Source organism: Neobacillus drentensis, from assembly GCF_021560175.1.
Lineage (GTDB): Bacteria > Bacillota > Bacilli > Bacillales > Cytobacillaceae > Neobacillus > Neobacillus drentensis_A.
In genome coordinates, this window is record NZ_CP091110.1 from 4735965 (window position 1) to 4851307 (window position 115343).

The 115343-nt window shown below is 38.9% G+C and carries 111 protein-coding genes, 2 tRNA genes, 1 other RNA gene, 1 riboswitch and 3 other annotated features (1 of these 118 only partly in view); of the genes, 18 read left to right on the plus strand and 96 right to left on the minus strand.

Annotated elements, in window-relative coordinates; translation table 11 throughout:
* The 7 genes from lonB to L1999_RS22650 all read right to left on the minus strand — a co-directional run.
* A protein-coding gene (gene lonB, locus L1999_RS22620) for an ATP-dependent protease LonB (protein ID WP_235740614.1) crosses the window boundary here: on the minus strand, positions 1 to 355 show its beginning. Its footprint begins 1313 nt before the window's first position; the window shows 355 of its 1668 coding nt (coding positions 1-355); the start codon lies at positions 353 to 355; its stop codon lies beyond the left edge, outside the window.
* 292 nt (positions 356 to 647) lie between these two features.
* The gene (gene clpX / locus L1999_RS22625; RefSeq protein ID WP_235740615.1) at positions 648 to 1907 is read right to left on the minus strand and encodes an ATP-dependent protease ATP-binding subunit ClpX; all 1260 of its coding nucleotides are present in this window, start codon (positions 1905 to 1907) and stop codon (positions 648 to 650) included.
* 400 nt (positions 1908 to 2307) lie between these two features.
* Entirely contained in the window at positions 2308 to 3585 is a 1278-nt protein-coding gene (tig, locus tag L1999_RS22630; protein WP_235740616.1) for a trigger factor, read from the minus strand.
* A 170-nt stretch (positions 3586 to 3755) separates the two neighbouring features.
* Entirely contained in the window at positions 3756 to 4781 is a 1026-nt protein-coding gene (locus L1999_RS22635; protein WP_235740617.1) for a tetratricopeptide repeat protein, read from the minus strand.
* A 117-nt stretch (positions 4782 to 4898) separates the two neighbouring features.
* Positions 4899 to 4975: transfer RNA gene (locus tag L1999_RS22640), tRNA-Arg, on the minus strand.
* A gap of 252 nt (positions 4976 to 5227) precedes the next feature.
* A complete protein-coding gene (locus tag L1999_RS22645) occupies positions 5228 to 5434 on the minus strand; it encodes a hypothetical protein (RefSeq protein ID WP_235740618.1) in 207 nt (68 codons plus the stop codon).
* 125 nt (positions 5435 to 5559) lie between these two features.
* Positions 5560 to 6540 carry a hypothetical protein gene (locus L1999_RS22650; protein WP_235740619.1) on the minus strand — a complete coding sequence of 327 codons (981 nt, stop codon included), beginning with the start codon at positions 6538 to 6540 and terminating at the stop codon, positions 5560 to 5562.
* Between the two features lie 988 nt (positions 6541 to 7528).
* Here L1999_RS22650 and L1999_RS22655 point away from each other — a divergent pair.
* Positions 7529 to 8986 (plus strand): LAGLIDADG family homing endonuclease, encoded by a 1458-nt coding sequence (locus L1999_RS22655; protein ID WP_235740620.1) that lies wholly within the window; start codon positions 7529 to 7531, stop codon positions 8984 to 8986.
* An 845-nt stretch (positions 8987 to 9831) separates the two neighbouring features.
* Here the strand turns inward: L1999_RS22655 and L1999_RS22660 are convergent.
* From L1999_RS22660 to L1999_RS22755, 20 genes are all read right to left on the minus strand, one after another.
* Positions 9832 to 11889 (minus strand): sacsin N-terminal ATP-binding-like domain-containing protein, encoded by a 2058-nt coding sequence (locus tag L1999_RS22660; RefSeq protein ID WP_235740621.1) that lies wholly within the window; start codon positions 11887 to 11889, stop codon positions 9832 to 9834.
* Positions 11890 to 11957: 68 nt separating this feature from the next.
* The gene (locus L1999_RS22665) at positions 11958 to 12578 is read right to left on the minus strand and encodes a hypothetical protein (protein WP_235740622.1); all 621 of its coding nucleotides are present in this window, start codon (positions 12576 to 12578) and stop codon (positions 11958 to 11960) included.
* Between the two features lie 475 nt (positions 12579 to 13053).
* Positions 13054 to 13491 carry a hypothetical protein gene (locus tag L1999_RS22670; protein WP_235740623.1) on the minus strand — a complete coding sequence of 146 codons (438 nt, stop codon included), beginning with the start codon at positions 13489 to 13491 and terminating at the stop codon, positions 13054 to 13056.
* A 488-nt stretch (positions 13492 to 13979) separates the two neighbouring features.
* The gene (locus L1999_RS22675) at positions 13980 to 14831 is read right to left on the minus strand and encodes a hypothetical protein (protein ID WP_235740624.1); all 852 of its coding nucleotides are present in this window, start codon (positions 14829 to 14831) and stop codon (positions 13980 to 13982) included.
* Positions 14832 to 15104: 273 nt separating this feature from the next.
* Complete coding sequence (locus L1999_RS22680) at positions 15105 to 15719, minus strand: recombinase family protein (protein ID WP_235740625.1); 615 nt, start codon at positions 15717 to 15719, stop codon at positions 15105 to 15107.
* 200 nt (positions 15720 to 15919) lie between these two features.
* On the minus strand, positions 15920 to 16393 hold the full coding sequence (locus L1999_RS22685) for a hypothetical protein (protein WP_235740626.1): 474 nt from the start codon (positions 16391 to 16393) through the stop codon (positions 15920 to 15922).
* 80 nt (positions 16394 to 16473) lie between these two features.
* Positions 16474 to 17064 (minus strand): GIY-YIG nuclease family protein, encoded by a 591-nt coding sequence (locus L1999_RS22690; RefSeq protein WP_235740627.1) that lies wholly within the window; start codon positions 17062 to 17064, stop codon positions 16474 to 16476.
* 699 nt (positions 17065 to 17763) lie between these two features.
* On the minus strand, positions 17764 to 19542 hold the full coding sequence (locus L1999_RS22695) for a hypothetical protein (RefSeq protein ID WP_235740628.1): 1779 nt from the start codon (positions 19540 to 19542) through the stop codon (positions 17764 to 17766).
* Positions 19543 to 19844: 302 nt separating this feature from the next.
* Positions 19845 to 20642, minus strand: coding sequence for a hypothetical protein (locus L1999_RS22700; protein ID WP_235740629.1), 798 nt, complete (start codon positions 20640 to 20642; stop codon positions 19845 to 19847).
* Positions 20615 to 20992 carry a YolD-like family protein gene (locus L1999_RS22705; RefSeq protein WP_235740630.1) on the minus strand — a complete coding sequence of 126 codons (378 nt, stop codon included), beginning with the start codon at positions 20990 to 20992 and terminating at the stop codon, positions 20615 to 20617. The genes L1999_RS22700 and L1999_RS22705 overlap by 28 nt, the downstream gene beginning before the upstream one ends.
* Positions 20993 to 21137: 145 nt before the next feature.
* Positions 21138 to 22124, minus strand: a complete 987-nt coding sequence (locus L1999_RS22710; RefSeq protein ID WP_235740631.1) for an HNH endonuclease — start codon at positions 22122 to 22124, stop codon at positions 21138 to 21140.
* A gap of 56 nt (positions 22125 to 22180) precedes the next feature.
* Positions 22181 to 22930, minus strand: a complete 750-nt coding sequence (locus tag L1999_RS22715; RefSeq protein WP_235740632.1) for a hypothetical protein — start codon at positions 22928 to 22930, stop codon at positions 22181 to 22183.
* A 161-nt stretch (positions 22931 to 23091) separates the two neighbouring features.
* Positions 23092 to 24069, minus strand: a complete 978-nt coding sequence (locus tag L1999_RS22720; RefSeq protein ID WP_235740633.1) for a tyrosine-type recombinase/integrase — start codon at positions 24067 to 24069, stop codon at positions 23092 to 23094.
* A 122-nt stretch (positions 24070 to 24191) separates the two neighbouring features.
* Positions 24192 to 24268 (minus strand) — tRNA-Arg (locus L1999_RS22725).
* A gap of 105 nt (positions 24269 to 24373) precedes the next feature.
* On the minus strand, positions 24374 to 24886 hold the full coding sequence (locus tag L1999_RS22730; RefSeq protein ID WP_235740634.1) for a metallophosphoesterase: 513 nt from the start codon (positions 24884 to 24886) through the stop codon (positions 24374 to 24376).
* Positions 24883 to 25494 (minus strand): XTP/dITP diphosphatase, encoded by a 612-nt coding sequence (locus L1999_RS22735; RefSeq protein ID WP_235740635.1) that lies wholly within the window; start codon positions 25492 to 25494, stop codon positions 24883 to 24885. Before L1999_RS22735 ends, L1999_RS22730 begins: the two co-directional genes overlap by 4 nt.
* 230 nt (positions 25495 to 25724) lie before the next feature.
* On the minus strand, positions 25725 to 26480 hold the full coding sequence (rph, locus tag L1999_RS22740; protein WP_235740636.1) for a ribonuclease PH: 756 nt from the start codon (positions 26478 to 26480) through the stop codon (positions 25725 to 25727).
* A 105-nt stretch (positions 26481 to 26585) separates the two neighbouring features.
* Positions 26586 to 27641, minus strand: a complete 1056-nt coding sequence (locus tag L1999_RS22745; RefSeq protein WP_430539985.1) for a GerMN domain-containing protein — start codon at positions 27639 to 27641, stop codon at positions 26586 to 26588.
* 127 nt (positions 27642 to 27768) lie between these two features.
* The gene (gene racE, locus L1999_RS22750) at positions 27769 to 28563 is read right to left on the minus strand and encodes a glutamate racemase (protein WP_275677215.1); all 795 of its coding nucleotides are present in this window, start codon (positions 28561 to 28563) and stop codon (positions 27769 to 27771) included.
* Between the two features lie 15 nt (positions 28564 to 28578).
* Positions 28579 to 29028, minus strand: coding sequence for a MarR family winged helix-turn-helix transcriptional regulator (locus tag L1999_RS22755; RefSeq protein ID WP_235740637.1), 450 nt, complete (start codon positions 29026 to 29028; stop codon positions 28579 to 28581).
* 246 nt (positions 29029 to 29274) lie between these two features.
* Between L1999_RS22755 and L1999_RS22760 the strand changes: the two genes are divergently transcribed.
* Positions 29275 to 29580 (plus strand): HesB/YadR/YfhF family protein, encoded by a 306-nt coding sequence (locus L1999_RS22760; RefSeq protein WP_235740638.1) that lies wholly within the window; start codon positions 29275 to 29277, stop codon positions 29578 to 29580.
* A 53-nt stretch (positions 29581 to 29633) separates the two neighbouring features.
* Here the strand turns inward: L1999_RS22760 and L1999_RS22765 are convergent, their stop codons facing one another.
* The 6 genes from L1999_RS22765 to L1999_RS22790 form a co-directional block, all read right to left on the minus strand.
* Positions 29634 to 31469, minus strand: coding sequence for a PAS domain-containing sensor histidine kinase (locus tag L1999_RS22765; RefSeq protein WP_235740639.1), 1836 nt, complete (start codon positions 31467 to 31469; stop codon positions 29634 to 29636).
* Between the two features lie 257 nt (positions 31470 to 31726).
* Positions 31727 to 31951: a spore germination transcription factor GerE gene (gerE, locus tag L1999_RS22770; protein ID WP_007087335.1), complete on the minus strand. Its 225-nt coding sequence runs from the start codon at positions 31949 to 31951 to the stop codon at positions 31727 to 31729.
* 165 nt (positions 31952 to 32116) lie between these two features.
* Positions 32117 to 32701, minus strand: coding sequence for a class D sortase (locus L1999_RS22775; protein ID WP_235740640.1), 585 nt, complete (start codon positions 32699 to 32701; stop codon positions 32117 to 32119).
* Between the two features lie 142 nt (positions 32702 to 32843).
* Entirely contained in the window at positions 32844 to 33608 is a 765-nt protein-coding gene (sdhB, locus tag L1999_RS22780; RefSeq protein ID WP_144564368.1) for a succinate dehydrogenase iron-sulfur subunit, read from the minus strand.
* A gap of 21 nt (positions 33609 to 33629) precedes the next feature.
* Complete coding sequence (sdhA, locus tag L1999_RS22785) at positions 33630 to 35381, minus strand: succinate dehydrogenase flavoprotein subunit (protein WP_215043979.1); 1752 nt, start codon at positions 35379 to 35381, stop codon at positions 33630 to 33632.
* Positions 35382 to 35432: 51 nt separating this feature from the next.
* On the minus strand, positions 35433 to 36044 hold the full coding sequence (locus tag L1999_RS22790; RefSeq protein WP_235740641.1) for a succinate dehydrogenase cytochrome b558 subunit: 612 nt from the start codon (positions 36042 to 36044) through the stop codon (positions 35433 to 35435).
* Between the two features lie 432 nt (positions 36045 to 36476).
* On the opposite strand from L1999_RS22790, the gene L1999_RS22795 reads away from it, so the two are divergent.
* Positions 36477 to 36932 (plus strand): YslB family protein, encoded by a 456-nt coding sequence (locus L1999_RS22795; RefSeq protein ID WP_235740642.1) that lies wholly within the window; start codon positions 36477 to 36479, stop codon positions 36930 to 36932.
* Positions 36933 to 37023: 91 nt separating this feature from the next.
* Here the strand turns inward: L1999_RS22795 and L1999_RS22800 are convergent, their stop codons facing one another.
* From L1999_RS22800 to zapA, 13 genes are all read right to left on the minus strand, one after another.
* The gene (locus tag L1999_RS22800) at positions 37024 to 38244 is read right to left on the minus strand and encodes an aspartate kinase (RefSeq protein ID WP_235740643.1); all 1221 of its coding nucleotides are present in this window, start codon (positions 38242 to 38244) and stop codon (positions 37024 to 37026) included.
* Positions 38245 to 38359: 115 nt separating this feature from the next.
* Positions 38360 to 38537: riboswitch (Lysine riboswitch) on the minus strand.
* Between the two features lie 66 nt (positions 38538 to 38603).
* Positions 38604 to 40376, minus strand: coding sequence for an excinuclease ABC subunit UvrC (gene uvrC, locus L1999_RS22805; RefSeq protein WP_235740644.1), 1773 nt, complete (start codon positions 40374 to 40376; stop codon positions 38604 to 38606).
* 130 nt (positions 40377 to 40506) lie between these two features.
* On the minus strand, positions 40507 to 40821 hold the full coding sequence (trxA, locus tag L1999_RS22810) for a thioredoxin (protein ID WP_215043989.1): 315 nt from the start codon (positions 40819 to 40821) through the stop codon (positions 40507 to 40509).
* Positions 40822 to 41029: 208 nt separating this feature from the next.
* A complete protein-coding gene (locus L1999_RS22815; protein WP_235740645.1) occupies positions 41030 to 42007 on the minus strand; it encodes an electron transfer flavoprotein subunit alpha/FixB family protein in 978 nt (325 codons plus the stop codon).
* A 38-nt stretch (positions 42008 to 42045) separates the two neighbouring features.
* Positions 42046 to 42819: an electron transfer flavoprotein subunit beta/FixA family protein gene (locus tag L1999_RS22820; protein WP_235740646.1), complete on the minus strand. Its 774-nt coding sequence runs from the start codon at positions 42817 to 42819 to the stop codon at positions 42046 to 42048.
* A gap of 108 nt (positions 42820 to 42927) precedes the next feature.
* Entirely contained in the window at positions 42928 to 43701 is a 774-nt protein-coding gene (locus tag L1999_RS22825; RefSeq protein WP_235740647.1) for an enoyl-CoA hydratase, read from the minus strand.
* Positions 43702 to 43723: 22 nt separating this feature from the next.
* A complete protein-coding gene (locus L1999_RS22830) occupies positions 43724 to 44308 on the minus strand; it encodes a fatty acid metabolism transcriptional regulator FadR (RefSeq protein ID WP_235740648.1) in 585 nt (194 codons plus the stop codon).
* A gap of 190 nt (positions 44309 to 44498) precedes the next feature.
* A complete protein-coding gene (locus tag L1999_RS22835; protein WP_235740649.1) occupies positions 44499 to 46205 on the minus strand; it encodes an AMP-binding protein in 1707 nt (568 codons plus the stop codon).
* 278 nt (positions 46206 to 46483) lie between these two features.
* The gene (locus L1999_RS22840; protein WP_215044001.1) at positions 46484 to 46891 is read right to left on the minus strand and encodes a DUF350 domain-containing protein; all 408 of its coding nucleotides are present in this window, start codon (positions 46889 to 46891) and stop codon (positions 46484 to 46486) included.
* Positions 46892 to 46909: 18 nt separating this feature from the next.
* A complete protein-coding gene (locus tag L1999_RS22845) occupies positions 46910 to 49267 on the minus strand; it encodes an endonuclease MutS2 (RefSeq protein WP_235740650.1) in 2358 nt (785 codons plus the stop codon).
* An 18-nt stretch (positions 49268 to 49285) separates the two neighbouring features.
* Positions 49286 to 51001 (minus strand): DNA polymerase/3'-5' exonuclease PolX, encoded by a 1716-nt coding sequence (polX, locus tag L1999_RS22850; protein WP_235740651.1) that lies wholly within the window; start codon positions 50999 to 51001, stop codon positions 49286 to 49288.
* Between the two features lie 82 nt (positions 51002 to 51083).
* Positions 51084 to 51626, minus strand: coding sequence for a CvpA family protein (locus tag L1999_RS22855; protein WP_235740652.1), 543 nt, complete (start codon positions 51624 to 51626; stop codon positions 51084 to 51086).
* A gap of 6 nt (positions 51627 to 51632) precedes the next feature.
* Complete coding sequence (gene zapA, locus L1999_RS22860) at positions 51633 to 51893, minus strand: cell division protein ZapA (protein WP_235740653.1); 261 nt, start codon at positions 51891 to 51893, stop codon at positions 51633 to 51635.
* Between the two features lie 131 nt (positions 51894 to 52024).
* Here zapA and rnhC point away from each other — a divergent pair, with 131 nt between their 5' ends.
* Positions 52025 to 52978, plus strand: coding sequence for a ribonuclease HIII (gene rnhC, locus L1999_RS22865; RefSeq protein ID WP_235740654.1), 954 nt, complete (start codon positions 52025 to 52027; stop codon positions 52976 to 52978).
* A 47-nt stretch (positions 52979 to 53025) separates the two neighbouring features.
* A complete protein-coding gene (locus tag L1999_RS22870) occupies positions 53026 to 53328 on the plus strand; it encodes a 4a-hydroxytetrahydrobiopterin dehydratase (protein ID WP_235740655.1) in 303 nt (100 codons plus the stop codon).
* A 146-nt stretch (positions 53329 to 53474) separates the two neighbouring features.
* On the opposite strand, the gene L1999_RS22875 is transcribed toward L1999_RS22870, so the two are convergent.
* From L1999_RS22875 to L1999_RS22890, 4 genes are all read right to left on the minus strand, one after another.
* Positions 53475 to 54452, minus strand: coding sequence for a nuclease-related domain-containing protein (locus L1999_RS22875; protein WP_235740656.1), 978 nt, complete (start codon positions 54450 to 54452; stop codon positions 53475 to 53477).
* A 231-nt stretch (positions 54453 to 54683) separates the two neighbouring features.
* Positions 54684 to 57098, minus strand: coding sequence for a phenylalanine--tRNA ligase subunit beta (gene pheT / locus L1999_RS22880; RefSeq protein ID WP_235740657.1), 2415 nt, complete (start codon positions 57096 to 57098; stop codon positions 54684 to 54686).
* 48 nt (positions 57099 to 57146) lie between these two features.
* Complete coding sequence (gene pheS / locus L1999_RS22885; RefSeq protein ID WP_235740658.1) at positions 57147 to 58184, minus strand: phenylalanine--tRNA ligase subunit alpha; 1038 nt, start codon at positions 58182 to 58184, stop codon at positions 57147 to 57149.
* Between the two features lie 72 nt (positions 58185 to 58256).
* Positions 58257 to 58500 (minus strand) — a binding site (T-box leader).
* A gap of 60 nt (positions 58501 to 58560) precedes the next feature.
* Entirely contained in the window at positions 58561 to 59322 is a 762-nt protein-coding gene (locus L1999_RS22890) for a TrmH family RNA methyltransferase (RefSeq protein ID WP_235740659.1), read from the minus strand.
* Positions 59323 to 59442: 120 nt separating this feature from the next.
* Here L1999_RS22890 and sspI point away from each other — a divergent pair, with 120 nt between their 5' ends.
* A complete protein-coding gene (gene sspI, locus L1999_RS22895) occupies positions 59443 to 59649 on the plus strand; it encodes a small acid-soluble spore protein SspI (RefSeq protein ID WP_215044023.1) in 207 nt (68 codons plus the stop codon).
* A 219-nt stretch (positions 59650 to 59868) separates the two neighbouring features.
* Here the strand turns inward: sspI and L1999_RS22900 are convergent, their stop codons facing one another.
* The 3 genes from L1999_RS22900 to dut all read right to left on the minus strand — a co-directional run bounded on the left by L1999_RS22900 (position 59869) and on the right by dut (position 62229).
* Positions 59869 to 60954, minus strand: a complete 1086-nt coding sequence (locus L1999_RS22900; protein ID WP_215044025.1) for a M42 family metallopeptidase — start codon at positions 60952 to 60954, stop codon at positions 59869 to 59871.
* Between the two features lie 176 nt (positions 60955 to 61130).
* On the minus strand, positions 61131 to 61724 hold the full coding sequence (locus tag L1999_RS22905; protein ID WP_235740660.1) for a YdeI/OmpD-associated family protein: 594 nt from the start codon (positions 61722 to 61724) through the stop codon (positions 61131 to 61133).
* Positions 61725 to 61782: 58 nt separating this feature from the next.
* A complete protein-coding gene (gene dut / locus L1999_RS22910; protein WP_235740661.1) occupies positions 61783 to 62229 on the minus strand; it encodes a dUTP diphosphatase in 447 nt (148 codons plus the stop codon).
* A 136-nt stretch (positions 62230 to 62365) separates the two neighbouring features.
* On the opposite strand from dut, the gene L1999_RS22915 reads away from it, so the two are divergent.
* On the plus strand, positions 62366 to 62743 hold the full coding sequence (locus L1999_RS22915) for a sigma-w pathway protein ysdB (RefSeq protein ID WP_235740662.1): 378 nt from the start codon (positions 62366 to 62368) through the stop codon (positions 62741 to 62743).
* 18 nt (positions 62744 to 62761) lie between these two features.
* On the opposite strand, the gene L1999_RS22920 is transcribed toward L1999_RS22915, so the two are convergent.
* From L1999_RS22920 to L1999_RS22985, 14 genes are all read right to left on the minus strand, one after another.
* Positions 62762 to 63022, minus strand: a complete 261-nt coding sequence (locus tag L1999_RS22920; RefSeq protein ID WP_235740663.1) for a DUF1294 domain-containing protein — start codon at positions 63020 to 63022, stop codon at positions 62762 to 62764.
* A gap of 56 nt (positions 63023 to 63078) precedes the next feature.
* The gene (gene rplT, locus L1999_RS22925) at positions 63079 to 63438 is read right to left on the minus strand and encodes a 50S ribosomal protein L20 (protein WP_215044035.1); all 360 of its coding nucleotides are present in this window, start codon (positions 63436 to 63438) and stop codon (positions 63079 to 63081) included.
* A 32-nt stretch (positions 63439 to 63470) separates the two neighbouring features.
* A complete protein-coding gene (gene rpmI, locus L1999_RS22930) occupies positions 63471 to 63671 on the minus strand; it encodes a 50S ribosomal protein L35 (protein ID WP_215044037.1) in 201 nt (66 codons plus the stop codon).
* A 17-nt stretch (positions 63672 to 63688) separates the two neighbouring features.
* The gene (infC, locus tag L1999_RS22935) at positions 63689 to 64192 is read right to left on the minus strand and encodes a translation initiation factor IF-3 (protein WP_141561135.1); all 504 of its coding nucleotides are present in this window, start codon (positions 64190 to 64192) and stop codon (positions 63689 to 63691) included.
* A 141-nt stretch (positions 64193 to 64333) separates the two neighbouring features.
* Positions 64334 to 64466: a sequence feature (ribosomal protein L20 leader region), on the minus strand.
* 192 nt (positions 64467 to 64658) lie between these two features.
* Complete coding sequence (gene thrS, locus L1999_RS22940; protein WP_235740664.1) at positions 64659 to 66593, minus strand: threonine--tRNA ligase; 1935 nt, start codon at positions 66591 to 66593, stop codon at positions 64659 to 64661.
* 277 nt (positions 66594 to 66870) lie between these two features.
* Positions 66871 to 67118, minus strand: a binding site (T-box leader).
* 87 nt (positions 67119 to 67205) lie between these two features.
* On the minus strand, positions 67206 to 68087 hold the full coding sequence (gene ytxC / locus L1999_RS22945; RefSeq protein WP_235740665.1) for a putative sporulation protein YtxC: 882 nt from the start codon (positions 68085 to 68087) through the stop codon (positions 67206 to 67208).
* A gap of 143 nt (positions 68088 to 68230) precedes the next feature.
* On the minus strand, positions 68231 to 69157 hold the full coding sequence (gene dnaI / locus L1999_RS22950) for a primosomal protein DnaI (RefSeq protein WP_235740666.1): 927 nt from the start codon (positions 69155 to 69157) through the stop codon (positions 68231 to 68233).
* A gap of 10 nt (positions 69158 to 69167) precedes the next feature.
* Positions 69168 to 70565 carry a replication initiation and membrane attachment family protein gene (locus L1999_RS22955; protein ID WP_235740667.1) on the minus strand — a complete coding sequence of 466 codons (1398 nt, stop codon included), beginning with the start codon at positions 70563 to 70565 and terminating at the stop codon, positions 69168 to 69170.
* A 190-nt stretch (positions 70566 to 70755) separates the two neighbouring features.
* On the minus strand, positions 70756 to 71217 hold the full coding sequence (nrdR, locus tag L1999_RS22960) for a transcriptional regulator NrdR (protein ID WP_144564449.1): 462 nt from the start codon (positions 71215 to 71217) through the stop codon (positions 70756 to 70758).
* A 174-nt stretch (positions 71218 to 71391) separates the two neighbouring features.
* Entirely contained in the window at positions 71392 to 71790 is a 399-nt protein-coding gene (locus L1999_RS22965; protein ID WP_215044049.1) for a hypothetical protein, read from the minus strand.
* Positions 71791 to 71949: 159 nt separating this feature from the next.
* Entirely contained in the window at positions 71950 to 72981 is a 1032-nt protein-coding gene (locus L1999_RS22970) for a glyceraldehyde-3-phosphate dehydrogenase (protein WP_235740668.1), read from the minus strand.
* Positions 72982 to 73138: 157 nt separating this feature from the next.
* Positions 73139 to 73744, minus strand: coding sequence for a dephospho-CoA kinase (coaE, locus tag L1999_RS22975; RefSeq protein ID WP_235740669.1), 606 nt, complete (start codon positions 73742 to 73744; stop codon positions 73139 to 73141).
* Between the two features lie 19 nt (positions 73745 to 73763).
* Positions 73764 to 74399: a sporulation membrane protein YtaF gene (gene ytaF, locus L1999_RS22980; protein ID WP_235740670.1), complete on the minus strand. Its 636-nt coding sequence runs from the start codon at positions 74397 to 74399 to the stop codon at positions 73764 to 73766.
* A 138-nt stretch (positions 74400 to 74537) separates the two neighbouring features.
* A complete protein-coding gene (locus L1999_RS22985) occupies positions 74538 to 74903 on the minus strand; it encodes a winged helix-turn-helix transcriptional regulator (RefSeq protein ID WP_235740671.1) in 366 nt (121 codons plus the stop codon).
* A 215-nt stretch (positions 74904 to 75118) separates the two neighbouring features.
* On the opposite strand from L1999_RS22985, the gene hxlA reads away from it, so the two are divergent.
* The gene (gene hxlA / locus L1999_RS22990) at positions 75119 to 75766 is read left to right on the plus strand and encodes a 3-hexulose-6-phosphate synthase (RefSeq protein ID WP_235740672.1); all 648 of its coding nucleotides are present in this window, start codon (positions 75119 to 75121) and stop codon (positions 75764 to 75766) included.
* A gap of 2 nt (positions 75767 to 75768) precedes the next feature.
* On the plus strand, positions 75769 to 76326 hold the full coding sequence (gene hxlB, locus L1999_RS22995; protein WP_235740673.1) for a 6-phospho-3-hexuloisomerase: 558 nt from the start codon (positions 75769 to 75771) through the stop codon (positions 76324 to 76326).
* A 119-nt stretch (positions 76327 to 76445) separates the two neighbouring features.
* Here hxlB and mutM read toward each other — a convergent pair whose 3' ends face one another.
* Genes mutM through L1999_RS23015 form a run of 4 tightly spaced genes read right to left on the minus strand, consistent with a single transcriptional unit; the run spans position 76446 to position 82074 of the window.
* Positions 76446 to 77273, minus strand: coding sequence for a DNA-formamidopyrimidine glycosylase (gene mutM / locus L1999_RS23000; protein ID WP_235740674.1), 828 nt, complete (start codon positions 77271 to 77273; stop codon positions 76446 to 76448).
* 15 nt (positions 77274 to 77288) lie between these two features.
* Entirely contained in the window at positions 77289 to 79925 is a 2637-nt protein-coding gene (polA, locus tag L1999_RS23005; RefSeq protein ID WP_235740675.1) for a DNA polymerase I, read from the minus strand.
* Positions 79925 to 81361, minus strand: coding sequence for a two-component system histidine kinase PnpS (gene pnpS, locus L1999_RS23010; protein WP_235740676.1), 1437 nt, complete (start codon positions 81359 to 81361; stop codon positions 79925 to 79927). The genes polA and pnpS overlap by 1 nt, the downstream gene beginning before the upstream one ends.
* Entirely contained in the window at positions 81358 to 82074 is a 717-nt protein-coding gene (locus tag L1999_RS23015; protein WP_235740677.1) for a response regulator transcription factor, read from the minus strand. Before L1999_RS23015 ends, pnpS begins: the two co-directional genes overlap by 4 nt.
* A 196-nt stretch (positions 82075 to 82270) precedes the next feature.
* Between L1999_RS23015 and L1999_RS23020 the strand changes: the two genes are divergently transcribed.
* Positions 82271 to 83182 carry a nuclease-related domain-containing protein gene (locus tag L1999_RS23020; RefSeq protein ID WP_235740678.1) on the plus strand — a complete coding sequence of 304 codons (912 nt, stop codon included), beginning with the start codon at positions 82271 to 82273 and terminating at the stop codon, positions 83180 to 83182.
* A gap of 437 nt (positions 83183 to 83619) precedes the next feature.
* Here the strand turns inward: L1999_RS23020 and L1999_RS23025 are convergent, their stop codons facing one another.
* From L1999_RS23025 to L1999_RS23045, 5 genes are all read right to left on the minus strand, one after another.
* Positions 83620 to 84096 carry a MaoC/PaaZ C-terminal domain-containing protein gene (locus L1999_RS23025; protein WP_235740679.1) on the minus strand — a complete coding sequence of 159 codons (477 nt, stop codon included), beginning with the start codon at positions 84094 to 84096 and terminating at the stop codon, positions 83620 to 83622.
* Between the two features lie 83 nt (positions 84097 to 84179).
* The gene (gene mdh, locus L1999_RS23030) at positions 84180 to 85118 is read right to left on the minus strand and encodes a malate dehydrogenase (RefSeq protein WP_235740680.1); all 939 of its coding nucleotides are present in this window, start codon (positions 85116 to 85118) and stop codon (positions 84180 to 84182) included.
* 141 nt (positions 85119 to 85259) lie between these two features.
* On the minus strand, positions 85260 to 86528 hold the full coding sequence (gene icd / locus L1999_RS23035) for an NADP-dependent isocitrate dehydrogenase (protein WP_235740681.1): 1269 nt from the start codon (positions 86526 to 86528) through the stop codon (positions 85260 to 85262).
* A gap of 146 nt (positions 86529 to 86674) precedes the next feature.
* Entirely contained in the window at positions 86675 to 87793 is a 1119-nt protein-coding gene (gene citZ, locus L1999_RS23040; RefSeq protein ID WP_235740682.1) for a citrate synthase, read from the minus strand.
* Positions 87794 to 88238: 445 nt separating this feature from the next.
* Positions 88239 to 88700 carry a DUF441 domain-containing protein gene (locus L1999_RS23045; protein WP_215044080.1) on the minus strand — a complete coding sequence of 154 codons (462 nt, stop codon included), beginning with the start codon at positions 88698 to 88700 and terminating at the stop codon, positions 88239 to 88241.
* Between the two features lie 213 nt (positions 88701 to 88913).
* Between L1999_RS23045 and ytvI the strand changes: the two genes are divergently transcribed.
* Positions 88914 to 90029, plus strand: coding sequence for a sporulation integral membrane protein YtvI (ytvI, locus tag L1999_RS23050; protein ID WP_235740683.1), 1116 nt, complete (start codon positions 88914 to 88916; stop codon positions 90027 to 90029).
* A 97-nt stretch (positions 90030 to 90126) separates the two neighbouring features.
* Here the strand turns inward: ytvI and pyk are convergent, their stop codons facing one another.
* The 7 genes from pyk to dnaE form a co-directional block, all read right to left on the minus strand.
* Positions 90127 to 91890 (minus strand): pyruvate kinase, encoded by a 1764-nt coding sequence (pyk, locus tag L1999_RS23055; protein ID WP_235740684.1) that lies wholly within the window; start codon positions 91888 to 91890, stop codon positions 90127 to 90129.
* Between the two features lie 41 nt (positions 91891 to 91931).
* The gene (gene pfkA / locus L1999_RS23060; RefSeq protein ID WP_215044086.1) at positions 91932 to 92891 is read right to left on the minus strand and encodes a 6-phosphofructokinase; all 960 of its coding nucleotides are present in this window, start codon (positions 92889 to 92891) and stop codon (positions 91932 to 91934) included.
* 304 nt (positions 92892 to 93195) lie between these two features.
* Positions 93196 to 94173 (minus strand): acetyl-CoA carboxylase carboxyl transferase subunit alpha, encoded by a 978-nt coding sequence (accA, locus tag L1999_RS23065; RefSeq protein WP_235740685.1) that lies wholly within the window; start codon positions 94171 to 94173, stop codon positions 93196 to 93198.
* Positions 94167 to 95045 (minus strand): acetyl-CoA carboxylase, carboxyltransferase subunit beta, encoded by an 879-nt coding sequence (accD, locus tag L1999_RS23070; RefSeq protein WP_235740686.1) that lies wholly within the window; start codon positions 95043 to 95045, stop codon positions 94167 to 94169. Before accD ends, accA begins: the two co-directional genes overlap by 7 nt.
* A gap of 195 nt (positions 95046 to 95240) precedes the next feature.
* Complete coding sequence (locus L1999_RS23075) at positions 95241 to 95819, minus strand: FadR/GntR family transcriptional regulator (RefSeq protein WP_235744436.1); 579 nt, start codon at positions 95817 to 95819, stop codon at positions 95241 to 95243.
* A 55-nt stretch (positions 95820 to 95874) separates the two neighbouring features.
* The gene (locus tag L1999_RS23080) at positions 95875 to 97113 is read right to left on the minus strand and encodes an NADP-dependent malic enzyme (protein WP_215044092.1); all 1239 of its coding nucleotides are present in this window, start codon (positions 97111 to 97113) and stop codon (positions 95875 to 95877) included.
* 122 nt (positions 97114 to 97235) lie between these two features.
* On the minus strand, positions 97236 to 100598 hold the full coding sequence (gene dnaE, locus L1999_RS23085) for a DNA polymerase III subunit alpha (RefSeq protein WP_235740687.1): 3363 nt from the start codon (positions 100596 to 100598) through the stop codon (positions 97236 to 97238).
* Between the two features lie 189 nt (positions 100599 to 100787).
* Here dnaE and L1999_RS23090 point away from each other — a divergent pair, with 189 nt between their 5' ends.
* Positions 100788 to 101126, plus strand: coding sequence for a sporulation membrane protein YtrH (locus L1999_RS23090; protein ID WP_215044096.1), 339 nt, complete (start codon positions 100788 to 100790; stop codon positions 101124 to 101126).
* On the plus strand, positions 101123 to 101623 hold the full coding sequence (gene ytrI / locus L1999_RS23095; RefSeq protein ID WP_235740688.1) for a sporulation membrane protein YtrI: 501 nt from the start codon (positions 101123 to 101125) through the stop codon (positions 101621 to 101623). Before L1999_RS23090 ends, ytrI begins: the two co-directional genes overlap by 4 nt.
* A gap of 75 nt (positions 101624 to 101698) precedes the next feature.
* Here ytrI and L1999_RS23100 read toward each other — a convergent pair whose 3' ends face one another.
* Complete coding sequence (locus tag L1999_RS23100; RefSeq protein WP_235740689.1) at positions 101699 to 102643, minus strand: DHH family phosphoesterase; 945 nt, start codon at positions 102641 to 102643, stop codon at positions 101699 to 101701.
* 89 nt (positions 102644 to 102732) lie between these two features.
* Between L1999_RS23100 and L1999_RS23105 the strand changes: the two genes are divergently transcribed.
* The gene (locus L1999_RS23105) at positions 102733 to 103044 is read left to right on the plus strand and encodes a YtpI family protein (protein ID WP_235740690.1); all 312 of its coding nucleotides are present in this window, start codon (positions 102733 to 102735) and stop codon (positions 103042 to 103044) included.
* A 278-nt stretch (positions 103045 to 103322) separates the two neighbouring features.
* On the opposite strand, the gene L1999_RS23110 is transcribed toward L1999_RS23105, so the two are convergent.
* The 3 genes from L1999_RS23110 to L1999_RS23120 form a co-directional block, all read right to left on the minus strand.
* On the minus strand, positions 103323 to 104642 hold the full coding sequence (locus tag L1999_RS23110) for a CBS domain-containing protein (RefSeq protein ID WP_235740691.1): 1320 nt from the start codon (positions 104640 to 104642) through the stop codon (positions 103323 to 103325).
* 187 nt (positions 104643 to 104829) lie between these two features.
* Positions 104830 to 105066, minus strand: a complete 237-nt coding sequence (locus tag L1999_RS23115; RefSeq protein WP_235740692.1) for a hypothetical protein — start codon at positions 105064 to 105066, stop codon at positions 104830 to 104832.
* 82 nt (positions 105067 to 105148) lie between these two features.
* Positions 105149 to 105829, minus strand: a complete 681-nt coding sequence (locus L1999_RS23120; protein WP_235740693.1) for a metal-dependent hydrolase — start codon at positions 105827 to 105829, stop codon at positions 105149 to 105151.
* Between the two features lie 258 nt (positions 105830 to 106087).
* Here L1999_RS23120 and L1999_RS23125 point away from each other — a divergent pair, with 258 nt between their 5' ends.
* Together L1999_RS23125 and ssrS are read left to right on the plus strand one after the other, a co-directional pair.
* Positions 106088 to 107185 carry a M24 family metallopeptidase gene (locus tag L1999_RS23125; RefSeq protein ID WP_235740694.1) on the plus strand — a complete coding sequence of 366 codons (1098 nt, stop codon included), beginning with the start codon at positions 106088 to 106090 and terminating at the stop codon, positions 107183 to 107185.
* Positions 107186 to 107238: 53 nt separating this feature from the next.
* Positions 107239 to 107434, plus strand: a non-coding RNA gene (ssrS, locus tag L1999_RS23130) — 6S RNA.
* 83 nt (positions 107435 to 107517) lie between these two features.
* Here the strand turns inward: ssrS and L1999_RS23135 are convergent.
* Positions 107518 to 107859, minus strand: a complete 342-nt coding sequence (locus L1999_RS23135) for a hypothetical protein (RefSeq protein WP_235744437.1) — start codon at positions 107857 to 107859, stop codon at positions 107518 to 107520.
* Between the two features lie 195 nt (positions 107860 to 108054).
* Complete coding sequence (locus L1999_RS23140) at positions 108055 to 108213, minus strand: hypothetical protein (RefSeq protein ID WP_215044111.1); 159 nt, start codon at positions 108211 to 108213, stop codon at positions 108055 to 108057.
* Positions 108214 to 108318: 105 nt separating this feature from the next.
* Between L1999_RS23140 and L1999_RS23145 the strand changes: the two genes are divergently transcribed.
* Complete coding sequence (locus L1999_RS23145; protein WP_235740695.1) at positions 108319 to 108771, plus strand: universal stress protein; 453 nt, start codon at positions 108319 to 108321, stop codon at positions 108769 to 108771.
* A 167-nt stretch (positions 108772 to 108938) separates the two neighbouring features.
* Positions 108939 to 109253, plus strand: coding sequence for a hypothetical protein (locus tag L1999_RS23150; RefSeq protein WP_235740696.1), 315 nt, complete (start codon positions 108939 to 108941; stop codon positions 109251 to 109253).
* Positions 109254 to 109282: 29 nt separating this feature from the next.
* Here the strand turns inward: L1999_RS23150 and L1999_RS23155 are convergent, their stop codons facing one another.
* From L1999_RS23155 to L1999_RS23185, 7 genes are all read right to left on the minus strand, one after another.
* Positions 109283 to 109795, minus strand: coding sequence for a MogA/MoaB family molybdenum cofactor biosynthesis protein (locus tag L1999_RS23155; protein ID WP_235740697.1), 513 nt, complete (start codon positions 109793 to 109795; stop codon positions 109283 to 109285).
* A 2-nt stretch (positions 109796 to 109797) separates the two neighbouring features.
* Positions 109798 to 110634, minus strand: coding sequence for an EcsC family protein (locus tag L1999_RS23160; RefSeq protein WP_235740698.1), 837 nt, complete (start codon positions 110632 to 110634; stop codon positions 109798 to 109800).
* A gap of 125 nt (positions 110635 to 110759) precedes the next feature.
* Positions 110760 to 111947, minus strand: coding sequence for an acetate kinase (locus L1999_RS23165; RefSeq protein ID WP_235740699.1), 1188 nt, complete (start codon positions 111945 to 111947; stop codon positions 110760 to 110762).
* 241 nt (positions 111948 to 112188) lie between these two features.
* Positions 112189 to 113172, minus strand: coding sequence for a class I SAM-dependent methyltransferase (locus L1999_RS23170; RefSeq protein WP_235740700.1), 984 nt, complete (start codon positions 113170 to 113172; stop codon positions 112189 to 112191).
* Between the two features lie 249 nt (positions 113173 to 113421).
* A complete protein-coding gene (gene tpx, locus L1999_RS23175; protein WP_235740701.1) occupies positions 113422 to 113922 on the minus strand; it encodes a thiol peroxidase in 501 nt (166 codons plus the stop codon).
* 210 nt (positions 113923 to 114132) lie between these two features.
* Positions 114133 to 114597, minus strand: a complete 465-nt coding sequence (gene ytfJ / locus L1999_RS23180) for a GerW family sporulation protein (RefSeq protein WP_235740702.1) — start codon at positions 114595 to 114597, stop codon at positions 114133 to 114135.
* 14 nt (positions 114598 to 114611) lie between these two features.
* Positions 114612 to 115307 carry a DUF2953 domain-containing protein gene (locus L1999_RS23185; RefSeq protein ID WP_235740703.1) on the minus strand — a complete coding sequence of 232 codons (696 nt, stop codon included), beginning with the start codon at positions 115305 to 115307 and terminating at the stop codon, positions 114612 to 114614.
* Between the last annotated feature and the right edge of the window lie 36 nt (positions 115308 to 115343).

The window sequence follows — 115343 nt, forward strand, 5'->3', positions numbered from 1 at the left end:
TTGCATTCTTTTTGGCTTCCTCAAGGACGAGGCGGGCAGCAGCTGTTTTTCCAACTCCCGGAGGTCCATAAATAATTACATGCTGCGGGTTTGGACCACATAAAGCTGCTTTTAATGATTTTATACCATCTTCTTGGCCTACAATATCATTAAAACTTGTAGGACGAACTTTTTCAGATAACGGTTCTGTTAAGGAGATCGATCTCATTTTGCGCAGTTGTTCCATCTCTTTCCGGGATTCCCGGTCAATGGACACTTTTTGGGTCCGCTGGCTCCTCAATAAATTCCAAAAATACAGCCCGATGATAATACCAAAAAACAGCTGTATAAATAAAGCAATCCCCGTCCAACTCATATCTTTCCCTCCTACAACTAATACTCATCTATAGTAAGAAGTATTTCCTTTAGACTGGCGGAATAAACCAACAATGTAAAAACAAATCGTAGTTGGAAAAAGGGGGGTTATCTGTCTTTGGCTCATTTTTTTCGATTATTGGCTGATTTTCTAGGTTATTAGGCTGATTTCCCATGGGTATTGGCTGATAATTTATGAGTATTGGCTCATTTTTCGTTAAGATTGGCTATTTTAACAATTTATGGATAATACCAACAAAAAAGACCCAGCTTTGCAGCCAGGTCTCACTTCGTTATGCTGATTTTTCCTCAACAATAACAGTACCATCTTCAAGAACTAACTTCGGTACGCTATTTTCGGAAACTGTTTCTTTTGTAATAATACATTTCGTAATATCCTCACGTGAAGGAAGATCAAACATGACATCCAACATAATTCCTTCAATAATTGAACGTAAACCACGGGCACCCGTCTTGCGTTCGATTGCTTTTTTCGCAATTTCAGTGAGAGCACCTTCTTCAAATTCAAGCTCCACTTCATCGATTTCAAGCATCTTTTGGTACTGCTTAACAAGTGCATTCTTTGGTTTAGTTAATATTTCAATTAAGGCTGCCTCGTCTAATTGCTCAAGACTCGCAATAACTGGAAGACGTCCAATAAATTCTGGAATTAATCCAAAACGTAGTAAGTCTTCAGGCAATACCTTGGATAGAAGCTCTTTTTGGTCAATATCAACTTGCTTGACATCTGACCCGAAGCCAATTACTTTCTGGCCTAAACGGCGTTTGATAATGGGTTCAATCCCATCGAATGCACCACCGCAAATAAACAAGATATTCGTCGTGTCAATTTGGATAAATTCTTGATGCGGATGCTTTCTTCCACCTTGTGGCGGAACGCTTGCAACAGTACCCTCAAGAATTTTTAATAGTGCTTGTTGAACACCTTCACCGGAAACATCTCTTGTTATCGATGGATTCTCCGATTTACGGGCAATTTTATCGATTTCATCGATGTAAATGATTCCTTTTTCGGCCTTTTCGACATCGTAATCTGCTGCTTGAATTAATTTTAAAAGAATATTTTCTACGTCTTCCCCTACGTAACCTGCCTCCGTAAGTGAGGTTGCATCTGCAATCGCAAACGGTACATTTAAGATACGTGCCAAGGTTTGCGCTAATAACGTCTTACCTGATCCAGTAGGTCCAATCATACAGATGTTACTCTTTGAAAGTTCAACATCATCGATTTTACTATTAGAATTGATACGCTTATAGTGGTTATAAACCGCTACTGACAGCGATTTTTTCGCCTGATCCTGTCCAATAACGTACTCCTTCAAAATCTCACAGATTTCTTTTGGCTTTGGTACGTCTTTGAATTCTACTTCTTCTTCTGTTCCTAGTTCTTCTTCCACAATCTCTGTGCAAAGCTCGATGCATTCATCACATATATATACTCCCGGCCCGGCAACTAATTTACGAACTTGATCCTGTGTTTTGCCACAGAAGGAACACTTTAACTGTCCTTTTTCATCATTAAATTTAAACAATTCTTTCACCCCTTAACACGTGTTAAAACCCCATTGAAGCTCGTGAATTACACAAACAAAGTCCGAGTTTTTTCTCTACTTTTAATGGTATGTATTTTGCATTGTAACACATTTGACTATTGGACTGGAAATAAAACGCTTTATCGATTATGTTTTCTTTTTTCTCGTTTTTGTTTGTGGAATTCGAAAAAACATATGTACTCCATTAATCTTAACCATAATTTTAAAAAATAAATCTTAAAACGCTATGGAAATATTTATTCGCTATTGACTGCGCTTTTTCCTTCCAATAATTTGTGGAATCTTTAAAAAGGTTTCCCTGTCCTTATTATAATATGTAATGGAAGAAAAGTATAAAACAAGGCACGATAAAAATCGCGCCTTGTCCAAAAATTCACTATTATTTCTTATTTTCAACTAAGAAATTAACTGCTTTTTGAAGTTGAAGGTCAGCTTTAATGCCATCAACGCCGCCAAGAGCTTGTTTAATGGTATCAACCGGCATATTGTACATACCAGCCATTCTTTCAAGTTCAGCGTCCACATCTTCATCTGTTACTTCAAGATTTTCTGCTTTAGCAATTGCTTCAAGTGTTAAATTCATTTTTACACGTTTTCCAGCATCTTCTTTCATTTGTTCACGAAGAGCGTTCTCGTCTTGACCTGAGAACTGGAAGTAAAGTTCAAGGTTCATACCTTGCATTTGCAGGCGTTGTTCAAACTCTTGAAGCATGCGGTTTACTTCAGTCGTAACCAATACTTCTGGAATTTCAACTTCTGCATTTTCAGCAGCTTTTTCCACTACTGTATCACGTAGGTTGTGTTCTGCCTCATGCTTTTTGCTGTCTTCTAAACGAGTTTTGATTTTTTCTTTTAACGCCTCTAAAGTTTCAACTTCTTCGTCTACATCTTTAGCAAACTCGTCATCTAATTCAGGAAGTTCTTTTCCTTTGATTTCATGAACAGTTACTTTGAATACCGCTAGTTTACCAGCAAGCTCTGCCGCATGGTATTCTTCTGGGAAAGTAACTTCAACATCTTTAGATTCGCCAGCTTTTACCCCTACTAATTGCTCTTCGAAACCTGGGATGAAAGAACCTGAACCTAACTCTAATGAATGATTTTCAGCTTTTCCACCTTCGAATGCTTCGCCATCAACGAAACCTTCAAAGTCGATGACAACTGTATCACCATTTACAGCAGCGCTGTCTTCTTTAACAACAAGTTCAGCTTGACGTTCTTGCATTGTTTTTAATTCGTTTGCAACATCTTCATCTGTTACAGTGGTATCAATTTCTTCTACTTCTAAGCCTTTGTACTCGCCTAATTTAACTTCAGGCTTCACTTGTACAGTTGCTTTGAAAATAAGTTCTTTGCCTTTTTCCATTTGATCGATATCGATATCTGGACGGTCGATTGGTTCGATTCCTGTTTCGTCAATTGCATTTCCGTATGCTTCTGGAAGAAGGATATCTAATGCATCTTGGTAAAGAGCTTCTACACCGAAACGTTTTTCAAACATGCCACGCGGCATTTTTCCTTTACGGAAACCTGGAACGTTTACTTGCTTAACCACTTTTTGAAATGCCGCGTCTAGGCCTTTGTTTACCTCTTCAGCACTTACTTCAACAGTAAGGACACCGCGGTTGCCTTCTAATTTTTCCCATTTTGCTGTCATACCTATTTTCCCTCCAACAAATCTATTCTCATTTCATTCGATAACGAATTTGAGTCGAAAAATGTCTTGTCGAACAAGCAATTTTTCCATTTTTAAATGTAAAATATAGTTTTTTACACAATGCAACCCCTACATTATAACATAGGTTCGTCTTCTTTCAACAGCAAGACCTAAATATTAGGATAAGAAATTTTCTCAATAGTCTCTATTTGCTCTCTTGCTTTCTCGATTTCAGAGGGTTCAGCACCGTAATCTCCTGCAATTTCGCCAAATTCCGGGTCCATTCCCAAATATTCTTGTGCGAGCATGTCAAAAGCTGCAGCCCAAGCTTCTGAGGAATTTGGTTCAAGTTCAAACGGATAACAAATAAAAAATAGTCTATCAACCATATTAATCGCATTTTCATATAGACCTGGATTTTTACTTTCTACTTGTTTTGCAAGCAATGCCTTTACCTCTAGCATTTTAGGCTGTTCCCTTACGTCAGGGAGCTGTATAGGACTGAACTGTTTTACAAAAGCAAATTTTTCTACGATGATTTCTCGATCTATTTCTTGTTCCTTTAATAGATTTAAAATGATTGTTTTAATAAATGGATGACCCGCCTCGGACTTTAGGTAGTCTGCCATTTCATCAAGATAAGGACGGATATTTTTGTCCGCCAAATTGGCTATAAGGAGCATTTGCTCGTTAATACTATCGATCGAGAGGAGGTTTAGGGATGGAAGATCTAAGTCTTCTTCCTCCTGTTCTGCATCTTGCTGGTCATGTCCCTCTGCCATCCGCCGGCTAAATTGCAAAATCGTTAAAAAATGGTCATGCTTCTCAGGGGGGATTTCCCTTTCATCTAAGAGCGCTTCAATGGTTGTGACAATTTCCCGATATTCATGCAGCTGGATAAGGACAGTCAAATAAAGATCGACCATCTGAAAATAATCGCCTATGCCTTTTAATAGCATCTCATTTGCCAGTACTTTCGCTTTCTTAAAAGCACCTGCTTCAAAATAGGCCAGGACAAGCCCGATTAAAATGTTTTCATTATCAGGGTCAAGCTCCCGCGCTTCTTCTAATAGGGGGATCGCTTCATGAAATTTTTTCTTTTCAAGACTTTCCAGACCTTTGTCCGCTAATCGTTTGTCTAGTCCGGGGAAGAAGATAATATTATCTTTTCGTTTGACTTGTTCCCGTTTTTTCATAAAATCCGTCCTTCGGTATGTAGTAAAAAATAGTGTAGCATAATTTGGAAACAAAAAAAACTCACCACATTGGTGAGTTGAGCTTTTAGTATGTAGTTTGACTTTGGTACAAGAAAATGGCGTCCCAGGAGAGATTCGAACTCCCGACCGTACGCTTAGAAGGCGTATGCTCTATCCGGCTGAGCTACTGGGACAAACCGCTATATGAACGCATTTTGAAACGGGCACTGATACGGTCATTTGGCGAACTTTCGACCGTTTCATTATAACACGGTATATATAAGGAAGAAAAGTCGCTAAAATATGATATTAACGTAATAAAAAGGAGTGGACGTTAAATCCACTCAACAAAACTTGGAAGACGCAATAATCCTGCCTTTGTTAAATTACGATATTTGACACACACTTAACGGGTCCAATAAACGTAAAATCACTTTCTTCACGGATTATCGGCTTTCCATAAACGCTCCTTCATTAGCCACAGGAACACCAAGTTCCATTACGCCAGCATATCGTCCATCTTCGAATGTTAACAGCAATCCGAAATCCTTGGGCTGCTTACGGACGACATATACATCTGAATACTGATAGCTAATAACCTTTAGCCACGAATTTGAACGTTTGCCGACTTCATAAGGTGAGTCATTACGCATAAAGGGTAAAGCATATTATACATGGCTAATGCATTTATTCGATAATATCCGAGTTGTCACTAGTGACTTTAGCATCAAATTAGAATCTGTAATATACCCCTATTTTGCTAGATAATCATGGTAAACTATTGATTTTCTACTGGAAATAACACAGGATATATGCCAGCGTGTTTATTGAGTATTGCCTCAGTTCTTGTATCTTTTTCTTGCTTTGTATAGCTAAAAGACATTATTCTAGCAAGTAAGTTAAGACCACCAGCTGCCATACAGATTTCATTTATACTTTTTTCTCTATATTCAGGATGTTCTAATAAAAAAGCATTAATTTCCGGAGAATTACTGAAATTTTGTACGGTAATTTGGTTATCTAAGCAATAGTTTTTATGCATTTCAATAAAAGATTTATCATCATATTTAATGATGTAAATAGATTTTTCTAAATCATTATCCGGCTGTTGTGCAATGCAGCTATCATCCATTTGTGGCGACATTGAAAGACCAGTTGCTTTAAAACAAAAAACGGAGAAAACTTCTGAACCAGCCCGACTATCAAAGTCATGGTCACTCATGTATACACGTCCATTATCGATTCTTTCGTTTTTGTAATATAAATTCAATATGTACAGAGCCCCCATCGCATGAAGCAAGTTCTCAATATTTGCTTTTTTCAATGAATTCCTTCGGTCATGCTTAACTGCTTGATATGCTTGTTTCCACTTGCTCCCGCTTGTTCCACGCTTATTAGCTTTATGCAATGGAGTTAAAATCTTATTCGCTTCATTTGTAAAGTAAAAATTTGTAGCAGAAAGTACTATTTGTTTCTTACATAGTTTCCAATTCTGTTCTAACAGTTCAATGCAATCAGTATCAAAATATAAATCCCTCGGCTTTCCGTCTACATCAGCAGGAGATATATTACCACCAAGCTCACAATACAGATCTTTTGAAATAGCTTCTATTTCTACTGCACAGCGAACAATCAAATCAGCAATATGCATAGAATACACATTAAGTTGCTCGTCAGCAAAATGAATATAATCAGCCAATTTCAAAAATTCTTTCTCTAAGTTTTTGTATACCGGCCAAAACAAATTTAATTTATTCATAGCTTCACCCCCCCAATATTTTCTAGTTTATAGTAGTATTTTACCATACTAATTAAATAGATGATGAACTAGTTTACATAAAAAAAGATTGCCATAAGACGATCCCTATACATTTTTATTTAACATTTCTATTAAGCTACCATAACTTTTTCAACGTTCCTTTTACTAGTTTCCAAGTATAATCTTCCTTTTGAACATAATATACGTAATGGTTCTTGTGGTTCGTTTGTTCCCATCCCTCAGTTATTGCAATATCACCTTCTAACACGATACCGTTTGTGTAATTGGTAGCGTCAATTGAATCTATTGTATTTACATTGTGCATAGATAGACATTAATGTTCGTCAATTCCAAGACAACTGTCAAAAAAATATGTGAGTTTAGCTCTATCCTTTTCTTGGGCATAGAAGAGATTGATCATAAAAAAAACCGTCATAACGACGATCATGATTCTTTTATCTTCAATTCGGAAAAATGAACCAGTTTAATATTGTGATTGCGGTCCCCTTCTTTGACAATCTCACAGTAACCAGATGCGTATTGAATAAGTAAAATATAATCTTTTTCTTTGGTATCTAACAGGCATTTTCGTCATCTCGAAGATACACACATCTAATCATTTTTTCTTGATTGTAACTGTTTGTAATCACTATGTCTGTAGATGTTCTGTGTCATTATCACTTGTACTGTAGCACCCCCGAGTTTTCTAATCTGAAAAAAATTTTCAAAAAGGATTTGGCTGATTAGAACAACTGATTTCATAGAAACGGAGGGCGTTCTACTGTCGGCTCGTAAAGTTCCGAGATTTGACGTCCATATGTGCGTTACACCAGGCATACTCCAATATGGAATGCCCCCTTCGTTTGTGATACTGTGCCTCCTTGACCAAGAACTACAATACTCACTAGTTAATATTTTTGTAGATGTAAATTGAAGGGTCATTTATAATAATGTTCATAAAATCTGGTAATACGGGGTGGATAGGATAATGCCCGGAAAAAAAGGGTCGGTACACGCAAAGCTCACAACAATGTTATATAACGGAATCTTAGTTGATGCGAAAATGTGTAATCAATGTAGGATTGTAAAGCCACTGGATCATTTTTATAAAGCTCCGAAAGGAATTGGAAAGCGTAGACCTAAATGTATTGCATGTATGTCTCCATCCGGTAGAAAAAATACTAAATTAAATATAATTGAAGAAAACGGAGTTATACTTCAAGCTAAACAATGCAAGATATGTCAAGAAGTTTTACCTCTTAATCACTTTTATAAGGGAAAAGGTGCTGGGGGAAAAGTTCCTAACTGTAAAAAATGTATTAGTAAAAAAGAATCAGAAGAACGGAAATTAAGAGCAGTAGAGCGACAGAAAATACGGGATATTGATAATACAGAGATTTTCTTAAAGGATGAATATTCCGACTCATGGACGATGAGAGAAGGCTTTCCTCGAGCTTTACCTAATGAACAACATAAAGAAAATTGTGACTTATATAAGGTTACAACATTGGAGGGATTTGAAGTTCTAATACCTTCAACTATTCTGGTAAAAGTAATTACAAAACAAACACGAGATAAACAATACTCATGTTGGAAGCCAGTCATAAATTTAAAAATTGGGGAGAAAATCTCCCTAATTAATTTAAGAAACTTGCAACCTTGGAAAGGTAACGGGACTCTTGAGCAAGGTTGGCTCATTGGAGAAGTACTTGGTGATGGTGGATTATCAGGGGAAAGTAATTACGCTTATTTATCATTTTGGGGAGAAACCCAAAATGCCCTTCGTGAAATTTCAATTGAGCGAATAAAAAAACAATTAGGTGCCCGATCAGATTTAACTGGGATTTATATCGAATCACGTGATAAAACAACTATCCAATCTTCAAGATTAACTCAATTGGCTCAAGTATTTGGATTGGAAGAAACTAAAGAAATTACGCCACAAATGGAAATTGCATCTTATAAATTTTATTGTGGGATATTAAGAGGCCTTTTTGATAGTGATGGCTCTGTTCAAGGAACACAGGAAAAAGGAATAAGTGTACGTTTAAGCCAATCAAATTTTCCTTTTCTTCAAAAAGCACAAAGAATGCTACTTCGATTAGGAATTGTTTCTACTTTATATGCCAATCGGAGGGAAGCAGGTTACCGACCTTTGCCAGATGGAAAAGGAGGTAGTAAATTATATTTTTGTCAATCCCAACATGAATTAGTAATATCTAATGATAATATATTAAGGTTTAGGGATTTGGTTGGTTTTGAAGAACCAGAAAAAAGCCATGACTTAAACAACCTAATAGATAGTTTTAAAAGGATGCCCAATAGAGAACGATTTGTTACACGAGTAAAGGAGATAAAACTTGAAAAGCAGCAAGCTGTTACCTACCCAAACTACATATTCGAAGGCATATTCGATATAAATGGAATATTGGTACGAGACAAATAACTTTTACAGTCTCTTTCAAATTTTCCGTTCTCCCAAACTGTTTCACAACTTAAAAGTATTGGCACCAAAGTGCTGAATCGACTTTTTCAAGGTATAAGGGGATGTCATAACTTAGTTTCATAAGTGAAAGGGTTATCCGATGACATATGGCTAAACCGAGTTGATACTTGGAGCTAATAGTTGAACGTAGTTGCCTCGAGGAACATTGAGTTCATCAATCTAAAGTGATAATTCTTATTGACATGCTATGTAGCATTAAACGATGTAATAAACTTCGCTAACGCTCAGTTGAATCCTGCTTAGAACAGTCTTCACATAATATACAAGTTTATATTTATTTGATGTTACTGAAGCTGATAAGCTTTGGTTACATCACCGAGCCGTCAGGTGAAGGTTATTACATTATATACTTTCTCTTAAGACCTATACGCCTCGAACCCTTGAAACGACTGGTTTTCTCAACGACTTTAGCACGTTAAATTTGCTAGATTTATAATTAGAAGTAAAACTCGTCAAGGTTCCGGATTCCACGCCATAGACGTCCAACATCAGGCAGATGGGCATACAACACATCCCCCATCATTTGTGATACGGTCCCCCCATTAATCTATTGAACCATACTCATTCGTCTCTCTTCTGTTTACCAAACAGTTTGTCTACATTATCGAATGTTTTGGCTAAGGAACATAAAAGATGACCGCCATTTAGACGATCATCGTTTATTAAAGTAAAGCACCTTATAGTCTATAAGTTTAACTTAAGGGTACCGTAGATAATATCACGAAAAAATATCGTTTTTCTATAAATATTCCTTATACAAATACGTAATTTTCGTAATGTGATTGTTAATTTAAGTCTATCTCAAATTTATCACCGCTGTAATCGTCACATATCCATTCCCATTGTTTAACACGTTTTTCTAACTGTAACTGCTTTAATGGATTTTGAATATATTCTAATAATAATTGGTTGTCTTGTTGATAGATAATGCATAAATAATAGGCATCTCCATATTGATGTGCTGCCGTATATTCATTATTCGTCATCGAAATTTCTGCATTTCGATTCGAAATAGACTTTACTTCGATATAGCGAATCTCACCAGTTTTAGTTTGACTATGTACGTCATATCCTAGATTTTGCTTACTAACATCTTTAGCCTGATTTCCTTGTAATTGCTCAAATTCTATACATTGATATTCGGCTGCTCGCCATTTGGAGATGGTTTTCTTTTTTGATGAAAAAATAGAGGATAATGAACGTTCAAAAACATTGGAATCTGTTTTTTCTGATGAACCAAAACGGTCATTTCCAAGTGATTGTTCCTTTGTAAAGCCCGTTTTATAGGTATTATCAATCCATTTAATATCATTTGCTGTTAGTGAATTTAAGAACTCGGATAAGAAGGATTTTGAATAGACGATACCTTTTTTACTTCCCCAAATCATCAATTGATTTTGATCATCTTTTATGTAGCAATTGTCTAATGGAAATACCTCTTTATTAATCAACATTTTAGAACGAATTGACTTCAATAATTGACCATACAGTTTACCTAATAAGGTCTGGTCAGCTTTTTCCACAAACTCTTTTTCGGATAAAATGGTTATCCAGTCTGGGATTTCATATATTCCCGTCGCAAATGATTCTAAAAAGTTATCTAAGTAACCGTTTTGTTGTAGACTAGCAATTGGCATTAATTGCTTCATACTGGAATGCTCTCGAATCCATACAAATTCTGATGTTTCTAAAAAACGTGGTTTTCGCTTATGTTCTGTCGCATTAATCATGTCACCGTTATATAAAGGAATCCATTTTTCTTTCTTAATTAATTCAATTAACTTATCCGACAGATAATTTGAAAACTTCGAGAAAGATTGACGTTTTTCGAGTAATGAAAAGATTGGCAATAACGCTTCATGTCCCTCTTGCAAAGTCTCAGCCATAGTTTTAAAGATCTGTTCTGTTGCAATCTTCAACCCTGCTTCTGTTTTTTCATCCCAAGTTAAATGTTTTCGACTAGGATCTGTTGAAAAGTCACAATTGATTTTAAATGGATAACCAGTAGGTTCTAAGGTTGGTAAATAACAATGAAATACCGCTTCGTCCTTTTCACAAGCCATTATCTGACCTTGTACATCTAATTTTAATCCAAGCTGAACCGATTTGTTACGTTGATTTCCAACAATGTACCATTCTTTCTTTTCATGTCCTACTTCTTGAATGCAAACTCGTCGATGGTCTCGTAATACCTTAAACTTTCTACGAATCGTTGATATATTGATTTGGATCATTTGAATATGATTAAGAAATAAATAATAGCCATCATTAACAGCAGCCAATTCATCCTCTAACAAACCTGATCGAGCATTCTTAAAAATAAAAATAGTTTGATATCCTTCTTGATAGAGTTTTTGTATTTCTTCCTCTATTTCGGTTTCGATTTCATCCAAATATAAAGGGATACGAACAGTTGGCACTTTGTTTATATCTGAAATCTGTAATTTCTTCGCACACAATTCCTTCGAGAACGTAAATCCAACATCATTTGAGTGGATAATAATGGTGTTAGTTAGGTATGTGGTACTTTTAAATCCTACACCTCTATACCCAATGGAAACTCCTCGTTTTTTAGAACTTGCCCCTGAACGACTAATGCTTTCAATATCTTGTTGACTAAAAGGCTTTCCATCATTCGCAAAGAAAATATGACCATTTTTACTATAGATAGTAATTCGATTGGATTCTGCATCATCTGCATTTTGCAATAACTCAATAAAAATGCGTTCCCCGTAACTTTCCGCCATATATTTTTCCATAGCAGCCATATCCGCTAATAATTGTGGTGATGATTTAGCTTCCTCTAAAAAACGATGACTGATGTTTTCGATAACTTCTTTCATTGAAACTACCACCTCTCTAAAAAAAACCCTCAAAATTTAACATGAGGGTTATATTCAAGCTATGTTTATTAAACATAATCAATCAAAGTTACTGTAATACGAGCCTTTGCTTCTTTATCTCTTAAGTTGCCTACCCATTTTAATAATACATTTGCAACTTCATTTGCACGGTTTTCTTCTTCTTCATAAGAATCATCATCATCATCATCTACATCTTGAATATAATCAAATTCAGAAGCGAAAGAATCACAAATTTCCTCAATAAATTCAGTTAGCGAATTCTCTTTATATCGATTTTTCTTCACTAAAGTATACATTTTTTCTGCAAGTTCAATATAACCATACCTTAAAGCATCCCAAATATAGCTTGAGTAGATACTATCAGATTTACCGAATACATATTCTAGTATATCTTCATTTTCATTCAATATAATTATTAGTTCTTCCCCACCAATTTTTTGTTCTAAGCTATATAGCATACCACTAGTAAAGGAGTAACCATCTCTCTTTATAATAGCTTCACCATTTATAAGAACATATTTCCACATATCAATTGCTAATGTTATATTGCTTTTTGCTATTTTTGCAATAATCTCCCGTATTTTCCCACTATTATCTTCTAAATTATTTTTTAATATTTCGAAACTTTGAAGTAATAATTCTTCTTTGTTCTTGCTACTTTTAGCCAAATTAACCCCATCCTTTTTCGTATTTTTGTTTTATTATTTATTATATCTATTAAATTTACATAGAACAATTGTTCATATTTTGGAAATTAATACCTATTAGGAAGAAATGCCCTTAGCATTATTTGCCACGGAGAACCCGTACTACCCTCAATAAGTAAGGTTGTTTTAATACATTCTGCAGTAAAGACATATACTACCTACTCAACGAATCTACCTTATTAGTTTAACAGAACCCATGAGATTTCTTATTCCAAAAAAATTTTTTAAAGCATTTAGCTATTTGGGTTTTGTGGAAAATGGGTATCTTTCCTTGCCAGCTCGTTAGGGATTCAAGATTTGAACCTCATATGTACGTTACATCAGGCATAGTTCGTTATGGCATCAGGGCTATGTTCGTGATAGGGTGGCTCCCCCTTGTCCAATAAGAAAGACCGCTCTAAACACTAGAAACGGTCTAAAAGTGCTTATTTTAATGTTAGCTGTTGCTTTCATTATAGTCCTGTTTAAGTGGATGAAGATGATGATGATGGTGGTGCTCGTGATGAACGACTACGAAGTCTTCGTGTCGAAAGAACATAGTCGGTTCTGAGAAATCTAGTGAACTGCCATCCGACGAGAATCCGCCTGTGACGCTAACTTGAATTAGGTCCCCTGACTTTTCAATGTCTCCTGTTACGGTTACGATCAAAGCACGTGGATCGCCTGCTACAGTGGTAGTGGTGTCTGTGATTGGACTAGGAGTGAATACCGGTACAGCAATCCCCGCAGCTGTGTTCGATGACAGGGTAAATGTTTGTGGCGGAAGCAGCACTACTACAGGTTGAGGAGGGTACAACGGGCCAGGAGGCCAAATAACTTGGTCGATTCGTACCGTGGCAGTTAGCGTCCGATTTGTCTGGTTACTGAGCGTCACGATTACGATATTGCAGGGATTAGGAGGATGATGCGTAAAGATAGGAATGAGAAAAGGTCCCGTACGTAAAGTCGATATAAAAACCACATCCTTTCGAAATTTATAATTTTTCAATCAATATAGTAAATGCAAAAAGTAATCGATATGAAAGGTACAAGTTATGGAGGTAATAAACACAATATTCAATGTTTCTTTGCGTTTCTGGTCGTTCGAGATACAGTATTTTCGTCTCCATTTGTGCGTTACACCAGGCATCGTGCAATATGACATGGGGGTCGTTTTTGTGATAGGGTAGCCTAATTCTAATCTTTTTGGTGTCAAGGTGAAGTGTAATAGCTTAAACCAAAAATTAAGAAAAAAAAATCGTCATTTCGACGACGTTCATTTAAATGCAATTCTAATAATAGGCGAATTTAAAACCTTCAACTGGAAGCATTTTAGGGACTTTCACAATTTAGGTTAAAATACTTAATAATTTCAGTTACCATCTAACAACCTGGTACTTCTTTTAAATCAATATCTTCAAAACTATAAAATTCGAATTTTACATCTATTCCTTGTGCCATAAAGTCTCTTCCAGGCTCTAAACTTAAAACACTATCTTTAAACTTCTGATTAATTTTTCCAACAAATATAAAACGCAATTCTACATTTTTATTCAATTGTTTTGAAATTTCCTTAATGTCATTTACCTTATTCTGTATTGATTCAAGTATATATTTCATTGGGTAATATCCATGTCTACTGATCTTTATTTCAAGAACAACGGTCTCCCTATCAATGGGGATAATTCCATCAATTTCTACTGTCTTATTATTTCCACTTATCTTTACATATTTACTAATAAATTGTGAATATTTTTTCTCAAGAAATTTAAACGTTTGTTCTTCAGCAATATATACAAATTCCATTGGGTTTAAATTATAATTATCCAGTGTTTGGTTTATTTGCTCGTCTGACAGAGCTTCATTTTCTTGACTTTTGTCAGCTTTAATTGCTTCTTCATCGTTCTTATATTCATTATTAATATATGTTTGAACTTCCTCTTGGGATCTCGTTAAAAAGTTAAAATAAGCATCGCTATTTCTAATTATAGCAGCAATGTTTTGTAAGAAATTTAAATTTGTTACTAGTGTAGCCAAGACTAAAATAGCTAAAAAATAACTTGTTGCATCATTAGCAAATAAACTCAAACCTAAAACTATGAGTATACCAATTACCTTCAGTACATCCTTCCTTAGTAATTTAGTCCAAATAAAAATACAAATCAAAATTAATGCCAATGATATTGTCACTAATGCTATTGAATCCCTTGAATGTTCTAATAACTTTTCAATCATTTGATCCCCCTGCTTTATTCCGACTTTAATGCTAATTTTGATAACAAACTAAGTGAACATCTTAGGTTAATCATATTCATATTTATGGTTTTTCAGTACATTTTTCCTATAATCCCCATTTCCCTCTTCACAAATCTGTACTGCTTTCAAATCCCCAAAGTCCTATTTACTGTTCATCCATAAATAGGCACATATATCAATGCACTTATAGGGCGCATTTTATGATATTGTAGCCACTTACTTTAATCTATTAAAAACAAAAAAAGCGAACCACTATCGGCTCGCCAGGCATTCCTCGTATTCTTTTACCAGCTTATAGAACGATGTCCGCTTTAAATCTGCTCTTCGCATAGCTTCTGTTGCAGTAATGCGTTCACTTTTCCATTCCTTATATACCGCAATAAATGTGTCTGTTATTTCAGCTTTAGGTCTACCAAATTGAACGCCATCCTTTAGTGCAACATCAATTCCTTCTCGCTGACGCTTCTTGATCCGCACTCTTTCTTCTTCCGCTAACCACGACAGAATTTGTAATACCAAATCAGATATAAACGTTCCAAGGCTGTCCTGGTATTTCGTAGTATCCAGTAACGGCATATCGAGAACAACAATATCGGCTTTAATATTCTTGGTGATATCCTTCCATTCGTGTAAAATTTCTTCTTTATTCCGACCAAATCGATCGAGTGAGTGAATATACAAAACGTCTCCAGCCCGTAAATGATGCTTGAGCGATTGATACTGTTCCCGCTTGAAATCCTTTCCGCTTTGTTTATCGATAAATATGTCTCTTTCGCTAATGCTGACTTCTTTCATAGACTGCAGCTGACGTGCTTCGTTTTGATCTCGACTGCTAACACGAATGTATCCGAATTTACGATTATCCATACTTCCGTACTCCTCTCGATCACTCATATGTAATTGTTTCCAGTATATCGAAAGTGTTCGTAAATGTATATAGACAAAACGAATATCCGTAAATTACTTTAACCACTTTTACGAACAAACCTAAAAACGATAGAATGCGAGGTTGAAGGCTGTCCACGGAGTGTTCGTAAATGTATACTTTTTCGGACAAATAAATTAAATCAATTTAGGAAATTAACTATTTTATCGAATCTATCTTTGTAGTTAATAAGAGAACTTACAGCGATTTTATCGAAACCACTCTTTTTTTCACTCGCCCATTCATTCAAGGTCTCTCTTATTTTTTTTACTCTTTGTAATTCTTTATGCTGTTCGAATCTTACTTCTTTATGTTCCAGCACATAAAAATCCATTGTATCTTTCGATGGTGTATGAACCAAAACCCAAAAATCAGGATTAGAGTCTGTTCCATTATCGTAATATTTTTGAAAAAAATTCGTCTGTATTGTGAGTTCCTCAGTTGTTTTTACCTGTATTTTGGCAATCTTGCTCCCACTTCCTGTTGCTATTACATCAAATAATTCTTTATTTCCATACGTAGGAAAGGCTTCTAAACCATACCTAAAAAGGCGAGAAACCGTTCCAAATTCTCCAGATTTACCAATGGAACGCTTTAATTTAATATCTTTTGCCACATTTATTCCCCTTAATTATTTATACTTGCAGAAATCGACCACATATTATTATTAAAAACAATTTAATTTTGACCATAATATTAAATAAACTCTTCATCCTCAAGCCCTTTATCAGTTGTCGGATACCAATTACGAATTGCATCGTACATATATCCCTTTTCTTCATCGCTCCATTTTTCTCTCTTAGTATAACTTTCCATTTTTTGAATATATTCTTCTCCACTTATCATCCTTTGGGTATAAATGTTATGTGGTGGTTTAAATTTTAGAAACAAAAATTGTTCAAGAATAAAACGCAAGTCAGCATCATTAACATCAAGTTGATAAAACTCAACAGTATGGAAATATTGGTACAAACGAATTATTTTAACAACTTTCTTGTTATTAGTTACTTTTACAGATGTAGTATTGGTTTTCTTAGTAATCATATGTTGTGAAAAACGTTTCCAAAACGACTTAGTTTGACCTACATAAACAACCTTTCCGTATTTATCACGAAATACATAACAACCAGGGATATCAGAAAAATCCACTGTTTCATCAATTTGCCAAACAGGTATTTTTTCGGTTATATCCTTAATAAAAAATGATGACGTTAAAATTGATTCTCTATCTAAAGTCCTCGTTAAATCTTTTATTTCGAAAGTTAAACTAGCAATATCTTTGAACATATTGGCTTATCCCCTCAATTTAAAATATACATATTTAGATATAACAAATCACAAGTGAAATGCCAACAATTTCTTGTAAATACTTGTTTTTTTTGGTTTGTATTGTTAATTATTCTTTTTGAATAATGGTACTAACTTTTTTACGATAAATTGCTGTTTATGTCATATTACTTTATTACAGTAAAGCGTCCGTAGTCTTAAGTTACCTTGTGTTATCAATACTTTACTGCACTAAAGAGCGTTCTTATAGCCCCTGGAGTTTTCCAAAAAGCGACAGTTTCCGCCACATCATCAAGCGTTTTTAACTAAACTTGGTTTCCGTAGAACGTCCTCCTTTTTAAAGAAATTACATTTTCATACTAATTAACCGATAATAAACAAAAAACCCTCCAACGATTAGTCAGAGGGAACATGCTATATAATATAGTATGACCATAATCGATATTCTCGTAACCTTTGTTATCACAAAGATTCCGTGCTGTATGCTGTACATTCGTACAACATCAGCAACTTTAACGGCATGTTTTAGTAGTTTTTTAACAGTTAATTTCTAATCAATAACGCCCAGGCGCTTACAGCCCCAACGGTTCAAACAAAAGTCTTCATTTTACTCATATAAATATAATAGATATGACGACTACTCTTAACTGCGTTTCTCTCGATTAGAGAGGAACGCAAGATTGGTGTCGCTTTTGACACCTAGCTTGATAATACTCGCACACCCGTCCCACTCGTCTTTTTCATGATTTTACGAGTAGTAACTTCAATAATGCCTGCCGACTGTAGACGCTGAATTTTATCGTTCTTCAATATCCTAGCGAAATTACTTTTATCGATTCCAACCGCTTCTCGTACCAGCCCCTTATCGTATTCACCTTGTGGCAACGTTAGAATGTAATCAACTAGTTGATCCGCTTTATCCTTTTTCAGCGGATTTACATCGGTTTTATGATATTTGACATCCAGTTGTATTGGATCACCTAGACGAATGCCCTTCAGATGCTTTCGTAATTCGTTAAATACATCTGAATCGCCATGGACTACGAACACTTCAGCTTCCTTCGTATTATCACGATTAATCCGTTTAATCGCTTGATATAGTTCGCTAATAACGCAGCCAAAACGGATTGCTTCGAAATCTGCGTTTTTGAAAACGAATTTACCTTTCTTCCCTTTTTCAGCGATCATCTGAAGAGAATGATTTGTAATCTTTTGCTGTGTAGCTATCGACCATCTTAACGGATACACTTCCATAGGGATTAACGGGTTAGCAATGATCCACACTTGTGTATAATTTCTCCAGTAATTCTTTCCTACGATATCCCCGAAATGAGCGACATCAACATTCTGAATATCGTTCCCTTGTAAATGTGACAACAATTCCACCTCAGCTTTTAATTGCGTAACAATCAGCGTTTTGTCCGATTCGGATTTGTGTTCTTCGATCAGCTTACACATCTGAGGAAAGTAATCTTCTGTACGTCTAATATTGCTCATGGACGAATTAAACGGCACATGATGTAGAGTCCAGTTTTCATGCGTGATAATCTGTGTCTGCCGATCTATTACTATTCCTACATCATATAGGTACTGTTGATCGATCTCACCGTTAGCATCTAGTATAATGTTATTCCGTAGTCCCCAACGTCTAAGCTCACTGTTAAAGCTTGTAAGCCGTCCGTTATTATACAAGCATTTATTTGCATATATGGCATCTAACATATCACAGAACTTGCGTACCGTGTTAAATTGCTCTAGGTCATACGTTTGTGCCTCTATTTTTGATTTAAATTGGCTAATCGTATCAGGCTTTATTTTTGGCTCGCACTTCAGTAACAGATTTCCCGACTTCTGTTGTTCTAACCTGTTTAACTCTTTAAACAGCCCCTTACAAACAGCTAAAAGATCTCCATGCAGCGATATAGGTAAGATACTTTGCATTTTACGGTATTCAATTTCTGAAAAGGAGAACGTAGGAATGTGTAATGCTTCATCAATAATCAGCGTATGGCGACCTTCCATAAAGTACTCTCTAGTGAAGGCATCTTGTGCTAAACGAAGATAACGCTCATGGGTGATTATAATTACGGGATGGAACGCAAGAGATTCAAGATTATCTTTATATCGTCCCCAGTTTTCGCTAGTAATTCCGAGGGCAACATCCAAACCGGAACATTGATTGATCCGTTCTATACTGGCTTGCACGTCCTCTACGAATTGCTTTACGATTAGAAATCGTCTATAACCGCCTTGGCTCGTCCACAATTCTGATTCTTCCTGATTGTTTTGTGACAGATATCCCCCTATAATGCGATCTGTCTGAAGGCTCTTTCCAATTCCTGCTTCCATCGGCAAAACCATAAATAAATCCTCGCCTGTCTCGTTTTCTACGATTCTACTTTCTAGAAGCTTAATTTTGCTAACATATTCCTCTCCGTATACCTTAGCAAAGTGTTCATGTGTATTGTAATCGTTCACCCTGTCTCCCCACTTGCTGTGATTTATTTTTGGATTATTATATACGATTCGATTATACATTGCTTAAGAACAATTTGGCTCATAAAAAATATTCAAAATGCTCTAAATTCTATTTTTAGTACTTGTTAGCCTATATAAGAGTACGAACCATTCCTCTTATTAAATCCTACAAAATGATTTTTCACCCTAAAGATTTTCAAAAACTATATAAATGAAAGAAAACGCAACCTAAAAGGGCTGCGCAAAATTTTAAAATCAATTATCTCCAATTTTTTTATTAATACATTTCTTTAAGATTTAGCTTACTTTAACTTACTTCTTTTTCGTCTTATTTTGCCCCCACTAAGGTCTTGATATATCTTTCCTGCTCCTATCTTTTGTACAACGGATTGTGGTATCCCAACCATTTGGGCAATATCTTTTTGAAATAGATTTGTATTTTTTAGAAGATAAACGACCTTAAGTATTTTCTCTTTTGAGTACTTATCTACCTTTTCTATTTTCCCTCCTGTTTTGTTTGTCCAAGTAGTTCCTTGAGCTATTTTTTCAATTGCGCTTTTGCTAACATTGAATTGTTTAGCAATCTCTCGATATGGAACTCTTTTCTTTATAAGTTTAATTACATCATCTATTTCAGTTTGTAATATTAAAGAACTTCCATGTTTATTACTAATTTTTCCGCCAGTAACTTCTGTCCATGTTCTGCCACCACCTACTCCTTGAATTGCCGCTAAAGGGAGATTTAATAAAACAGAAATCTGTTTATATGTCATTTTAGGATTATCTTTTATTATCTGAGTAATTTTTTTAACCAACTCAGTATTAAGAACATAACTAGCATTATTTGTTTTAACTCTCCCTCCGGTTAAATGGAGCCAAGTATCCCCTCGCCCTATATGTTCGACAACCCATATTGTGGTTCCAACTGTTTCAGCCACCTCTCGATAACTTAGTCCTTCTTTTATAAGTTTGATTATTTGTTCTGCCTGTTTTCCTGTAATGGTACATGTAGGATTGCTTTCTCCGCTTTTATCGTATGCCCTTCCATCAATTGCCCCTTCTTCAAGAACTGTTAACCAGCGCTTTTTTTTACGTTCCATTCCAAAAGCATCATTTCTATTACAACCATTCCGACCACATCCTCAAATGCAACCCGGCGGAAATCTTCCGGATCCACTTCAATACGAAGCTGGTGCGTTATAGGATCCACGTAATGGACACGACCAGTAATATCCGAAGTAAAGCCATCGTCCCATATAGTCACTCTTACGGCTAAACCATATTCCATCGCATAGCCTATTCGCTGATCAAACTCCTCCTTTTCATACTCATCAATAATTGGCTTTACGATACGTTCAGTGTCACGCCATAAATCACGTTGAAACTTAATTAGCTCTGGCATTCCAAACGCAAACTGCCACTTCTTCTTCCCACGGTCACGAATCGCCATATTAATCACCTCAACCTTATTATATACGAACAAATGTTCCGTATGAATGCAAAATAAAAAAGGACCTTCTCAGGTCCGCTGCTGATTTTTTCTAATCTAAAGCCCCCACTAGTTAAAGATGGAACCTTAAATAACAATCGATGCACTATCTCTTCTTTCGTTCCAATCTTCTTTGTTTTCTATTTTTAGGGAATTCAATTGCCTCAATCATTTTTCTCCCCTCTGCAAGAAAATCTAACGAAATTCTCTTGGCGAATATTGCTCTAGCTTCCCAAAAATTCCTCCCCTGTATGGAAGCCTTTATCAGGTTTTCAGAAAACTCTAAGCCTTGTTCTCCACTAATTGCGCCGTATCCAGTTATACTGTTAAATGCTTCTGATACTCTTCGTATCTTATATGAATACTTTTCAGGAACTAATTTCTCAAAAGTAAAAAGTTTGTTCATTTTGTCTTCAAAAACAACTTTTTCCTCTTCATATCCATCCTTCCAGAGTACCAATAGAAAAACTGCACTTGCAAATCTAATAACATATATGCTTTCTATTAGTCCAGAACCTATAGTCACTTCTCTATTTTTTTCTTTGTTGTATACACTATAAGTTGCCCCTAGAGGCCAAAGTTTCGGATTTTTAATTATAGCTAACGGTCTTTTTCCATTAACCTCTTCTAATACTGGGAGCATATTGATGTGAAGGCCTGCAAACAGAGAATAATTCCCCTTAAAATTGTTTTCTCCCTCCATTATGTAATTGATGTTATCTTTAAACCATGCTGAATCCGATTTTTCCATTCGGTCATAGTTGTAAGCTATTTTAAGGAGCCATCTGGATAAAAGATGATAATTGAATTCAAACGGGAATTCCTTATTGTAATTATCAGCTATACCAAATGAACACATAAAATTATCGCTAATTAATTTATTTCCGTAACCGTCTAAATCACTTAATACTCCGTTATTGCATAAGTTACAGACATCACCTATAGTGAGACCGTTATTGTCTTTGAAGGATCTTTTCTCCATAAATGTTACATCGTCGTCGGGAAAAAGTTTGATTAAACCATTTGGAATAACATGCTCTTTTGTTCTAACTAACTTTCCTCCAATTTCATTGTTACAATATGCACATTTCATTATATCCTCTCCCAATTCTCAGTGCCTACTTCTCTTATTTATGAGTAGTATACTATTTATAGAATTACCTCGTTCCATTCACCTAACGAATCGAGCTTTTTCACTTGCTCTAATTTTAAACAAGCACTCAACTGCTTTAATTGGTCATTTGCCCACATTGGTAGAATTACCATTAAATCAAGTAGCTCCTTTGGATTAACGGTATAAGTGGTCGCAGTTGAACTAGAACGCCTCTCTCTAATTTTCCTTTTAAATTCTGAAACATTAAATCCCTCGATTAAATATTCCATATCTTTACTCCAGCCAAACCCGTTTATTGACGGAAGATCCACGTGCTTGTTTGAGTTCACAAAATCATCTAAGTAAATAAAATTTTGATCACTGATTATATTTTCTATAGATGCACAAAGACCCGTATCCGGTACTTGTTTCTTTATATTCTTAAAATCCACAATAAAAGGATCAATCGGATTAGCAAACAATTCACTATTGATAATTTGAGCAAAAACATCAAATTGAGTTCGGATTGCTTGCATCATAGCGACAAGTTCAGCATCAATTTTGGTTAAGTTATCAGAAACAACTTCGTGACTATCATTTGCATTCAAAGGATCCGTTAACATTTTTTTGGCATGCTGCTCAAATTTAGAATCAAAAAATACATCATTTAAATTTCTATTGTGATACATAATTCTACTTCTAACTCTAATTAACCCATCAATAAACTTGTAGTCATCCCTGTTTCCAATAGTCGTATAGAATAGACCAATATCGTCAAAGGTTTTAATCAGTGTCAAATAATTCATCTAGATTCCCCTCACTCTTTTTATGTACTTTTTTGTTATAACACAACTTAATACCTATTTCATTAATTTACTACTCTAAATAATAGGAAAATTTTAATGGATTAACCTACCCGAAATTTAATAAAAAAAACGCCACCCGTTAAGGTGACGTCGCATTGATACTATAGGTATTTCCGTAGGTTCTCCGCAACTTCTTCCTTTTCGAGGTGTAAGTATTGTGTCGTCACTGCAAGGTTACTATGACCTAACGCTTTGGATATTTCTGCAATATTCGCACCTTTATTCAGTAATGACTTTGCAAACCCACGTCTTAAAGCATGAGGATTAATATTACGTAATCCAAATTCTTTAGAATACTTATTCAATCGCTTCTGTATGTTGTTATGTGTAGGACTATTAGAAATGACCCCGCCTTGTTTCGTGATAAAAACATAATTATTCTGTACTCCGTATAATTGCCTTATCGCATCATTCTGGCGTACTAGCACGCTTAATAAACGGTGTAATGTATCATCAAATGGCAGAAGTAACTGGTCGTGGTTTTTCATGATAGAACCATCAAGTCTCAATAATTTATCAGAGAAGTCTATATGCTTATTCTCCAGGTGAACGATTGTATTAACACGTATACCCGTTTTAAACATCAATAAAACCGCTGTAGCGTCTCGTAATTGGACAAAGTCACCTAAGTCTAACAAAGATAATAACGTTCGAATTTCACGCTCTGTGGCGCCTTCCTTAACGTTACTATCCACTCGGATGGTGATCGCCTTCCAAAACTGCGTTTCAATCCATCCATTACTAAAACAACGGGACAAGAACGCCTTCAAACATTTTAAGCGTATTAACTTAGTTTGATTACTGACTTTCATACATGAAAGCCAATCGTAAATTGATTCCGCCTTTATGTCGTCTAAGAATGTTAGTTTCGTCTTCTCAGCGAAATGATTTACTTGAATCGAATAATCGCTAATTGTCCTAGGGCGATTACCACTGATCTGCATTTGGCGAGTAATCGTTGCAAGCGCCTTATTAATAGTCATTCGGTCTGATTTGACCGTTGTACGTGGAGTAGGTTCTTCCGAGAATAAACCACTCAAATCATCTGAAACCGATAGAATACTTTTCTTTTTTGTCATAACAAAAAGCCTCCTAAAACGCTAATGAATTATCGAGTGTAATTCGGCATTTGACCGATGCACTGACCGTTTCATTTGGCGTCCTAGAAGGCTTATATATAGCGGTTTTTAAGTATGTAGTATGGCGTCCCAGGAGAGATTCGAACTCCCGACCGTACGCTTAGAAGGCGTATGCTCTATCCGGCTGAGCTACTGGGACATATTAACTTTCAAAGACAAGATTTATTATATTATCCTAGCATCTAAAAGTCAACAGCATTTTTTACTTTTTTATAAATGAGGGGAGTAACTCCCCTCTCTCTAATTATAGAATGAATTCTTGTGCTAGTTGTGTTAGTTCACGACCAGAGAGCTCAAACACTGACAGCTTAATCTTATCAGTTTGTAAATCAAGCATCACATAGGTTTTTTCAAAGCGCTCACGCGGGAGACGGATGCTGCCTGGGTTGATAAACAGAATACCCCCGACAACTTCTGCCCCTAGGACATGGGAGTGTCCAAAGCAGACAATATCAGCATGGTATTCCTCCGCTTTGTATTTTAGAGTCATTAAAGTGGATTTTACCGAGTAGCGGTGGCCATGGGTGATAAAAAACTTTCTGCCTGCCACTTCACAAGTAGTCTCTAATGGGTATTCTGCCCCAAAATCGCAATTTCCCATAACTGTTAAGTAACCAGAGATCGCTTTATCGGTTGGCATCAATTCCGAATCACCACAGTGAATCATTACATCAACTTCGTGTAAGTGTCGTTCCCTGATGATGTTCAGTTCCTTCGTTAAACCGTGGCTGTCGCTGACAATTAATACCTTGCTCATGACCTTTCCGCTCTTTCTAAAATGGTATCTAACAAGACATCCAATTTTTTTAAAGCACTTGCCCGGTGGCTGAGTTGATTTTTTTCTTCTGAGGATAGTTCCGCCATGGAAAGGCCTTTTTCAGGTACATAAAATACCGGATCATAACCAAACCCATTTGTACCGCGGCGTTCCTCCAAAATACGTCCCTCACAGGTGCCTGACACCGTTTGAGTTTCTTGACCAGGAACTGCAATGGCCAGCGCACAATAAAATCTCGCCGTTCTCTTTTCCTCAGGAACGCCTTGCAGTTCTCCTAGCACTTTATCTGTGTTGTTCTGGTCGTTTTTCGGCTCTCCCGCATAGCGGGCGGAGAAAATCCCGGGTCTGCCGTCTAGGGCATCAACGATTAGCCCTGAATCATCGCCTATGACCATTTTATCGAGTGCTTTGGAGACTGCCTCTGCTTTAAGGATCGCGTTTTCTTCAAAAGTGGTTCCCGTTTCCTCCACCTCAGGTAGTTCAGGAAAGTCTAATAGAGTTCGAACGGTGATCCCCCTTGAAGAAAATATTTCTTCAAATTCTCTTGCCTTTCCCGGGTTTTTGGTTGCTATTATAACTTCTTTCATAATTATCGCCTCTTATTTTATAACAGTGTTTTTTTTAAATTTGACAGTAAAGTTAGCTTATCCGCCAGTGAATTCTGGTTATCCGCCAGATAACCCTTATATCGCCAGTTAACTCCGCTTATCCGCCAGTTGACCCTTGTTATCCGCCAGTAAACATCGCTTTACCGCCAGTTAACCCATCTTATCCGCCAGACAACTCCTCTATCCAAGCGAATCCACATTCTACCGACTTATTTCTTCCTTCTACTCTCAATCTTTTTAATAATTTCCTCACCCAGTGCTGCTTTCTGCTGTTCAAATAGCTCCATGAGCCCTTCTTGCGCGGCATGGAGCAGTCCTTGAAGTTGGTCGTAAGAGAAAGTTGATTCTTCCCCCGTCCCTTGCAACTCGACAAATTCTCCATTTCCTGTCATCACCACATTCATATCTACTTCAGCCTTGGAATCTTCAGCATAGTTTAAATCTAACACGACCTTGCCGCCCGATAAGACCCCGACACTCGTTGCAGCTAAATAATCGGTAATTGGAAATTTCGGAAAGTGTTTTTTCTCCGCGAATGAATTTAGGGCTAAGGTGAGCGCCACAAATGCCCCAGTAATCGAGGCTGTTCGCGTCCCTCCATCCGCCTGGATGACATCACAATCAATCCAAACCGTCCTCTCGCCAAGTGCATTCAGATCGACAATCGCACGAAGCGCACGGCCAATCAGACGCTGAATCTCCATTGTTCGGCCGGAGACCTTTCCTTTCGAGGATTCGCGAATGTTTCTTGTTTCTGTTGCCCTTGGAAGCATAGCGTACTCGGCCGTAATCCAGCCCTTCCCTTCCCCTCTCATAAAGTGAGGAACTCGATCTTCAATACTGGCGGTACAAATAACCTTTGTATTTCCGACCGAAATAAGGACAGAACCCTCTGGGTGCATTAAATAATTGGTTTCAATATGTATAGGCCTTAGCTGCAATGGCTCTCTTCCATCGACACGCACAACTTTTCCTCCTTATGAAATTCTCTTTTTTTCAAATAAAGAAGAGGCGGGCCTAAGAAGCCAACCTCTTTCATGGTCACTATATAGTATAACAAAAATGGTTTTTTAAAAACTACCTGTATTGACTTTTTCTGGACGTGTTACCGGTTCAGAGACTTTCTTTCCTTGATCATTCTTAATGTCTACCTTACCTTCAACCTCGACGGCAACCTTTTCGACACCTTTTTGTTCTGTTAGAGAAAGAACGAGCGTATCTAGTAACGATTGAGAGATTTCTTTGTCCTTAAAGCTGTCATAAATATTCTTGTTAAAGTTTAATGTTACCGTACCGTTTTCATATTTAGGGGCTTCAAGCAGCTTAACATCTGACATAAATTCAGATACAAGCGTTGATTTCTCACTCGGCCCTTGAATTAATTGTTTGATGACAGCGGCATAATTGTCTTTCTCCGTATTGCTAATCCGGCGTGTTACCGGCACATAGTAATAAGAGCCCTCTTCACCGCCAATATAATAGACCGTTACTGGTTTTGTATTGGTAATATCTGCGACATCTGTGGTATCAATATTAATCCCGGATGCTCTTGATAGATTTTCACTAATCGGTGTCCCGCCGACAGGCATTTCTGTTAAGTCATGGCCGTTCATTTGAAGCTTGACCGATTTGACATTACTAAATTGCGTCATTGTCCAGGTGACAGATTGAAGGATTTTTTGTTCATCCTGTGGCTGATAATTCTTGAATTCTTTTGAGAAGTTCACCGTTGCGACGCCATTATCTTTATTAATCTTGACCGAAATCTCTGTATCTTCAGGGAGCACGGCTCTAAACTTATTTGGAAGCAAGTCGGTTCCTTTACCATTTACCACAAGATACTCAAGGGCCTGTTTTGCTACGGAAGCGGTTTTTGGCAGGGCAAGTGTTTGAGGGACCACATAGCCATCCTTATCAATCAAATAGAGTTCCGTTTTAACTGTGTTCTGGGCTGCCTCTTTATCTTTCACCGTCGTCACCTTGCTTACCGTTTCATCTTTCACCGTAACCGTTTTTGGCGGATCAATTTTCTTTTGTACTTCTGTGTTAAACAGTCCGCAGCCAGAAAGTAGCATTGTCGAAGTCAACACCGTCATACCAATTATTTTTGCTTTATTTTTAGACACATTAATTCCCCCCTAAGACAGTTTGTACTATCATGTATACGAGCCTTACGAAAAAATAGACCGCCTTAAGAAAGAAAAATAGAATTAAATTTATACGCAAAAAGGAGCCCCATGGCAGGAGCTCCTTTTAAAGTTTTATTTTATTTACATTGTGGACAGGAGTTCCGAGCCACTGGGAGGCAATTTTTGAAAAAAGCCATTTAGAGCCTGTTGTGTAATATTCGTGCTCGGGTTCGTCCTCACAGGTGTCAAGCAAATCATTATACTGGAGAATAGCACTTACTTCTCGTGCTGTTTCATCCCCTGAACTAATCACTTTTACCTTCTCACCCATTACATTTTTAATAAGTGGTTCGAGCAATGGATAATGGGTACACCCCAATATTAAAGTATCTAAATTTTGATCCAACAGCGGCTTCAAAGATTCATCTACGATTCTCTCAGCAATGGCACCTGCATATTCTCCGCTCTCAACCAGAGGAACAAATTTCGGGCATGCCTGACTAGTGACAAACAGCCTGCTGTTAAGTGATTTTAGAGCTATTTCATAGGCTCCGCTTTTGACTGTTCCAATTGTGCCAATAATACCAACACGATAATTTTTCGTCCGCTTTATCGCAGCTCGTGCCCCAGGATTAATCACTCCAATAACTGGAATCGATAATGCTTTGCGGATTTCATCCAATGCTGCAGCGGTAGCGGTATTGCAGGCTATGACAAGCATCTTAATATTTTTTTCTAATAAAAAATGGGTCAATTCCCAAGTAAACTTCTTAACTTCCTGTCTTGATCTTGGGCCATACGGGCAGCGTGCTGTATCTCCCAAATAGATAATTTTCTCATTGGGAAGCTGCCTCATCATCTCTTTGGCAACGGTTAGTCCACCGACGCCGGAATCAATAACACCGATTGGTTGTTTCAAAAATCTCGCCTCTTTTTAACGCATTTCTTGATGCATCATGCTCAAGCTGGATTGAAGAAGTAAGATTTGATCCATTGTAAAGTTTTTTAATATTTCCTCTAGATACGCCTGGCGCTTCTTTATGACTTCATCAATGATTCTTTTTCCTTCTTCTAATAAGTGAATTCGCACGACACGGCGGTCACTAGGATCCTTTACTCGCTCAACAAGTAAATTTTTTTCCATCCGGTCGACTAAATCTGTAGTTGTACTGCAAGCCAAAAACATTTTATTCGATAGCTCTCCAATGGTCATGTCTCCCTCTTCAAAAAGCCATTGCAAGGCCACGAATTGTGGTGGAGTAATTTTATATTGACTTAACATTTCCCGGCCCTTTTGCTTAATGATACCAGAAATATAACGTAAGTCCTTTTCAATATTAGCGATAATATCCACTGTAACTTTTTGTGGGTTTTCGAGTTCCATATTTGTATACACTCCTATAATTTGCTTCTCCTCAAGACGACACTAGGTCCTAACCGGCTGAAAAAAGCTAAATGTCTTAAAGCTTGTACTTATTTTCTACTTTTTTTGCTAAAATTTCAAGCAGAAACTTGCTTTTCGCTACTCTTGAAAAGCCATTTACTAAATCAAATGCTATAATAAATTTATTCTAACAGATTCGTTCATAATATGTTTATGTTTGAATTCTAAAACAAAGGTGAGAAGAATATGAAAATAGATTTGAGTAACACAGCGATTCACTGGTTTAAGGAAGAAGTAGACTTAAAAAATGGGGATAAGGTTAGATTCTATGTGAAAATTTACGGAAGCAGCCCTGTTCAAGAAGGGTTTTCACTTGCTTTTACCGTGGATAATGAACCCATTGACATCGCGGTTAAGACAGAAAAAGAAGGGCTGACCTTCTTTATTGAGGGTGCTGATTTATGGTTCTTTAATGGTCATGATTTACATGTTGATTACAATAAAGAAATTGATGAATTAGAATTTAGTTATGTTCTACCAGGTGAAAAGTAATAAAAACAAACCGGCATCTTAAACGATGCCGGTTTTTATGACCCTAGGTATTCTTAATGAAGTCTTTTACTTGCAATGGGTAAGATCACTTCTATTAAAGTCCCCTGCTCATCGCTCCAAATATTAATGGTTCCACCATGGTTTTCAATGATTTGTTTTGAAATCATCACTCCAAGTCCAGTACCGTCTTCTTTGGTAGTGAAAAAAGGCTCCCCCACACGTTTTAATATTTCTTGTGACATACCCTTTCCCGTGTCTTGAAAGAAGACCTTTACCATATTAAGGCCGTACTGTTTCACCTCAATAGTGATAAGCCCGCCCTCTGGCATCGCCTCTATGGCATTTTTTAAAATGTTGATAAACACCTGCTTTAACTGATTCCGATCACAATTAATGGTAAAGTTATGATAATTGTAATGGGTCTCGATTTGAATTCCATTGATAATGGCCTGTGTATCAATCAACGTCTTAACATTTTCCAGCAGGGTGATGAGATCAACGGCTTCAAATTTTAATTCATGTGGTTTGGCCATGACCAGAAGCTCACTTAAAATCAATTCAATCCTGTCCATTTCAGACTGGATGATTTCAAAGTAAGGCCTATTTCGCTCCTCTTCTGACTCCATCAACTGTAGAAAACCTTTAATGGCGGTGAGGGGATTTCGTACCTCATGAGCAATTCCCGCAGCCAGTTGTCCTGCTACATTTAACTTCTCGGAATTAAGCAGGAGTTCATGGGTCTTTTTTCGTTCGGTAATATCCCGAATGATGATATGCCTCGCCCGGTTATTCTGATAAATGGTTGGAATTCCTTTCACTTCGGCTACAAATTGAGAGCCATCTAAGCGCAGGAGCTTATACTCGATAAAGTCTGTGACATTACCAGACGTCTCGATTTGCTGACGCTCCTTGGCTATCTCATGATAGTCCGAATGGATAAGATCAGCCATTGTCCGATTAAGAATATCCTTTTTATTTGATGCCCCGAATAATTTAGCACCTGTTTCATTGATAAAGAGAATCTCGGCATCTTTTGCAATAATAACGGCATCTGGTGAATACTCAACTAGATCTCGATACGTTTCTTCCCGTCTTTTTGCTTCTGTTATATCTCTTATTACACTGACAATCTCTAAAACATGCAGAGTATCATGGGCGATGATTGGTTTACAAAGCGATTCCACCCACATATATTCACCGCTATTTTTTCGGACACGGTAGCTGTCTCGTCCATGTTCTTGGCCGTCGAGGACCTTTCTTCGGTTTTGATAGGCGTGCTCAACATCCTCTGGATGGACAAACGACAAAATATTTTGGTTCAACACTTCATTTGGATCATAACCGAGAATATATTCACAGGAAGGAGAAACATAAACAATTTCTCCTTGCAAGTTTGTACTGACAATAACATCGAGGATATTATCAGTTAAAACACGCTGCATTTCTTCTACTTTTCTTATTTCTTCTTTTTTTCTTTTTAATTCCGTTATGTCTTTCCCGACTGCGCTAACCCCGACGATTTGGTCATCTTCACTAATCGGGATAAAAGTTATATTTAAATCAAGAATTTGTCCATTTTTTGTGATGATCTTGGTATCAAAGTTTGGAAAACGGCCTACTACCGCATTGCTAAAATGATGGAACACCTTATTTATGTGGTCGATGGGAAATAGAAATTGAAGTTTTAACTCGTCCGCTTCCACGAGTGAAAAACCAGTTAATTGTAGGAATGCCGGATTCGATTGAACAACACGACCTTCAATATCCAATACAAAAATGCTATCTTCGTTGCAGGAAAATAACGTTTCATATCTGCGGTGATTTTCTTTCAAATATTTTAATAAAAGCATTCTCTTTTCACTTTTAATCGCTTCAACAGGACTGTTCATCTCTCTCTTTCCGTTCCTTTCTCCCCTAATAATACCTAAATAATGATCACTCTAATTTTCATTTTAAGTTTTACTGATAAAACTTTCAATAGATTTCTACTATTTTCCATTAACTTATGTTATCTTCTAAACTAGCTAAAGAAAGAAGAATTTGCATGTTTCAGTTAGGGAAACTAGCGTAAGAAAGTCTGTTTTTATTTTTCTAAAAAAACATTTCCATAAAAATGAACGGCCCCCAAAATGGAAGCCGGTCATTATTAAAGTTCTAGCTCTCCCATACGAAGGAGCTCTACAACAGCTTGTGAACGCCCTTTGACACCAAGCTTTTGCATGGCATTTGAAATGTGATTCCTTACTGTTTTTTCGCTTATAAATAATTCACCAGCGATTTCTTTCGTTGTTTTGTCTTGTACTAATAGTTCGAATACTTCTCTTTCCCGTTTGGTGAGTAATGGCTTGTGATTATAATCATTCTCCTTCAAGTATTGTAACCCTCCTTGCCTTCGCCAGTAATGTATCGTGGGATGGGTGTATATTTAGTCACCATATCTTATGTAAACGATACAAATGGAGTGACTATAATTGACTGAAAGGAGTGGGTTTTTATTAAAAAATCACAAAATTATTCCAACTTTTTTATTCTTTGTTTAGGAGTTAATTATTTTTGCATAAATAATGTATCGTTTTGGCGCATTACCAACATAATGAAACGGATAACATGTGGTCAGGATTAATTCTTCCTGCTGTTTTTGTAACGTAATAATGCTTTTATCGTTTGCTTTAACAATTTTTGTACGGACGATCTCGTAGGTATAATTCCCATATGGCATCTGTATCTTTAACTGGTTACCTATTTTTAGCTCGCCTAATTTGCGAAAAACCGTATCCCGATGACCCGACAAGACGATTTGCCCCTTATCACCCGGAAAATAAGAGCCCTTATAATGGCCTACTCCCTTTTCAAGATCATCCGGGTCTGTTCCTTCGACGATGGCCAATTCTGCTTTAATGTTTGGAATCTTTAAAATGCCAACAGTATCTCCTATAGCGGGAGGTGTACTAGTATCTAGTTTCCTCTTATCTGCAGCAACCGGCTGTTTCTGGCTGATGATTTCCTTTGCCTGCTGAAGAGACGTAGTAGATTTTACTTTTGTATGGGCATATTGCCAAGCACCAACACCCAATAGAATAAGTCCAATTACAATAAGAAAAAAGGGGAATTTTCTTTTCACCTTGAATACCTGCCTTTAATGAGGTTCATTTGTTCAAGTATACCAAAAAGTGACACGATTGGACTATTGAAACTATTGCCTAAAAAAAGAAAAACCTTCTTTCCTAAACAGGAAAGAAGGTTTTATGAGGCCGATATAACGTTTAGTTACCACTATCGCTTCCAAAGAAGTTTCTAAATGCTTGCATCGTGGCAGCACGGTTAACCGCTGCAATCGACGTTGTAATAGGAATTCCTTTTGGACATGCCTGTACACAGTTTTGCGAATTCCCGCAGCCCTGCATACCGCCATCCTCCATAAAAGCATTTAAACGTTCTGCCGCGTTCATTTCACCTGTTGGATGTGCGTTGAATAAGCGAACTTGGTTAAATACTGCTGGTCCCATAAAGTTTGTTTTACTATTCACATTTGGACAAGCCTCTAGACAAACACCACAAGTCATACATTTAGAAAGCTCATATGCCCACTGACGTTTTCTTTCAGGCATCCGTGGTCCAGGTCCTAAATCATAGGTTCCATCAATCGGAATCCAGGCTTTTACCTTTTTCAAGGAATCAAACATTCTGCTCCGATCAACGGAAAGATCACGAACAACAGGGAATGTTTTCATTGGTGCCAGGCGAATCGGCTGTTCTAACTGATCAACCAAGGCCGAACAAGATTGACGAGGCTTCCCGTTAATCACCATTGAACAGGCACCGCAAACCTCTTCAAGACAGTTCATTTCCCAAGTGACTGGAGTAGTCGTTTTCCCTTGTGCATTTACTGGATTTTTACGTATTTCCATCAATGCCGAAATAACGTTCATATTCGGACGGTATGGAATTTCGAATGTCTCCTCATAAGGAGCAGCATCTGGACTATCTTGACGAGTAATGATAAAAGTTACCTTTTTATTTTCAGACATGTTTCCCTACTCCCCTTTCTATTAATGTTTTGTTGTGTAATCGCGCTTCCTTGGCTGAATTAATGAAACGTCGATCTCTTCGTAATGGAAAGCTGGAGCAGTTTTAGAATCAACGAATTTAGCCATCGTTGTTTTCATAAATTCCTCATCATTCCGTTCAGGGAAATCTGGTTTATAATGAGCACCACGGCTCTCGTTCCGGTTATACGCACCGATCGTAATAACACGGGCCAATTGCAGCATGTTCTGTAATTGTCTTGTGAAAGCTGCCCCTTGGTTGCTCCATTTGGAAGTATCATTGATATTGATGTGTTGATAACGCTCCAATAGTTCTTGAATCTTTTCATCTGTTTTTAACAGCTTGTCATTATAACGGACAACCGTTACGTTATCTGTCATCCATTCGCCAAGCTCTTTATGAAGAACATAGGCATTTTCGGTACCATCTAAAGTCATGATATTATTCCACTTTTCTTCCTGCTCTTTCACATGACGATCGAATACAGTAGAAGAAATAGCATCTGAACTCTTTTCAAGTCCTTCGATATATTTAACAACATTAGGACCTGCTACCATACCACCGTAAACAGCTGATAACAAGGAGTTTGCACCAAGACGGTTTGCACCGTGCTGTGAATAATCACACTCACCAGCAGCAAATAAACCTTTGATACTAGTCATTTGATCATAATCAACCCATAGTCCACCCATTGAGTAGTGAACCGCAGGGAAAATCTTCATTGGCACTTTACGAGGGTTATCACCCATGAATTTCTCATAAATCTCGATAATACCGCCAAGTTTTACATCAAGTTCATGCGGATCCTTGTGAGATAAATCAAGGAATACCATGTTTTCGCCATTAATACCAAGCTTTTGACGAACACATACATCAAAGATTTCACGAGTTGCAATATCACGTGGTACTAAGTTTCCATAAGCAGGATATTTTTCCTCAAGGAAGTACCATGGTTTTCCGTCTTTATAGGTCCAAATACGACCGCCTTCACCACGTGCAGATTCACTCATTAAACGAAGCTTATCATCACCAGGAATAGCAGTTGGATGGATTTGGATCATTTCACCGTTTGCATAGTAAGCGCCTTGCTGATACACGATTGATGCTGCAGATCCTGTGTTAATAACCGAGTTAGTTGACTTTCCGAAAATAATCCCAGGCCCGCCCGTTGCCATGATCACAGCATCTGCTGCAAAGGATTTAATTTCCATTGTTTTTAAGTTTTGGCAGACAACGCCGCGGCAAACTTGTTCATCATCTAAAACTGCACCAAGGAATTCCCAGCCTTCATATTTCGTTACTAATCCATCTACTTCATGGCGGCGAACCTGCTCATCAAGTGCATAGAGAAGCTGCTGTCCTGTAGTTGCTCCAGCAAACGCTGTCCGGTGATGCTGTGTCCCCCCAAAGCGACGGAAATCTAGTAAACCTTCAGGTGTACGGTTAAACATAACTCCCATACGGTCAAATAGATTAATAATACCAGGTGCTGCATCACACATCGCCTTAACTGGAGGCTGATTCGCTAAGAAATCCCCGCCATAAATGGTATCGTCAAAGTGAATCCACGGGGAATCCCCTTCCCCTTTTGTATTTACTGCTCCATTAATACCACCTTGGGCACAAACAGAGTGAGAACGTTTAACTGGTACCAGCGAAAAAAGCTCTACCGGTGTTCCTGATTCTGCCACTTTGATCGTAGCCATTAGGCCTGCAAGACCGCCGCCGACTACAATCACTTTTCCTTTACCCATTTGTGACTCACTCCTTCTAATCCAAATACAATTTTTTCCGACTACAATCTATTAAGAAATAAACGCTATTAAAGTTTGAATGCTTATTAATGAAAGAATAACGAACACACCAATCGTCACGTATGTAGTAATTTGTTGTGAACGTGGTGACACGGTAATTCCCCAGCTTACTAAAAATGACCATAAACCATTGGCAAAGTGGAAAATAGCTGAGAGAATCCCAATTAAATAGAATCCAAACATGAATGGTGATGATAGAATATCATGCATCATATCAAAGTTTACCTCAGTCCCAAATGCCGCCGCCACACGAGTTTGCCATACATGCCAAGCAATAAAGATTAAGGTTAAAACGCCTGTAATACGCTGCAGCATGTACATCCAGTTTCTAAAAGTGCCAAACCTATTAACATTGCTACTTCCGGTAAAGGCAATATAAAGTCCATAGATTGCATGATATAACAATGGTAAATAGATAAGAACTGTTTCCAGGATGATCTTGAAAGGAAGATTCCCCATGAAACCTGCTGCCTTATTAAAGGATTCAGGTCCCCCTGTAACAAAATGGTTGACGACAAGATGCTGCGTTACAAATAATCCAATCGGTATAACACCTAGCAATGAGTGCAATCTTCGATTTACAAACTCTCGATTACCCGCCATAATTTTACCCCCCTTTTAGTTTTAAAAAAATGTTGTTTTTCAGCTTTCTTTTTTATTACTTTACGATTTCATAATTGACACCACTTCCACTGTGACAATTATGTGACATGTTCATTTTACTCCTGTCATTTAAGAGCGTCAAGAAAACGGATACAGATTCTTTAGCAAAAACAGAAAATTTTTAAAATATATTGATATTATACTAAACATGCATCTTGTAAGGGTTTACAAGTTATGAATATATATAAATCCCAATCTTTTCAATCTATTTCCAACATCTAACTGGTAGAAATTTTCCACTAGTGGAAATAATAATTATGATGAGAAACAGGATTAAATATTGCACGATAATTAATTTAATCTTAATAAAACTGATAATGAAATCCGAGTTAAATTGTATATAATAGAATGATAGGAAAGAGGGGAAACATTGTGAAAGAAAGTACTGTCGTCGATGTAAGTTTGACCACTTCAGAACCGCGTACCATATCGATCTTCGGATATGAATTAATTAGGGAAATCCTTCTGCCTGAGATTCTTGGGAAGGATGCACCAGAAATATTATATTGGGCAGGTAAACGGCTGGCTCGGAAGTATCCATTAACTGATTTTGATCAGGTTATTGATTTTTTCAATCAAGCTTCATGGGGTCAATTGGAAATAAAAAAAGAAAACAAAAATGAACTTGAGATTGAACTGTTTAGCCCCTTGATTGTATCAAGGGTTAAATCAAAGGCTGAGCATTTCTTCCAGCTTGAAGCAGGCTTCCTCGCCCAGCAAATGGAACTTCAAAAAGGAGTTATCGCCGAAGCCTTCGAGCACCCCGTCAAAAAAGAAAACAAAGTGCAATTTACCGTCAAATGGGACATAAAAGACTCGTTCGAGTAATCCAGTCCCTCGAGTAAATACCATTGCACCGTTATCAATCGTGTCAGGTCCCCTTTCGGTGCCTGACACCATTTTTACTATTTTTTCTATCTTATTGTTGTTTGCCCAGTTCGAAGGCTGTGTGCAGGGCTTCGACTGCTTTTAACATATTTTTTTCTTCTACTACCGCTGAAACTTTAATTTCGGATGTGCTGACCATTTTGATTTGAATATCGTTTTCGGCAAGTACCTTAAACATTTTCGCTGCGACACCTGGATTGGAAATCATTCCTGAACCGACAATGGATACTTTAGCTAATTTATTTTCTGCATCTAGCTGTTCATAACCTAATTCTGTTTTATTATCTTCGAGTACCTTCAGCGTTTCTAAAAGATCATTTGTTTGGATTGAGAATGACAGATTAGCTGTTCCGCCTTCCGTTGTGCTTTGAATAATAATATCTACATTGAGATGATTTTGTGCTAGAGTTGTAAAAATAGTTGATAAACTTGTAATCGAGTTAGTCAACCCCAAGACGCTAACTCTTGTAATTTCGTCCTCAAATGCCACTCCGCGTACCACTAAATTTTGTTCCATCGTTGCTTCCTCCTCGATCACTGTTCCTTCTTCTTTCTCCATGCTTGATCTGACCACAAGCTGTACATTGTAATTTTTAGCAAACTCTACTGCTCTGGGATGAAGCACACCTGCACCTAAATTGGCCAACTCGAGCATTTCATCATATGAAACAGATAATAGTTTTCGGGCATCTTTTATATATCTTGGATCCGTCGTAAACACGCCGGTTACATCTGTATAAATATCACACTTATCCGCTTTTAAAGCTGCTGCTAAAGCAACTGCGGTTGTATCTGATCCACCGCGGCCTAATGTTGTGATTTCGCAATCCTCGGTTACCCCTTGGAAACCCGCAACAACGACAACCTTTCCAGTTGAAATTTGAGCTTGAATCGCTTTTGTATCGATTTTGGCAATTCGAGCATTCCCATGTACAGGTTCAGTAACAATTCCTGCCTGCCAGCCTGTAAAAGATACGGCTTCCAGTCCTTGTTGTTGTAAAGCCATAGAAAGTAATGCAATCGTAACCTGCTCGCCTGTAGACAAAAGCATATCCATTTCACGCTTGCTGGGCTCCTTCGTTATATCCTTGGCCAAGCTTACAAGCTGGTCCGTTGATTTTCCCATCGCAGACACGACAACAACCACATCATTGCCCCGTTCTTTTTCCTCTCTTACACATGCGGCAACATTTAGGATTCTTTCAACACTTCCAACGGAAGTGCCGCCAAATTTTTGTACAACTAAACCCATCTTTTTCCCCTACTTTCAAATTTCTGTCACTAGTATGCTAGTAAAATAAAAAAAGCAATGAGAAGGGTATCTCATTGCTTTTTGAACACGAACATAAAAATTCCTGTGCAAATAACGTTAAGATAGCTCTCCAAGACATCGTCTTGACAATTCTGGATTTCTTCAATACAGAACCAGCAAAAGAAGGATATGAGTTCTTCTTTACTTCGGCGAACCTTCCCTTTCATGATCCTTCATCGAAGCTCATCCTTCTCAGAACCATTACTATTGAATTTCGCACCTCTACCTTCACTTTATTACGATAAAGTGACTGATTAAATTTTCACCATTATAGCATGTTCATTTTTATATGACAATAATTATTGACGAAGTTTTTCAATTAATTCCTCTGCGACATTGGTTGGAATACCAAGCGCAGTAAATTCCTCCAGACTGGCTTCCTTCATCTTTTTCACTGATCCAAACTGTTTTAGCAATAATTTTTTTCGTTTTTCACCAATTCCTGGAATATCGTCGAGTAATGATTGAAAAGCACTTTTTCCGCGAATTTGCCGGTGGAAGGTAATCGCAAAACGGTGGACTTCATCCTGAATCCGCTGCAGCAAATAAAACTCCTGGCTATTTCTCGCTAACGGCACAATTTCAAGCGGATTTCCATAAAGCAGCTGCGAAGTGCGGTGCTTCTCATCCTTCACAAGACCTGCCAGCGGGACATCTAAACCAAGCTCATTTTCGAGAACATCCCGAACCGCCTCCACATGTCCTTTCCCACCATCAATAATAATTAAATCTGGCAGCGGCAGATCTTCTTTCAGGGCTCTTGAATATCGTCTTCTTGTGACTTCCCGCATCGATTCATAATCATCAGGGCCGATCACTGACTTAATTTTATATTTTCGATATTCGCGTTTGTTTGCTTTTCCATCTGTAAAAACAACCATCGCTGAGACGGGGTCTGTCCCTTGTATATTAGAGTTATCAAATGACTCAATTCTGTAAGGGGTATAGATTCCTAGAAGTTCGCCTAGATTTTCAACCGCTTTAATTGTTCGTTCCTCATCTTTTTCGATCAGTGAGAATTTTTCCGTTAAGGCAATGTCGGCATTTTTAATGGCCATTTTAACGAGGTCCTTTTTGGCACCTCTTTGCGGCTGTAGTACCTTTACTTCTAGCAGTTGTTCGGCCAACTGAAGATCTACTTCATCTTGAATTAAAATCTCTTTTGGCTTAAAATGATTGGCTTTTGTATAAAATTGACCAAGGAATGTCAAGATTTCTTCCTCAGGTTCATTGTAGATTGGGAACATAGAAACGTCCCGCTCGATTAACTTGCCTTGACGGACAAAAAACACCTGTACACACATCCAGCCTTTGTCGACTGCATATCCAAACACATCGCGGTCGGTAAAATCGTTCATCGTGATTTTTTGCTTTTCCATAATGGTCTCAATGTGAACAATTTTATCGCGGAACTCCTTAGCACGTTCAAAATCAAGTTCTTCTGCCGCCGCAGTCATTTTTTCTGTTAACTCATTCTTTATTTCCTTATAACCGCCATTTAAAAAACGGGTGATTTCATCCGTCATTTGTTTATATTGATCTTCCCGTACTTCATTAACGCATGGTGCAAGGCATTGTCCTAGATGGTAATACAAGCAGACTCGGTCAGGCAACGTAGAGCACTTACGTAACGGATATATTCGGTCGAGCAGCTTTTTGGTTTCATTTGCCGCCATGACATTTGGATAAGGCCCAAAGTACTTTCCTTTATCCTTTTTCACTTTTCTTGTAATGATTAGTTTCGGATGTCTTTCCGCTGTTAATTTGATAAACGGATATGTTTTGTCATCCTTGAGCATGATGTTGTATTTTGGATCATATTTCTTTATCAGGTTTAATTCAAGCAGCAGCGCTTCTATATTTGAAGAGGTAACAATATACTCAAAGTCCTCGATTTCGTTAACAAGTCGTAATGTCTTCCCATCGTGTGAACCGTTAAAGTAAGAACGTACACGGTTCTTCAAAACTTTCGCTTTCCCCACATAAATAATCGTACCCTGACGGTCTTTCATTAAGTAGCAGCCAGGCTGATCAGGCAGCAGGGTTAATTTTTGCTTTATAATTTCATTCATTCCGGCCACTCCTCCGTCCTTTTTTCATACCATATAAAATTCTAATGCAAAGTTACGATAAAGGGAAGTGGAGACTACTGTAAAAAAATAAGAACCCCAGCCGGAGCATGAGGTTCTTACAAAAATAAGCTTAAACGTGCTTTTCTAATACGCTTGCTAGCGCATCTTTAGGCTGGAAGCCAACTACTTTGTCTACTACTTCGCCGTCTTTCAATACCAACAAAGTTGGAATGCTCATTACACCAAAGTTAGCAGCCGTTTGTGGGTTGTCATCCACATCAAGCTTGGTGATTTTTACTTTTTCGCCCATTTCTGCGTCAAGTTCTTCAAGAACGGGAGCAATCATTTTACAAGGTCCGCACCATGGTGCCCAGAAATCTACAAGCACAAGACCTGAACCTGTTTCAGCCGTGAAATTTTGATCGGTTACATGTGAAATAGCCATTTATATTGACCTCCTAATAAATACTGAAATACTACGGAAAGTATAACATTTGTTTGTCATATCACGCTAATAATATGTCTCGCAAATAATTTTCCCTTTTTTACTGTAAGTATTCTATTCATAACCATGTAAAAAAGCGAGCCATACACCGCCCGCTTTTTAGTATTGACCTGCATTTCCGTTAGTAAACCGTCCTGGCTATAGTTTATTAAGAATGAACTTTTAGTTTTTTAAATTCTTCTGTTAACAGTGGCACGACTTCGAATAAATCACCAACGATGCCGTAGTCCGCCACTTTAAAAATGTTGGCTTCCGGGTCTTTGTTAATCGCGACAATAACCTTGGAATTAGACATTCCAGCTAAGTGCTGAATAGCCCCTGAAATACCGCAAGCTATATACAAGTCTGGTGTCACAACCTTACCAGTCTGGCCAATTTGTAAAGAGTAGTCACAATAATCCGCATCACAAGCACCACGGGAAGCTCCGACTGCGCCTCCTAATACTTTTGCTAATTCTTTTAATGGCGCAAATCCTTCGGCACTTTTTACACCGCGGCCGCCAGAGATTACGACTTTTGCTTCACTTAAATCTACACCCTCACTAGCTTTTCTGACCACTTCCTTGATAATTGCACGAAGATCCTTGATTTCAACAGACAGAGACGAGACCTCGCCTGTTCTGCTTTCATCCTTTACGGAAGGTGCAATATTATTTGGACGAACAGTGGCAAAAATCATCCCGTCGGTAACAATTTTCTTTTCAAATGCTTTACCAGAGTAGATCGGTCTTGTAAATACAATATTTCCCCCAGCAGCTTCAACTGCCGTAGCATCGGAAATGAGGCCGGATGAAAGTTTCCCGGCAATTCGAGGGGCTAAATCTTTTCCTAATGCAGTATGCCCTAACACTAATCCTTCAGGCTTTTCTTGGTCAATGACTGCCAATAGGGCTTGGGCAAAACCGTCAGAGGTATATTGCTTTAACTTCTCATTCTCTACGACCACTACGCGGTCTGCTCCATATTGGATCAACTCTGCACCTAAAGCGCTTACAGTTTCACCAACTATAACTCCAACAACTTCTCCGCCCTCTGCCACTGTTTTTGCTGCAGCAACTGCTTCGAAAGAAACATTACGTAAAGATCCGTCACGAACTTCTCCTAATACCAATACTTTTCTTGACATTCGATTACCCTCCTGTAAACAATTTTTATGTGAATGGATTAGATTACTTTTGCTTCCGTATGAAGAAGTTGAACTAGTTCTTTCACTTGATCATTTAAATCTCCTGCTAAAACCTTTCCTGCTTCTTTCTTTGCCGGTAAGTATATTTCGATCGTTTTGGTTTTGGCTTCTACGTCATCTTCTTCCAGATCGAGGTCGTCTAACTCTAATTCTTCAAGCGGCTTTTTCTTTGCCTTCATAATCCCTGGCAGAGAAGGGTAGCGTGGCTCGTTAAGGCCTTGCTGTGCCGTAACCAATAACGGCAGGCTGGTTCCAATTACTTCGGAATCTCCCTCTACATCCCGAGTTACTGTAACGCTTGTTCCATCAATTTCTAACTTCGTAATCGTTGTAACGTAGGGAATATTAAGCAATTCAGCCACGCGTGGGCCAACTTGTCCTGAACCGCCATCAATCGCGACATTGCCCCCTAAAATTAAATCCGCATTTTTATCTTTTAAATATTCGGCAAGAATTTTTGCAGTCGTAAATTGATCTCCATTTTCTACATCATCTTCGATATTAATAAGAACGGCCTTGTCTGCTCCCATTGCAAGAGCTGTACGTAATTGCTTTTCAGATTCCTCACTGCCTACGGATATTACCGTTACGTCACCGCCATTGGCATCACGAACCTGAATTGCTTCTTCAATTGCATATTCATCATATGGATTGATGATGAATTCTGCACCATCCTCGTTGATTTTGCCGCCAGAAATGGCAATCTTCTCTTCCGTATCAAAGGTTCTTTTCATTAATACATAAATGTTCATGGTTTCCCTCCTAGTAAATTTCAAACATTAACTCAGTTCAAAAGATTGAGAAAATTATTGGCAAAAAAATTTTATTAGAACTTCGAGACAGGTCTCTGCCGTCAGAAGTTATGCCCCTTTAAAACTAGGCTCCCGCTTTTCAAGGAAGGCCTGGATTCCTTCTTTTGCATCCTTTGAAACAAATACCTCGCCAAATAACTCGGCTTCCCTTTTTGTTCCTTCGTAAAATTCTTCTGTTTTTGCATAATTTAATAATTCAATGGCTGCCCGAATAGAACCAGGGCTTTTCTTAGCAATTTTACCAGCAAGCTTATAGGTTTCATCTAATAGTTGACTTTCTGGGAAGGCACGAGTGGCTAAACCATATTGGACTGCCTCCATACCGGAAATTGGTTCAGAGGTAAACAGCATTTCCGCAGCCCGGGCAACGCCTACATATTTAGGTAAACGCTGTGTACCCGCAAATCCTGGGATTAACCCAAGTTGCAGCTCAGGAAGACCAAGCTTGGCATTTTCGGTTACATAGCGGATATGGCATGCCATCGCCAATTCGAGTCCGCCGCCAAGTGCGGCACCATGGATAGCAGCAATAATTGGCTTTGGAAACTTTTCCATCCGATCGAATAGATCCTGCCCATACTTGCCAAGGTTTGCAAATCCATCTGCTGAAGTCACAGTCGTAAATTCTTTAATGTCGGCTCCCGCCGAGAAAAATCGTCCTTCGCCATGAATGATAATAACCCCAATCTCACCGTTTGGTTCAATTTCATCAAGTACTGCTGACAATTCTTTCAACAGACCTGATGAAAGTGCATTTGCGGGCGGACGCTCGATCGTAATCGTGGCAATCCGATCCTGATACGACCATTTTAAGTATTCCAATGCTACTCCCCCTTTTCATTCCTCACCTTTTCCCACAGCCGTTAATCAACAGTCGATGGACTGGGGATGCCAGAGACAATAAATCATACTTTTCCTCGTTCATCACCCATGATGTAACAGTCTCGTCGATTGTCCCGAAGATCATTTGCCGGGCTAGACGAACATCAAGATCACTAGAAAACTCCCCTGTTTCTTTTCCTTCTAAAATGATTTTGTCTATCACCTGTAAATATCCTCTAAGAACCGTATTGATTCTTAAGCGTAATTCTTTATTGGATTGACGTAACTCCAATTGAGTAACAATTGCCATATGGTGATCCTCAGATAGAAGTTGGAAATGGGTTTCAATCATCATTAATAACTTCTCTTCCGCTGTGACTTTTCCTGCTATTTTTTCTTCAATTTTTTCAACGAATTCGCCCATCTTTTCTTCAAAGAGAGAGATAAGGATGTCTTCTTTGTTTTTAAAATATAGATAAATCGTTCCATCAGCCACCCCTGCCTGTTTCGCTATTTTGGAAACTTGGGCTTGATGGTACCCATTTTCAGCAATCACAATAACCGCTGCATCTATAATTTGCATATATTTTGGTTTGCTCTTTTTCACATAATCCACCCTCTTGAAGAAGTCTTTCTTGTAATCTTACCAAATAAAAAAAAGAAATTATGAATGAATCATCATTCATAATTTTATAATAGAATTTAAATTATCTGCTGTCAAGAAATACTACCCATTCATCCTAATATAAATCGATTGGTGTGACAAGCCTTCCTGCCCAAAAAAAAATAATTCAAGGCTAGGCATGTTTTTGGGTGTCTTGCTCTATTTTTTGTTTTTCTTCTTCCACTAGTGTTCTTCTTAATATTTTACCTATTGCTGTTTTCGGTAATTCTTTTCTAAATTCATACACTCTTGGTGCTTTATATGCGGCCAAGTATTTCCTTGCAAATTGATTCATTTCCTCCGCTGTCACGTTGGAACCTTCTTTTAAGACAAGATAGGCTTTCACGGTTTCACCACGGTATGGGTCAGGAACACCGGCAGCAACGGCCTCAACTACATCTGGATGTTCATAAAGTACTTCTTCAATTTCTCGAGGATAGATATTAAAGCCACCCGCAATAATCATATCCTTTTTACGGTCCACCACATAAAAATATCCCTTATCATCCATGTAACCCAGATCACCGGTATAAAGCCAGCCAGCCTTAAGGACCTCCTCGGTTTCTTTTGGACGGTTCCAGTAGCCCTTCATAATTTGTGGTCCTTTGATCACAATTTCACCAATTTCGCCAACCGGCATTGGTTCACCCGTTTCAACCGACAAAATGAGGGAATCTGTGTCTGGATAGGGAACACCGATACTGCCTTTTACTCTTGGAACATCCCATAAAAAGTTGGAATGAGTAACAGGAGAAGCTTCAGATAAACCATAGCCTTCAACCAGCTTCCCACCGGTTATTTCCTCAAACTTTTGTTGTATTTCAACTGGAAGTGGTGCAGACCCGCTGATACATGAATCAATCGAGGAAAGATCATATTTTTTTAAATCTGGGTGATTCAATAAGCCAATATAGATGGTTGGCGCACCTGGAAATAGGGTGGGCCGCTGTTTGTGAATGGTTTTCAGTGTTGTTTGGGCATCAAATTTAGGTAATAAAATCATTTTACAGGCCATTTTAATTGATAAAATCATCACTGTGGTCATTCCGTAAACATGGAAGAACGGTAAAATACCTAAAACAGATTCTTCTCCCGGTTTACATTTGTATAACCAGGCTTCAATCATACAAGTGTTGGCGATTAAGTTTTTATGGGTCAGCATAACTCCTTTTGGATAACCCGTTGTTCCCCCGGTATATTGTAGCAGGGCAATATCTTCAGCTGGATTAAATTCAGGACGGTTTACTTCTTTTGAGTTGGTTTTGATTATTTCGGTGAGCAGATGGGCGTTTCCTTCATGTTTTACTTTTACAACAATCCCATATTGCTTTTTCTGGATGAAGGGATAGATAAGATTTTTAGGAAATGGCAAGTAGTCTTTGATAGCGGTTACAATAATCTGTTGTAAGTTCGTCTGCGGCATAACTTTAGTGACTCGTGGATAAAGGATGTCTAGGGTGATAATAGCTTTTGATCCGGAGTCTTTCATTTGGTACTCCAGTTCTCGTTCTGTATATAAAGGATTCGTTTGAACAACGATTCCCCCTGCCATTAATATCCCAAAATAACTAATGACGGATTGAGGAGTATTAGGAAGCATAATGGCAACTCGGTCATCCTTCTGGATGCCAATGGATTGCTGTAGATAACTGGCAACACTTAACGCTTCTTCATAAAGTTGTTTATAGGTTAACTCCTTACCCATAAAATGAATGGCGATTTTCTCCGGAAATTCTCTGGCAGCATTGACTAAGTATTCTTGTACTGGTTCACTGGAGTATTCAAGTGTGGCAGGAATTTCCTCAGGATAAAGGTCCAACCATGGTTTTGACTCCAACATAAGTACCCCCTTTTTTATCTATATTTGGAAAAAATTAAACTCTCTTCTATTATAGTACACCACTACACAATAGACAATGAGACTTTTAATTCTGGTACAGGACCAATGAGCTTAAATACTTTATTGCCTCATCTATACAACAAAAAAATCATCGCCAAATGACTTTAGCGATGATTTTTATTAGGCGAAAAACACCATATAGATAATGCCGATCAGTAAAAATAAACCGCACAATCCCAGCAGTACTTTGGCTAATGTCTCCACTATTTCTTCTCTCCTTACGAAATTCCTGCACCAATTACAAAGGACAACCCAATCGAGATAATCAGTGACATCAAACCAACCGCTCTGTTATCATTTTGAATTTCCTCATCAATCTTAAATTTAGGTGTTAAAAATTCAAAGATAAAATAGCCGGCAAGCAGCAAGGCAAATCCGAAAACACCCCAGCCCACCATTTCAAGTAAGGAATTGTTTTCCTTAATGGAAGCCCGAAAAATATTAGCCAGCCCCAATATTTTTCCACCGGTTGCCATTGCCACAGCCAGATTTCCTTTTTTTATTTCTTCCCAATTTTTATATTTGGTTACCATTTCAAAAACAGCTAAAAAGACAACCATACATAAAATCACAACACTGTAATATGCAGCAATTTGAATATACCTATTCTCCCAAAACTGGTCCATTACGTATCTCCCCGGGTATTATTTAAATTCAACGATGGTTACCCCTGAACCACCTTCACCGGCTTCTCCAAAGCGGATTTTCTTAACGGAACGGTGGTTTTTTAAATATTCTTGTACACCCTGTCTTAACGCTCCGGTCCCTTTTCCATGGATAATCGATACGCGCGGATAACTTGCCAGAAGAGCATCATCAATATATTTTTCTACCTTCATAAGGGCATCCTCATACCTTTCCCCACGAAGATCCAATTCCAGTTTAACTAGCGTGTCCCGTCCTTTTACAATCGCCATAGGTCTGGTTTCCACTTGTTTTGGTGTACTCAAGTACTCCATATCCTTCTCTTTGACTTTCATCTTCAAAATCCCAATTTGAACGTGCCATTCATTGTCTGAAACTTTGTCCACCAGGGTTCCCTTTTGACCAAAGGTCAAGACCTTGACCTCATCACCCGGTGTAAACATATGCTTTTTCGTTTTCTTATTGGCCAATTTATCGGATTTCTTAATTTCAGGTGCCGCTTGTTCCAGCCGTTTTTTCGCATCAATGAGTTCATGCTCTTTAATATCTGCGTGTTTTTCTGTTCTCATTTTGCGCAAATCACGGATAACCTTCTCTGCCTCTTGTTTGGCCTCATCCACAATATCAGCAGCCTTTTCAGCTGCCTTTTCCATCATTGTATCTTTTTTATCATAATACTCGATCAGTTGTTTTTGTAAATCTTGATGAAGCTTTTCCGCCTGCTTTAAAAAGTCACGTGCTTCTTCATGTTCCCGCTCTGCCGCGCGTTTGCTTTCCTCAAGTGAAGCAATCATTTTATCAATTTGATTGGTGTCTTCACTCACATGTGAGCGGGCTGCATCAATAACCCGATCATTTAAACCCAAACGTTTCGAAATTTCGAAGGCATTACTTCGGCCGGGTACTCCCAATAATAATTTATACGTTGGACTTAAGGTCTCCACATTAAATTCTACACTTGCATTTAAGACACCCTCGCGATTATAACCATAGGCCTTTAATTCTGGGTAATGGGTCGTCGCAATGACCCTTGCGCCGCGCCTGTGCACTTCGTCTAAAATCGAAATCGCTAATGCAGCACCCTCTTGTGGGTCAGTACCTGCACCGAGCTCGTCAAATAACACTAGGCTGTTAAAATCAACCCGATCTAATATATCCACTATGTTAACCATGTGGGACGAAAACGTACTCAAGCTTTGTTCAATCGACTGCTCATCACCAATATCGGCATAGACAGCATCAAAAACCGCCAGTTCCGATCCATCCTGCGCTGGTACCTGCAGTCCCGCTTGTGCCATTAACGAGCATAGGCCAAGCGTTTTTAAGGTAACGGTTTTACCACCGGTATTGGGACCGGTTATGACAATCGTTGTATATTCTTTTCCAAGCATAATATCATTGGCCACAACCTCATCAATCGGAATGAGCGGATGACGGGCTTTATATAAAGCAATTCTTCCTTCATCATTCATAATTGGCATGGATGCCTTTATTTTTTTACTATATTTCGCTTTTGCAAAAATAAAGTCTAGGTTGGCTAAAATATCGACAATCACTTTGAGTTCGCTTTCGTACTCAGCCGTTTTGGCAGACAACTCTGTCAGAATTCGTTCAATTTCCAGCTGTTCCTTGACACGAATATCTTGAAGCTGGTTATTCAATTGAACAATGACCTGCGGCTCAATGAATAGAGTTTGTCCAGAAGAACTTTGATCGTGAATAATCCCGCCATAGTGGCCGCGATACTCTTGTTTTACCGGGATAACAAAGCGGTCATTCCGGATGGTCACGATTGCATCGGACAACATTTTTGCTGCGTTTGAAGAACGGATCATACTTTCTAGGCGTTCACGAATACGCGATTCATTTGCTCTGAGCTGATGCCTTAGTGTGCGCAGCAAATCACTCGCACTATCTAACACCTCGCCGCTTTCATCAATCGCATGCTTAATTTCATGTTCCAGATTGGTGAGCGGAATAATATCTCCTACCTGTTCCACAAGGATAGGCAGTTCCGTCCTCTCTTCAGCAAGTTCCTCTATAAATCGTTTCATTTGGCGGCTGGCATGGATTGTACTTGCAACATGGACCAGCTCATGTGCGCTCAAAACGCCGCCAATTACCGAACGTTTTATATGGGCACGGATGTCGTGAATTCCTGATAAAGGAACATTTCCTTTTATCCGGATAACGGTTGCGGCCTCATCTGTTTCTGCTTGAAGTCTAACAACCTCTTCAAAGTCAGTAGAAGGCACTAAAGCCTTTATTTTATCTCTTCCGAGTGAAGAAGAGGCATGATCGAAAAGCTGTTCCTTTATTTTCGTAAATTCTAAAACTTTTAACGCTCTTTCGTGCATGGAGTTTCCCCCCTTTTCTTATCTTTGATGTAAAAATTCAAGTAAGTCATATTTATCTAATGCATTGATCACTGTCGATTTTTTAATCCAGCCTTTTTTGGCGGCCGAAACCCCAATTTCCATATGCTTTAATGTATCCAATTGATGGGCATCCGTGTTAATCAGGATTTTAACGCCATTTTCTTGGGCTTTTCGTAAATACTCTGCTGCTAAATCGAGACGATTAGGGTTTGCATTTAATTCTAATGCCGTATTCGTCTCTTTGGCTAATTGGATCAATAAGTCAACATCGACATCATAACCTTCCCGGCGGCCAATTTTTCTGCCGGTTGGGTGGGCGATTAAATCGACATGTGCATTTTCAAGTGCTGTCTTTAGCCGTGCCATAATCTTTTCCCTTGGCTGGCTGAAGGCCGAATGAATCGAGGCAATAACAAAATCCATTTCTGCTAATAACTCATCATCATAGTCTAGAGTACCGTCTGGTAAAATATCCATCTCTACACCCGATAGGATGAGGATATCATCATATTTTTGATTTAATTTTTTAATTTCTTCTTTTTGCCTTAACAATCTCTCACGAGTAAGACCGTTTGCCACCTTTAAATACTGCGAGTGGTCGGTGATCGCCATGTATTGATAGCCTCTAGCCCGGCAGGCTTCAACCATTTCCTCAATTGTATGAGCCCCGTCACTCCAGGTGGTATGCATATGCAAATCACCCTTAATATCTGCAAGTTCAATTAATTCTTCAGACGCCGAGAATTGCTCTACTTCTTTTCCATCCTCGCGAATTTCCGGCGGAATAAATGGTAAATCAAAATGTTTGAAAAATTCTTCTTCCGATGAAAAAGTAAGAATCTCCCCAGTTTCTACATTTTCAACACCGTATTCACTTATTTTTTCTCCGCGTTCTTTGGCCAGCTGACGCATCCGGACATTATGGTCCTTGGATCCGGTAAAATGATGAAGCGTGGTGATAAATTCTTCCGGCTTGACGAGGCGGAAATCAACCGAGACATCATAATCCAGATCCAAGACAATGGATACCTTTGTATCCCCTGCACCAATTACTTCTTTAATTTGCGGCAGATTCAACAGTTGCGCACGGACCTTTTCCGGTTCGGTTGTCGCAATGATAAAATCTAGATCTTTAATGGTTTCTCGCATTCTTCTCAAGCTACCCGCTCTAGAAAACCGAAAGATATCCGTCATTTTTTCCAGTTTCGCTTCAATTTGGTCGGCGATTGGAAGCATATATGCCAGCGGAAGCCGCTCCGGCCTTGTTCCTACATTGGCGATGGCACTTAAGATTTTCTCTTCCGTCTTTTTGCCAAATCCAGCAAGAGCCTGTACCTGTCCAGCAAGGCACGCTTCTTTTAAACTGACCACATCGACAATCCCCAGTTCCTTATAGAGCTTGGCTATTTTCTTTCCACCAAGACCTGGGAGCTGCAGTAAAGGGATTAAGCCTGCTGGTACTTCTTCCTTCAGCTCCTTTAGAACGGTAGACTCACTATCTTTCATGTATTCATCCATGACTGCAGCAGTACCTTTGCCAATCCCGGAAATACTCGTAAAGTCTTCAATTTCTTCTAAGACGCGTTCATCTGTTTCAAGCGCGTTTGCTGCTTTGCGGAAAGCTGCAACTTTAAATGGGTTTTCACCCTTTAATTCCATATAAATCGCGATGGTTTCTAATAACCGAATTAATTCCTTTTTAGTGACTTCCATTATAAACACCTGCCCTATTTAGCATTATCATTTTATCCTATTTTTTGCAAGAATTAGAAAAACTCCTCTGCTACAGAGAAGTTCAAGCAGTTGTATATTCAATCCACAAGCTTTTGATTTGCTGTGAAAGGATAGGAGTGTGATTCACGATTGCTTTTGCCAACGAGGAGTGATCCAGTGCATCCTGAATAAATCCGATTGGAATTAGTGCTCCAATATATAATAAAATAAAGATGATTAAATAGACTTCACAAAAGCCTAATATTCCGCCAGCTACTATATTCAGCTGTTTTAAAACCGGCAAATGAGCAATAAAATCAAGCATAGAGCCGATAATTTGGAATAATATTTTTACAGCAAAAAAGATAATTACAAAGGCAATCGCCCTGTAAAAAGCACTCTCCATATCGGTTGAGCCGGTTAAAATCTTTAATTCCGGGGAATCACCGAAGTTTGGATAGGGAATCCATAAAATGAGTTTTGTGGAAAGTTCTTCATAGTAGGAAGTGGCGGCGACATATGCAATAATAAATCCTAACAGATGAACGAGCTGGAGAATGAAACCCCTTTTAAGTCCAACAAAGAATCCCATAATGAGTAAAATAATAATGGCTAAACCTAACATATTTTTTTAGTCCTTTTCTTTTTGTAGTTCTGCTTGCAGCCGTTCTAACTGATCTTTGATTTTAATATAATCATTGACGGCATTTACCGCAGTAAGAACAGCTAGTTTATTTACGTCTAGAGTTGGATTCTTATAACTAATTTCGCGCATTTTGTCGTCAACTAACGATGCCACAAGTCGAACATGACTTGGACTTTCCGTACCCATTATGACGTATTGCTGTCCGTATATAGCAACGGTTGTTTTGTGTTTTTGAATATTTGACAACGTAAAGCCTCCATTCCAGAATCCTACTCTATACTATAACACGAACGTACATAAGTCGAAAAGTCAAACAAATTAAAAATGAAACGCTAGTTTTAATCCAATCAGAAATTTTATAGAAATGTGGTGTCTAAGTGGGAAATGTTGTCCTTAATTTAGAAATGGTGAAGATCAATGAAATGAAAAACTATTATTCCAAGCAGCTTTTAGATAAAAACATTCCCGGAAGTGTGTTTGCTGCCAAAACTCCGGCCTGTATGATTACGGCCTATAAATCCGGAAAGGTTTTATTTCAGGGTAACGATAGTGAATCAGAGGCTGGAAAATGGGGCAGCAGTGCTGCTGGTGTTCCAAGTAAAAAACCTTCTGCAGTCAAGGGGAAGGCCGGGGCAAAAGGCGATCTTCCTTCAGGTATTGGCGGGATGTCAGCCATCGGTTCGGACGAGGTTGGCACGGGTGACTTTTTTGGACCGATTACGGTTGTAGCAGCCTATGTAAGAAAAGAAGATATTCCGTTATTAAAAGAATTAGGCGTACGCGATTCAAAGGATTTGAATGATGAAAAAATCATCTCAATTGCCAAAGTCATTAAGGATGTGGTTCCTTTTAGCTTGATGACCTTGAAAAATGAAAAATATAATCAGGTGCAAGGTTCCGGAATGTCCCAAGGGAAGATGAAAGCACTGCTCCATAATCAGGCCATTTTAAAGGTATTGGAGAAGATATCCCCTGTGAAGCCGGAGGCGATATTAATTGACCAATTTGTCCAGCCTAGTACTTATTTTCAGCATCTGAAAGGACAGAAGGCGATTGCCAATAAAGATGTGTATTTTAGTACGAAAGCTGAAGGAATTCATCTTGCCGTTGCTGCGGCTAGTATCCTGGCACGATACGCGTTCATTCAGTATATTGATAAGCTTAGTGAGGCGGCAGGATTTAAGATTCCTAAGGGGGCTGGAGCACAGGTGGATGTGGCAGCGGCCAAACTGATTTTGAGTAAAGGACGGGAAAGTCTTCCTTCCTTTGTCAAACTACATTTTGCCAATACCGACAAGGCGATGGCGATTGTTAATAAAAAACGGAACTAAGTCGTTAAGATGCGTATCTGTGAATAGAGTTATTGGAGGGGTCTTGAGTGGCAAATAAATTAAGTTTATCAGAAATCGATCAAGCTCTAGCCGGATTACCAGGATGGAAGTTAGATGGTAAATTCATTGTTAAAAAATATCGTTTCCGGGAGTTTTTGAGTGGGGTAGCATTTGTAAATGAAATCGCGGAGCTGTCCGAAGAGAAAAATCATCACCCTTTTATTGCCATTGATTATAAATTAGTGACTCTACGGCTTACTTCTTGGAATGCAGGGGGATTGACGGATTTGGATATGGCATTGGCGAAGGTTTATGATGAAATTTATGAAAAAAGTAGGGTTCATGACTAATTTGGTGTTTCTTTTTTTGAGAATGCGGTTTAAAAATTTGTTTGCATTTTTTTATCAGCAGTTTTTAGTTACTTATCAGCACTTTTTGTATGTTTATCGTCACTTTCGAGCCATTTATCAGCGCAAATTTGAATTTATCAGCACTTTTACCAGGGGATGGTCTTCGGCGAATAGGACCTCCCTTTTTTTGTCTCTGGATCATAACTAAGATTTGCCGATATTAAAAATCGCTTTGAAGTATGAGGTGATGTTATATGGCAAAAATCTCGAAATTGTTGATTAGTTATTTGAGAATCAATTAGCAAAAAGTAGTCCATTAGAGCACTAATATGGGCATCTTTTGAATACGTCTTACAGGATGGACAGAACCATTTAGCTCTTTTTTCAATCATCGGAAAATAACTACAGCAGGGACAGAATACACCGATTGATAAATTATGCTTATTGATTCCATATTTCCGCAAAATATAGCTTGTGGGTACCGTATTCATTTTCATAAGAAGTCGACACAGCTTACGGAGATCCCTTGCCTCAAGGACAGGCTTCGTGTGTTGATTTTCAAAGTAACTGATTTTCTTTTGGAATACGTCTGCTTTACATACACGAGGCTTTACTTTATGAGTATTTTTCCCAGTAACAACATACGTGGAATAACTATTACTAATCACTACCTCGTATTCAATGGGGATGTTGGGGTATTTGTGCTCTTTTAAAAGCTTTCTTAAGTATTCTTGGTGTCTCTCTGCTTGGGTGATTGGATAGGGGTAACCTTTTTCTCTTTCATTATTTATCTGGATGAACTGCTCGTTTTCGGTATCAAATACCAACTTACCAGCCATATTTTTTATTTCAATAATTAGGGCGTATTCTGGTGATATGAGGAGGGTATCGATTTGACAGTTGTAATCACCATCAGGAAGGTTTAAATCGTGTAGAATCATGTATTTATCCTTAGGCAGGAACCTAAGATAGTAGTCAAACGCCACTTCACCTTGGAAACCAGCACGCCTCCTTCCTAACTCCTCTTGAATCTCTTGGTATTTTGGATGGTTAGGGGAAAGTCGCCGGCATAGGGCTTCTAAAATAAGTATAACTAGGGGAATTTTCCTTTCTTTTATAAGCAAATATGTTCACTCCTTTCGTTTTATCATAACTATTCTAATGGGAGACACGAAAATCCTGCGGAAATTTAGCGAAATTTGGATGTCATTTTTTATATCGGCAGATTTTATATGTTTATCAGCAGTTTTCATCAAATTATCAGCACTTTTCAATGTTTTATCAGCGAAAAAATTAATTTATCAGCAATTACACAAAAAAGCCGGCTCGAATTAGTTTCGAACCAGCATTTTACTTTATCCTCTAAGCACAGCCCCAGCCTTTTCTTTTAAGGCATCAAGCACACGCTCATGAACCTTTGTTACCTCTTCATCCGTCAAAGTACGTTCCGGATCCAAATACTTTAACGAGAAAGCAATCGACTTCTTGCCTTCTTCCATTTTATCTCCCTCATACAAATCAAACACTTCCGCCTCTTTAAGAAGTGGTGCACCAGTAGTTAGAATAATATCCTTTAAGGTGCCTGACACCGTTTCTCTGTTTACCACAAGGGCAATGTCTCTTGTGATGGTTGGGAAGCGTGGGATGCTGTTGTATTGTAATGGTGCCGTTTCTTCTTGGAGAACGGCTTGTAAAGAAAGTTCGAATACATAGGTATCTTTTAGATCAAGTTCTTTTTGAACGGTTGGATGGACTTGGCCTACGAAACCAACGCTGACACCGTCCAACCTGATTTCGGCAGTACGGCCAGGGTGCATTCCCTCTACTTGCGCCTGAACATATTCAATACGCCCTTCAAGGCCAAGCTTTGCAAACATCCCTTCCAAGATCCCTTTTACAACGAAGAAGTCAACAGCCTTCTTCTCGCCTTGCCATGAATGGCTGTGCCACAATCCCGTTACAGCTCCTGCTAAATGCTCATTTTCAACCGGAAGCGTTTCTTCCCCATTCGATAGGAATACGGCGCCCGTTTCATAAACAGCTAAACTGTCATTTTGACGTGCACTATTATATTTTAATACTTCCAATAATTGAGGCATGATACTTAAACGAAGTACGCTGCGTTCTTCACTCATTGGCATAGCCAAACGAATGGGGTTACGTTTTTCAAGGGCAAATTGGGCAGCTTTTTCGACACTTGTTAACGAGTATGTTACAGCTTGATACAATCCTGCACCCTCTAGATACTGACGAACCACACGGCGTTTCTTTTGATAAGCAGACAACTTGCCTGGAGTGGTCGAGCCAACTGGCAATGTTTTAGGAATATCATCATAGCCGAATAGGCGCGCAACTTCTTCCACTAAATCTTCTTCAATTTTGATATCCCCACGGCGAGTTGGCGCCGTAACGGTAAGGGTATCCTGTTCGATACTCACAGGGAATTGCAAACGATCAAAGATTTCTTTGACTTCGTTCATTTGAAGTTCTGTGCCAAGGACACGATTGATTTTTTCAATTGTGATCGATACAACCGCAGGTTCAACTGTTAGCGTATCTACCTCTGAAGTTCCCTCAAGCACTTCACCGCCAGCATATTTCACCATTAAGTAAGCGGCACGTTCGCCGGCTGCACGAACACGGTTAGGATCTACGCCTTTCTCGAAACGCGCGCTTGCTTCGCTTCTTAACCCATGATCTTTAGAAGCTTTACGGACAGTCTGACCGTTGAAATAAGCAGCTTCTAAAAGAACAGTAGTAGTATCTGAAGTAACCTCTGAATTAGCGCCGCCCATTACCCCAGCTAAAGCAACTGGCTCGGTTCCGTTCGTGATGACAAGGTGGTCGGCAGTTAACGTACGTTCCACATCATCAAGGGTTACAAACTTTTCACCATCTACCGCACGGCGGACAAGAACTTCCTTTGAGCCTAAACGGTCATAATCAAACGCATGTAACGGCTGGCCATATTCTAATAAGATATAGTTTGTAATATCAACCACATTATTGTGCGGACGGATTCCTGCATTCATCAAGCGGGTTTGCATCCATAATGGTGATGGTCCGATTTTAACATTCTTAATGATTTTAGCAGCATAAAGCGGACTATCTTCTTTGGCCTCAACCGTAATCTTTACGTAATCAGATGCCTTTTCTGTAATTGGTTCAAGGGTCGTCTCAGGAAGCTTAACGTCTCTCCCCAAAATAGCCGCCACTTCATAGGCAACTCCTAACATACTTAGGCAGTCAGAACGGTTAGGGGTTAAGCTTAGCTCTAACACTTCATCGTCACGATTAAGCTGCGCTAACGCATCAACACCAACTTCCGTCTCTGCCGGAAAAACATAGATGCCCTCGGAATATTCTTTTGGAACAATTTTTCCTTCCATACCAAGCTCAGTAAGAGAACAAATCATTCCGTTTGACTCTTCGCCACGAAGCTTAGCCTTTTTAATTTTAAAATTCCCTGGAAGTACTGCTCCCACTGTAGCAACGGCTACCTTTTGGCCTTGTGCCACATTTGGTGCCCCGCAAATAATTTGCACAGGTTGTTCTGCACCGATATCGACCAGACATTTGCTTAATTTATCAGCATTTGGATGCTGTTCACGTTCTAGGACATGACCGATAACAACACCTTTTATTCCTTCATTGAGGACTTCAACACCCTCAACTTCGATTCCGCTTTTTGTAATTTTTTCAGCAAGTTCAACTGCTGTTACACCGGTTAAATCAATATAATCCTGCAGCCATTTATATGATACGAACATGTCGCCAACCTCCTATTATTCAGCTTTAGCGCCTACGGGCCTCAGCATCTACTCGTGTTTTGAAAACTGCTTTAAGAATCGTACATCATTTGTATAGAAATGACGGATATCATCGACACCGTATTTCAACATCGCAATCCGTTCAGGTCCCATTCCAAACGCGAATCCAGTGTATTTCTTAGAATTGTAACCAGCCATTTCAAGAACGTTCGGATGAACCATCCCCGCACCTAAAATCTCAATCCAGCCTGTTTTCTTACATACATTACAGCCATGGCCGCCACAGATTTTACAAGAAATATCCATCTCAACAGATGGTTCTGTGAATGGGAAGAAACTTGGTCGAAGACGAATTTCACGATCTTCACCAAACATTTTTTTTGCAAAAACTTCTAAAGTTCCCTTTAGATCGCTCATGCGAATGTTTTCACCGACCACTAGACCTTCAATTTGCATGAATTGATGGGAATGTGTGGCATCATCATTATCGCGGCGGTAAACCTTACCAGGGCAGATAATTTTAATGGGTCCTTTGCCCTCATGCTTTTCCATTGTCCGTGCTTGGACAGGAGATGTATGGGTACGAAGGAGTATTTCATCTGTGATGTAGAATGAGTCCTGCATATCACGGGCCGGGTGGCCTTTTGGTAAATTAAGAGCTTCGAAATTATAATAATCTTGCTCTACTTCTGGGCCTTCGGCTACTTGATAGCCCATGCCGATAAATAAGTCTTCAATTTCTTCAATGATTCTAGTCAGCGGATGGTGGTTTCCAACCTTGACTGGACTGCCAGGAAGGGTCACATCGATGCTTTCAGATGCTAATTTTTCAAAAACAGCAGCTTCCTCTAACCCTTTTTGTTTGGCTTCGATTTTAGCCGCAATCGTTTCACGCACTTCATTTACAAGTGCTCCCATAACTGGACGTTCTTCAGCTGAAAGCTTCCCCATTCCGCGTAGTACTTCTGTAATCGGTCCCTTTTTACCAAGGTAAGCAACGCGGATGTCATTTAATTCTTTTAAGCTGGCAGACTGCTCAACTTTTTGAAGAGCCTCTTCCTGCAATTCCTTTAATCGTTCTTGCATATCATCTATTCCTCCTTAATGGTAATTGGTCACTTTAGGCAGCCATAAAAAAACAAAAAAACCCCATCCCTGGAAAGGGACGAGGTTTGTTAATTCGCGGTACCACCCTTGTAAACACACGTTATGTAAAAAACATTGTGTTCGCTTCATTCGAATAACGGCCTGTGCCGATACATCTTTACATTTTAAAAAATGGTCCCGATGCCAACTCAGGAGGTGAACTTCTCTAATCTAGAACCATAAAAGTGCTTGCAGTCACGGCACTTTCTCCCTAAATGGTCGATAACTAGGTACTTTTCTCCGTCATCGTTTTTAACTTTTTTCAATTGTTCATTATTATATAACGTTTTTCAGCAAAAGGTCAAACGTATTTCGCCTATTTTTTTAAATAATAGAGCAGAATTCCTGTCGCAACGGCAACATTTAATGATTCACTTTTGCCGAAGATCGGGATATATAGGTTGGCGGTTGTACTAGAAAGAAGATCCTTTGCTACACCATTGCCCTCGTTGCCTACGATAAGGGCAAACGAATCTCCACTGGAAATATCCGTATAGGCAGAGGCCTCTTCAAGTGCTGTTCCATAAACCGGTATACTTTTAGCTTGAAGCTTGTCTATCCATTCATGAAGGTCGCCCCTAATGATTGGCAGGTGAAAGTGGCTTCCCTGTGCTGACCTTAAGACCTTCGAGTTGTAAATATCGACACTGCCGCGTCCTACCACAACTGCATCAATCCCGGCCGCATCAGCTGTGCGGATCATTGTACCAAGATTACCCGGATCCTGGGCAGCATCTATTAATAAAAACGACTTTCCCTCCTCGGCCAAGGTTTCAGCCTTCTTACTTGGTACACGACAAATCGCGTAAATTCCTTGAGGAGTTTCAGTCTCCGTTAATAATTTAGATATTTCTTCCGTAACGAGAGTGACTGGTGTAGAACTGACATCCCAGCGCGGCGGCAGACCTACCTGTTCCGAAACGATAATTTCTAATATCTGCTCACCTTGCTTGAGTGCTTCCTCTACTAAATGAAAACCCTCTATTATAAACGACTCGGTTTTATCCCGCTCTTTTTTTGTTAAAAGTTTTCTCCATTGTTTTACCTTAGGATTATTGACAGATTCTATAAATTTCAAAACAGTTCTCCTTTAACTAACTCATATATTTTCTCATTATATCCTAAATATAGTACATAATAAAACCCAAACCTAGAAATCATAATATTGAAGAAAGGTTAACAAAAGGAGGATGCTTACATGAACTTAAACCTACGAAATGCGATTCTTCACAACGTTTCCGGTAATACACAAGATCAATTACAAGATACAATCGTGGATGCCATTCAAAGTGGCGAGGAAAAAATGCTTCCTGGACTTGGGGTATTATTTGAAGTGATTTGGCAAAATTCATCTGAAGATGAGAAGAAAGAAATGCTTGAAACCCTTGAAAAAGGCGTGAAATAATTTACAGGCTGCCAATTTGGCGGCTTTTTTGTTTATAACAGTGCGCAATGTTGATTTCTTTGACAGACTTGAGAAAATAGGCCCTTGCTCGCGGTAATGACCTACTGTTTCATTGTCCTTCTGAACGAGAAATTCTCTAGTTCGGGCAATGAGCAAGAATAAAGTGGTGATTTCAACAAACAAACCCCCGGCTAACACTAGCCCGAGGGTCGTTTCATTTTATTCAAATGTAATCTTATCAACCGTTTCACGGTCTAAACGCTTAATAACCTCAACAATCAATTTAACCGCATTTTCGTAATCATCACGATGAAGCATTGCTGCATGTGAATGAATATAACGAGTCGCAATCGTGATCGCAAGCGCAGGTACACCTTTATGAGTCAAATGGATTGAACCCGCATCTGTACCACCGCCAGGGATGGATTCAAATTGATAAGGAATATTCAACTCATCGGCTGTATCCGTAACAAAGTCACGCAACCCTTTATGTGCCACCATAGAAGCATCATAAACAACTACCTGCGGGCCTTTGCCCATTTTGCTCATTGCTTCTCTCTCAGAAATTCCAGGCGTATCTCCGGCAATACCCACGTCCACTGCAAAACCGATATCCGGCTCAATTTTGTAAGTAGCTGTCTTCGCACCGCGCAAGCCAACCTCTTCTTGAACATTTCCAACGCCATAAACCACGTTTGGATGCTCAACACCTTTCAGCTGTCTTAACACATCAATCGCAATCGCACAACCAATCCGGTTATCCCATGCTTTGGCTAATAACATTTTCTCATTGTTCATGACGGTAAATTCAAAATATGGAACAACCATGTCTCCTGGACGAACGCCCCACCCTTGTGCTTCTTCTCGGCTGGACGCCCCAATATCAATGAACATATCTTTAATTTCAATTGGTTTCTTGCGGGCTTCTGCTGATAAGATATGTGGTGGTTTAGAACCGATAATACCTGTTACCTCACCTTGCCTTGTTACAATTGTGACGCGCTGAGCCAGCATAACCTGTCCCCACCAGCCACCAACGGTTTGAAAGCGAAGGAAGCCTTTGTCGTCGATTTGCGTTATCATAAAACCAACTTCATCCAAGTGGCCGGCCACCATTATTTTGGGGCCGCCTTCTTTCCCCACTTTTTTGGCAATTAAACTGCCGATTCCATCAGTCGTGATTTCATCCGCATATGGAGCTATGTATTGTTTCATCACTTCACGGACTTCACGCTCATTACCGGGAATACCTTTGGCATCTGTTAAATCCTTCAACATTGTTAATGTTTCGTCTAGTTTTGCCATGTTTAAGCCCCCTAATAGGTATGTACGACCTTATTATACAAAACGAAACTGTCAAGCTACAAATTTTTGGTTCAAATAATCGACGGCAGGGCCTATTTTGAGCTGATCGCCTTACTTTCAATCCTGCCAAGCGATTAAAGCAGCTATAGTCTAAATGGATATTTTATAAAAATGGACTAATCATTTAATCCTTTTCCATTGAGAATTTGCTGCACATACTTTTCAACCCTGGACACTCGAGTTTTGGATTGCTTGGGTTGAGCAAAATAAAGAAGGTATGCCCTTTGCCGTCCCGGTGTTAATGCTTCAAAAGCCGTTTTCAAAGCAGGAATCTCATCTAATTTATGTTGAAATTCTTCAGGAATAATGTAATCTGTATTCTTTTTAAAGTTCACTTCCAAACCATTTTTTTCAACTTCAATCGCTTCATAAATATAGTCTTTCAAGATCGTTTCCATTGTAACGATTTCTTGAACGTTGGTGAACCGAATCTGGCGCGCCGCCTGTACATTCTCCGTTTGTTGGATTAGAATCCCCTGGGAATCCTTTAACAAGGCACCTTTGTGAAACAGAAGGGCACAATATTCTTTAAATCCATGAATTAAAACGATGTTTTTTTTCTCAAACGTGTAACAAGGATGCATCCACTTAAATTCTTCGGTCAGCTCACAGTCAAGAACAATCTTTCTCAACTTCTCATATTCTTCCTTCCACTGTTTTGCTTTATTTAAAAATTCATCAACCTTAGGATTCGTTCTACTCTCTGTCATCCAGAAACACCTCCCTTTAATTCTTCCTGCCATAAATTTTTCTGATTAAGTTCATAGCTTAGGAGTTGATTGTGGTCCCAGATGAACCAAAACCACCAGTTCCCCTTTCAGATCCTGTTAATTCATCTACTTCGAAAAGATCAACTTTAGCAATAGGAGCAATTACCATTTGGGCAATTTTCATTTTCTTCTCTATGACAAAATCCTTTTTCCCATGATTAATAAGAATGATTTTAATTTCTCCTCTGTACCCTTCATCTATAGTGCCTGGACTATTTAAAACAGTAATAGAATGATTTAAGGCCAAACCACTTCTTGGACGAATCTGAGCTTCCGTCCCTTTTGGCAATTCCAATTGAATACCTGTTTGTATGAGTGCTGCCTCTCCCGCTTTTATGACTTTCTCTTCTACTGAGAATAAATCAAACCCAGCATCACCTTCATAAGCCCGATTTGGCAATAAAGCATCTTCATGAATTAATTTAACTTTAATCGTGTAGGTCATAAGTATCCTCCATTCGTTTCAATTTATGTAATAGTAAGCTCATTCAAGAAATTATATCAAAACATAAAATTAGTGAAACTTCTGTTTTTCGTATCCGTATTAAAAAGTATTATCGTGTAGGGTAGGGGGCATAACCATGATCTGGTTGCTGCGTTTTATATTGTTGTTCTTACTTTTCTTCATTGTTTACTTGGGGATCAAATCTTTTTTCAACTCGTCCCGAAAACTTGAAACAGCTCGTAAACATAAACGATTTTTACTTCTGGATGATGAAGATATTAGAAAGAACTTCATGGTGACGTATCAAGGTGCTGTATTTGTTGGCGAAAAATATATGGGTGAAAAGGATAACGGCTTTGATGTTGTTTCAGTCTTTATTTGGCCTAACAATCCTGCTGCACTAAAAGGACTCATAAAAGAAGACTTCACTTTTCTAACAGAAAAAATACGTCAGAAATATCCGAATGCGGATATTCATTGGAAAAGTACGGTAAAGGGAATTTATACAGACTAGCCGCAGATCAAGCGGCTACTAAATGATTATTTTTAAAAAGATTATGATCTCTAGGATGGCAAGGATAGGGAACCCTAGCTTAAAGGATGTGTGTTTTGTTTTATGACGGTAAAGCTGCATTCCTGCAGTGGTCCCAATTGCCCCGCCAAAGATTGCCACCATCCAAAGTGTCCTCTCACTAATTCGATATTCATGCTTTTTGGCACGCTTTTTATCCTCTCCCATAATCAACAGCCCGACTAAGTTCATAACAATTACAGCGATAATGAATACTTTCATTCTTATTTCCCCTTTTATAGAAAAAGCCATCCTCATGATGAGAATGGCTTTTATTATTACTTATTGTACTGTTGTTTAGCTGTGTTTGCTAATTCAGCAAATGCGTTTGCATCGCTAATAGCAAGTTCAGAAAGCATCTTGCGGTTTACTTCGATACCAGCAAGCTTTAAGCCATGCATTAAACGGCTGTAAGAAAGACCGTTGATACGAGCTGCTGCGTTGATACGAGTAATCCAAAGTTTGCGGAAATCGCGCTTAACCTGACGACGGTCACGGAAAGCATATTGTAATGATTTCATAACCTGTTGGTTAGCAACTTTATATAATGTATGTTTTGAACCGTAATAACCTTTTGCTAATTTAAGAACTCTTTTACGACGTTTGCGAGTAACAGTACCGCCTTTTACACGTGGCATGTAATTTCCCTCCTATAAATCGATCACTTATATTATTTTACGTAAGTTAGTAGATGACGAATGCGTTTGAAATCGCCTTTTGAAACAAGACCTGATTTGCGAAGCTTACGCTTAGCTTTTGTAGATTTGTTAGCGAATAAGTGGCTTGTATAAGCATGGTCACGCTTTAGTTGACCAGAACCAGTTTTCTTGAAACGCTTTGCAGCGCCGCGGTGAGTTTTCATTTTTGGCATTATGATTGTCCTCCTTATTACTTATCGTTTTTAGGTGCTAAAACTAGGAACATGCTGCGTCCATCCATTTTTGGATGTGATTCAATGGTCGCAACTTCCTTGCACGCTTCGGAAAAACGGTCTAACACACGTTGACCGATTTCTTTATGGGTAATCGCCCGGCCCTTAAAACGGATAGACGCTTTTACCTTGTCGCCTTTTTCCAAAAATTTAATGGCATTACGAAGCTTTGTATTAAAGTCATGTTCATCTATTGTTGGGCTTAGACGAACTTCTTTAGTAGTAATAATCTTTTGATTCTTACGTGCTTCTTTTTCTTTCTTTTGATTCTCGAATTTGAATTTGCCATAGTCCATAATTCGGGCTACCGGAGGCTTTGCATTTGGTGCTACAAGTACCAAATCAAGGTTTACTCTTCCGGCGATTTCCAATGCTTCAAATTTGGTCTTAATCCCCAATTGTTCGCCATTCTGGTCAATTAAACGAACTTCTCGAGCACGGATGCCCTCATTCAACAACATGTCTTTGCTAATAATTAGCCACCTCCAAGGTTTTATCAAGAATACAACTTCTGGGGTACAAGAATAAGATCACCTTATTGTTTGACACCCTAGTTGATTGACAGGCATGAAATACTTTTAAAAGTGCTATTTCTTAAGTACACAAACAAAAAAGTGCGGATGAATACACCCACACTTTACAGAACATAAGTAATAAACAAAAAGTTCACGTAAAACCTGCCAACTGCTTAACTAGCGTCAATCAGGTGAGAAGCGGGTGCTTCTTCTTTTCCCAAAATTAAGTATTCAATTTTACCTTAGTAACTATATCATAGCGAAGATTACTTGTCAAACAAACTATTTTTCTTTGACAACGAAATTTATTGTAGCAAGAAACAAAAAATTATTCAATAGTTTTTTTTGAAAAAGCGAAAATGCCTTGTCTAAACATCAAAAAAAGAGAGGATTACCCTCTCTTTTTTGAAAATTAACCACGTTTTACTTCTGCTTGAAGTGCAGTAAGGAAATCACCAAAGGCGATCGTTTCTGATTTCTGCTCGCCATATTTCCGGACGTTGACAGCATTATCTTCCACTTCTTTGTCACCAACAACCAGCATATATGGTATTTTCAGCATTTGCGCTTCACGAATTTTATAGCCGATTTTTTCATCACGGCCATCTAATTCCACACGGAAGCCTTCGTTTTGCAGTTGTTCCTGAACTTGTTTCGCATAGTCATAATGTGCGTCAGGTGAAACTGGTATCACTTGTACCTGTACTGGTGCAAGCCATGTTGGGAATGCCCCTTTGTATTCTTCAATCAAGTAAGCAACAAACCGTTCCATTGTTGATACAACGCCGCGGTGAATAACAACAGGACGATGCTGTTTTCCGTCTTCGCCGACATAATTTAAGTCAAAACGTTCAGGAAGCAAGAAATCCAATTGAACAGTTGATAATGTTTCGTCTTTACCTAATGCAGTTCTTACTTGAACATCAAGCTTAGGACCATAGAAGGCTGCTTCTCCCTCAGCTTCGAAATAATCAAGACCAAGATCATCCATTGCATCTTTCAACATGCTTTGTGCTTTTTCCCACATCGCATCATCATCAAAATACTTTTCAGTATCCTGCGGATCGCGGTAAGAAAGACGGAATGAGTAATCGTTAATATTAAAGTCTTTATATACTTCTAGAATTAAATTCACAACACGCTTGAATTCATCTTTAATTTGATCTGGACGGACGAAGATATGAGCATCATTTAATGTCATCCCACGAACACGCTGCAATCCTGCTAAGGCTCCTGACATTTCGTAACGATGCATTAGACCAAGTTCCGCAATCCGAATTGGAAGCTCACGATAGCTGTGCATACTGTTTTTGTACACCATCATATGATGCGGACAGTTCATTGGACGGAGCACTAATTGCTCGTTATCCATTTCCATAATCGGGAACATGTCTTCATGATAATGATCCCAGTGACCGGAAGTTTTGTATAAATCTACGCTTCCCATAATTGGCGTGTACACGTGATCATAACCAAGACGCTGCTCTTTATCGACGATGTAACGTTCAATCACACGGCGGATCGTTGCCCCTTTCGGAAGCCATAATGGTAAGCCTTGACCAACTAATTGGTTACTTGTGAAAAGACTTAATTCTTTTCCGATTTTACGGTGGTCACGCTCTTTCGCCTCTTCTAATAAACGGAGATGCTCTTTTAAGTCTTCCTTCTTAAAGAAAGCAGTACCATAAACGCGCTGCAGCATTTTATTATCGCTGTTGCCGCGCCAATAAGCACCCGCAATACTTAGCAGTTTAAACTCTTTAATTTTTCCAGTAGACGGCACATGTACCCCACGGCAAAGGTCGAAAAATTCACCCTGCTCATAGATTGTTACTGTTTCTTCATCCGGAATTGCTTCAATTAGTTCAAGCTTGTAAGGATCTCCAGCTTCTTTAAAAAGCTGTACTGCTTCAGCACGGCTGACTTCCTTACGAACGATTTCAATGTTTTCATTGACGATTTTCGCCATTTCTTTTTCAATCTTTGGCAAATCCTCAGGTGTTAATGATACATCAAGGTCCATGTCATAATAGAAGCCTCCTTCAATAACCGGTCCAACCCCTAAATTGACATCAGGATATAGTCTTCTCACCGCTTGTGCCATTAGATGGGCTGTACTATGGCGTAATACCTCTAACGCCTCATTTGATTCGGGTACAACGATTTCTATAGAACCGTCTTCTAAGATGGGACGGCGAAGATCAACCATTTGTCCGTTCCATTTACCGGCGATTGCCTTTTTCTTTAGGCCCGGGCTGATGGAAGCAGCAATATCTTCAGTTGTTGTTCCTTTTGGAAACTCCTTTACTGCTCCATCAGGAAACGAAATCTTAACAACATCTGACATAATAACTCCTCCTTTAAATTTAAGCGCCTGAAGCCATTTGGACTACAAAATCGCTTTAAAAAAATGGCTGTGTTAAAGGTTATTGTTAATTTTTAGCCTGTTGATTGGAGCGGAAGGCGGCGAAGACTCCTGCGGGAGTACGGGGCAGGGGAGACCCCACAGGCGCAAATGCGCCGAGGAGGCTCCCCGGCACGCCCGCGGAAAGCGAAGCCGCCTGGAGCCGAAATCAACAGTCAAGATTAACACAGCAAAAAAAATAAAAAAACCCGTCCCTAGGAATAGGGACGAGTTTTGATTAACACGTGGTTCCACCCAATTTTTCATTTTTAAAAAATCCATTAAAAATGACTTTGGTCAGGTAACGGCTGTGGCCGTCAACAATTACTTTCCCCATCAGAAAATGAAGAGTTCACTGCCGAAGTTTAAAGGTGGTAAGTATTTATTCCGTGTTAGAAGACTTTCAGCCGGTGGTCTTCCTCTCTTTAAACCGTAAAGAAATACTGTTGTCCTTATCATTACTTTTACTACATATTTGCTATGTACGTTATTATAATGATTTACTTTTAAAAATGCAAGGTACATAAAACTAAATATTGACATGATTTTAAGATTTTATGCATGATTTTCTGATGACTCTTGATCCAGGTTCCACTTTTTCAAACTTCTCAAGGCGGTAAAATTTTTAGTTGTCACTCGTTCTTCAAAAATATTTTTAATTGTTCTTACCAGCGGCTCATCTGGATTTTTTGTATATAGAAAAATGGACGTAGGTGCAATTGATAGAAGTGGTGCGATGGAAACAGAATCAACGTATACCGGATGGTTTACCAATAATTTTCGATCAATCATTTTCGTTAGTTCCGCTCGTTTTATTTCCTCCAAATTCTCATTAAAAAACGTGATTTCCTCATCAAATAATACATGCAGGGTTGACATTCTCGGCTCCCGCTTTACCAAAAAGTCCCGGAGCATTTGAATAAACATTTGATATTCTTGCTCCATTTTGTATTCATCAATGGCGAGTTCTACATATTCTTCGAGCATTTGAAGGTATGGCCGTAAGCGAAATTTAAGCAAGGAATCAATAGAGAAAGAAACCTTTTCTTGAAAAATATGATCAACTGCCTCTTCAATAAAAGCTGTCTCTTTTTTGGTTTCCTTTAAAAAAACGGCAAGGTCCTCTCTTTGACCTTCAAGGATGGAATAAATAATCTCCATAATCTGCTGCTGTTCTTCTTCATCATGAAAGAAATAATGACTCTTAATAATCTCTAGAAACCAGTCATCACGCTTCATCGTTGTTATAAAATCATAAAAGGCTTTTTTCACCTTATTCACTATATCTTTCGAAAAGTTCCCATCTAACACTTGTACTATATGTCGATCTTCTATTAGAAGAATAGTTTTTTCAACAGAATTGAATGGTAAATACGTTAGCAAGTGATTATAAAACCGGTTCGCATCTATCTTGCTTTGGAAGATGATTTCCGCCAACCAAATCCCCCCTTTTTTAGAAAAATCTCTGTTTAATATATATGGGGGACTTGACCAAAATAGAAGTATCCACATCCTTAGAATTGTTATTTAAATAAAAAAAGGACCGCCTGAAGTTTACAGGCAATCCTTTCAAGCTATTATTATCTTCTGTTTGGACCATCGACTAAAACAGGCTCACTCAAGGTACGGATTCTTTCCATAATTCTGCGAGCCTTCATTTTCTCTTCCTCGCCGCGCTGGCTATAGGTTAAATGATGCTCCAGTCCTTTTAAATCAAAGTTTGAAGTAAAAAAGGTTGGAAGGTTTTCGAGCATTCGGAACTGGAGAATCGGTCCAAGCACCTCATCTCTTGTCCAGCTGGATACAGCCTCCGCACCAATATCATCCAGCATTAAAATCGGTTCTTTTTTCAAGGCCTCTATTTTTTCGTTTAAGGTGGAGTCGGCAATCGAACTTTTCATTTCCCGTAATAATTCCGGGACATAAACAATCATAGAGGAAATTTGTTTTTTGGCCAGCTTGTTCGCAATGGCGCCAAGTATATACGATTTCCCAACACCAAATTCTCCGTATAAATATAAGCCTTTTGCCTGCTTCCCTTGTTCATAGTTTAAAATAAACGACAGTGATCGTTGAATGGCATCGATTCGATTATTATCATGTTCAAAGTCCTCAAAGGTTGCATTCAAGATGTCTTTTGGAACATATAAACTTTTAATTAACTTTTCATTTTTTCGTTTTTCATCATCCATCATTTTTCTTGGACATCGTTCATATCTTACATCAATTGAATTCCTTACTAACACTAGCTCGGGCTGATATCCCTTCATCATATTAATACAGCCATTAAGACTTTCACACTTATTACATTCCAGGCTTTGATTAATATACTCGTAAAGCTTATTTAAGCCCTTTTCAATTGTATCCTTGGTCAACTCCTGTTCATGTTCCCTAATAAATGATTTCACTGCTGGATGCGACAGCGTTTCTTGGCGCATTTTTTCATATCGTTTTTGAAAACTCTCACTTGAGGCTATCCGGTTTAGCGTTCGGTTAATCTTTTCCATATGTCACCTCTTAATCATCGATTGCTTTTAACATTTCTTCTATTTCACGTTTTTTAGCCTCTAAATCAGGATCTTTTTCTTTTGGACCTTCCGCAGGTTCTTTTTTTGGATCTTTATCAAACCAATCAGGCAATAGTTCAGTCCTAATCGGTTTTTTATTTGATGTTCTTCTGTTTTTCTTCTCTTCATCCCAAGAAAGATACTTACTGTGTTCACTTCTCGCTAATTCCATCGCTTCTTTAACCGTTTTAACTTCCTTCCGCGCCCAGTGGCTGGCAATTTGCTCGACATAGTTCTTAGTAAATTTCGAATCTGCTTTTAACAGAACATATTGGATGAGCACATTGACAACACCAGGCAGCAGTTTCTTCTTGGACATGACATCTTCAATAATTTTCAATTCGGTATCAGAAGGTTCAATTCCATGTGAAGCGTCTCTAAATACCTTAACAGGGGATGTGGTTTCCAACGAACGGACTAACTCTTCTTCTTTCGTCTTTGGCTCGTCTAATTGATTGCGGTATCTAGGCGGCTGTGTCCGTTCCACTAAGCTCGGATATTGCTCATTATTTTCAAATTGATACCAGTTTCGTGCTGCTTTTCTTAAGTCCTCGAGATCAATTTCATTATTTGGATTAATGGCATCAAGAATTAAATTTTTCATTTCAATCGGATTTATATTATATAGGAACGACAGATTACTAATCACTTCTTTTACTTTTTTCGTTAATGCCTTTTTAGGGACAAGTGATTCATTTAAACCGGCCACTAGCAAACCAAAATCAAAAGTATCGATATCAATTTGAATCCCCTGCTGTTCCTGACGGCTCATAAATTGTTCATCATCCTCCGCTTTTAATTCTCCTGAAACATCTTGTATATATTGCATGCTCCCAAGTGTGGCGGAGGCAAACACATCTTGGAATGCCTTTGTTACATTCTGATATTCCGTTTCCTTTGGCTTTTGTTGATCAGTAAAAAATCGCTTCAATCGGGAAAAATGGTTCTTCCCTATTTTCCGAAACAAATAAATGTTTAACATTCCATCTAAAAAGAACTGCTCCGGATTTAAAGGCGGCTGAAGTTCATAAATGAAGGAACGCTCTTCATCTGCTGTTTTGACATAGGTTTTGATTAACCCGATTCCCTCTAGCTTTAACCTAGCTTCGTAAATATCCTTTAAATTCATTCCCATAAGATTCATCAATAGATGGTGTGTCGATGATTCAGACCAGAGGCGATTTTCCTCCAGTTCTGCCCAGAGCGTCATGTACAAACTTAAGCAAGCTGACCCTATCAGCGGCTGATATAAAAACGTCAGCACTTTACGGTCATATTCATGCAGCAGCCCGCCGGCAGCTACTATATAACGGTCGATAGGCAGAATTTCCTGCCAATGCTGCGCCATATCAATCCAACCTTTCCTCTTAAAAATGTATAATAAAAGTCCAGCTACAGCGCCTAGGGGCTCGAGATCATAAGTCAATCCGGCAAGAAGGTTAAAGTGCAACCTTCTCACCGGATTGTCTTATGCTTGTCGCCCCTGGTCAAGGCGCTTCCGCTTTGTAAACAAAAAGAGCTAAAATCATCAGCTCCTTTTACGATTTTTCCTTTTTTATTAATTCTTTTAATTCGTCTATAAAAACATTAATATCTTTAAATTGGCGGTACACAGAGGCAAATCGCACATAGGCAACTTCATCCACGTGTGCTAGCCTGTCCATAACCATTTCGCCAACCGCTTCACTTTTGATTTCAGAAATCCCTTGGCTGCGAAGGTCTTTTTCCACACCGTGCGTTATATCTTCTAATTCCTTTAAGGCGACAGGGCGTTTCTCGCACGCCTTAATCAGGCCTCTTAGGATTTTATCACGACTGAATTCTTCTCTTGTTCCTTCCTTTTTCACCACAATCAGCGGAATCTCTTCAATCTTTTCAAATGTAGTAAACCGATAACCGCATTCCTCGCATTCTCTTCTTCTCCGTGTTGCACGTCCTTCATCAACAGGCCGGGAATCAAGCACACGTGTACCGTAATTTTGACATGAAGGGCACTTCATTGTTAATCAACTCCAAATCTGAATAAAAGAACTTGCCAACTGGTGTTCCCCTAAAGGGGCGAAGACAAAGGCGTTATACGTTGTGTTTATACATCTTTTTAACCAGCCCTCTATTTCCGAACAAAATCCTTAACTTTATCTTATAAAAAAGAGGGCTTTAACACAAGTAGCGGATTACGAGTTTTTTCTTATTTCGACAAGGTTATGTAATCGATTGATTCGTTCATAATAAGATTCAATCCTCTTTTTCAATTGTGGATATATACCTAGGAGTGAAAAACTCTCAGACGAAATATTAAAATCTACTGCTGTTTCCATTGGTTTTACAGAAACAATCGTGACGACTAGAAAGCATGGAATAGGTTTATTTATTTCAACCGCAATCTCCCCATGGTCTTTGGATACAGTGGTGACTCGACAGTCCGCATCGTCGTGAAATAATTTCTCAACCGACTGAAATAATTGATTAAAGGTCCCTTTATAATAATGCGTTTTTAACGAAACATCCGTATTACGGTCAGACGTTTCTAGTTGTTTTTTAAATCGTGTAAAAATATTCACCATGATAGCCATATAAACCCTCCAAGTTTCTTCCTTTTTATCTATTTTACAACATTCTGTTAAAAATAGAAAAAGAGGAGTACGAATTCGTACACCTCTTTTCATATTTTTTATTAGAAGGCAGAAAAATTTGCTAATTTGGCCTAGAAAAAGGCTCCCACAAAGGGATTATTAGCTGACTTTCACCTTTGACATTTTAGTGATTTCCTCTGCCACATACAAAGCGAGGTCGACCACTCGAGATGAATAGCCCCATTCATTATCATACCAAGCTAAGACCTTGACTTTTCTTGTTCCCATTACCATTGTTGAGAGACCATCAATAATAGCAGAATGGGCGTTTGTATTAAAGTCTACAGATACTAAAGGCTCCATCGTAACATCCAAAATTCCTTTTAATGAGCCATTTGCAGCTTCTAAAAATGCTTGATTAATATCGTCTAGTGTAACATCACATTTTAAATCGACAACTAAGTCCACTAATGAAACATTAGGAGTCGGCACACGTAAGGACATCCCATGCAGTTTTCCTTTCAATTGCGGGAGCACCAATGAGATGGCCTTAGCCGCTCCTGTTGTTGTTGGAATAATAGATTGTCCACATGATCGGGCTCTTCGTAAGTCCTTATGCGGATTATCAATATTCTTCTGATCGTTTGTATAAGCGTGAATGGTTGTCATTAAACCAGATTCGATACCGAATGTTTGATCCAAAACCTTTGCAACAGGTGCGAGACAGTTGGTCGTACACGAAGCATTAGAAATAATATCGTGCTGATTAAGATCAAGCATGTCTTCATTTACTCCCATCACAATGGTAACGTCCTCATTTTTACCCGGGGCTGTTAAGATAACCTTTTTGGCACCAGCTTCCAGATGACGTGCAGCTTGTTCACGAGAATTAAATTTTCCCGTTGCCTCAATGACAATATCAATCCCAAGTTCCCTCCAAGGTAATTCCTCAGGGACACGATTATTTAATAGTTTAACTCGTTTACCATTTACGATTAATTCATTATCTAAAGGGATAACATCTCCCTGAAATGTCCCATGATTTGTATCATACTTAATGAGATGAGCTAAGGTTTCTGCCGGATAGCTCGCATTGATTGCTACAACCTCAAGATTCCCCTCATAAATCGCTTTTCTAAAAACCATCCTTCCAATTCTCCCAAACCCATTGATCGCAATTCTCGCTTTCATTTTACGGCCCCTTCCGCATTAGTGTTATACTGTTATCAAGTATTGTTACAATTAGTATAACACATTAAAGTTTAATTGTGATCATTTAAGTGCGGATATTTTTAAATTTTTATCTAAAGCAAAAAGAGAAGGGGTTAGTCCCTTCTCTTTTCCATTATTATTCTTGTTTTATTCCCCATTTAGCAAGTATCATAAGCAGCTGTTGTTTCGTCTCATCAATCGACCCATTATTATTTATTACAGCGTCAGCAAGCTTAATTTTTTCTGATAAGGGCATTTGTGAATTGATTCTAGCTTGTGCATCTTCATGGGTTAGGTTATTTCTTTCCACTAATCTTTGCAATTGTATGTCACAATCAACATAAACCAGTATCGTTTTTTCAACCATCGCGGTTAGGTTACTTTCAAATAATAAAGGAATATCCAAGACCACTACCTCTTCATTATTCCGTTTGGCAGTCTCCACTTGTTCAAGCATTCTTCGTCTTACTTCCGGATGGGTTATTTCATTTAACCGCTGCCGTTGATCAGCTTGATGGAAGATAATTGCACCAAGTTTTTGCCGGTCAATTTCTCCAGTTTCTAAAAGAATATCATCGCCAAATTCGGCAAGAATTTTCTGGTAAGCAGGTTCACCTTTCATGACCGCTAAGCGGGCTTCAACATCTGCATCGATAACGGTGATAGACATTTCTTTTAACATGTTTGATACTGTACTTTTTCCACTGGCAATTCCGCCTGTTAGGCCTATAACGAGTGACATGCTTTCTTCCTTTCTAGGGTTATAATTTCATAACTCCAATGATAATTAATAAGACTCCTGGTAAGAAGGTAAATTTTTGAATCCATTCAAATTTATGGAAAAATGTTCCGCATTTGATTCCTAACAAAACAAATAGGGAACTCATAATGGCGACTGCTAACGCTAAGGAAAAGGGAGAATATCCAAGCATAGCTGCTCCAATCCCTGCACCAAAAGAATCTAATGATAAGGCCATGCCAAGCATTAAAGCTTCGACCCCTGTAATCGTTCCGGATTGGTCAAAATCGGCAGACATCGGCTTTTTTAGGATGTTTATGGCGATTCCTAAAGACCGTATCTCAAAGTTTACAATGGTCTTTTCATGCTCTATCAATTCTTTTTCCTTCTCTGGCCGAAAAAACTGATACAACACCCATGCACCAAGGGCGATTAAGATGATTCCTCCAAGGCTTGCCGTTAGTTTGGGTGACAGTATCTTTTCCAGTCCATGTCCAATTGACACGGCTATCATTAATGAGACAGCCGAGCAGGTGGCTATAATTAAAACGGATCTAAGCGGCATCACCATTTGCCTCAACCCATAGGTGAAGCCAACGCTAAAGCTGTCAAGACTGAGCGCAAAAGCTAAAATAAGAAGTGAGAACAACTGAACCATGATGTCTAGGGCTCCTTCCTCCGAAATCACTACGATAGTATATGGCAGGAGCCCATCCCATGTGATTAAGAGTAAATCTATGTTCATCAAAGGTTCAAGGGACAGCTTTATGTTGTTGTCACGCGATTTATTGCCTATCTACTTTACAGAAGTACTGCTATTTGGAAGCTCACCGATCACATTCTCCATATAATTTTTTCCCCATTCATACATGGCATCAAGAATCGGCATTAAACTCTCTCCCTGCTCGGTTAAGGAATACTCCACTTTTGGTGGAACTACAGGATAAACCTTCCTTTCGATGATAAGGTCTTCTTCCAGTTCTCGTAATTGGTTAACAAGCATTCTTTGTGTAATTCCAGGAATGAGAGCCTTTAGTTCACCAAAACGCTTTGTTCCCTGTTTTCCTAAATGCCACAAAATAAGCATTTTCCATTTCCCCCCGATAACAGAAAGGGTAAGTTCTTTTTCACAATTAAATATTTTTTCACTCGTTCGTGACATTTGTTCACCCCCTACTTAGTTTAACACTTAGTATACTTTTTGACACTATGTAAAGATAAAGTGCGTACTTCCCAAATATAAATATAGCTATTATACTAGCCACTGTACCAATGATTGCGAACATTGGTTACAGATGCCGAGTGAATTTCATGTCATTCTAGGGCATTAATACTATAGTGCAACAAATTAAACTAATCATGAGGAGTGAAATTTAGATGGAATTACAATTAGCATTAGATTTAGTCAATATTCCACAAGCTATTGAGCTGATCAAAGAGGTGGAAGATCATATTGATATTGTTGAAATTGGCACGCCGGTTGTCATTAATGAAGGTCTTCATGCAGTAAAAGCCGTAAAAGATGCATTCCCTAATTTAAAAGTATTAGCAGACTTAAAAATCATGGATGCTGCTGGTTATGAAGTCATGAAAGCATCCGAAGCCGGCGCAGATATTATTACAATCCTTGGTACAGCTGAAGATGAATCAATCAAGGGTGCTGTTGCGGAAGCTAAAAAACGAGGTAAAAAGATCCTTGTCGACATGATTGCTGTAAAAAATCTGTCTGAACGCGCAAAAGAAGTCGATACACTGGGTGTGGATTATATTTGTGTTCATACTGGATATGATTTGCAAGCAGTGGGAAAAAATTCATTTGAAGACCTTCAAACGATCAAAAGCGTTGTAAAAAATGCCAAAACAGCCATCGCAGGCGGCATTAAATTAGAAACCCTTCCAGCTGTTTTAAAAGTACAACCAGATCTTGTCATTGTGGGCGGCGGTATTACAGGACAAGCTGATAAAAAGGCTGCGGCGGCAAAAATGGAGCAAATGATAAAAGATGAAATGGCTGTCCTTCACTAAAAATGCAAACCACTCAATATTTAGCAGAAATTTTAAAAGAACTAAGCCGCTCTATTCCTTTAATAAATGATGAAGAGGCTGAAAAGCTGTTAAACGGAATTCTTGAATCGAAGAAAGTCTTTGTGGCAGGTGCAGGAAGATCAGGATTAATGGCAAAATCCTTTGCTATGAGAATGATGCACATGGGAATTGATTCCTATGTTATAGGTGAAACGGTAACCCCTACTTTCGAAAAAGATGATATATTGATTATCGGTTCAGGCTCTGGTGAAACAAAAAGCCTAGTTTCCATGGCCGAAAAAGCCAAAAGTATTGGTGGAAAAATAGCAGCCGTAACCATCTATCCGAATTCCACCATTGGACAGCTGGCCGATTTCACCATTCAATTACCTGGGTCCCCAAAAGATCAATCAGAAGGCAATTATAAAACCATTCAACCAATGGGTTCGCTGTTTGAACAAACCCTTCTGCTCTTTTTTGACGCCATCATTTTACGGTTCATGGAGAAAAAGGGATTAGATACCAATAAGATGTATGGCAGGCATGCCAATCTTGAATAAAAAATGATTTTGAAGTAGGAAAATAGTTTTCCTACTTCTTTTTTAATGCTTTGAAAAATGATGTGATACACCTTTTCCATTCTTAGGCGCTGGAGCTGGACCGTTTTCAAAGTTCAATATTAAATTCTCTGGCAGTTCGGACAATAGTGTGTTCCCCGACCGCCTACAGTGGTTTTCTCTAGGGGAGTTCCGCATTTTTTACATGCTTCCCCTTTTCGGCCATATGCGTATAAGTCCAGCTGAAACATACCAATTTGGCCTTGGGAGTTGACATAAGATCGGATCGTGCTGCCACCCTTTTTAACCGCCTCACTCAAGGTCGCAACGATTTCTGCGTGAAGAACGGATATTTCCTCCGCACTAAGCGTACTAGCAAGCCGCTCTGGATGGATTCCAGAGCGAAAAAGTGCTTCATCGACATAGATATTACCAAGGCCGACAAACAGCTTTTGATCTAATAAAGCCGTTTTAATTTTCCGATTGGTCTTCTGTAGTTTTTCAGCTAAGTATTCCTTTGTAAACTCCTCCGAAAATGGTTCAGGACCAAGTTCTAACAATGGAGGCTGTACGAATTCTTCGCCTTTTTTATAAAGATGCATCGTCCCAAATTTACGTACATCGCGGTACCTTAGCTCGGTATCATCCGTAAAATGAAAAATCACATGTGTGTGCTTATCAAACTCTTCTTCTTTTGGATACAGACCATATTTCCCCTCCATTCGTAAATGAGACACCAAGGCAAAATGATCGGTATAAATAATTAAAAATTTGCCTCTTCGTCCTACATCAACAATCTTTTCTCCTTTTAAGGCATCGATAAATTGTTCCACCTCTACAGGATTTTTGATGATTTTGGGCCAAAAGACAGTAATGTTAGCAATTTCCTTATGAAGGACGAGATGTTTTAATGTTTTTCTAACGGTTTCTACTTCAGGAAGCTCCGGCAATGTAGATCCTCCTTTTTATTTTGCATCAAACCAGGTTGGTCCATAGGCATAGTCCACCTTCAATGGCACTTTTAATTCAAGGGCATTTTCCATGACATCGGGAACTAATTTCTTCAATATTTCAATCTCCTCCTCAGGAGCTTCAAAAATAAGTTCATCATGGACCTGGAGTAAAAGTCTTGTTTTAAGTCCTTTATCCTTCAAAGCCTCATCCATATCGATCATCGCTTTTTTGATAATATCTGCAGCGGTCCCCTGGATTGGCGTATTCATGGCTGTTCTTTCTGCAAAACTTCGTAAATTAAAATTTCGAGCTGTGATTTCAGGGAGATACCGTCTTCTTTGCATTAAGGTTGTCACATACCCTTTTTGTCGGGCCGAATGAATAATATCATCCATATATTCCTTGACTCCAGGATACGTATGAAGATAACGGTCAATAAACTGTCCTGCTTCTTTTCTAGTGATTCCCAAAGATTGTGATAGTCCATAATCACTGATTCCATAGACAATCCCAAAGTTTACAGCCTTTGCCTGACGGCGCATATTAGAGGTTACTTCATCCGCATCAACATGAAATACCTCCATCGCGGTTTTCGTATGAATATCCATATCATGTTTAAAGGCATCAATCAGCTTTTCATCACCCGCTATATCGGCAAGCACGCGCAATTCAATTTGCGAATAATCTGCAGCAAAAATGACCCAGCCCTCTTCGGATGGTACGAACGCCTGTCGGATTTTCCGCCCTTCCTCAAGGCGAATAGGAATATTTTGCAGGTTCGGATCGATCGAGCTTAATCTGCCTGTTGCGGTTAACGTTTGCTGATAACGTGTATGAACCTTTCCTGTTTCTGGATTAATGACTTTCAGGAGGCCCTCAATATAAGTGGATTGCAGCTTCCCAAGCTGTCGATACAGAAGGATATACTGGATGATTTCATGATCCTCTGCTAATTTCTCTAGCACATCTGCTGATGTCGAGTGACCGGTCTTTGTTTTCTTGTAAGAATACAAGCCTAATTTTTCAAAAAGAATGACTCCCAATTGTTTAGGCGAGTTAATGTTAAACTTTTCACCAGCTAACTCACAGATTTTTTCTTCAATTTCTACTAGTCTCTCTGTTAGTTCCTTCCCCATCATCTGAAGACGGTCTTGTTCGACCTTAATCCCGGTGGATTCCATATCTGCTAAGATAAGGGATAAAGGCATTTCTAACTCATTAAAAAGTTCATATTGTTCATTTTCCCTTAATTCATCTTCGAGTTTGTATCTTAAATCTGACATGGCAAGGCTTTTTCGAACAAGATGCTCAGCAAGCTTTGCCGTTTCAGGAACCTTCCGTTTTGCCCCTTTTCCATAAAAGGATTCGTCTGATTGAATATTAAGGTTTTGATACCTCTTGGCAATCGCGGCTAGATCTTCAATATTTTCGGATGGGTTAACCAAATATGCTGCCATAAGAATATCAAAATCAGTTCCTTTTAAATGGATATCATATCTTCGTAAAGAAACCTCTGAGCGTTTCGCATCATAAACAATTTTCTTTTTTCGTTCATCCTCCGCCCACTTTTTAAAAACAGTTGATTTTAAAGCCTGCTCGGTAGACAAATAATAATGGCCTGTTTCATTTACAATTGAAAATCCAATAATGTCAGCATAGTGATAATTATCTTCAAGCATTTCAACATAAAAATAATTGGCATCCGCAAAAATATCTTCCGTAATTTCTTCAGGAATTTTATAGTCGATCTCCTCTAGGACATGTTCCACCGTGTCTATTGGTTCATCGCCCAGTTTTTCTAATAAGGAGTTGAATCCTAATTCTTTAAATAAGCTGATTAGTTTTTCTCTGGTAAAGCCTTCGTACGCAATGGTATCTAACTCAACCTCGACCGGTGCTTGCCGTTCAATTGTCGCAAGTTCCTTGCTCATTAAAGCTTGTTCCTTAAACTCAGCTAATTTTTCCTTCAGCTTGTTCCCGCTTACTTGGTCAATGGAAGCTAATAAGTTTTCTAAGGTGGAAAATTCTTTAAGCAGCTTAATGGCTGTCTTTTCTCCTACTCCTGGAACTCCAGGGATATTATCGGAAGGGTCTCCCATTAGGCCTTTCATATCAATGATTTGTTCTGGTGTCAAACCGTATTTTTCTGCAACATGCTCGGGTGTGTACACCTCAATATCCGTTATTCCTTTTCTGGTAATTCCGACTGTGGTAATCGGAGAAGATAGTTGGGTTAAGTCTTTATCTCCTGAGATTACTTTTACTTCAAAGCCATCCTTTTCAGCGGTTAATGACAGTGTGCCAATAATATCATCTGCTTCATAATTTTCAAGTTCATACCTCGAAATCCCGTACGCATCCAGCAGGTCACGAATAAAAGGGAACTGCTCGGACAGCTCAGGCGGAGTTTTTTGCCGGCCGCCTTTGTACTCGCCAAAGGTCTTATGCCGAAACGTAGTTTTACCTGCATCAAAGGCAACCAGCATATGGGTTGGCTTTTCATCCTCCAATATTTTCATCAACATCATGGTAAAACCGTAAACTGCATTTGTATGTATTCCTTTATCATTATTAAGTAAAGGGAGCGCAAAAAAGGCGCGATAGGCAATACTATTCCCATCAATCAGCACAAGCTTTTTCTTTTCCATTAACTTTCACCATCCATCAAAGTCATTTCTTTTGGCAGTTCAATAATAAATTCGCTGCCCTCACCGAGTTTACTCCTCACATTTATACTGCCGTGATGCGCTTCCATTAAATGTTTCACAATGGCTAAACCAAGACCTGTACCCCCGGAGTTTCGGCTTCTCGCGCGGTCAACCCGATAAAACCGTTCAAATATACGCGGAATATCTTCTTTACTAATGCCCACTCCCGTGTCTTTTATCGATATACGGACTCTTTCTTCCCCGTCAAATAGGATAATTCTCACCGTTCCATCCGCCGGTGTATAGGTAATCGCATTATTGATAAGATTGATAAACACTTGCTTTAAACGATCCAGGTCCCCGTATAGTAGGACTTTGTTCCATTTACTGTGAAACTCAAGCTGAATGTTTTTCGTCTTAGCTTTCCCATCCAGAAGTTTCAGGACATCTTGAAGCACGGAGTATAGGTCGATCAACTGTATATTTAATTGAAAGCCATGCTGCTCAATTTTTGAAAGCTCTAAAAGGTCTTGAATCAAAGTCTGAAGCCGGTCGCTTTCTTTTAAGATGATTGAGAGAAACGATTGAAGCGTTTCTTTGTTATTCATCGCTCCATCCAAAAGGGTTTCGGTAAAACCCTTAATAGAGGTGACTGGAGTTTTTAATTCATGAGATACATTGGCGACAAAATCCTTACGCATTTGCTCCAGTTTCTTCATTTCTGAAATGTCGTGGAATACAAGCAATACTCCCTTCCAAACATTGTTAGCGCCAATAATGGGTACACCATACACAATAAAATATTTCCTTTCAATCTGCAAAGGTAAATGTAATTGTTTGCTTACCTTTTGTTCCGTTCGAAACACCTCAGCAACGAGCTGCCGAATCTCTTCATAATCGATAACCTCGTAATATTGTTTATTGATATAATCACTTGGATCAATATGAAAAATATCAACATAGCCTTTATTAACTAAATTAATATACCCTCTACTGTCAAATAGAATTAAACCAGCACCCATATTTTCGATCAAAGCGCTTAAGCGGTCCTGCTGTATTTCACGAACCTTGGTGAGTTCTTGCAGATTCTCTGCCAGCATGTTAATCGAGGAAGCTAACATCCCTGTATTATCTATCCTGCTCACTTTTGTACGGGCACGGTAGTTTCCATGTGCAAGTTCGATTGCCACCTCGGTGGCCGCTTTAATGGGCTTTGTATATCTCGTGGTAATACTGATGGCAAGAATGACTGTGATAATCACAGCGATTCCTAAACCGGCTGTTAAAAGCAGCCAAATTTCCACTTTAATTTTGTCATTCAGAGTGTCCAAAAAATTATATTTAAAAAATTGCCCCAGCAATATTCCTAAGCCAATTAGGACCACTATAATTAAACTAATTAATACAACGAAAGCCCTTGAACGAAACTTAATCATTCCCCTTTAGGCTCCTCCAATTTATAGCCCAGGCCGCGTATCGTTTTAATATAGGCAGGCTTTTTCGTATCTTCTTCGATCTTCTCTCGCAGATGTGAAATATGAACATCGACAATTCTAGTATCGCCAGCAAAGTCATAATTCCAAACAGCACTTAGTAATTGATCCCTAGTCAATACACGACCTTTATTTTGTCCAAGAAAAAGGAGCAATTCAAATTCCTTTAGAGTTAATTCCAGTTGACTCTCTTTGAAAAAAGCTTCATATTTTCCTGGGTAGATGGTTAATTTCCCAATCTGAATTTGCTCGTCTGCTTGTTCCTTGTCACTTGCTGCTTCGGTTTGAAATTGTGCTCTTCTTAAAATGGCTTTAACCCGGGCGATGACCTCTCGTGGACTAAAAGGCTTGACCATATAATCATCAGCACCAAGCTCAAGTCCTAGAATTTTATCAAGTTCATCGTCTTTGGCTGTTAACATGAGGATTGGCGTCATAATATTTTGTTGCCTGAGCTTTTTGCAAACATCCATTCCATCTAATTTGGGCAGCATTAAGTCTAAAACGATCATATCAGGGGCCTCGGTTTCGGCTAATCGTTTTCCCTCTGCCCCATCCATTGCCGTAACAACCTCAAAGCCCGCCTGTTCTAAATTATATTGAAGTAAGGTCACAATTGATTGTTCATCATCAACAACTAGTACTTTATTTTTCATAAAATAACCCCCACCTTCTAGATATTCTCATTATATCTATAAGGAATATGGATTATCTAGTTTTAGGGGCTGATAAAGATATTTGTTATATAAGAACGCTTTCTTGTAAAAAAATTTACATAGAATTCACAATTCTCGCTGATTTCGTCAATTTCTTTTTTATACAATAGTATTTGTAAAAGAAAGGATGTGTATTATGGCCTATAAACCACGTACGGCACCAGAAGATTTAAAGGTTCTACGGATTTTAAATAATCGTTTAGCTTTAACAGCGGAACAGCATAAGTACTATCTATATAAAGAGAAAGGTTTTGAAGGGGAGGTCCGGTTTGATCTCTTAACAGAGCAGCTGCAAAGTGATTGCTTAATTTTAAATGATTTGTATCTTGAAGTTAATAACACCTCGTTTCAGCTTGATAGCTCGATTATTTTTCAACATATTTTTTATTTCTTTGAGATTAAAAATTTGGAAGGAGATTATTGCTATCGAGAGGAACGATTTGAGACGAATTTTGGAAAGATTATTAAAAACCCTCTTGACCAGATAAAAAGGAGCAGCTCCTTACTACTCCAATTATTCCAAAAGCTAGGTTTTTCCCAATCTATTGAGGCCTACGTTGTATTCGTAAACCCTGAGTTTTTTTTGTATCAAGCTCCAATGGATAAGCCCATTATCTATCCCCCACAGTTAAAAGCGCTTATGAAAAAGTTAGATAATACGCCATCTAAATTAACGAATCGGCATAAACAGATGGCGGATAAACTTATTTCATTGCATCAGGTTCAATCTCCTTATTCCAATGCAAAGATTCCAACTTATGAATACAATCAAATACGTAAAGATATAACATGTTCTGTATGTCATTCTTTTTCGTGTTCTATTGCTAGGGGAAATGTTATTTGTGTTGATTGCGGACATGTAGAGAGTGTGGAATCTGCTGTTTTACGGTGTGTAGAGGAGATTCGGATATTATTTCCGAATATGAGGATCACTACTAATGTTGTTTTTGAATGGTGTGGGATAATAGATTCAAAAAAGGTCGTTCGGCGGATACTTAAAAAGAACTTTAAATCCATAGGAGAAAGAAATTTACGTTATTTTGAGTAAAGACCAATGAGCAGCAGGAATCGAGTTGGTCATACCTTCCATGTTGAGTAACTAGAATACATTCATTTACCCTGTAAGCTTATATACTGAAAAGACGGTCAATGATAATTTTTTCATTGACCTTTTCCCCCCTTTATCTAACTTTCGGGCAATGAGATCTTTTTTCTTTTCCCCTGTAGACCCCTTTTTCTCTTCGGCGGGCAATGAAACCCTCTTTCTTTTCCCCTATAGACCATTTTTTCTCCTCGGCGGGCAATGAAACCCTCTTTCTTTTCCCCTATTACCCACTTTTTCTCTTCGTAGGGCAATGAAACCTTCTTTCTTTTCCCCTATAGACCTCTTTTTCTGTTCGACGGGCAATGAAACTTTTCTTCATTGACCGCAATTACCTCTTTACTTTTAAAATCGTCCATGAATAAATTAGTCCATCCATAAAATCAAAAATTATCCAAAACCTTCCCATGGATATCCCCTAGCCGATGCGGCGGGCATACCATTAACTTCCCTTCAATCACCTTCTCATTAGCCTCATTCATCCCAACAACACGAATCACCACCACATGGTCGGCCTGGTTCACCTCAATCACCTCGAACAGAAACTCGACCGTCTCATAATGATAAACCGGCTTTAGAAACTCAATCTCCTGTTTTAAAAGATGACTTCCAGGCCCCGGCAGATATTTAGATACAGCTGAAGTCATAATCCCTATCAGCATAATACTAGGGACAATCGGCTTTTCAAATGGGGTTTGGGAAGCATAATCATGTTGAATATATAGAGGGTTGGCATCATCCGTCAAGCCTAGATATAAAAGGAGATCCTTGTCTTCCATTTTATCCGTTAAGGATAACTTTTCACCAACACTTATCTCATCAATTCGGCGGCCAAGCCTTCTTTTTTTTCCTAACAGCATCAAATCACGCCTTTCTTGTACGCGATTACATTAATAATAGAGAAAATTCGGAGACCGACAGTGATCCCCGAACCCAATTTTATTTAGATTAATACTTTCATTACATTGCGAACTGATTCTACTGATTTATCTAATGCAGCCTTTTCTTCAGCAGTTAAATCTAATTCAATGACCTTTTCAATCCCATTCGCTCCAAGGATCGTTGGTACGCCCAGATAAATACCTTCATAGCCAAACTCGCCTTCTAGATAGGCAATAGATGGTAATACACGACGTTGATCTTTAAGAATAGCTTCACACATTTCAACTAAAGATGCAGCCGGCGCGTAGTAAGCACTTCCATTTCCAAGAAGGTTAACGATTTCGCCCCCGCCCTTTCTCGTACGCTCAACAATCGCCTCTAAACGATCTTTAGGAATTAACGTTTCTAATGGAATCCCGCCGGCATAAGAGTAACGTACAAGTGGAACCATATCGTCACCATGACCGCCGAGAACGAAGCCTGTAACATCTTTTACAGAAACGTTTAATTCTTGAGCAACAAATGTACGGAAACGAGCCGTATCAAGAACACCAGATTGACCAATTACACGATTTTTAGGGAAACCAGATTCCTTGAATACCGTGTAGGTCATGGCATCAACTGGGTTCGTTAAGACTATAATGGTACAGTTTGGAGAAAATTTAACGATCTCTTGTGTAACACTTTTCATAACTTTTTGGTTTGTTTGCACTAAATCGTCACGGCTCATGCCTGGCTTACGTGCAATACCAGCTGTAATGACAACAATATCAGAATCACGTGTATCCTCATAGTTAGATGTACCAGTAATATTGGCATCAAAACCTTGAACCGGACTCGCTTCAAGCATATCTAACGCTTTACCTTTTGTAGGGTTTTCCATTGGAGCAATATCCACTAAAACGACATCACCAAGTTCTTTTTGAGCTAGTAAAAATGCTGTTGTTGCACCAGTAAAACCGCCGCCGATTACAGAAATCTTTTTACGTTTTAATGACATTTTAAGCTCTCCCTTTGAACGTATTAGTTTTTAAAGGCCTACATATAGGAAGGGGCTGTTAATAACAGCCCCTGTTCCTGATAAAAGCATTTAGAGAACAAGGTCCCTTAATAGTTCATGCCGCCTTTTACCAGCGTATGATTATTCCATGTTCTTGATAAGCTCGTCACCAAACTCTGATGTTTTTACTTCAGTTGCCCCATCCATTAAACGAGCAAAGTCGTAAGTTACAACTTTAGAAGCAATTGTTTTTTCAACTGATTTTATGACCATAGTTGCCGCTTCATTCCAGCCTAAGTGTTCAAGCAGTAACACACCGGATAAAATAACAGATGATGGATTTACTTTATCTAGACCTGCATATTTTGGTGCAGTACCGTGTGTTGCTTCAAAAATCGCATGACCAGTTTCATAGTTGATGTTAGCTCCTGGTGCGATACCAATACCGCCAACTTGAGCTGCAAGCGCATCAGAGATGTAGTCACCGTTTAAGTTTAATGTTGCAACGACATCAAACTCACGTGGACGAGTAAGGATTTGTTGTAAGAAAATATCAGCAATCGCATCTTTTACGATGATCTTGCCAGCAGCTTCAGCATCTGCTTGTGCTTTGTTCGCAGCATCTGAGCCTTGTTCTGCTTTAATGCGGTCATATTGTGCCCAAGTGAACACTTTATCTCCAAATTCTTTTTCTGCAAGAGCATAGCCCCAGTTTTTAAATGCACCTTCAGTGAACTTCATGATATTCCCTTTGTGTACAAGTGTAACTGACTTACGGCCTTCTTTAATGGCATAATTGATTGCTGCACGAACTAGACGATTTGTTCCCTCTTCAGAAACTGGCTTAATACCAATACCCGATGTTTCAGGGAATCTAATTTTGTTAACACCCATTTCATTTTGCAAGAAGTCGATAACCTTCTTTGCCGCATCAGTTCCTTTTTCATATTCAATACCGGCATAGATATCTTCAGTATTTTCACGGAAGATTACCATATCAGTATCTTCCGGACGCTTAACTGGTGAAGGAACACCTTCAAACCATCTTACTGGACGCAAGCATACAAACAAATCTAACTCTTGACGCAGCGCAACGTTTAATGAACGAATTCCACCGCCAACAGGAGTCGTTAATGGACCTTTGATTGCAATCAGATATTCATTGATTACATCAAGTGTTTCTTTAGGAAGCCACTCACCAGTTTGGTTAAATGCCTTTTCACCAGCTAGTACTTCCTTCCATACAATTTTACGCTCGCCTTTATAGGCCTTTTCTACAGCTGCATTTAAAACTCTCTCAGAAGCAGCCCAGATATCTGGTCCAATTCCGTCCCCTTCAATAAATGGAATAATAGGGTTGTTTGGTACGTTTAGAACTCCGTTGTTTACTGTGATTTTTTCACCTTGCATTGTGTTATTCTCCCTCCTGGTATGTATAAAGACTTTGAAGTTTGTTCGTGATCTATCAAAAGACTGAATCAAAGGTTAGAGTGGTAATCCTCTAACCTTTATTAATCCAATTCTATTGAATCAATTTTTTGAAAAAAAGTAAAATATTAACCTCTTTGCTCCACTGGAACATATTTTTGCATGCCAGGACCTGTATAATCGGCACGAGGACGGATCAAACGATTATTTTCATATTGTTCTAAAATATGAGCTAACCAGCCGGATACACGGCTTACCGCAAAGATTGGTGTCATTAAATCATGGTCAATTCCTAAACTATGGTACACAGAAGCTGAGTAAAAATCTACGTTTGGCGGTAATTTCTTTTCGCCTGTCACAATGGCTTCAATCTGAACAGACATATCAAACCAGTGTGGTTCCCCAGTCAACTCGGTCAATTTCTTAGACATTTCTTTTAAATGCTTTGCTCGAGGGTCGCCTTTTCGGTATACCCTGTGACCAAATCCCATGATTTTTTCTTTGTTTGCAAGTTTACCGCGAACATATGGGTCAACATTTTCGAGAGTGCCAATTTCAGTTAACATCTTCATTACCGCTTCGTTTGCACCACCATGAAGTGGTCCTTTTAAGGCACCAATGGCTGATGTAACACCTGAATAAACATCAGATAATGTTGCGACACACACACGGGCAGTAAAAGTAGATGCATTCAACTCATGATCTGCATGTAATACCAATGCCTTATTCATTGCTTCTACCGCAATTGGTTCCGGTTCTTTCCCAGTTAACATATATAAGAAATTAGCTGCAAAGCTTAAATCTTTTCGTGGTGCCACTGGTTCAAGCCCTTTTCTAATCCGGGCGAACGTTGTTACAATGGCAGGCATTTTCGCTTGCAGACGAACTGCTTTTCGATAGTTGGCATCTTCGTCCATAATGTCTGCTTCATCATCATATAACCCTAACAAGGAAACTGCTGAACGAAGGGCTGCCATTGGATGCACTTTCTTAATTGGATACATTTTAAAGTGCTCGATGACTTCCGGAGGCAGGGCTGAGTTTTCAGCTAACTGTACTTTTAGCTCTGCTAACTCCTCTGCATTCGGTAATCTTCGATGCCATAATAAATAAATAACCTCTTCAAAACTAGCATTTACTGCTAAGTCATCAATGTCATAGCCAACATATGTCAGTGTGTCATCAATAATAGAGCTTATGGAAGATGTTGTTGCCACTACCCCTTCAAGACCGCGTGTTACTGTCATAGAAAAATCTCTCCTCACATTCTGAATTTCCCCATCTTTCTTTAAAAAACTGTCTGCTGACATTTACTCTTTCAAATGATTTAGTCAGCTCATCATTACTCTTATGCCGGATAAGACCGTTATATCTTTGATCTGGCAAAAATCTTATAACAACTGAAAGCCATTAATAGGTTACAGTTGAGTTAAAAGCTTATTTATGGCGGTTGCCTACGTCAAATGACGCCTTGCTTTTTCTTTTATTCTTTTGACTGAGCGATTGCTCGGAATCAAGCCAAGAAAAGTGTATTCTTATCAATCATTAAAAAATAATTTACAAGTAATTCAATATTTATATATAGATTATGTAAATAAGGATACGCTTACAAGCTTATTATAAACAATTATCAGATTTTTGTGAATGAAAAGACACCGAAAAAAGCAAAAAAATTATTATTCCACAAAAAATCTAGCTAAAAAATCCGAATACCTTCATAGCAGTATACGCAATTCCAGCACCAATCAGAGGTCCTACTGCTACACCTTTAAAAATTGAAACAGACAGAATCGTACCAAGTACTAAAGCAGTTGTGATCTGTGGATCATCTGCCAGCAGTTTAACTCCGCCCTTTGCAAGTAAGGCCACCAGCACCCCCGATATTAGAGCAACCCAAGCATATGGTGACTTAAAAGACGCTGTTAAATCTTTAAAGCCGATATCGCCGCTGGCAATTGGGGCGAGCACTGCAATGGTAATTAGCGTTACACCCCAGTTAATCCCCTTTGACTGTATAAAAGAAAAAGATTTTGCCTCTAAACCTCCGGCCTTTAATAAAAGCAGGACAGCAATCGCGATCATTAAAGAACTATTTTTTGCAATTAACCCGATTACGAGTAAAAGCAGGAGGAATAATAATGATTCGCTGAACATGGTATCACCAATCCTTTCCAAATTATTGTGCCATACTATTTAGTTACAGCCCGATTTTGTTATTTTTAATTTTTCTTTTTTATTACCTGCATGAAACTTTTTTAGTGATAGATCGTACTATTTTTAGAGAATAAATTTTTCTGGAAAATTATGCAGTTTCCAACATTAAATGTTAAACTGAAATTACTCATTTATTCTAAAGGAGGGCTGCTTTTGGAGCTTAAATATATATATCGGACCATACGATTTTTACTGGTCGCAGGTGGTGTGTTTTTGGCGTTGTATTTATTTTATTTCTTGTCAAAAGTCACCTATCCATTTTTAATTGGTCTAATCATTGCCTTTCTGATCAATCCCTTTGTCGACTTCCTTCAGAAAAAGGCAAAAATGCCTCGCGTACTTGCTGTTCTCATTGCCTTAATCGTGATTTTTGCCTTATGTGCCGGTTTAATTACGCTGTTAGTCGCTGAGATTGTCTCTGGTGCAGCCTATTTGGCTACTGTAGTTCCGGAACATCTAGTTACACTGATAAATTATCTAGAGGATTATTTTACAGCTCAAATTATTCCCTTATACAACCAATTAACAAGTGTGTTTAATAAGCTGGATGCGGGTCAACAGGATACGATTATTGGCAATATTCAAAATGTAGGAACAAAAGTCGGCTCAACAGTTGGGACGTTTATTAAGAATCTTTTTGGTAATATACCCAATATTATTTCATGGTTTCCCAATGCTGCAACTGTTCTCATTTTCTCTTTATTAGCCACCTTCTTTATCAGCAAGGATTGGTATCACTTGTCGGCAATGGGTGGTAAAATACTGCCGCAAAAAGCGAAAACAAGTGGAAAAACGGTTTTTGCAGACCTAAAGAAGGCTTTATTTGGTTTTATTAAAGCACAGCTGACCCTAATTTCGATTACCACGGTCATTATTCTGATTGGCTTGCTCATTCTTAGAGTAGATTATGCCATAACCATTGCATTAGCAACAGGAATTGTGGATATTATCCCTTACTTGGGTACAGGTGCTGTCTTTGTGCCATGGATTATTTATGCCTCTATCAGCGGTGATATGGGGCTGGCGATTGGTTTAGGAGTGCTCTATATCATTGTCCTTGTCCAGCGTCAAATTATGGAGCCTAAGATTCTCTCATCTAGTATCGGTCTTGATCCGTTAGCTACCCTTATAGCCTTATTCGCAGGCTTTAAATTAATAGGATTTCTTGGCTTAATTGTTGGTCCAGTCACCCTTGTGATTATCACCACTCTAAAAAGAGCAAATGTCTTCCATGATGTCTGGGTGTTTATCAAAGGCCGAGAAGTATAAGCAAATTAAAGGATACAAAAAACGTCAGCCCCAAATGGATGCTGACGTTTTTTTCTCGTCTTCTATTTCCATGCTATTCATTAAGAAAGCTTAATGATTATAGGACGCTTGCATGTCCGTTATAGACAATTCCTCTTGTTGCATCAACAGTGATTTCTTGACCATCTTTAAATAGCTCAAGGGCACGGTCAACACCAACAATGACCGGAATGCTTAAGTTTAGACCAACTACCGCTGCATGGCTGGTTAAACCGCCTTCTTGTGTAATAATCGCCGCACACTTTTCAATCGCCGGCATCATATCACGGTCAGTTCCAAGTGTTACAAGTATGGAACCTTGCTTTACTTTTTCCAATGCTTCTTTTGCATCATGGGCAACAACCACTTTACCGAATGCAGAACGGCGTCCAATCCCCTGTGCCTTTGTAATAAAATCGCCCACCAAATGAATCTTCATGATGTTCGTTGTACCTGCTTCCCCAACTGGTACGCCGGCAGTGATTACCACCAAATCGCCATGTTTAACAATGCCGCTGTTTAAGCTTTCTTCAACTGCTGTATCGAGCATTTCGTCAGTGGTTGTTGAAGTTCTGCCATGCTGTGGATAAACACCCCAAACTAGCTGTAAACGACGAACAATGTGTTCATTAGCTGTAATGGCTACAATGGCTGCTTTTGGACGATATTTAGAAATCATTCTAGCAGTGTGGCCGCTCTCTGTTGGTGTAATAATCGACTTAACCTCAAGATTTAAAGCGGTATGTGCTACAGATTGGCCGATTGCATCTGTAATATTGTGTTCTGTGTCCTTGCTGCGGCTTGATAAGATTTCTTTATGATCTAAAGCTTGTTCCGCTCTTGAAGCAATATTATGCATGGTTTGCACGGCTTCTACTGGGTATTGGCCTGCAGCTGTTTCACCAGAAAGCATAATGGCATCGGTACCATCAAAAATGGCATTGGCAACGTCACTAGCTTCCGCACGAGTTGGTCTAGGGTTACGCTGCATTGAATCAAGCATTTGCGTAGCAGTAATAACTGGCTTTCCAAGAGCATTACATTTTTTAATAAGCATTTTTTGCACAAGTGGTACTTCTTCTGCAGGAATTTCTACGCCTAGGTCTCCACGTGCAACCATTAATCCGTCGGAAATTTCAAGAATTTCATCGATGTTATCTACGCCTTCTTGATTTTCAATTTTAGGGATGATTTGAATATGTGTTCCATTATTTTCTTCCAGCAGCTGGCGAATTTCCAGTACATCTTTCGCACGGCGGACAAACGAAGCTGCGATAAAGTCAACACCTTGCTCAATCCCAAATAGAATATCTTGGGTATCTTTTTCTGTAATCCCCGGTAAATTTACGGATACACCAGGAACGTTTACACCTTTTTTATTTTTCAATGTACCGCTGTTTAAAATTTTAGTATGAATTTCTTTTTCAGATTGATTAATGTCTGTAACCTCAAGACCGATTAATCCATCATCTAAAAGAATTCTAGAGCCTACATGAACATCTTCAATTAATCCTGGATATGTAACTGAGAATTTTTCAGTAGTTCCTTCTACTTCTGTCATGGAAACAATGATGTCTTTGCCCGCTTCAAGCTCAATTGCCCCATTTTGCATGTTATTCGTACGAATCTCTGGACCCTTCGTATCAAGCAGGATCGCTACAGTCTTACCAGTTTGCTCAGAAGCTACCCGGATATTTTTAATTCTAGCCCCATGTTCTTCAAAATCACCATGAGAAAAATTTAATCGGGCAACATTCATACCCGAATTAATTAATTGTGTTAATTTTTCAATGGACTCACTTGCAGGTCCAATCGTACAAACGATTTTTGTTTTTCGTAGCATGCTTTTTTCCTCCTATTTTTAGAAAAGACAAACTCTAATTCCTATATGGATAATTCCTTAGATAATTTAAATAAGTCAAGGTCGAGCGTATGCTTTTTCTCTAAGGCTTCAATGATATCGTAATCAACAAGTTTATTATTTTCGATTCCTACGGCACGTCCGCCTTTTCCTTCAATTAGCAATTCAACCGCACGTGCTCCAAGCCTGCTGGCTAGCACTCGATCCGCTACCGTCGGTGAACCGCCTCGCTGGATATGTCCCAATACCGATACTCTTGTTTCAAATTCCGTGTTTTCTTGAAGCTGACGGGCAAACTCATAGCCACTGCATACTCCTTCAGCCACGACAATAATACTATGCTTTTTACCGCGATCATGTCCACTGCGCAGTCTTTCAGCTACTTCTTTCATGTCATAATTTTCTTCTGGGATTAAAATGGTTTCCGCACCGCCTGCCAGTCCAGCCCATAAAGCAATATCCCCGGCATTACGTCCCATTACTTCAATAACAAATGTTCTTTCATGGGAGGTTGCTGTATCACGAATTCTATCAATCGCATTGATGACAGTATTAAGGGCCGTATCGAAGCCAATCGTTAACTCTGTTCCAGGGATGTCATTGTCAATGGTCCCAGGTACACCCACACACGGATACCCTTGTTGTGTTAAGGCTCTCGCACCGCGGTAAGAACCGTCTCCACCGATAACAACTAGCCCTTCAATACCGTGTGCACGAAGCTGCTCAATTCCTTTTTGTTGGACTTCTGGATTTGCAAACTCAGGAAGACGGGCAGACTGAAGCATCGTACCACCACGATGAATGATGTCACCAACAGAACCTAACTCAAGCTTTTTTATATTTCCACTAACTAATCCTGCATAACCACCGTAAATACCATATACCTCTACATTATGAAAAATTGCTTTACGAACCACAGCACGAATGGCTGGATTCATCCCAGGAGAGTCTCCCCCACTTGTAAGAACGCCTATTTTTTTCATGTATATCACCCCAATAATCAATTTAACCCGTATGTACACACCGTTAGTAAATAAATGAATTAAGCCTAAACTTCACAGTACTTTATTATTATTAACATAAAATCCTCGAATATTTATAAAATAACATGAACAAAACGCGTTAACAACCGATTCAGATTAGTAATTATAATAGACGAAATAATCAATTAATTGGTAGCGCTTCATATTGGGCTGCAATCGTTATCATTAACAATTTAAGGTATTTTCAGTGAATAAAATGTGAACTCTTTTGAAAAAAAATCGTGCCCATTGAGAGCACGATTCGTTAATTTACACTAATGTAATCTTCCGCAACTGTGTATTCGCCAATGGTTCTAAACCGGTTATAACGGTCTGCTATTAATTCTTCTTCAGACTGTTTTAATAAGTCTGTTAGTGAGGCTTTTAGCATCTTCTCAATTTCCTCTGCCTGCTTTTTAACATCCTTTTGAGCTCCACCCTTAATCTCTGGGATAATATCATCAATAATGCCCAGTTCTTTTAAGTCAGGTGCGGTAATTCTCATTGTTTCTGCTGCATTTTTCGCAAGAGACGCATCCTTCCACAGAATAGCGGCAGCTCCTTCAGGAGAAATAACAGAGTAAGTTGAATTTTCGAGCATATAAATGCGGTTGCCAACACCTAGTGCCAGGGCACCGCCGCTTCCGCCCTCTCCAATTACAATGCAAATAACCGGGACCCGCAGCCCAGCCATTTCAAATAAATTTCGAGCAATGGCTTCGCTCTGACCTCGTTCTTCAGCAGCTTTCCCTGGATAGGCTCCCTTCGTATCAATAAAGCAAATAATAGGACGATTAAATTTGTCAGCCTGCTTCATTAATCGCAATGCTTTTCGATAGCCTTCAGGATGCGGCATTCCAAAATTCCTGCGGATATTCTCTTTCGTATCTTTCCCTCGTTGATGGCCAATCACTGTGACAGGTAAGCCTTTAAACTTGGCTACACCACCAACAATGGCTTCATCATCAGCAAAGGTACGATCACCATGGCACTCAAAAAAACCATCAAAAAGATAAGAAATATAATCAAGCGTGGTCGGGCGGCTGGCAAGTCGTGCTATTTGAACCCTGTCCCATGGCTTAATATTTTCATATATGTCTTGCTCCAGCTTCACCAGACGAGCCTCTAACTTTTTAATTTCGGAGCTTAAATCAACATCTGTTGTTTTAGTGAACTCTTTTAGTTCCGTAATTTTCTTTCTTAACTCCACAATTGGGCGTTCGAATTCTAATTCTCCTACCATTCGAGTTCACCTCCAGGTTGATGTATTTCTAATATATTAGTAATTTTTTCCACTAAGTCTTCGCGGGATATAATGGCATCAAGCTGGCCATGTTTTAAAAGGAACTCTGCCGTTTGAAAATCCTCCGGCAATTCCTCACGTATCGATTGTTCAATAACTCTCCGACCAGCAAAGGCAATTAATGCACCCGGTTCAGCAAAGTTATAATCCCCCAAGGAGGCAAAGCTAGCAGAGACGCCGCCTGTTGTCGGGTGAGTCATCATCGAGATAATTAGGCCGCCATTATTACTAAATCTCTTTAAAGCAACACTAGTCTTTGCCATTTGCATCAAACTTAAGGCGCCCTCTTGCATTCTTGCCCCGCCTGATGCCGTAAAAATAATAAATGGAAGCGACAATTCATCTGCTTTTTCAATGGCTCTGGTTATCTTTTCACCAACAACTGAACCCATACTCCCCATCCGGAACGAAGCATCCATAATGGCCAAGACAATCTTGTGGCCGTTAACCGTCCCTATGCCAGTTACAACGGCTTCATTTAGATTGCTTTTTTGTCGATCTTTTTCCAGCTTTTCCAGATAATCCGGAAAATTAAGTGGATTCATTGAAACCATTTCCTCGTTCAATTCCACAAAACTTCCTTCATCAATAAAACTATCGATCCGTTCCTTTGCCGTCATTTGGAAATGAAAACCGCAATGCAGACATACCTTTGCGTTTTTCACTAACTCTTTTGTATACATAATTTTTTTACATGAAGGACACTTAGACATAATTCCTTCTGGCACGTCATTCTTTGTAGTATCTTTTGTTATGGTTGCATATTTTTTCTTTTTTGGTTGATTTTTTGTAAAAAGATCCTTAAGCGCCAAATTAAAACCTCCCTTGTGTAACGCGACCTGCCTATGGCAAGATTCTCCAATTATTGCTATTATAAAAGTCTTTCTATCCAGCTTCCACTTCATACCTAATCCATTTTAAGTGGTCTAACTGGATTAAACTAAAAAATAGCCCTCCTAACAGGCTTGTATAACTTTCACTATAAAATAAACATAGTTCAAAATCTGTTAGTATTTGTCGGTAAAGTTTGACAAATTTCGAAGTTTTTTATACGCAGATAGTGTTTTTTCAAGATCCTTTTCAGCTATAGCGTTTAATAAATTAAGATAATTTTCCCGTTTATAGATTAGACCATTATCCTCTAGTGAGTGATAATACTCTTTTAAAATAGACCATAAACGCAAGAATAAGTGGTTATCAGACAGCTCCATAAATCTCTGGAAAAATTCATCATCAGAAAAATGATCGGTTATTTCAAACCAATCCTTAATCTTATTGATTTCCTGATTATCTGCCTTTTGGAGTACTATATGCAAGCAATCCATTTCAATATAGTTTTTAGTTTCAAACACATCATGCTTAGCTTTTTGATCCTGCAAAATAAAAGTACTAAGAAGTTGGACAAGCTGATGACCGCGAAAATCTCTAATATAGGTTCCCTCGCCTCTTCTTGTCTCAATTAAACCTAGTAATTCTAACGCTCTAAGTGCTTCGCGAACGGAAGAGCGCCCGAAATTCAGGCGCTCCGACAATTCACGTTCAGATGGGATTTTATCGCCGGTCTTGAGACCGTCAATCGTAATCATTTCTCTTAATTGCTTCACAATCTCTAAATAAACTTTGGTATTCGTCACTTACGAATCACTCACTTTTACCAATGATTGCGAGCCTTTGAGTTCTTTCCTTTACATCCTCTGGATCAACTTTCAGACGGGCTACTCCTGTTTCCATAGCTGCCTTGGCCACTGCAGCAGCAACATTTGGTGCTACTCTTGGGTCAAAAGGTGCTGGGATAACATAGTCTGCATGCAGTTCATCCTCGCTTATTAATCCGGCAATTGCCTCTACGGCTGCCACTTTCATTTTTTCATTTATATGGGTTGCCCTAACATCAAGGGCTCCACGGAAAATTCCTGGAAATGCAAGGACGTTGTTCACTTGGTTAGGAAAATCAGAACGACCCGTTCCAACAACTTTTGCCCCCGCCGCTTTGGCTTCTTCCGGCATAATCTCTGGATCAGGATTCGCCATTGCAAAAATGATCGAGTCTGGGTTCATGGAAGCAACCATATCCTTGGTTAGTGCTCCTGCAACCGATACACCGATAAAAACATCCGCACCTTTTATCACATCAGCGAGACTTCCTTGCTGGTTATCGCGGTTCGTAAATTTCGCCACTTCTGCTTTGACGGAATTCATCCCCTGCGGCCGGCCTTCATAAATGGCACCTTTTGTATCACACATGATGATATCTCTGACTCCGTAGTTATATAACAACTTGATAATGGCAATCCCAGCAGCACCTGCTCCACTAGCAACTACCTTTATTTCAGTCATTTTCTTTCCAATAATTTTAAGGGCATTGACAAGTCCTGCTACCGTAACAATGGCAGTGCCATGTTGGTCATCATGAAAAATGGGGATATTAGCTTCCCTTTTCAATCTTTCTTCAATCACAAAACAGTTAGGAGCGGCGATATCTTCGAGATTCACTCCCCCAAAGGTTGGCTCCAACAACTTTACCGTTTCAACGATTTTATCAACATCTGTTGTGTTTAAACAAATGGGAAAAGCATCCACTCCGGCAAAACTTTTAAAAAGGACAGCTTTGCCCTCCATCACTGGAAGAGCGGCTTCAGGTCCAATGTTACCAAGCCCTAATACAGCTGTACCGTCGGAAACAACGGCAACCATATTACCTTTCATCGTATAATCATAAACCGTTTCAGGTTTTTCATAGATATCTTTACATGGCTCTGCCACACCTGGTGAATAGGCTAAACTTAAATCATGTGCATTTCGAACTGGAACCTTTGATTTTGATTCTAACTTCCCCTTATGAATTCGATGCATATGTAATGCTTCTTCACGTAAAGTCAAGAACTGTCACCCCTAAAAATTATATAAAAAATAATAATACCCATTCACTTATTGCCAGCTATAGTGGTCAGACCACACTTGTCTCTTTACCACTATAACATATCTAGGGAAGTTGTAAAGAATTATTCCTTTAGGACCACGTTTTCTGAACCAAGGATATTTCTTAATTTCTGCAGTACATTCTGTTCAGGTTTCACCCTGTACTCATCACCTAACCTAAATGTTTTCCCGTTATCTTCATAATGGACAATAACGGGGGCATTTCCTTTATTTTCTTTTAATAGCTGATTTATTTTTTTTAGTGATGCTTCATCCTTCATACCAGCGGAAACTTTTAAATATAAAACAGCTTGCGTTTTAGAATTGCTTTGTAACCATTGTTCTATATCAAACACCTGCTGAATAATAAATTGCAATTGACCTTCTCTTTCTTCCAATTTCCCTTCAAGAAGCACAAAGCTTCCTTGTTTCAATAATACCTGAAACCTTTTATATACATTTGGAAATACCACAGCCTCCATCTCACCACTCGAATCACTTATGGTTAAGAAGGCCATCGAGTCTCCCTTTTTTGTACGAATCGATTTCATCGCTGAAATATAGACACCCGAAGCAGCCCTTTTTACTTCCGGGCTTAATTGATATAACAGCAAGGCACCACTTAGTTTAAGCCTTTTTTCATAAATGGAGATGGGATGGTCAGATAGGTAGAAACCCAGCGCCTCTTTTTCAAAGGTCAATTTATTTTCGAGACTAATAGGATCCACTTGGACGTATTTTGGCTTTGGTATCATGTCGTCCTCAAATAAGGCAAACTGTTCATCCTCATTCGGCTTAAAGATTTGGGCATGTTCAATCGCTACATCCAAACTGGCTAAAAGAACAGCACGATCTTCTTCAAATTCATCAAACGCACCGGAATGAACTAAATATTCAAGTGTTTTTCGGTTTACTGCTTTAGAAGAAACTCTAATACAAAAGTCAAATAAGTCTTCAAACCTCTTCCGTTTTCTAACTTGAAAAATTTCCTTTAGAGCTGCACCGCCCACACTTTTTATGGCTGCCAGGCTATATCGGATTCCATTTCTTTCTACCTGAAAGGAGTATTTGCTTTGATTAATGGATGGGGGAAGAACGTTGATCTCCTTTTGCCGCGTTTCCATGATATATTGAGCAATTTTTGTATCGTTCCCGATCGCAGAGGTAAGAAGGCCCGCCATAAAATGCACCGGAAAGTTGGCTTTTAAGAATGCTAGTTGGTAGGCAATCATACTATAGGCGACCGCATGGCTCCTATTAAACCCATAGTTTGCAAATCGGACAATTAAATCATATATTTCATTTGCAAGTCCTTCTGTATAACCTTTCTTTAATGCCCCTTGAACGAAGTGATAGCGCTCTTTGTCCAATACTTCTTTTTGCTTTTTCCCTACCGCTCGGCGTAACAAGTCTGCTTCACCAAGGGAAAATCCGGCCATTTTGGAGGCAATCTGCATGATTTGCTCTTGGTAGACAATGACTCCATAAGTATTCGCTAAAATGGGCTCCAAATCAGGGTGTGGATAATCTACGGCCGCCCTGCCATGTTTCCGGTCGATATAGAGCGGAATGTTTTCCATTGGGCCTGGACGATATAAGGCATTTACTGCCACAATATCCTCAAAGCGAGAAGGTTTTAATCGTGTCAGCACCTTCCTCATACCCTCTGATTCAAGCTGAAATATACCTGTGGTTTCACCTCTGGCCAGTAAGTCAAACGTGTTAGCGTCTTGCAGTGGTATCTGCCGTATGTCAACCTTCCTGCCCGTATCTCGATAAATAGAAGATAAAATCGTTTCAATAAGCGAAAGGTTTCGGAGACCGAGAAAGTCCATTTTCAGTAAGCCAATCTCCTCAAGATACTCCATTGAGTACTGGGTTAAGAAAACATCTCCGGACCCCCGTTGAATCGGGACTAGCTCCACCAGCTGCTTCTCACTAATGACCACACCAGCAGCATGTGTGGAAGTATGGCGCGGCAGGCCTTCAAGTTTGATAGCTGTCTCAAACAATCTTTGATTTAGCGGAGTATCCTTCACAAACTTTCTCAATCGTTCTGATTCTTTATAAGCGGCGTCCAGATTAATACCTAAGCGGGACGGAACCAATTTTGATAAATACTCCAATTCTTTCGCATTTAAACCAAACGCTCGGCCGACATCTCTTAAAGCCGCTTTTGCAGCGAGTGTTCCAAATGTAACAATTTGAGCAACATGCATTTCCCCATATTTTTTAGCAACGTAATCGATCACCTCGTCCCGGCGATGATCAGGGAAATCGATGTCAATATCAGGCATCGATACCCGTTCAGGATTTAAAAAACGCTCAAATAATAGCTCATGCTTAATCGGATCTACGTCTGTGATATACAAAACATACGCAACAAGTGAACCTGCCGCTGAACCTCGTCCTGGTCCTGTTAAAATACCATGCTCGCGTGCATATCTCATAAAATCCCAAACAATTAAAAAGTAGTTACTAAATTTCATCCGCTTAATTACAGCAAGTTCATAGGACAAACGGTCTAAATATTCCTTATCCGGGTTAGAGAACCGTTCATACAATCCCTTTTCACATAATTGGTCAAGAAACTCCTCCGCGGGAACACCATGCTCGGTTGGGAATGCCGGTAAATAGGTTTTATTAAGTTCGATATCTACGGTGCAACGTGCGGCGATATTCAAGGAATTTTCTAAGGCTTGGGGATGTTCTGAAAAGCAATCAACCATTTCTTCAGCACTTTTTAAATAAAACTGGTCGCTATCTAGTTTTTCTCTATGCTCATCCTGAAGTTTATCGCCATTTTTAATCGCCAGTAAACATTCGTGTGCAAACGTATCTTCTTTTTCTAAATAATGGACTCTGTTTGTAGCTACAAGTGGTATGTTCTCTTTGTTAGCAATCGTAAGAAACTGTTTGTATATCCTTTTTTCATCTTCTAGCTGATGCTGCTGCACAGATAAGAAGAAGTTGCCGTTTCCGAATATCTGATCCAGTCTAAGGATTAATCTTCGTGCATATTCCTCATTGCCGTTTAAAAGTGACTGTTCGATTTCCCCTTCTAAACCTGGAGAAATGGCGATAAGCCCTTGTGAATAAGATTTAAGCCATTTAAACGGAAGACCATTTTTAGACTTAGTTTGAACCGCACTTGTTATTTTCAATAAGTTCTTAAACCCTTCTTCTGTTTCGGCAAGTAAAACAAGTGGATAGGCTTCATTTTCTGACCGTTCGCTTTCAACATCTACCGTTAGACCAATGATTGGTTTAAGGTTATTTTTCTTACAGAGTTTATAAAATTCAATCGTTCCGTACATGACGTTTCGGTCCGTCAGAGCAAGGGCTTTAAACCCTTTTCTTTTGGCATTTTCAATTAAATCCGGGACAGATGCCGTGCTTGTCAACAAACTATAGGCACTATATACATGAAGGTGAATAAAAGACATAATGTCACACCGTTCCTTAAAAAAATTTCATTTATTTAATTATAGAGCTTAACGAGAAAAAAGAAAATATGTTCTGTTTTTATCGAAAAGCGGAAGCACCTTGAACAGGGGCTTATTTTTTTGCCAACTCATATTCCCAGACTCTTGTCCATATACATGAATATAACAATTTGTAAGGGCGGTTTGCGCATGAAAGAGATTGGTTTTTTTCCGGCTTTTATTGAGGGCTACTTTATCGCGCTAGGAGTCGTGCTTGGCGGTTCCTTAATTGGAGGGATTGCTTCATTCTTAACTGGACAACCACCACTTACGACCGTCTACCGATTATCCTCCGCACTTAGGATCTGGGCAATTGTTTCAGCAATTGGCGGAACATTTGATGCAGTTTACACGTTTGAAAGAGGTATATTTAACGCGGATACAAAGGATCTTTTTAAACAACTCTTGCTCATCCTTTCTGCCTTAGGCGGGGCGCAAACAGGTGCGCTTATTATTAATTGGTTAACCCAGGAGCATATCTCATCATGAGAGTCCCGCAATTATATCGTAAACCCGGCTGGCAGCGTTTTTTTGCCGGAACCGCTGTTGGCGGAGCGATTAGCTGGTGTATCTTTCTATATATTAACGGTGTTTGGCAGGAAGAGAACACGGAGTTAATCCGGAAGCAGCAGCAGGAAATTGTTGATTTAAATAACGAGAAAAAGATTTGGCAGGATGAGTATAAAGAAATCAATCGGCGCAATATTGAACAGCTTACGGTCCAGAAAATAAATATTAAAATCACAAACGCCGAAAAATATAAGCTAGACTCGTTGAGTGTTCTAGAAACAGAAGATTCGGTTCACGATGATATTAGTATGATGCTCGCCAAAGATATCGAAACCGTATATAAAAGTAAGGACTTACTCAAAAAAATAATTGAAAACAAACAAGTAAAAATTAATGATAAAAGATACAAGTTAAAAGTGAAAGAAATGGTTATCTATACAAACTTAACCATCCAATTAGAAATTCATTTTGAATAAGCAAGGCTGCAGCACTTAATTAGGCGCTGCAGCTAGACATACGGCCCTGAAAACGGGCCGTTTTCCTGCTTGAGACTAGTTGGAATATGCATTGCAAACTTTCCCTAATTCCGTAACGACTTGTTCCACTTCGTCCCATGAATAAATCGTTGCACCCGAAGCAAGCGGATGTCCGCCGCCGTTAAATTTCCTTGCGACTACATTGATCACAGGCCCCTTAGAGCGGAGTCTTACCCGGATTTGTTTGTCTTCCTCAATGAAAAAGACCCACGCTTTTATCCCTTTTACCTCTCCAAGTGATCCAACAAGTAAAGATGCTTCAGCTGGTCTCGCGTCATACTCTTTTAATAAATCCTTGGTAATCTTAACAGAAGCCACACCATTTGGCTGAAGGACAAAATTCTGCAGGATATAACCTTGTAATTTAATAATCTTAGGATCTAGCTCGTACATTCTGTCAAAAAGTTCAGTCCGTGAAAAATTGTAATGAATTAATTCACCTGCATATGCAAATGTTTTTTCCGTTGAACTTGGGAACAAAAATCTACCCGTGTCACCAACAATACCGGCAAACAATAACCTTGCCGCCTCGTCATTCATTTTCAATCCCGATTCTTTACCTTTTAGATAGAATTCATAGATCATTTCACTGCAGGAACTAGCAGTGGTGTCGACCCACAATAAGTCCCCATACGGTTCCATGTTAGGATGATGGTCGATTTTAATCAATTTATCCCCCAATGTATAGCGATGATCATCGATTCTTTCCTGATTGGCCGTATCACAAACAATCACTAATGCCCCTTTATAAACCTCGTCCTCGATTACATCAAGCCTGCGCAAGAAATTCAGCGTTGCTTCCTCTTGACCTACGGCATAGATTTTTTTCTCTGGAAAGGATTCCTTTAATATTGCAGTTAATCCACCTTGTGACCCGTATGCATCCGGGTCTGGACGGATATGACGGTGAACAATAATCGTTTCATATTGTTTAATCGCTGTTAAAATTTGCTCAATCATGACACTGCTCCTTATGTACCAATTATGGCTTTTTTTTTCAATCCACGATAAAATAGTAGAAGATCTCAAGAAATATGGAGGATTGAATAATGTTTGTACTCGTTGTATTGATTGTCGTTTTATTTGCTTTCTACTTATTTTATAAAACAAAATACATTAGAAGCAACCGTCAGGTAGAAAAGAAATGGCTTTCCGCAAAATCAAATATTGCACTTGGCCTTTTTGTCTGCTTCTTTGGCATTAATCATCTTGTCTTTATATCCGAGACTACCACATCATACATTATTGCATCCATCTTTACTATTTATGGTGCTTACTTTAGCTGGATTGGCTTCAAAAAATATAAGCATTACCTTCCGTTTGCTATTGAAGAGGCTAATAGTCTTGAAGCCCAAAAATAAGTCGAGCCGCTTCTCAAAAGGAAGCGGCTTTCTTTTTAATTAGACTGTGTTAAGGGATAATGTTGATTTTCAGCATGTTGATTGGAGCGGAAGGCGGCGAAGACTCCTCGAAAATGCTATCGCATTTCCTTCGTGCGTGGGCGGATTCGAGGATGCAAATTCAAAGTCCTGCGGGAGTACGGGGCAGCGGAGACCCCACAGGCGCAGGTGCGCCGAGGAGGCTCCCCGGCACGCCCGCGGAAAGCGAAGCCGCCTGGAGCGGAAATCAACCTTCAAGATTAATTCCGATCAATTAACTGACACATCATCATCGCTTTACCCACTAACACACTTTCATTAAAAACCTCTACATCTACTTTTCCAAACTTACGGCCAACTTCCAGCACTTTAGGAATAATTTCTAAAGTACTTTCCATCTGAACCGGTTTTAAAAAGTAAATTGTCATATTCTCTACAACCAAATCGCCTTTTTTATAACTGCGCAAAATCCGATTTGCCGCTTCAGACACAATTGTGGTAAATACCCCATATGAAATGGTTCCGAGATGATTAGTCATTTGGGGTGTTACTTCACAGGAGTAAACTTCTTCTCCTTTAGCTTTCCCTTGGACTAAAGCCATTTGGTTGGTAATGATATCGTCAATTGTTTCACCAACCTGGGGCTGGCGCTGATTCATTTGCAGGGCCTTTAATACATCTTGACGACTGATAATTCCCTCAAGACGATTGGAATCGTCGGTAACAGGCAAGACCTCTATCCCTTCCCAAACCATTGTATGGGCTGTTGAGGCGACACTTGTTTTTCCGTTAACCGCCATTGGATTTTTTGTCATGATCTTATCAATCGATGTCTCTAATTCCTGACCCAGTATATCTTTACTTGTGACCATTCCCTGAATTTTCATGTTTTGGTCGACAACAGGGTAGCGGCTATGAGTGGTTTTTTGATTTAATTCATGCCACTTGGACACTTTATCTGAAGTTTTGAGATAATAGGTTTCATCAAGCGGTGTTAAAATGTCTTCTACTAGAATGATTTCTTTTTTGATTAATTGGTCATAAATGGCCCGGTTAATCATCGTTGCTACCGTGAAGGTATCATAACTAGTTGAAATGACCGGTAATTCCATAGTATCGGCCAGCTTTTTCACATGCTCTTCACAGTCAAATCCACCAGTAATTAAAACAGCGGCTCCTTCTTTTAAGGCAAGCTCATGTGCCTGTGTCCGGTTTCCGACAATGAGGAGATTACCAGCCTCTGTATAGCGCATCATGGCTTCTAATTTCATCGCGCCAATGACGAACTTATTTAGGGTTTTATGCAAACCAGTTCTTCCGCCTAATACCTGCCCATCCACAATATTTACGACTTCGGCAAAGGTAAGCTTTTCAATATTTTCTTTCTTTTTTCGCTCAATCCTAATCGTGCCAACCCGTTCGATCGTGCTGACATATCCTTTATTTTCAGCTTCTTTTATCGCTCTGTAGGCCGTTCCTTCACTTACGGTCATCGCCTTGGCGATTTGCCGCACTGATATTTTTTCCCCAATTGGAAGTCCATCAATGTATTGCAAAATTTGTTCATGCTTAGTAGCCAAGACCTTCACCCTTTATTGTTTGAATTCCAATTCATCCAGTCTTAAACCGGAATTATGTCTATTTTCCATTATAGAGTGTTAAAAGTCTTGATTCAATGCGGTTTCTCACAATTTAAATGCAAAGAGCGCCTTTTTTGAGGCGCTGCTTGCTAGGAGCCTTGAAATCTCCTAAGGAAATAAAGAAGGATTAATGGTAGGAACGGGACTTTTTCTTTACACGTCCTGACTGCATTTTTCGCAACGATTTCTTTGGACTATAGAGGATACCTGTTAGATTCCCTGCAATGACAACTAATGCAAAAGCCAGCCATGTTAAGGAAAAGATCCCTTGTGTGTTGTCAAGGTTAATTGACAATCTAGGTACAGCAAAATAGAGCATAAAGGCCGCAAACAATAAACAGAGTAGATATCGGTTCTTTTTCATTTTCATTTCCTCCCTAAAAGACTGCTTGTTTCATTTTTATGCTAGAGGTAGGAAAAAAAGTATGTGAAAACCTAAAGAACCATTAAATTTCTATTGCCTCACCTGGTGCGAGGACGAGTCCATTTTTATTAGGGAGCATTTCAAGAAATTGATTCGGGTCTTGTTTAATTGGCGGGAAGGTATTGTAATGGATTGGAACCACTGTTTTAGCTCTTAACAGTTCGGCCGCATAGGCAGCATCCTCTGGACCCATTGTATAGTTATCACCAATTGGCAGGAAGGCAAGGTCGATTGGATGACGGTCGCCAATTAATTTCATATCGGAGAAAAGTGCAGTATCACCTGCGTGGTAAATGGTCTTCCCTTCACTCATAAACAAGATTCCAGCAGGCATTCCGCAATACACGATTTGATGATCATTTGTGGTATAGCTTGAGCCATGGAAGGCCTGGGTCAGCTTTATTTTGCCAAAATCAAATTGATAGGAACCTCCGATATGCATACCATGTGTTTTTACGCCCTGCCAGCTTAAGAACGTAGATAATTCATCCGTGGCCACTACAAGCGCGTTATTCCTTTTGGCCAGCTCTACAGTATCACCGACATGGTCATTATGGCCATGTGATAATATTATCGCGTCGACTTTCACATCTTGCGCCTTTAAGTCCGTTAAGGAATTGCCTGTAATGAACGGGTCAATGATGATATTTTTTCCTGCCGTATTAATTTGAACAACTGAATGCCCATGATAAGATATTCTCATTCTTACCTACTCCTTTTTATTTATAGGCTGTGTTAATTTGAATGTTGATTTCCGCTCCAGGCGGCTTCTCTCTAATCAACAGGCTAAAAAATCAACATAACCTTTTCTAAGTATTTCCCTAAGAATTTAGGAATTCCTTCTTACTTTATACCCATAACTGCTTCTTTTTAGTGCATGATAAGGTATGATAGTTTACATTCACCATTAATCTTGTTACGCTCATTTTGGATTTGATATTTAACAAGGGGGTCCCCTAATATGAATCAACGATTAGTAAAGCTTCAAACTTGGATGAAGGAAAATGAAATTGAAGTCAGTTTTTTGACCTCTTCAGAAAATGTATTTTATTTAAGCGGCTATTATACTGACCCGCATGAAAGACTTCTCGCACTTGCAGTATTCCAAGAAGAGGAGCCATTTTTGGTATGCCCTTCTATGGAAGTGCATGATGCGAAACGGTCTGGCTGGGCCCATGAGATTATCGGATACAGTGACATTGAAAATCCGTGGGAACTGATACTAAACTCGATCAATAAAAGAATTCATAAAGTTTCGAAGGCTGCAATTGAAAAAGAACATATGAACGTTGAGCGCTATGAACGGCTTTTAAGTTTGTTTCCGCACGCTTCGTTCGTATCGGCAGAAGAAAAATTACGGATGCTTCGCATGATTAAGGATGCACAGGAATTAAAAATCATTGAAGAAGCTTGTGCGCTGGCAGATTTCGCTGTTCAGTTTGGTGCTAGTGAAATTAAAGAAGGAAAAACAGAACTTGATGTACTAAATGCTTTGGAATACGCACTGAAACAAAAGGGCGTAACCGAAATGTCGTTTTCAACCATGGTTCTAACAGGTGCAAATGCTGCTTCTCCTCATGGTACCCCAGGAGGAACTAAAATAAAAAAAGGCGATCTCGTCTTGTTTGATTTAGGTGTTGTGGTTGACCGGTATTGCTCCGATATTACAAGAACGGTTGCGTATGGAGATATTAACGATAAGCAAAAAGAAATTTATGATACGGTCTTGAAGGCTCAACTTGCTGCGATAGCCGCTAGTAAACCTGGGGTGAGCGCTGCAGAGGTGGACCTTACCGCACGACGAATCATTTCAGATGCCGGTTACGGGGAGTTTTTCCCTCACCGCTTAGGGCATGGTCTTGGGATTAGTGTCCATGAATATCCGTCATTAACAGAGACCAATCAGTTGATAATCGAAGAAGGTATGGTTTATACCATTGAACCCGGTATCTATGTCCCAGAAGTTGCTGGCGTCCGTATTGAGGATGATGTGTATATTACGGCGGATGGAGCAAAAGTGATTACTAATTTCCCAAAAGAGCTGCAAATTATTAAATAAAATTTGGGACCTTTTTACATTGAACTCTGTAAGGATTTGATGTATTATAACAATACAAGCTGCGTTGTACGTAATCATAATAAAGTTTTAACCTTTAAGCTGTAAAAGGGAGTTTAACTATCGAAGCGGAAATGACATGCCTCTGTCTATAGGACATGGAGGACACGCAGGAACGTTTCTGAGAACACCCACTTTGAGGAGTGGTGGTTTAAAACTTTCTTATATCTCTACGGCAAATGCGGCTACATAATTGTTTTATAAAACCAGCTTTCTAGTGAAGCTGGTTTTTCTATGTAAAAAAGAAGAGGTCCCCGCCTCTTCTTTTCTTACTATTAATAAAAGTAAGGATATGGGTAATATGGGTAATAGTACGGGTAACCGAAATACGGGTATCCATAACCATATAAATATGGTGCTGTTAATAAGGCACCTGCTGCCAAGCCACCTAAAAATGGCAGCCCAAAACCGCCAAGGCCCCATCCCCATCCCCACGGCCTGCCAAAACCGAAACCGAAGGGTCTGCCAAAGCCAAAGCCAGGTCGACCAAACCCAAATCCGAAGCCCGGACGACCGAAGCCGAAGCCTGGGCGGCCAAAACCTCCAAAATGACCGAAGCCTCCAAAGTGGCCAAACCCATGGTGGAGTCTTTCATCTCCCGTATTTATTCCATACATTTCAGTTGTCATTGTTCATTCTCCTCTTTTTATAGTTGACACACTAAAGAATATGCAAGATTACCAATAAGCTCTTGGGTAAATGCCCTTTATAGCTTATTTTCCAAGGACATATGACTACCTCTATTACAAGGTTTGGTTACCAAAACAAAAAAGCTGCCTAATTTAGACAGCTTTTTGTCAGAAACTCAACTTTTATTCCTCAACAGCAGCAAAATCACTATTGTTTGCAAGTGCCGTTCCTTCACCTATAAATCCGCTATTATAAGAGTTCAAAATCTGCTGGCTTACCTCCATTGTCCCCTTTTCGTCAAATTCAAACGTATACTTGTTCTTTGATTCACCTTTTACCATACTTTCATACCCCCCTTTTGTTTATGTTACTTCATTATTGTTCGAAAAATTGAAACAATTATTCGTTGTTAAATATTGTATAATCAAGGTGAGGAGATGATAATCATGGGACTTAAATATCGAAATATTTTAGTCGCTATTGATGGGTCAAAAGAAGCAGAGTGGGCATTCAAAAAAGGGGTAGAAATCGCCAAACGAAATGATGCACGTATGATACTCGTTCATGTAATCGATACAAGGACTTTTGCCTTAGTTGAAGCATATGATACGGTTATTGGTGACCGAACAGAAACACAAGCAAAAGAAATGCTCGAAAAGTATCAACAGCAAGCTGTTGAAGCCGGATTAACAAATGTTCAATATGAGATTGAGTACGGCTCTCCCAAAATTCGCATCCCTAGAGATATAGCCAAAAAACATCATGTAGATTTAATCCTCTGCGGGGCTACCGGAATGAATGTGGTGGAAAGATTCTTTATCGGAAGTGTTTCAGAACATATCACTCGTTACTCACCTTGCGATGTTCTAATCGTTCGAACCATAAAAGATGCTGAATAAACTTTATATATTTTAAAGCACGGCGCTCACCGCCCGTGCTTTTTCGTTAAAAGTTAAATATATTATCGTGAATGATCTTTCTATCTATAGTACAATTAAAACAATTATTTTAAGATGGTGCCTGACACCATTTCTACTATAGCGAAATTGAAATTGGAGGCAGACATATGGTGGATCATTTTTATTTTGATGAACGTCTTGGAATTCCTGTGCCGGATTTAATGGTTGAGTGGGATGAATACAGCAAGGAAACGCAGCAGTTTATCTTGCTTCATTGGGAAAAAATTCGCGGATCTATTCCCGATCGGATTGCTGAACTCGAACAGGAAATTAATCATAAACAGGCTAAGCTTTCTGATGAAAGTGACTTTCCCCTTTCGTGTAAGTTGAATACTGAAATAGCGGACCTTGCTTCTATCATTAATGATTTATGGCTCTGGTACCGTGCAGATCAAACCGTTTCCACAAAAGTTCATCAATAAAAACTCCCTGCAAGAGGGAGTTTTTATGTTTATAGGTCTTTTTTCAATTCTCTAACGACATGTCCAATCTCAGGAAGAATTAATTTGTTCATTGCTAATTTTACTGCTCCAGTAGAGCCTGGAGTTGAAAATACAGCTTTGTCTTTAACAACACCAGCTATTGCCCTGGATAGGATGGCTGCAGAGCCTATATCCTCCTCGTAACTCAGCATTCTAAACAATTCCCCAAAGCCGATTATTTCTTTCTCTAACAGCCCTTTAACCGTTTCGATGGTTACATCCCGCTTGGCAATTCCAGTTCCGCCATTCGTAAGAATCACATCGATCTCTTCTCTGCTACAGGCTTTAAGAATTTCACCTTGGATCGGTCCCGATTCATCTTTCACAATACAATAATCCACGATTATATGTCCTGCATCTTCAAGCATTTCGATCATTAACCGGCCACTTTTATCTGTTTCCTGATTTCTTGTATCACTAACAGTAATGACCATACAATTGACAGCCTTTGGTGCCTCACTTTTATGTTCTTGGGTACTCATCTTTATGACACCTCTTTATCCTTAAGATATCGCAATTGATAATATTTGTGGGCAAAGTCCGTAACTTTGCGTGTTAATTGATAATTGGTTGCAGCGCCAATGGCCATACTGACAAGTGGTATACCTTGGATTGCTTTTTTCCGGAACAGCATAATCACCATTGCTTTAAACAGCTGCTGGATCGGTTGTTCCAGCCAAGAAATATCAGAAATTTTCTCATTGCCCTCATAAAAATATAACTCTTCTTGCTGCTCTAATTCCGCGATCAAAGAAGCCCAGCCCTCTTTTTGGATTCTCGGCGGCAATGTGGCGGTATGGAATACCTTTAAAGACGTCATCATTTCAAATGGGGTATTCACCTCAAATCCGTAGGTCATCGCAATCAATTGAACCACCCGCAGATTTATCACTGCCATTGCCGGAATATCTGCCCCTAACAAAAGCGTACCTCCCGTCCCAGAAAGTCCGCCTTGGGTAAAGGAATAGAGGCGATGCCTGGCAATTTGCTGCTCCGCTATGTATTGTAATTGGTCAATATCCAATTTTCGCAGGTCTGCGATATTCTCTATATCTTTTCGGAAGATTCTTCCTGATCCCAGTATTCTTTCCTTTGCATCCATTTGAAGCTGTGAACCTTGAATAATACTATGTAAATGAAATAACCAACCATCGATTACGGAAAAAAATTGCCTTTGAATCTTTTCCGGTAATAAAGAAAAAGATCGTTCCAAATACTTTTCATAGAGTAACTGAAAATCATTGGCTTCATAGCTTAATAAGTTTTTTTCCCATGAGCGAATTTCATTCAGAACAACTAGTTCACGGTCCGTCAATGGCAATGTAATCCCTCCTGCTCATTGTATCTTTTTCCAGTATATCACATTAAAACAGGACTGAAAAAAGGCAAAAGCCACAATAAGAGCTTTTGCCTTTTCCTTGAATATAAAATTACCTAAAATTAACCTTAGTGTGTTAAACGAACAACGTCACGGGCAATCATAACCTCTTCATTTGTAGGTATGATGATTACTTTAACTGGGGAATGAGGATAGTTGATAAATGCTTCCTCTCCTCTTACCTTGTTTAAAGCAGGATCCCAATATACACCCATAAATTCTAAGCCTTTTAAAATACGTTCTCTAATTGGGTCACTATTTTCGCCAATACCAGCTGTGAAAATAATCGCATCTACGCCATACATCCGAGCAGCATATGAACCGATATATTTATGAATACGATTAGCAAACACATCCAAGGCAAGCTCTGCACGCTCATTTCCTTTGTCAGCTTCACCAATAATATCCCGAAGATCACTTGAAAAACCAGAAACAGCTAGCATACCGCTCTTTTTATTTAACACATCAAGCACTTCTTCAGCTGTTTGATTGGTTTTCTCCATGATATAAGGAATAAGCGCTGGGTCAATATTCCCTGAACGGGTCCCCATGGTTACCCCTGCCAGCGGTGTGAATCCCATAGATGTGTCAATAGACTTGCCGCCTTCAATCGCAGCGATACTTGCTCCATTTCCTAGGTGACAGGAGAGTAAACGAAGTTGTTCAATCGGGCGCCCTAATAATTCTGCCGCACGCTGTGACACATATTTGTGGCTTGTTCCATGGAAACCATATTTACGAATTCCATATTTTTTATAGTATTCATATGGCAAGCTGTATAGAAAAGAGCTCTCAGGCATTGTTTGATGAAAGGCTGTATCGAACACAGCAACTGCCGGTACATTAGGAAGAACCTGTTTGAATGCTTTAATACCAGTAGCATTTGCTGGATTATGCAATGGAGCTAATTCTGATAACTCTTCAATTTTAGCTAAAACTTCATCGGTAATTAAAGCTGAATCGTTAAAAGTTTCTCCTCCGTGGACGACGCGGTGTCCAATTCCTTCAATTTCATTAAGAGATTCGATAATACCTAATGAAGTCAATTTATCCAATAGCATCTTAACTGCAATATCATGATCGGGAATATCAGTGACTTCTTCGATTTTTTCTCCATTAACCGTTATATTAAAAATTGAATCATTCAGACCAATTCTTTCAATTAGTCCTTTTGTAATTACCTCTTCGCTAGGCATTTCGAATAACTGAAACTTCAACGAAGAACTACCTGCATTGATTGCAATAATTTTTGCCATTTTTTAGAACGCTCCTTTTATATAACAACATCGACTTGAAGTAAATTTTGTTTTAATACACCTTTATTTTGCGCAAACCGACCCTGTTTATTTCCCTCAATTTTTCATTTAATCACTGTAGGTAAGACATTACAAGGAATAAATCATTTGATACCGATTACATTACAAATGTTCATATATTCACAAATTTCACAATTACGTGAAAACAAAATAAAGGATAAAGAGGTGAATTTCACCTGCCTTATCCTTTATTTTCTTGAAACCACTTTTCCATCTTTGTAAGGATTTTATCCATTTCATACGCATTTGAAAGGCTGGGTAAATTCACCAGCAACGCTTGCTTAGGGGGCTGAATATCTTCGCCCTTCTTTTGTAGGATTAAAATACTTTTCGCTGAACTCTTATTTTTAAAGATACTGGTTGGCAATTGCAGCAGTCCTTGGATATACACATGATCCTTTATGTATTCGTGAAGCTGCGGTGCCTGTTCACTTTCAAATAGTCCATTAGGAACCAAGAAGAAGAGATATCCCCCTGCATTCGTATGACGGACACCTTGTTCAATAAACAAGTGATGGGAATAAGTATGGCCCGTATCCGCTTTTAATTGATAATCGGCTGCCCTGACATCATTCGGATAGTAGCCAACAGGTAAATCAGCGATTACAGCATCGACTGGGTCAATAAATAAAGATTCTAAGCTATCTTGATTAAAGAATTGAATCGGATGACCCTGCAAGTTTGCATTCACATAGGCGAGCTTGATTAGAATATCGTCAATTTCTACACCAATCGCGGTTATTTGTTTACGCGAATGATTCATTACTGTTGTTAAAAGATTTCCTGTTCCAACAGCTGGATCAAGGAGACGGAAGGATGGTTTCTGCATAAATTTTTCAACTAAATACCCGACGAGCATTCCCACAGAATCGGGAGTCATTTGATGATTTGGCTGCACATTTTCCTTCATACCTTTTAGAATCACTAACTGAAAGGCTTTGCGAAGGTCCTCATTGGAAAAGTTGTCCAAACTAAGTTCACTGTACTGTTTTTTAAGCCGCTTGACGGTTAGTTCACTTAACTCATCCTGCAGAATAGCTCCTTGGAATAGATTTTCACCCGTATCAGCAAGTGCTTCAAGATAACTGCAAGCTAATTCCTCTTGTAAAATAAGGGCAGTTTCATTAAATAATGTAAATAACTCTTCTATTGGAGAAATGTTCATTGTTTCCCTCCATTACTAAATTTCCTTATTCATTCTATACGAGTATGTATTTTTTAAACAAGTAAAAAGACCTCGCAATTTCACGAGGCCCTTTTCAGAATGACAAATTTTATTACTTTTCAAGCGGTCCAGCTCCAGCGCCTAGCCCCTCGAGGTCACTTCGATCCTGCCGATGAAGTCAAAGAACGACTTCACCGTCAGGCCCGCAAGTAGCTGTCGGGGCTGGTCAAGGCGCTTCCGCTTTTCTGTTTATTTTGCGTTTCTAGCTGCGTCAAGTGCTGCTTCATAATTTGGATGGTTAGTTGCTTCACTAACATATTCAACATAAACAACTGTATCACTTGAATCTACTACGAAAACAGCACGAGTTAAAAGTCTTAACTCTTGAATTGCAACTCCATATGCTTCACCAAAAGAAAGATCACGGTGGTCAGAAAGAGTTTGAACATTTTCAATTCCAGCAGCTGCACACCAGCGCTTTTGTGCAAATGGTAAGTCAACGCTTACTGTTAAGATTTTAACATTCCCTAAAGAGTTAGCTTCTTCATTGAAACGGCGTGTTTCTGCATCACAAACACCTGTATCTAAAGATGGTACAGATGAAATTAAGCGAACTTGCCCCTTCGTATTTTCAAGAGTCACTTCTGATAAGTCATTGGCAAGAACAGTGAAATTTGGAGCCTTGTCGCCCACTTTCACCTCATTGCCAAGCAGTGTAATTGCATTTCCTTTAAATGTAACATTTGCCATACTCATTCATCCTCCTTTGTCGTATTAAAGCCATTTGCTTAAAAACAATCAGACTTTAATTATGTACAGTGTAAATATATCTGTTCAAAACTATTTTTGCAATTATTTGAACTAAGAATTTTAGTTAATAGAGTAAAGCAGTAATAGGAGCGGAAAACACAAAAGAAAAAGTTAACCTTCCAAAAATCTCGGAAGATTAACTTTCTTACTTTATAATTCTAAATCAACTTTAGGCTGCTGTTGCTGAGATTGCGGTTGTGACTGCTGTTGGGATTGCTGCTGTTTCCCCTCATCTTTTTTCGAGAACATTTGCTGTATTTTATCGACAGCCTGCGGGGCAAGCTCTAGGATTTTCTCGTATAAATGAGTGCTTTCGTCTAAATGAAGCATTTTTACACCTTGAGAATTTACGATTAGAAAAGCGATAGGAGTAATAGACACACCACCACCACTTCCTCCGCCAAATGGAAGTTGAGACTGTCCTTCTTTTTGACCACTTTCGAGTTTGAACTCACTACCCCCGGCAGCAAATCCAAATCCAACCTTTGATACTGTTAAAATAACACTTCCGTCTGGGGTTTCTACCGGATCACCTATAATCGTATTTACATCAATCATTTCTTTTAAGCTTTCCATTGCGGTCGTCATCAAACCTTGAATTGGATGGTCAGACATGGTTATTTCCTCCTCTATGAAACGGATTTAGTTTTTTCTTCTCGATGATTTGTACTGCCTTTTAGGTTCGGTTTCCCGCCCCTCCAGAATCTAATCAGTTTTAATCCTGCGAGAATAGCATACCCGATTCGAAACTGAAACATACATGTTAACTTTGTATGGATAACAGTTGCCTGAAAATGGGGGGTCACCGTTAATTGCGGCATTTCTTTCAACCTCATATAATGGCTGAGGAGTCCTACAATGCCTCCTTTAACAGCCCATAAAGCACCAGTCATCATCCCAGTATGAGCGGCGTCGCCAACCCCCATTAAGGTTTGCCACTCAAAATTTTTAATCGTGACCTTTTGTAAAAACTTTTTGACTATTACACTCAAACCGAAAACCTTATGCAGGATATGTTTTGTTCTTTGGAGTTTACTTAAAAAATCCTGCTTGGTTAATTGACTTACATCCGCTTCAGTGTCTTTATCAGGAGTGTCTCCCATTTGAGTTTTGCTTTTCACCACAATACTTGGGGAATCATCATCCACTTTAATTTCGGGTACTTTTATTTTGTATTTAATTAAGCCAAACAATACTCGTAACTCTATCTTTAAATCGTCATTATCGTTTAGATGGGTATAGAAAACATAGATCGTCAACTTTGTAAAAATAATTAATAGAAATAAGAACAATAAGATCATAAGAGAGAGAAGAAGCCAAAACATTTTCTCACATCCTTTCAGCCCATTATTATTTGCTTT

Excerpts from the sequence above, each read along its gene's own strand:
- tig (WP_235740616.1), bottom strand. The coding sequence starts at position 3,585 with ATGACAGCAAAATGGGAAAAATTAGAAGGCAACCGCGGTGTCCTTACT.
- L1999_RS22635 (WP_235740617.1), bottom strand. The coding sequence starts at position 4,781 with ATGAAAAAACGGGAACAAGTCAAACGAAAAGATAATATTATCTTCTTC.
- L1999_RS22645 (WP_235740618.1), bottom strand. The coding sequence starts at position 5,434 with ATGCGTAATGACTCACCTTATGAAGTCGGCAAACGTTCAAATTCGTGG.
- L1999_RS22650 (WP_235740619.1), bottom strand. The coding sequence starts at position 6,540 with ATGAATAAATTAAATTTGTTTTGGCCGGTATACAAAAACTTAGAGAAA.
- L1999_RS22655 (WP_235740620.1), top strand. The coding sequence starts at position 7,529 with ATGCCCGGAAAAAAAGGGTCGGTACACGCAAAGCTCACAACAATGTTA.
- L1999_RS22660 (WP_235740621.1), bottom strand. The coding sequence starts at position 11,889 with ATGAAAGAAGTTATCGAAAACATCAGTCATCGTTTTTTAGAGGAAGCT.
- L1999_RS22675 (WP_235740624.1), bottom strand. The coding sequence starts at position 14,831 with ATGATTGAAAAGTTATTAGAACATTCAAGGGATTCAATAGCATTAGTG.
- L1999_RS22680 (WP_235740625.1), bottom strand. The coding sequence starts at position 15,719 with ATGGATAATCGTAAATTCGGATACATTCGTGTTAGCAGTCGAGATCAA.
- L1999_RS22690 (WP_235740627.1), bottom strand. The coding sequence starts at position 17,064 with ATGTTCAAAGATATTGCTAGTTTAACTTTCGAAATAAAAGATTTAACG.
- L1999_RS22700 (WP_235740629.1), bottom strand. The coding sequence starts at position 20,642 with ATGGAACGTAAAAAAAAGCGCTGGTTAACAGTTCTTGAAGAAGGGGCA.
- L1999_RS22705 (WP_235740630.1), bottom strand. The coding sequence starts at position 20,992 with ATGGCGATTCGTGACCGTGGGAAGAAGAAGTGGCAGTTTGCGTTTGGA.
- L1999_RS22710 (WP_235740631.1), bottom strand. The coding sequence starts at position 22,124 with ATGAAATGTGCATATTGTAACAATGAAATTGGAGGAAAGTTAGTTAGA.
- L1999_RS22715 (WP_235740632.1), bottom strand. The coding sequence starts at position 22,930 with ATGAATTATTTGACACTGATTAAAACCTTTGACGATATTGGTCTATTC.
- L1999_RS22720 (WP_235740633.1), bottom strand. The coding sequence starts at position 24,069 with ATGACAAAAAAGAAAAGTATTCTATCGGTTTCAGATGATTTGAGTGGT.
- L1999_RS22730 (WP_235740634.1), bottom strand. The coding sequence starts at position 24,886 with ATGAGCAAGGTATTAATTGTCAGCGACAGCCACGGTTTAACGAAGGAA.
- L1999_RS22735 (WP_235740635.1), bottom strand. The coding sequence starts at position 25,494 with ATGAAAGAAGTTATAATAGCAACCAAAAACCCGGGAAAGGCAAGAGAA.
- L1999_RS22755 (WP_235740637.1), bottom strand. The coding sequence starts at position 29,028 with ATGGAACTCGAAAACCCACAAAAAGTTACAGTGGATATTATCGCTAAT.
- L1999_RS22760 (WP_235740638.1), top strand. The coding sequence starts at position 29,275 with ATGAAAATAGATTTGAGTAACACAGCGATTCACTGGTTTAAGGAAGAA.
- L1999_RS22765 (WP_235740639.1), bottom strand. The coding sequence starts at position 31,469 with ATGAACAGTCCTGTTGAAGCGATTAAAAGTGAAAAGAGAATGCTTTTA.
- sdhB (WP_144564368.1), bottom strand. The coding sequence starts at position 33,608 with ATGTCTGAAAATAAAAAGGTAACTTTTATCATTACTCGTCAAGATAGT.
- sdhA (WP_215043979.1), bottom strand. The coding sequence starts at position 35,381 with ATGGGTAAAGGAAAAGTGATTGTAGTCGGCGGCGGTCTTGCAGGCCTA.
- L1999_RS22790 (WP_235740641.1), bottom strand. The coding sequence starts at position 36,044 with ATGGCGGGTAATCGAGAGTTTGTAAATCGAAGATTGCACTCATTGCTA.
- L1999_RS22800 (WP_235740643.1), bottom strand. The coding sequence starts at position 38,244 with ATGGGTTTAGTTGTACAAAAATTTGGCGGCACTTCCGTTGGAAGTGTT.
- uvrC (WP_235740644.1), bottom strand. The coding sequence starts at position 40,376 with ATGAATGAAATTATAAAGCAAAAATTAACCCTGCTGCCTGATCAGCCT.
- trxA (WP_215043989.1), bottom strand. The coding sequence starts at position 40,821 with ATGGCTATTTCACATGTAACCGATCAAAATTTCACGGCTGAAACAGGT.
- L1999_RS22815 (WP_235740645.1), bottom strand. The coding sequence starts at position 42,007 with ATGTCAAGAAAAGTATTGGTATTAGGAGAAGTTCGTGACGGATCTTTA.
- L1999_RS22820 (WP_235740646.1), bottom strand. The coding sequence starts at position 42,819 with ATGAACATTTATGTATTAATGAAAAGAACCTTTGATACGGAAGAGAAG.
- L1999_RS22835 (WP_235740649.1), bottom strand. The coding sequence starts at position 46,205 with ATGTTGGAGTCAAAACCATGGTTGGACCTTTATCCTGAGGAAATTCCT.
- L1999_RS22840 (WP_215044001.1), bottom strand. The coding sequence starts at position 46,891 with ATGGACCAGTTTTGGGAGAATAGGTATATTCAAATTGCTGCATATTAC.
- L1999_RS22845 (WP_235740650.1), bottom strand. The coding sequence starts at position 49,267 with ATGCACGAAAGAGCGTTAAAAGTTTTAGAATTTACGAAAATAAAGGAA.
- polX (WP_235740651.1), bottom strand. The coding sequence starts at position 51,001 with ATGGAAGTCACTAAAAAGGAATTAATTCGGTTATTAGAAACCATCGCG.
- L1999_RS22855 (WP_235740652.1), bottom strand. The coding sequence starts at position 51,626 with ATGTTAGGTTTAGCCATTATTATTTTACTCATTATGGGATTCTTTGTT.
- pheT (WP_235740657.1), bottom strand. The coding sequence starts at position 57,098 with ATGTTCGTATCATATAAATGGCTGCAGGATTATATTGATTTAACCGGT.
- pheS (WP_235740658.1), bottom strand. The coding sequence starts at position 58,184 with ATGCAAGAACGATTAAAGGAATTGCAGGAAGAGGCTCTTCAAAAAGTT.
- sspI (WP_215044023.1), top strand. The coding sequence starts at position 59,443 with ATGAACTTAAACCTACGAAATGCGATTCTTCACAACGTTTCCGGTAAT.
- L1999_RS22900 (WP_215044025.1), bottom strand. The coding sequence starts at position 60,954 with ATGGCAAAACTAGACGAAACATTAACAATGTTGAAGGATTTAACAGAT.
- L1999_RS22905 (WP_235740660.1), bottom strand. The coding sequence starts at position 61,724 with ATGACAGAGAGTAGAACGAATCCTAAGGTTGATGAATTTTTAAATAAA.
- dut (WP_235740661.1), bottom strand. The coding sequence starts at position 62,229 with ATGACCTACACGATTAAAGTTAAATTAATTCATGAAGATGCTTTATTG.
- L1999_RS22915 (WP_235740662.1), top strand. The coding sequence starts at position 62,366 with ATGATCTGGTTGCTGCGTTTTATATTGTTGTTCTTACTTTTCTTCATT.
- L1999_RS22920 (WP_235740663.1), bottom strand. The coding sequence starts at position 63,022 with ATGAAAGTATTCATTATCGCTGTAATTGTTATGAACTTAGTCGGGCTG.
- rplT (WP_215044035.1), bottom strand. The coding sequence starts at position 63,438 with ATGCCACGTGTAAAAGGCGGTACTGTTACTCGCAAACGTCGTAAAAGA.
- rpmI (WP_215044037.1), bottom strand. The coding sequence starts at position 63,671 with ATGCCAAAAATGAAAACTCACCGCGGCGCTGCAAAGCGTTTCAAGAAA.
- infC (WP_141561135.1), bottom strand. The coding sequence starts at position 64,192 with ATGTTGTTGAATGAGGGCATCCGTGCTCGAGAAGTTCGTTTAATTGAC.
- thrS (WP_235740664.1), bottom strand. The coding sequence starts at position 66,593 with ATGTCAGATGTTGTTAAGATTTCGTTTCCTGATGGAGCAGTAAAGGAG.
- dnaI (WP_235740666.1), bottom strand. The coding sequence starts at position 69,157 with ATGGAAAAGATTAACCGAACGCTAAACCGGATAGCCTCAAGTGAGAGT.
- L1999_RS22955 (WP_235740667.1), bottom strand. The coding sequence starts at position 70,565 with ATGGCGCAGCATTGGCAGGAAATTCTGCCTATCGACCGTTATATAGTA.
- nrdR (WP_144564449.1), bottom strand. The coding sequence starts at position 71,217 with ATGAAGTGCCCTTCATGTCAAAATTACGGTACACGTGTGCTTGATTCC.
- L1999_RS22965 (WP_215044049.1), bottom strand. The coding sequence starts at position 71,790 with ATGGCTATCATGGTGAATATTTTTACACGATTTAAAAAACAACTAGAA.
- L1999_RS22970 (WP_235740668.1), bottom strand. The coding sequence starts at position 72,981 with ATGAAAGCGAGAATTGCGATCAATGGGTTTGGGAGAATTGGAAGGATG.
- coaE (WP_235740669.1), bottom strand. The coding sequence starts at position 73,744 with ATGTCACTCGTTATAGGCCTAACAGGCGGAATTGCCAGTGGAAAAAGT.
- ytaF (WP_235740670.1), bottom strand. The coding sequence starts at position 74,399 with ATGGTTCAGTTGTTCTCACTTCTTATTTTAGCTTTTGCGCTCAGTCTT.
- L1999_RS22985 (WP_235740671.1), bottom strand. The coding sequence starts at position 74,903 with ATGTCACGAACGAGTGAAAAAATATTTAATTGTGAAAAAGAACTTACC.
- hxlA (WP_235740672.1), top strand. The coding sequence starts at position 75,119 with ATGGAATTACAATTAGCATTAGATTTAGTCAATATTCCACAAGCTATT.
- hxlB (WP_235740673.1), top strand. The coding sequence starts at position 75,769 with ATGCAAACCACTCAATATTTAGCAGAAATTTTAAAAGAACTAAGCCGC.
- polA (WP_235740675.1), bottom strand. The coding sequence starts at position 79,925 with ATGGAAAAGAAAAAGCTTGTGCTGATTGATGGGAATAGTATTGCCTAT.
- pnpS (WP_235740676.1), bottom strand. The coding sequence starts at position 81,361 with ATGATTAAGTTTCGTTCAAGGGCTTTCGTTGTATTAATTAGTTTAATT.
- L1999_RS23015 (WP_235740677.1), bottom strand. The coding sequence starts at position 82,074 with ATGAAAAATAAAGTACTAGTTGTTGATGATGAACAATCAATTGTGACC.
- L1999_RS23020 (WP_235740678.1), top strand. The coding sequence starts at position 82,271 with ATGGCCTATAAACCACGTACGGCACCAGAAGATTTAAAGGTTCTACGG.
- L1999_RS23025 (WP_235740679.1), bottom strand. The coding sequence starts at position 84,096 with ATGCTGTTAGGAAAAAAAAGAAGGCTTGGCCGCCGAATTGATGAGATA.
- mdh (WP_235740680.1), bottom strand. The coding sequence starts at position 85,118 with ATGTCATTAAAACGTAAAAAGATTTCTGTAATCGGCGGCGGTTTTACT.
- icd (WP_235740681.1), bottom strand. The coding sequence starts at position 86,528 with ATGCAAGGTGAAAAAATCACAGTAAACAACGGAGTTCTAAACGTACCA.
- citZ (WP_235740682.1), bottom strand. The coding sequence starts at position 87,793 with ATGACAGTAACACGCGGTCTTGAAGGGGTAGTGGCAACAACATCTTCC.
- L1999_RS23045 (WP_215044080.1), bottom strand. The coding sequence starts at position 88,700 with ATGTTCAGCGAATCATTATTATTCCTCCTGCTTTTACTCGTAATCGGG.
- pyk (WP_235740684.1), bottom strand. The coding sequence starts at position 91,890 with ATGCTACGAAAAACAAAAATCGTTTGTACGATTGGACCTGCAAGTGAG.
- pfkA (WP_215044086.1), bottom strand. The coding sequence starts at position 92,891 with ATGAAAAAAATAGGCGTTCTTACAAGTGGGGGAGACTCTCCTGGGATG.
- accA (WP_235740685.1), bottom strand. The coding sequence starts at position 94,173 with ATGGTAGGAGAATTAGAATTCGAACGCCCAATTGTGGAGTTAAGAAAG.
- L1999_RS23075 (WP_235744436.1), bottom strand. The coding sequence starts at position 95,819 with ATGATTACGATTGACGGTCTCAAGACCGGCGATAAAATCCCATCTGAA.
- dnaE (WP_235740687.1), bottom strand. The coding sequence starts at position 100,598 with ATGTCTTTTATTCACCTTCATGTATATAGTGCCTATAGTTTGTTGACA.
- L1999_RS23090 (WP_215044096.1), top strand. The coding sequence starts at position 100,788 with ATGAAAGAGATTGGTTTTTTTCCGGCTTTTATTGAGGGCTACTTTATC.
- ytrI (WP_235740688.1), top strand. The coding sequence starts at position 101,123 with ATGAGAGTCCCGCAATTATATCGTAAACCCGGCTGGCAGCGTTTTTTT.
- L1999_RS23100 (WP_235740689.1), bottom strand. The coding sequence starts at position 102,643 with ATGATTGAGCAAATTTTAACAGCGATTAAACAATATGAAACGATTATT.
- L1999_RS23105 (WP_235740690.1), top strand. The coding sequence starts at position 102,733 with ATGTTTGTACTCGTTGTATTGATTGTCGTTTTATTTGCTTTCTACTTA.
- L1999_RS23115 (WP_235740692.1), bottom strand. The coding sequence starts at position 105,066 with ATGAAAAAGAACCGATATCTACTCTGTTTATTGTTTGCGGCCTTTATG.
- L1999_RS23120 (WP_235740693.1), bottom strand. The coding sequence starts at position 105,829 with ATGAGAATATCTTATCATGGGCATTCAGTTGTTCAAATTAATACGGCA.
- L1999_RS23125 (WP_235740694.1), top strand. The coding sequence starts at position 106,088 with ATGAATCAACGATTAGTAAAGCTTCAAACTTGGATGAAGGAAAATGAA.
- L1999_RS23135 (WP_235744437.1), bottom strand. The coding sequence starts at position 107,859 with ATGTATGGAATAAATACGGGAGATGAAAGACTCCACCATGGGTTTGGC.
- L1999_RS23140 (WP_215044111.1), bottom strand. The coding sequence starts at position 108,213 with ATGGTAAAAGGTGAATCAAAGAACAAGTATACGTTTGAATTTGACGAA.
- L1999_RS23145 (WP_235740695.1), top strand. The coding sequence starts at position 108,319 with ATGGGACTTAAATATCGAAATATTTTAGTCGCTATTGATGGGTCAAAA.
- L1999_RS23150 (WP_235740696.1), top strand. The coding sequence starts at position 108,939 with ATGGTGGATCATTTTTATTTTGATGAACGTCTTGGAATTCCTGTGCCG.
- L1999_RS23155 (WP_235740697.1), bottom strand. The coding sequence starts at position 109,795 with ATGAGTACCCAAGAACATAAAAGTGAGGCACCAAAGGCTGTCAATTGT.
- L1999_RS23165 (WP_235740699.1), bottom strand. The coding sequence starts at position 111,947 with ATGGCAAAAATTATTGCAATCAATGCAGGTAGTTCTTCGTTGAAGTTT.
- L1999_RS23170 (WP_235740700.1), bottom strand. The coding sequence starts at position 113,172 with ATGAACATTTCTCCAATAGAAGAGTTATTTACATTATTTAATGAAACT.
- tpx (WP_235740701.1), bottom strand. The coding sequence starts at position 113,922 with ATGGCAAATGTTACATTTAAAGGAAATGCAATTACACTGCTTGGCAAT.
- ytfJ (WP_235740702.1), bottom strand. The coding sequence starts at position 114,597 with ATGTCTGACCATCCAATTCAAGGTTTGATGACGACCGCAATGGAAAGC.
- L1999_RS23185 (WP_235740703.1), bottom strand. The coding sequence starts at position 115,307 with ATGTTTTGGCTTCTTCTCTCTCTTATGATCTTATTGTTCTTATTTCTA.